We start from the raw sequence: 115,343 nt of genomic DNA, 5'->3' as shown, positions 1-115,343 counted from the left end.
GCGGCTCCTCTTTCAGACTCGCCGACACCCAGGGTGACCGGCCCTGCTGCTCGGCGTTCAACCTGGCGACCAGTTGGTCGAGCGAAGCGGCGGGAGGGACCTCCCCGAGCGCTGCAATATCACCGCTGTTGGCATAGGCCATGCCACTGGCGCGGAACAATGCCAGCCAGTCGGGGGCGTATTTCTCCAGCATCCTGGCCGGAGACAACCCGACTGTGATATCCGCGGCCAGAAAATCCCTGGACTTGTGAACGCGCTGTAAAAACTGGGCTTCCATACGGGATTTCAGCAGGAACAGGCGCTGGGTGGCCATCAGCACCAGAGTGCGCGCCGCATCTCTCAGAGTTGGAGCAAGGGGAACCGGCTTTTGCGAGGTGCAGGTAACCAGGCCCCAGAGGCCTGAAGGGCCGACAATCGCGATAGAGAGCAGTGCCTGAGCCTTGAAATAATTCAGATACGCGGTCTGCCGCCGGGACGGAGCCCGGAGCACCGTCCCGCTGGCATCGACGTCCGCCAGCTGATCTTTCGTCATCCCGCCAGAAACGAGTACCGGTACCAAGCCGGCCTCAAGATCCGGAATGCTCCGCACCTGGTGCCGGGTCATTTTAGAGCGTTCTGCCAGAGGATACGCGGAGGCGGCAAAACGCTGACCCCGCAACGGAGAAACGCCCTTGCGCTTGCTCTCGGCAAGAAAGACACCATGGCCCTGCTCGTCAAAGTGCGCCACCACCACCCGGTCAAACCTGACCAGGTCGCGAACGCCGTCCACCAGGATATTCATTAGATCATCAGGGTTACGGGCACTGGCCAGTTTGCCGAGCCAGCGGTTGACCGTTCCGGTCATCCGTCTGGTTCCCAGTCCCGTCAACGGTTCAATTTCGACGACCACCCAGGCCCCGGAACGAAAGGCATTCACCTGGAGGCGGATCTGCCGGCCCTTGTTCTCCTTGCGGATGGACACAGGCCCGCTGAGCACATCGTCTCCAGCCAGTTCGCGGCGAATGCGGGCCAGCACCCGTGCACCGAATACTCCCTCCGGAGACTGGTCAAGCAGGGTTTCAGCAGGAACCTGCAGGAAATACTCGGCATTGGCACTGCACTGGACAATACGGTCCAGCGATCTGGTTAATACCAACAGGCAGCCACAGGGCTGGATCCTGAGAGAACTCCGCTGAAAACCGTTCGGTCCGGGCATCGGGTTGGTGAAATCCTTGGGAAAACCTCAAGGAAATTATACACTGCCGCCACGATTTCCCCCTGCACTATTTGTCCATGGCCCCGCGATGAACCTGATCAACATTTTTCTCCAGACACTGGAAACGACCTTACCGGTATTTGCCATGGTCTTTATCGGGCTCGGGCTGCGACGGATTGGCTGGATCGACGCCCCCTTCATCAACACCGCCTCTGCCCTGGTCTTCAAGGCAACACTGCCAACGCTGGTATTCCTGAGCATCATCCGTGCCGACCTCAGCACCGCCCTGAATCCGGAGCTGCTGCTGTTCTACCTGCTGGCCACCCTTGGCGGCTTCGGGCTGACCTGGCTCTGGGCAACCTGGCGCGTGCGTAGAGAGGATCGCGGGGTGTATGTGCAAGGGGCTTTCCGGGGCAACTGCGGGATTGTCGGCCTGGCGCTGGCGGCCAATCTGTATGGCGATTTCGGGTTATCCGCCGGCGGTATCCTGCTTGGTTTGGTGATCATCTCCTACAACGCACTCTCGGTGGTGGTGCTGATCGCCTACCAGCCCGGTCAGTCCGCCAGCTGGCGCAAGATCATCCATGACATTGTCCGCAACCCCCTGATTATCGCCGTGGTGGTGGCCATTCCCTTTGCCTGGCTGAATATCGGGCTGCCGACATGGGTCATGACCAGCGCCGACTATTTCGCCTCCCTGACCCTTCCGCTGGCCCTGTTGTGCATCGGCGCCACCGTCTCCCTGAGCTCCATTCGCAGTGACAGCAAGACCGCGTTCGGATCCAGCGCCATGAAGATGATCGTATTGCCGGCCCTGTGTACCGCTGCCGGCTGGTTGGCCGGTTTCCGGGGGCCGGAACTGGGGCTGATGTTCCTGTTCTTTGCCAGCCCGACCGCTGCCGCCAGCTTCGTGATGGTCAAGGCGCTGGGTGGCAACGACCGCCTGGCGGCGAATATCATTGCCCTCACCACCCTGATGGCCAGCGTTACGGTCACTGCCGGCGTATTCCTGTTGCGAAGTTACGGCGTCATCTGAGATACGACCGTATGAACCGTTTCGAAACCGCGGTGACAACCACCCAGGTAACCGCCACCAAACAGGTTGTAGTGGTTCAGATAGTGGTACAGGTTGTAGATGTCCCGTTTGAGGGGATACTCCGGAGTGCGTGCATACATCCGATCGTAGGCCTCGTAGAACGCCTCGCCGAAGCCGCCGAACATTTCTGTCATGGCGAGATCCGCCTCCCGGTCACCGCAATAGACCGCCGGATCAATAAGCCAGGGACCATTCCGGTCAAACAGGGCATTGCCGTTCCAGAGGTCTCCGTGAAGCAAGCTCGGATGCTCACAAGTGTTATCCAACCACCTTGCCAAAGCCTCACCGTGACGCTTGAGCACCACCTCGAATTCACCACGGATCTCCGCATTCCGGATCCGGCCCACCTGATAAGCCAGGCGGTCTGAAACGAAGAACTCGCCCCAGTACTCCGACCAGCGATTCGGTTGCGGCGACAGCCCGATGTAGTTGTCCCGTCCCCAGCCATATCGGTCCTGCCTCAGCCGGTGCATGAGGGCCAGGCCCTCTCCAAGCATGGCAAGGGTTTCGGCGGTGGCAGGCCCGGATTCGATGCCGGTGATCTCCAGCACATTGTTATCCACACGGGCCACCTCCGGAATCCGCACATCGGAGACACCCGCCTGCACCAACACTGAACGAAGGCTCTCCAGCCCCTCCGCCTCGCAGATCAGTGCATCCGAAAATCCGGTGGTATTATGTTTGGTGAACATGACTTTAGCTTTCCTTGAATCGTTTCCCGCCGGGGCGTTAGATTGAATTCAGGCTAACATGTAACGGAGTCGTGCGACCGCTATGGACAAGAAACGCTGGAAAATGCTGATCTCAGGCAAGGTGCAGGGAGTCTACTACCGGGCCTCCACCGAGAAGGAAGCCAATCGGCTGGGGCTGTCGGGTTACGCCAGAAACCTGCCGGACGGGCGGGTCGAGGTGATTGCTGAAGGAAGCCCGGAAGAGCTCCAGCAACTTCACCAGTGGTGCCAGGAAGGGCCACCTGCGGCCAAAGTGACTGATATCGAGGTTGAGGAGCAGCGGGCGAATGGGGAGTTCTCGAATTTCGGGGTGCGGTACTGACATTTCAGCGAAGCTGTTGTCGTAAGGCCTGATTCAGGGTTTTCTCCCACGCTTCAACATCAACCCCACAACTGCTGAGGACCTCAAAGTCCCGGTTCTCCAAGACTTCGTCCAGCGGCCGTCCGGCGGACTGGATGACCCGATCACGTTCTTCCAGCAGGGCTGCAATATGAAACCGGTAGAGCCGGACCAAATGGGTTATCCAGATGTTGACCGGCCAGCTCGGTGACGCATGGTCAATTTCAAATTCGCCAAGCCGGGGAATGACCTGCTCGGCGGAATGCCACTTCTCGTCGGTCACCCAGCGGTTGGTGGTGAACAGGCCAATCGGGTAGCCCCAGGCATCCATGGATATGGCAATGAGGTGCATGGTGGGGTCTTCGCCCTGCCCCCCCTCTACCAGCCTCAGGAACGTGTGGAAATGCCCGTGTTCGGGGTTGTCAGGTCGGTGGGCGTGGTAATAGTACTGGCTGCGGGTCTCCCGGTCGAAGACATCGCCCTTCGGGTAATGCTCCATCTCGTAGAAGGTTCCCTGCCCCTTCAAAACCTCACCGACAATATTCAGGCCGGCTTTCTCGAGCACCCGATAGCACTCCCGGATCCGTTGGGCGGAGTCCAAGAGGCTTTCGAGCTCGTCGTCAGTCAGGGCCGAGAGATCAGGCTGAAAATCCATCAAAGGCCCATGAGCTCCCGGACAGCACCCTCCCGACTGGTTTTCAGACCGGCAGCCCGTCCTTCCTCAATGGCAATCTCTGCAGGCACACCCATGTGGAACCGGTAGAGAGCCCACATGGCGCCTACTCTATTGCTGCTGGCGCAATGAAGCAGGATGGGATAATTCGCCGGTGACGATGCAATCTTCGAGAATGCCTCGACCTGAGCCTGGGTCGGCGCAGTGGTGGAAACGCCAAGGGCATAGAAATTCAGGCCCGCGGCATGTGCCTCGGCCTTTTCCTCCGCTACCCCCTCCTCTTCGGTAAGCAGGCTGACCACGGTGTTGAATCCCTGGGCCTTCAGTTCTGCCATTGCGCCTTTCTCGACGTGACCGCCGGCAGCAATAAACGGCGATGGCCGGTTGTAGTTTTTGACAACCTGTGGCATTTCGCTGCCGTAGGGCACCATGGGCCAATCGTTTTCGATCGCGAACGGCAAGCCCCGGTCAGGATTTTCCGTGGCCGTTCTGGGAACGGCAGCGGGCATTGGCTGGGATGCGTCACTACCCGAATCGGAGCCTGCCGCACAGGGATTTGCTGACGGATTGGCTGCGGCGCAGGGGTTGGCCGCCGCGCAAGGGTTTGCCCCACTCTGGCTGGCTGCAGCGCACGGATTCGCAGCCGCACAGGGATTGGTCGCCGACTGACTGCTTGTCTGGGCCTGTGTTGCAGCCGGGTTCTGCGAATCCGAGCACCCCGCAACCCCCATGCCCAATGCGATAGTGATAGCCACAGGCAAGGCGGCACGCTTGAAACGGTAACTGGTCATGACTGTGCTCCTTCAGTTCTATCTGTTGTCGGCCGGATAAAGGTCAGAAGCCTGGTAGGGTCCGCCCATCTTTTGCTCAAGCTTGCTGCCGAGCTTGAAACCACCCCAGGCCATCGCCGCCAAGACGAGAATAATCAGCCATTCGGGAATGCCGGCAAGATCCATCAAAGTCTGCCCCTGCGGGCCGGGCGTCGCGAGGTAGAGCTCCTCGAGCGGGCCGAACCAGGCGGCAAACAGCGCGGTACCCAGCACCATTCCGACCATAAACACGATGGCATCAATCCGCCCCCCGGCAAGCCCGGTCACCGAGGTGCCCGGGCAATAACCCCCAATGGCGAAGCCGGCACCGATCAGCAATCCGCCAACCGCCATCGCGACATAGAACGGCGTGGGGACGTAGTAGCTGCCAGCCCCCATCAAACCGAACTGTTTCGACAACCAGAGCAGCAGGGCCGCCACAATAACGGCGGTAAACATCACCTTGAAAACGGACCAGTCTTCCAGGCGAAACTGCCCGGTAAGTTTCCTGGGGCTGCCAAAACCTGCATTCTCCAGCACAAAGCCAAACAGGAAGCCGGCCAGCAAACCGGACGCAACGCCGGAATCATAGAGAGGCCAGATCATTGCCAGTACCTCCTTACAATGAAGCTGAACAGGAAACCTGCCGCGAAGAAGCAGATCAGGAACACAAAGCCCCCAACGGCCAACGCGGCCCCCCCGGAAAGACCGAGGCCACTGGTGCAGCCCCGTGCCAGACGGGCACCGAGCCCTGTCAGGATTCCGCCTATCAGAGCCAGCACGAGCCGGCTACCCATCCCGGATGACGGTCCCCGTTCCACCTGAGGCCTGAACCTTCGACCGGAGAGCGCGCCAACAAGTGCCCCAATGAACGCTCCGAGCACCTCCCAGGTGATCCAGGCCTGCAGTGGCTCACCGCGGACATAATCGCCCAGGTAGCGGTTGGCCGCAGTCAGCTCCGGTGCCAGCCATTGCCCGATCTCGGCTGTCAGTCGCGTGAAGAACCCGCTGGAACCGAGGCCATGCCCGGTCAGGACAAAGGTGAGAAATAAAGCCAGCCCCAGGGCAATGCCTGCCCAGAGGGGTGACCAGAAAGGACGTGGAGACATGCGGTTCTCCTTTTTTCAAAGTTATATACTTTTTATATATTCTTATTCCGATATGTCAACGAAGTCCAACGCTCAACTCTCAGTGATCTGACCTCTGTCAAATTCAGAGTCGGACACCAGAATGGAAGGTGGTTGGAAGTTGTCTATGCTTCTTCTAGTGACCGCCTACGCATGGAGGCGTACGTGAAAACCTCATCCAAGGCACTTGCTTGCTCCGGGGTGCTGGTTACCTTCGTGGTGAGCTTGCTCGTCACGATGAGTGTATTTCGCTTTCAGACAACGCTTGGCCAGCTGATCCAGGGCAGAATTTCTGTTGTCAGCGAAAACATCGCCGACTCCGTGGAAGGCGCCATCGACCTCGGGTTATCGCTCGGCGAATTACGTAACGCCGACGTCCTGCTCCTCCGCGCTCAAGCCAGTGATCCGGAAATTACAGGAATTGACATTTTCGCCCCCGGCGGAAAGATCCTCTTCTCGACGGCACCGGACCAGACAGGAAACTTTGTTGATCCCGGAATCGTGGCAACTCAGAAAAACCGTGGTGACAGCACCTGGGGCGTGGAAACAGTATCCGAGTTCATCAGCGGGGCCTCTCTGACCGACAGTATCGGGAGAGCCGTCGGCGGTGTAGCGCTCACCTACTCAAAGAGAGGGTTCCATAAAAAAGTCCGGTCACTGGGCAAGGCACTGCTGACCGGAGCAGCGTTGGTTACGGCGGCCTTCATCGGGCTTGTGTACTTCGGTATTCGGCTGAGCTTCCGCAGCATCGACAGGTCCGCGGAGACCTCCCCAATTGTCGCGCGGGCCGGCGAAAACCGCGGGCAAGTAATGGAGGCGCGCAAGACAAGCGGCAAAGGAATCCTTCACCGTCTTACCCAACGACTTCTCGTCCTGTTGGTCACCGCAATGGTGCTATCCTCGGTGGCCGTCGCCGGGTTGGTCATGAAGAACTTCGACAGATTGCTGGCCCCGGAACTGGAAGCCAAAGCACAGATGATCGGGTCCATGGTGGAAGCGGACCTGATGCGCGCCCTTGAGCTTGGCATACCCTTCGGGCAGATCTATGGCGCTGAGCGTTATCTCGAGGATGTCGTTAGTGACCATGTCGAACTGGTCTACATAGCAATCAACTCTGCAGATAGCCCGGTCATCTACCAGGGAGGGCATGTCAGCGGGGAAACAAGAAACTCCATGGCAACCCTGCCAGCGTCCCCGGGCCCTGGCGGTAGTCCGGATGTAAAGGAGCTGGACGACGCCCTCGACTACACCATCGCCTTCCACTCCGTAGACGGCACTCTCGGTCGCATTCATGTGGGCGTCGACAAACACTATGCACAGCAGCAACTGGACGACATTTTTTTCAACATTGTGGTTATCCTGATTGCGGCGATCCTGGTCGCATTCGAGGTCATGCTGGTGCTGGTCCAGACCATTCGCGCACGCGCCGGACTGGCCATCAGGGATTCAGGCACGGAGCGCCTCGCTGCTGTCAGCGATGTCCGGATACCGCTGTTTCTTTTTGCGTTTGCCGAGGAACTGCAGAAATCGTTCCTGCCCCTGTTTGTCCAGGAACTGTATACCCCCGTGCCGTGGCTGAATGAGCCAGTGATAATAGGCTTGCCTATCGCCGTGTATCTTGCCGTGCTGGCCATCGCCGCGCCCTATTCGGGCCGTTGGGCTGAGCGATATGGAAGCCGTAAGCTCTTTCTTCTCGGCTTGTTACCCGCAATAGCGGGCTTTATCGGCTGCTCTCTGGCTGGCAGCATCAGCGAACTGGTCTTATGGCGGGGGACCACTGCCCTCGGTTACGCCATGATCACAGTCAGTTGTCAGGACTACATCATTGCCAATAGCCATACCCGGAAGTGGGGGCGGAACATGGTTTTGTTCGTGGGCATAATCATGAGCGCAACCATGTGTGGTACTGCCGTGGGTGGTATCCTGGCCGACCGCTTCGGCTATCAGACGGTCTTCGCACTTGCCGCCGTCATTGCTGTACTAGCCGGCATGGCAGCTTCCCGATCCCTGGTGGACAGCCCCGGAATCGAGCCGAGCGCAAACACAAGTACGCACGAGCAAAACCGGATTCCCCTGAAGCATTCCGTTAGCGCCGCTTTGAGGGTCGCATCCAACCTCCACTTCGTATTGTTCCTGCTATGCATAGCCATACCCGCCAACGTCCTCGTCGCTGCCTATTTATGGTATCTGGTGCCGCTCTACCTGTCTGATCTTGGCGCCACCGCCTCTGAAATTGCACGGGTCATGATGCTGTATTACCTGCTGATTGTCCTTTTCGGGCCGGCGGCATCCCGGATGGCGGATCTTGCTGGGTCCCGGGCCTGGCTGATTGGACTCGGATCACTCCTTTCCGGTATTGGCCTGGTCACGCTGAATGAATGGGAAAGCATATGGGCAGTGGTCATCTCGGTGACAGTGTTGGGCCTCACCCACGCTCTTACCAAGGGTGCGCAGGTGCCCCTGGCTCTGTTCATCTGTGCCCGTGAGGCAGAAAAAGTGGGTCGGACCACGATACTGGGCTTCTTACGCTTTTCTGAGCGAATTGGCAGTTTGCTCGGCCTGATGGTCTCCGCAATGCTGATCGCCAATTACGGGTATCAGGCAAGCATCGGCCTCACCGGCATACTGGTTTCAAGTACCGCCTTTCTGTTCCTTATTGTCCATTTGCAGGCTGTCAGGCAGGTTGAAAAAGCATCCCCGGGAGAGACCTCATGAACCGGAGCGTCGGCACTTCCCTCTTTACAGCCGTATTGCTCATGCTGCCCCTGGTTCTGCCGATGGAATCCGCTGTGGCCAGCAAATCGCGCTTCACTATTGTCATGATGGTCTGGCGAGGATGCGAGGAAGCCTGTAAAGGCTTTCAGGATTATATCCGCCAACGGGACATTCCTGCGGATATTCTCATACGGGATGCGAACCGGGACCGAAGCCGCCTACCCGGGTTTGTCACGGAGGCGAAAAACCGGAATGTGGATCTGGTGGTCACCTGGGGGACGTCAGTGACGCGGGGTGTCGTGGGCTCAATCGACCAGACCGATCCGGCTGAACATATTACGCAGATCCCGGTGGTTTTCATGATCGTAGCAGACCCGATCGGGGCAGGCATCATCAAAAGCGTCGAATCCTCTGGCCGGGAAAACATCACCGGAACACTTAACCGCGCTCCGGAAGAGGTCCAGATTAAAGCGATACGCGCCTATCGGCCGTTCCGGAAGCTCGGAGTGCTGTTCAACCGCAACGAACTCAACTCCGTGCTCAACGCAGACGCTATTGACGCTCTGGCCAGAAAGGAAGGTTTTGAACTGGTCAGCTATGAGTTCCCTCTAGGGGCGGACGGAAAACCTGCCGTTGACCAGATGCCCGACGCGATCTCCACCATGGAACGGGCCAATGTTGACTTCATATACGTAGGATCGAGCTCTTTCCTGATGGCTAACCGGGACCGGCTCATCAAAGAAGCGACGGCCCGCGGGCTACCCATTGCCACCGCCTATGCCGCAATGGCATCGGAATCCGGAGCACTGATAGCGGTTGCCAGCCGTTACTACAACGTGGGTAAACTCGCCGGCTTCCAGGCTGAGCAGGTACTGATTAACAGGATTCGCCCGATCGAGGTTCCCATTCGTAACCTTAGCCGCTTCTCCTATATCGTGAACATGGAGGCAGCGCATCGGCTCGGAATGTATCCGCCCCTGGATGTGTTGCGATATGCGGAAGTGGTGGAATAGGTTTCTTTTTACCCCGCCAATCGGCTAATAAAAAACCCCGCCATTTCTGACGGGGTTTTGTATTGGCGGAGAGGGAGGGATTCGAACCCTCGATACGCTATTAACGTATACACACTTTCCAGGCGTGCGCCTTCAGCCACTCGGCCACCTCTCCTATAAACTGTTTCAAATCAGCGGTGTTACCGCTCATTTGAGCGGCGCAAACTGTAATGGTTTTTCAGGCCCTTGGCAACACCCTATCGGGAAATCACCGAAAAAATTTCACGTTGGCCCGATTTCCGGTTAACGGTTGAACAGGTTGAGGACTATCGTTAACAGAACGCTGATGATAATCATCGAGGTAATTGGTATAAACACTGCCCTCTCAGAACAAGGAGAATAACAATGCTGATGAAAGCAGACCAATCTGTCCTGGTCCTGATTGATCTCCAGGAAAAGCTGATGCCCGCGATCAGCTTCGGTGAGGAAGTGGCTGACCGCTGTACGACACTGGCGACGATTGCGGGTCTTCTTGGGGTGCCGGTACTCGGTACCGAACAGTTGCCTGACAAACTCGGCCCCAATATCGAATCGGTGCGGGAACTGTGCGATTCCGTTCTCGACAAGACCCATTTCGATGCCTGCCCGGATGGCCTGATCGATCAGCTGCCGGAAGGTCGGCAGCATATTGTCATTGGTGGCTGTGAGACCCATGTCTGTATGATGCAGACTGCGCTGAGCCTTCTCGATGCGGGGTACAAGGTGTGGGTGGTGGCGGACGCCACCGGCTCGAGAAATGATTTTGACCGGGATGTCGCCCTGGATCGGCTGAACGAGAGCGGAGCCCGGATTGTTACCCTGGAGATGGTTGCGTTCGAGTGGATGCGTGATTGCCGGCACCCGCGATTCCGCGATATCCAGGCGCTGATCAAGTAATCGGCCCTGCGCGGTCATCCAGCGCATCTCCGTTGGCGTATTCCCGGCATTCCAGCAATCAGAGGTTTGTCATGCTCAATATGGATTTCAGTGAAAAGGTGGTGATCCGTACCGCAGAGATGGACTGGGTACCCAGCCCTGCCGGTGGCGTGATGCGGAAGCCACTGGCCCGGGAAGAAGCGGAACGGGGTCACGCCACCAGTGTGGTGCGCTATGAGCCGGGCGCATCGTTCAAGCGCCATGAACATCCGCTGGGCGAAGAAATTCTGGTACTCGAAGGCGTGTTCTCCGACGAGACCGGCGACTACCCCGCCGGCACCTACCTTCGCAACCCTCCCGGCAGTGGCCACGCCCCCTTCAGCAAGGAAGGATGTACTCTGCTGGTGAAACTGCACCAGTTTGACGAGAGAGACACGGAAACCGTCCGGGTGGATACCCGCACGGCCGAGTGGCTACCGGGGATTGGGGGGCTTCAGGTGATGCCCCTGCACGATTTCGAGCACGAGCATGTGGCACTGGTGAAGTGGCCGGCCAACGAGGTATTCCAGCCCCACCGACACTTCGGTGGCGAGGAAATCTTTGTGCTTTCCGGCGAGTTCTGCGACGAACATGGCCGCTATCCTGCCGGCACCTGGATACGCAGCCCGCACATGAGCCAGCATCACCCGTTCGTGGATCAGGAAACCGTTATCTGGGTCAAGACCGGCCACCTTCCCCTGGCAGCGCCGTAAAAAGAAAAAAGGCCCCGAAGGGCCAAGAGAGTGCGCATCAGGATGACATTGCTGAGGATTGCCAACCGACGCTGCTGAAGAGGTCGTTGCTTGCACCATCGCCTGCGGGCGTATAGCGGAAATCATTTTCTCCGGCCGGCAGGGCGAACACGTGGTAAGCCTCCGGTCCGAACGGGTCCAGTGCGGTACCGAGATAGTCGAAGCGATCCGGTACCGGCTCACCGGACAGGGCCACCCGGAACTGACGCTCGACTGTCGGTGTACCAACATTCAGCGGCTGTTCCACCCAGAGGTACACGGCCTTGTGCGGGACGATGTATTCGCAGCGCACTACCCGGTAGCCCTCTTTCAGGTTCAGGGTTGTCGGCTCTTTTCCGGCCTCAACGCGGAATTTGTGAATCGTTTTCATGGCTGCTTCCTCCGAGTTGCCACTTCACGATTCCTATGTTCCTCCGAACTCTACTTCGAGAAAATAAGCTTTTTTGATCTTTCAGCATCGACATTTTCGATGCATCAACTATCCAGATCAGTTCCAAGCGCGCTGAAATTGACTGGGTCCATGCAGATTGCCCGTACACCCTCGTGGGCGAGTTTACGGCCGCGGGTGATGGCAAACAGTTCATCCTGTACATCATCAATACTGGCGATGTGCTCCACCTCGTACTGCCGGCAGACTTCCCGGCGTATCACCGTGGGTGCCGCAAAGACGCCATAACCCTGGCGGCCGAAAACCTTGATCAGGGCACTGTCATCGACCCGGGCCATCAGCCTCATGCGCACGCCCTGCAGCGACAGCCAGTTCATCAGGCGCTCGAAATACGGCGCATCGGTGGCATTGGCCAGCAGAGGCTGGCCATTCAGGGAGTCGGGGAAGCCTTCTTTCAGCCTGGCGGCCAGTGCCGGGGCAGCAAACAGGCTGATACTGGAGCCGGCGACGGGGTGCACGGTGAAGGGTCCGTGTTCGTCCAGCCCCGGCATCCGGTCCGCCAGCACCACATCCAGCTCCTTTCGCTTGAGGCTCAGCACGAGATCTTCGGTTCTACCAGTCCGGCATTCCAGCTGCACCGGTCGTTTGAGCACCATGGCCGGCTGCAACAGGTAATAGGCAATCAGCTTGTGGATCGAGGCCGAGATACCCGCGGACAGGGTCAGGGGGCGATCAGCGGGTGCAAGGCGGAGAGTATCCGTCAGTTCCCCGGTCAGGGCGAAGATATCGTCGGCGTAGCCCAGAATCATCCGGCCGAAATCTGTCAGTGCCAGTTTTCGCCGCTCCCGGATGAAAAGCCGACCGCCCACCGCCGTTTCGAAAGTGGCAAGTTGACCACTCAGTGTTTGCGGGGCCAGATCGAGCACCTCGCTCGCCCGGGCGATCGAGCCTTCCCGGCTGATCACCCAGAAATAGTAGAGATGGCGGAGGTTGAGCTGTTCCATGGATTCTGACCTCCTGGGGGAGTCAAGCCGGACGGGGCACCTTCAGGATCTCCCCGAAGGTGACGTATTCGCTGCCTCCGAGTCGCCCCAGGGGATCAATGGCAGAACCGTCAAAACGCAGTCGCTCCTTGTCATCCCGGGCAACGGCCTCGTCCGCCACATGGATGGCGTTGATCTTGCCAAAAATCAGGGACTGGGGTGCCGCGCCGATCTCCTTGATCTCGTAGAGCTCACAGGCCAGTGCCACCCGGCAGTCTTTCAGACGTGGCAGAGGAGAGCCATCAAACTCCGTGAGTTCAAGATCTACATTTTTCATCTCGGATTCACCATGCGGCAATGTCCGTGAGGTTTCGGTCATGGCTTCCGCCAGCTCCCGATGGGCGATGTGCACCACAAAATGCCGGTTGTTTTCGATGTTCACCCGGGTGTCCTTGAAAGAACCGTCCGTGGGCTTCTTGCCGACGGAAAACATCAGCAATGGCGGATTGCTGGTAATCGGTGTGAAGAACGAGAACGGTGCCAGATTGTAATCACCGTCCGGATTCTCACTGAGCACCCAGGCGACCGGCCGGGGAATAATGGTCTGGGTGAGGATGTGATAGACCTCTTTCGGGTCCATGCCATCAAAATCAATCTGCATCTGCGCCTCCTGTCTGCAGCTTCTGGGTTGCCCTGGAACGAGCCAGCCATAGCATAACGAGAATGCCCTGAAGTACCAGGAAAGGTACGGAGACCATAACCAGACCGGACCACCCGACCCAGGCAAAAACCGCCCCGGCGGACAGCGACGCGGTGGCCTGGGAGCCGAATACAAGGACGTCATTGAGCCCCTGCACCCGGAAACGCTCGGAACCCTGGTAGCCCTGTGGCAACAAGGCAGTTCCCCCCACGAACAAAAAATTCCAGCCCATGCCCAGCAACAGGAGCGCCCACAGGTAGTGGTGGAAGCTGATTCCGGCTGCTGCTAGCAGCACACACGCGAGATAAGCCAGCAGCCCGCCGACCATCATCAGCGGAATGCCCACTACCCTGGTCAGCCAGCCGCTGATCAGGGATGGCAGGTACATGGCCATGATATGGAGCTGAATGACAGTCTTGGCATCGTCCAGGCTATGGCCGGCCATTTCAGTCATGCTCAGCGGGGTCGCGGTCATGATAAAAGCCATCACCGCGTAACCGATGGCGGCGGCACCAATCGCGGCCAGCACCATGGGATTGACCAGGATTTCCCGCAGTGGCCGACCGCCGCCAACATGGTCCTCCCGGACCAGTTCACCTTTCGACCGATAGCCGGCGAAAAGAGTGACCAATGCCGCGCCCTGCACCGTCAACAGTCCAAGCCAGCTATCCATAAACGGATAGGCTTCCTCGGGCCCAGCACCAAGCGTGGCAATCTCGGGCCCCAACCAGGCTGCACCGAGTCCGCCCAGAAGCACCCTGGCTGCGGCCGAGGCTGCAAGTTCCGGTCCCACCGACTCCATCGCGGCAAACCGGTACTGGTGCACCACCGCAAGGCCACTGCCGCCCACGACCGCAGCCACACAAAGCAACGGAAAAGATCCCTGCCAGGAAGCCAGTGCACCCAACCCGCCTGCCAGAATGCCCATGATGGCACCCAGCAGCATGACCGATTTGCGCCCTATCCGCTCCATCAGCCAGGTCGCCAGCTTGACCGAAAGCACGGTCCCGACCACCACGAGCCCCACGGGAAGCGTGGCCCACTCCGCAGACGGTGCCAGGGCCCTGCCCTGGATGCTGCCGATGACGATGATGAACGGTGCGGTACACATGGCCAGCGCTTGCGCAGCCACCAGCACCCAGACATTCAGTGGCATGGATTACTTTTTCCTGTAGGCGGTACCGCTTGGGCACTCAATGGGTTCGTAAAGCTCGGGCACATCGCCCGCCAGCTCGGAGGATCCGGCGATCAGGTAGCCGCCGGGATTGAGGGCAGCATGAAACCGGGCCAATATGGCCTTTCTCTTTTCTGCCGAGTAGTAAACCAGGACATTCTGGCAGACCACCACGTCGAACTTGCCCGGCAAAGTGCGTTGAAGCAGGTTCAGCTCACGGAACTCGATCAGGGCACGGATGTCGGGGCTGACTTGCCAGCCCCCCTTTTCGACGGACCGGAAAAACCGCTCCTTGCGTCCAGAGGTAACGCCGGTATCGTCAGGTCCGACTTCGTAGTGAGCCCGTCGGGCAACTTCCAGGGCGCTCCTGGAGGTGTCCGTCGCCAATATCCTGATCGAGCCCAGGCTACCGGGATTCTGCTCCCGGAACTCGCTTGCGGCCATGGCGAGGGAGTACGGCTCCTGGCCGGTTGAACAGGCGGCAGACCAGATGGCCACCCGCTTGCCCGGGCTGCGCCCGGCGATATCGGGTAACACGTGATCGCCCAGCAATGAAAACACCGCTGCGTCAACGAACCACCGGCTCTCGCTCATGGTGATCGCATCAATGACAGCTTCCTTCAGGCCGGACCGCCCCGGTCGGTCGAGCCGTTCCAACAGATCCACGATGGAAGCCAGTTGATGATTATCCAATACAGGCCGCAGGCGTCGCCGTGCCAAATTCTCGGCACTGTCCCGCAGCAGGATCCCGCAGGCGTCCCGAAGATAGGCCTGCAAGGCCTGATAGTCGCTTGTCTTTAAAGTTTCCATTGACTCATTATTATATTCGCGTAATTAACGTGGCATTTTACCACCTTCGGCTGGCCGTTGTGTGGGATCAATCTGCTAACATCCTGTTTCACCCAGCTGGTCCCGCTGATCTACCCCGGTCAGAACTTTGCCTACAACATCGAGAGTGTCCCGGATATGACCCAATACATGCCTTTTTCCCGCCAACTGGTTTCCCCGCTGCTGGCCACTCTGACTGCTTTTTGCCTGGCGTCAGCGCCCGTACAGGCCCAATCGGGAGACGAGGACGCGACAACGCCAGAAGTCCGGTTTGAAACAAATCAGGGTGACTTCGTGCTCGAACTTCGCCCCGATGTGGCGCCGGAAACCGTCGAGAACTTCCTTCAATACGTTCGGGACGGATTCTATGAAGGCACGGTGTTTCACCGTGTCATCCCCGGTTTCATGATCCAGGGCGGCGGATTCACGCCTGAGCTGTCCCGGAAACCGACCCGGGATCCGATCGTCAACGAGGCCAGCAAGGAGCTTCCGAACCAGCGGGGCACCATTGCCATGGCCCGAACCAACAATCCGGATTCGGCAACTTCCCAGTTTTTCATCAACGTGGTCGACAATGACTTCCTCAATGCCGGTGTCCGTGGCCCTGGCTACGCCGTGTTTGGTGAGGTTACCGAAGGCATGGATGTGGTTGATTCCATCGCCGGTGTCGAAACCGGCTACGCCCGTGGCATGAGAGACGTACCGGTCGAGCCGGTCATCATCGAGAAGGTTTCGGTCGTCAGCAACGACGAGTAGAGAATGACTGAGAGCACAACGCGCCCGCCAGCCCCAGCCATCGAACCCGCCGATCTAGCCTGGCGGGACGGAATACCGGAGTCGGCCCGGTTCGGGGACGTCTATTTCTCCCGCGACAATGGTCTCGAAGAGACCCGATATGTCTTCCTGAACCACAACAACCTGCCCGACCGTTTCCGGGACGTGCCTGCGCAGCGAGCATTCGTGATCGCGGAGACCGGATTCGGCACCGGCCTCAACTTTCTTGCCGCCTGGCAGGCCTGGCGGGAACACCGGCCGGCTAACGGGTCCGTACTGCATTTCATCTCCGCAGAACGCTACCCGCTTACACCGGGTGACCTCAAGCGGGCGCTGGACCTCTGGCCCGAACTGGCACCACTCGCTCAAGAACTGCTTGCCCAATACCCGCCTCTGGTCCGGGGTACACACCGCCTGGTACTGGATGAGGGCCGGGTGCGCCTGACCCTGTACTTTGGCGATGTCCTGGAGGCCTGGGGAGCCCTGTCATTCTCTGCCGACGCCTGGTTCCTCGATGGTTTCGCTCCGGCCCTGAATCCCGGCATGTGGCTGGACCAGGCCATGGCGCTTATCCGCGAGCACAGCAGACCGGGCACCACCCTGGCCACGTTCACTGCGGTTGGCAGGATACGCCGTGCGCTCGAGGACGAAGGATTCGAGATGCGCAAAACCCCGGGCTACGGACGCAAACGGGACATGATAGCCGGGGTGCTGACCGGCACCGCTTGCAGTGACTCGCCTGTGCCTTCCGGCACCGTGGCCATCATTGGTGCAGGCATCGCCGGCACCCTGCTGGCCCGGAACCTGGCCAGTCGTGGGGTGGCCGTCACCCTGATTGATGCAGAAGAGAACGCTGGTGCCGCGGCCTCCGGCAATCTTCAGGGCGCGATGTATGTAAAGCTCGGCGTCGAATTCAATACCCAGACAGAACTGGCCCTCTCCGCCCTGACCTTCAGCCAGCGTACCTACGAACCATACCGGGATGCCTTCTGGCACCCGACCGGTCTGCTACAGCTGGCATGGAATCCCCAGGAACAGGACCGGCAGGCCCGCTTCCTGGAGCGCAACCAGTATCCCGAAGAGCTTCTGTACCCTGTGGACGCGGCCACCGCCTCCGAACTTACCGGCACCCCCGTCGCCAACGGTGGGCTCTGGTTCCCCCATAATGGCTGGCTGTCACCCGGCAGCCTATGCCGGGAGCTGGCCCGTCACGCGCTCATCGATTGCCGGTTCGGCACACGAGTGGATCGGCTGATGCCCTGTAACGGAAAATGGCACCTTTCCAGCCGTGATGGGGCGGACATTATCGCGGATAGTGTGGTGATTGCGGCAGGCCACCAAACGGCGGAACTGATCCCGCTCAAGGGTGAATATCGGTTCAAGGCGATCCGGGGCCAGGTAACCCACCTCCCCGGGGAAGCCATCCGGGCACCGAAGGCGGTTATCTGTGGCCAGAAATACCTGAATCCGTGCCAGGACGGTCTGGCAGTGACCGGGGCCACCTTTGACCTGCACAGTGCCGATCCCTCGGTCACCCACGAGGCAAACAACGAGAATCTCGAGCAGCTCGGTGCCATGTTGCCCGGGTTATTTGCTGAGAACGGAAGTAACGGGGATTTCGGGGGTCGGGTCGGGTTTCGCTGCACAACCCACGATTACCAACCAGTGGCCGGAATGATGGCAGACTGCAACGGGCATTCACTCGAAGGCGTCTATCTTCTCACCGGTCTGGGGAGCAAGGGCCTCACTTACGCCCCACTGCTGGCCGAATACGTGGCGGACCAGCTCACCGGGCAACCGGCCTGCCTGCCCGCGCCACTTGCCCACAGCGTCCGGCCGGACCGGATGTGCCGGCGCCGGGCCGGCTGAGGCCTCAGTTTAGCGGTGTCAGCAGCTGCCCCTCGGGACTGAACAGGATAATCATGCGGTCCTCCCCCGAGCGCACCAGCGCCGTGATTTCGTCATCCCGGTAGTTGGCGAGTCTCCGAACGGACGTCGCTCCGGTCGTCAGTTGGTATCGCCATTCGTTGCGGAACTCCGGCTCGCTGTCATCGGTTTCGACCGGCTCGACCAGCGAAATGCGGCTGACGATGCCCTGGGTCTGGCCGGATGAAGTGATGGCCTCTCCGGTGAAATTACCATCGGTTTCGCCCCCGGCCACCATATCGCCACCAAACCCGGTCAGGCCGTGGAAAGACTCTCTGGATGCATCCGTCGTGTCATTCAGGGTAAACGCCCTGCTAACCTCTCCGGTCGCGGAATAGGACAGCAGGAAACCGGCCTGACTGGACAAAGGCTCACGCGCCAGGATTTGAAGATCGTCCTCGCCGGTGGTGACGGAGTAATCGCCATTACTTTCGCCCAACAGCCACAGGTTATTCCCACTGAACAAACCCGCCGCAACCTTCTCGTCACCGGCTGTTCCAACCTGATAAACCGTCGGCGTGGTTGACGCCCCGCTGTAAGCATAGAAATAGGCGTCTTCTCCACCGATCACCTCGGCGCCACCCACGGAGCCGCTTGCCGAACCGAACAGCATGGGCGACATAGACAGCACCGAACTGCCCGCCACGGCATCGTCGCTGGCAGATCCCACCTGTCGGGTCCAGGCGACTTCGGGCACCGGCGTGTCGCCGTCCAGCACCGCATCAATCCGTTGCAGGAAGCTGTCTACGCCGCCGGCCGAACTTTGCCCTGGCCAGGTTCCGCTGGTCTCACCGGCCAGGATCATATAGCCGGAATCCGGATTGATCCCGGCATCCCGGATCCGGTCATCACCTGCGGTGCCGCTGCGCAGTGTCCAGTAAGGCACGTACTCGCCTCCATTCAAATCACCGTCAAACCGGAACACAGACGCCAGCACGTCTTCACCCCTCGCTGGCGTTGTTCCCGCAATCTCAACATCACTGCTGTAGGCAACAAGGAACTCATACCGGTCCACCTTGGTGTTGTTCTCGGTAACCTTCCTGTTCACGACAGCAATGACCGGGGACGACGGCGCAAGACTGACGCCCTCCGGCGTAACGCCCGCCTCCTGTAGCAGGTTACCTTTCTGGTCAAAGATCCTGACCTTGACCCGGTTACCATCCGCACCATCGTAGCCGGCCAGGAAAAGCCGGCCATTGTGTCCTAGGGCCATGTCCATGGGCACGAAACCTCCGGTGGCAGGCAGAACAAGCGGTGTGGTCAGTTCATTCAGGCTGACACGAAGCAGATCCTCGGACGCAGGCCTGGCATATCCCTCGCGCCCCGCCTGATAGGTCTCGTCCAGAGCCATCTCGATAAAACGGTCGGCCAGATCCGGATTGGTATAGCTATCCACAGGTACGCGCACCCGGAAGGTAACCGCATCCTGATCCGCAGGGAAACTGAGGGTCGGATTCTCCACCCAGAGTCCGCTCTCCTGCTGCTCGATCACAAACTCGCTGTCGAGTCGCGCCGTGGAGCTCTCGGAATGGATCAAACGAGCCTGAACGATGCCATACCGTTCGCCTGTCAATCTGGCCCGGTATTCCCGGAAATCCCCCACATTCAGGGTGTCGCGGGGCCCGCCTTTCAGGGTCTCCAGGGACACCACCGGTTCGTTGTCATCAATGGTGATGCTGGTCTGTACCCCACCATTGTTGGGCCCCAGCCCGGCAAGGCCGGAGCGGACCTCGGTCAGGGTCAGCTGTGCAGACTCGGAAAGCTCGGCGAAACTGTCCTCGACCACCTCGAGACGGATATAGCATTCGGTGATTCCCGGCTCAAGGGTAACCACACCCCGGGTCAGATAGCCGTTGTCATCCGCTTCATAGGAGAGGTAACCCAGCGGGTCGCCGTTTTCATCTACGGGCGCCGGAGAGCTGGTGCCGAGGCCCACAATGTCCTTGCCGATGATGGCATCGCTGGCATTGGCAGCACTGAAATCGCAACGCTGGTGGGGTGCGGTGCCGGTAAACGACGGATCACATCTGGAGGGGTCATACTGGGAGCTGAGCTCAAAGGCGACGCCAACACGGGTCACCGAAGGCTTGTCGAGGGTCACCTTGACGGCGACCTGACGGGTGGGCAGGGTCACGTCCTTTTCACCATCAACCGCACCTGACTCGTCATAGGTATTAATGGTAAAGGTATGTTCTCCCGCCCCGGAGAGATCCGGCAACGCGCAATGCTCCCCGCCCGGAGCCGCAAGTTCCGGAACCTCGCCCTCGGTGAAGCTGGCAGCCTCCAGAGCCAGGGGGTTGTAACGCACTTCGATATCAAACGGCATGGTACCGGCCAGGCTGCCGTCCGTGGTCACCAGATTGATGTCTTCGGTTTTGCCGAGATCCGCTTCACCCCGACTGCCTCCGGTCAGACCGGGCACACCGTACATGATCACACCCTGGCGGGCCTTGTTGCTGATGTCCTCCAGCGCCAGCCAGGACGGCGCGTTGGTCAGACTGTAATCGAGAATGCCTTCGCCACCGTAGGCGCCCCAGTTGTAGTAGTACTCGACGCCCAGGTAGGCATTGGACGGTGGCGCCCCAAGGATGGTTGGCTGATCCGGATCTTTCTCGGTTTTACAGCCAACGAGAGCAGTCAGGAGAAGTATCAGGCCGGTAAGGCGGAGACCGGAAGCGATGCGGGAACAACTATCGGCGCGCATGGAAAAGTCCGTTTCGGAGCGGTGTTATTGTGGGTGTGCGCCCGCCACTAAGGCTGATTTACACACCGTTACAGAACAACGCCATGGTAGCCAATTTGTCTAAGACGGGATCTGCGCGAGTTCTCAGATTCGCTGCCCGCAAACCGTCCTGGTCTGCGGCCAGCCGCACGTTTGTGATGCAGGGCTCAGCCTCCGAGGCCGTTCTCTTTCAACAGTTCCAACAATCCTTCCTCGTCAAGAACCGGAACACCCAACTGCTCGGCCTTGGCCAGCTTTGACCCTGCCGCTTCACCGGCCACAACACAGGCGGTTTTCTTCGAAACGCTCCCGGCGACTTTTGCGCCCAGGGCTTCCAGCTTCTCCTTGGCCTCATCACGGGTCATCCCGGACAGGGTCCCGGTGAGAACCCAGGTTTCGCCCTGAAGCGGCTTCTCGCCCTGCTCCACCACCTCTTCCTGCCAACGGACACCGGCGTCCTTCAGAGCCTGGAGGGTTTCCTGGTTGTGAGACTGATCGAAAAAGCTGCGGATATGTCCGGCGACAATGGGGCCTACGTCCGGCACTTCCTGCAGCGCCTCCTCGTCTGCATCGGCGATGGCCTCAAGGGTTCCGAAATGACTGGCAAGACCCTTGGCAGTCGCCTCGCCCACTTCCCGGATTCCAAGGGCATAGAGGAAACGCCAGAGCACCGGTTCCCGGGAGCCCTCAATGGCTTTCACCAGGTTGCTCGCGGACTTCTCACCCATTCGTTCCAGGCTGGTCAGATCCTTGACCTTGAGGTGATACAGGTCCGCCACGGTTTTGACCATGCCACGGTCCACCAGGATATCGATCCATTTGTCCCCAAGCCCCTCGATATCCAAAGCCTTTCTGGAAGCGTAATGGCGGATGGCCTCTTTCCGCTGGGCCGGGCAGTACAGACCGCCGGAACAGCGGGCAACGGCCTCGCCTTCGATCTGAATAACGTCGGAGCCGCACACCGGACAGGTCTTCGGCAGCTCCACCGCTTTGGCGTTTTCCGGGCGCTTGTCGGCAACTACCTTGACCACCTGGGGAATCACATCCCCGGCCCTGCGGATGAATACGCTGTCGCCGATGTGAACGTCCAGCCGGCGGATCTCATCCATATTATGGAGCGTCGCGTTGCTGACGGTGACGCCGCCAACGAACACCGGCTTCAGGCGCGCAACCGGAGTGACAGCACCGGTACGGCCAACCTGGAATTCAACGTCCTCGATGACAGTCAGCTCTTCCTGGGCCGGGAACTTGTGGGCAATGGCCCACCGGGGAGCCCTGGACACAAATCCCAGCTGCTGCTGCAGATCGAGTCGGTTTACCTTGAACACAATGCCATCAATCTCGTACGGGAGAGAGTCCCGTTTTTCCATCAGCTCGTTATAGGCCTCGAGACACTCCTCCACACCTTTGGCCTTGCGCATTTCCGGATTGATACGGAAACCCCAACGCTTGACCTGCTGCAGGCCGTCCCACTGGGTATCTGGCAAGAGACTCTCGTCGGGGACGGCCACACTGTAGGCACACATTTCCAGCGGGCGTTTGGCGGTAACCGTGGACTTCTTCTGACGCAGGCTTCCGGCGGCGGCATTCCGGGGATTCACGAAGGTTTTCTCACCCCGGTCCGCCAGCCGCTGATTGAGCTTCTCGAAGCCGGCCTTGGGCATGTACACCTCGCCCCGGACTTCCACCATCTCCGGCACATCGTCACCACGAAGCTTGAGCGGCACCGAGGGGATCGTACGGATATTCGCGGTGATGTCCTCACCGCTGTAACCATCGCCCCGGGTAGCGGCCACGGTCAGGGAACCATTCTCGTATTGAAGGCTGACCGCAAGGCCATCGAGCTTGGGCTCGCATACGTACTCGATTTCTCCGTCAGAGCCGAGACGCTCCCGGACCCGCCGGTCAAAATCCCTGAGTTCTTCTTCACTGAAGGCATTGTCCAGGGAAAGCATCGGCAGCCGGTGAACCACTTCCTCGAAACTGGTCTCGGCGCTGCTGCCCACCCTTCGGGTGGGAGAATCGTCGGAGGCGAGTTCGGGGTAGTCTGCCTCAAGCTGTTGCAGCTCCCGGAACAGTCGGTCGTATTCTGCGTCCGGAATGCGGGGATCATCCAGGACGTAATAATGGTAGTTGTGGTCCTCGATCTGGGACCGGAGTTCGTCAACACGCTTGATAATGTCGGGCGTGGCTTTGCTCATCGATGGGCACTCTCGGCTGTCACAAAAATGCCCGGACCAGTGCCGGGCATTACGCTTTCGTTGTTACGACCCTCAAACCCGCTGGGATCGTTGCTTACGCTCGAACTCGCGGATGCGCTGACGACAATGCTCGATGGTCTGGGGCGTCATCACACTTCGCCGTTCGTCCTTGAGTTCACCTCCCAGGTTACGAACCACCGCCTGGGCGGTCTCCAGCATGAAATCGAAGGCCTGAAGTGGCTTGGACGGACCGGGCAGGCTCATGAAGAAGCTGATCCCGGGCGTCTTCATACCCGGAATATCGGAGGGCTTGAAGGTGCCGGGTTCCACCGCATTGGCCACACTGAACTGCACCGGGCTAATGGTGTCCGCCTCCTCGTGGCGGTGATAGATATCCATGTCGCCATGTTCAAGCCCACATGCCTCGAACAGTTTCTTGAGGGCGATGCCCGTGAACTCTTCGCCACTACGGGCGAGTATGTTGATCACAATCACTTCCCGGGCCTCGGGACGGTTGGCACCCGCCAGTGGCTGGTCAGAACGACGCGCGGTGGGAGTTCTCCGGGCGGTGTCCTCCTCCACCTCGCTGGTGACAATCGGGGGCGCATTTTCTGCCGGTGACTGTCTGGCAACCCGGGGCTCTTCAGTCACCTCGGCCTCCTCAGGCCGGGGCGCTGGTTCTGGCGCCACAGTGCGGGGCTCGCCGACGATACCGTCATCAACCGTTTCGTCGTCACGGGCGCCCCAGCCGGCGTCCTGAATGTAGTCCTCCTGATCGGCAGAAGACAGATGCTCGTCCTCCGCCATTTCGGGTGCAGGCTCCGCGGGCTGTTCCGGTTTACGGCTTTCCTTCGCCGGCCGGGTCGGTTTGGGCGGCGGATTGCCGAAGCGGCTGGATTTTTCGGGTTTGACGTAACCCCGCTCTTCCAGGACGTCACGGGAGATGGTCCGGGCACCGCCATTGGGCAATTCGGGGTTGTACTCCTCTTCGAGGGGAGATTCGTCGAGGTCATCCGCTCCCATCCCCGACGAAATGGCCATGGACTCCTTCCGAGCCCGGCGCATCCGACGAATACCATCGATCACGATGCCGAGAATAACCAGGGTACCTATGGCGATTAACCATTCCCTAAGAGACATAGTGCTGTCGTCCTGTCTGCAGGTTCAATAATGTTGCTACTCTAAGAAAAGCCTGTAATGAATACAACGCGCAGCCGGGCCAGATGGCTTTTTTGTCATCCTTGATGGCAATTCAACCAGTTCCGGCATCAGGCCTCGGCCAGGGCTGCTGCTTCCTCCACATCCACGGACACCAGCCGCGAACAACCCGGTTCGTGCATGGTCACCCCCATCAACTGGTCCGCCATCTCCATGGCGATCTTGTTGTGGGTAATGTAGATGAACTGCACCTGCTTTGACATCTCCTTGACCATATTGGCGTAGCGGCCGACGTTGGCATCGTCCAGCGGCGCATCCACCTCATCGAGCATACAGAACGGGGCCGGGTTGAGCTGGAAAATGGAGAACACCAACGCGATCGCCGTCAGGGCCTTCTCACCACCGGAGAGCAGATGGATGGTGCTGTTCTTCTTGCCCGGGGGCCGCGCCATGATGGCGACACCGGTTTCCAGCAGATCCTCGCCGGTCAGCTCCAGATAGGCGTTACCGCCCCCGAACACTTTCGGGAACAGTGCCTGCAGGCCGCCATTGACCTGGTCGAAGGTTTCCTTGAAGCGCTGGCGGGTTTCCCGGTCGATCTTCCGGATCGCGTTATCCAGAGTTTCCAGGGCTTCCATCAGGTCCTCGTGCTGGCTGTCCAGATAGGTCTTGCGCTCGCTCTGGACCTGGTATTCCTCGATGGCCGCAAGGTTAATGGCACCCAGTCGCTGAATCCGGTTGCCGATCTTCTCCAGCTCATCGGCCCAGTCCTTCTCATTGGCGCCTTCCGGCAGCTGCTCCAGTACTTCCTGGAGCTTCACATCCAGTTCTGTGAGTTGCTCAATGTGGTTGCCTGACCGGATCTCCAGTGCCTGGGACTCCATCTTGAGTTTTTCCAGCCGGGCGCGGACATCCTGGATTTCATGGTCAATCCGGCTTCGGGCCTGTTCCTTCTCCCGAACCTCCCGGTCAATCTCCTCGAGGGAATCCCGTGCCGCACCGAGCTTCTCCTCTTCCGCCAGCCTGCGGTCCAATAGTCCTTCGAGCTGCATCTGCAGGTCTTCCATGGGCTCCTCGGCACTCTCCCGCGCTTCCCGCAGGATCTCCAGGCGCTCCTGGATCCGCTCCTTCTGCAGCTGCATCCGGTCAATAGTCTGCTTCAGGCCCTCACGCTGGCTGTTCAGGGTCTGCAACTGCAGCTGCAGCTGGTGGGCATGGTCCCGGTCATGACGGGCCTCCTGGCGCAGGCGGTCCAGGTTCTCGCGGAGCGTATCCCGTTGCTCCAGCAATCTTTCCTTTTCCTCGTCGCTGTCTTCCGAGGAGGCCAATGCCTGCTGCCATTCTTCCCGGGCCATCTGCAAGCTTTCCTGCTGGTCCTCGAGGCTGACAGCAACGTCGTCACGGTCCTCGGTGATCCGTTGCAGCCGGGCATCGATCTGCTCGGCCCGCGCCTTGAGACCGGAGATTCTGGAGCCGAGACTGCTGAGCTCGCGCTCGGCATCGGACAGTTTCGCCTGAGCGTCCTCCCGGGTTGCTTCCGCCCGCTCGGTGCGCTCCTGGAGTTGCTCAAGGCGTTCGCTTGCCGCCTCCATGGCGTCCTCGGCGCTGGCCAGTTGTTCCGTCAGTTCGGCAACCTTTTTCTGGCGTTCGATCACGCCCACCTGACCGGCATCCGAGTCCGGCATCAGGATCCAGTCACGGGCGACCCAGATACCTTCACGGGTAATCAGGCTCTGACCAGTGACCAGGCTTTCCCGCATGGCGAGTGCTTCGTTCAGGTGTTCAGCGGTATCGATTCCATCCAGCATCGCGGTTACCGCCGGAACACCGGAGACCCGCGCAGCAAGCCCGGCACCACTGCCGGCATTCCCGGAACGGTCCTCAACCACCGCCAATCCCCGCGGGGCGTCCGCCATGGCACCGGAGAGTTCGGAGATGCCCGGCAGGGCCAGACCCTGGGTGAACCGGCCGATGACCTGCTCCACGGCAAATTCCCAGCCGTCGTCAATCCGCAGGCGTGAGGCCACTCTGGGAGCATCCATCAGATCGTGGTCGGCGAGCCAGGATTGCAGCCGATCATCCTGGCTACCCAGCTGTTCATCCAGCAGCCCCTGCTGGGATTCGAGCGACGCCCGGAGACTCTGGACCCGCTGGCGCTCCTCGGACAGGGCATTTTCGGCCTCGCGCTGCTGCTGGCGGGCTTCGTAGAGTTCGTCCTGGATATCCGCAATGCGCTCAGAGGCTTCTTCCCGCTGGAGCTCCAGGGTCTCCTGTTGCTCCAACAGGCCTTCCAGTTCGGCGCGGTCCATCTGGCCTTCGAGCAGTTCACGCTCGTCCTCCAGTTTCCGGCTGCGGTTCCGGAGCTGTTCGATGGCATCTTCCAGGGAGCGGATCCGGGACTGGGCCAGCTCCGCCTGACGGCGGGCATCGGAAGAACGGGTACTGAAATCTTCCCATTTGTGCTGCCAGTCGCTCATGGCATCTTCGGCCTGCTGGAGTTTCTCACCGGACTCCTCGGAACGGATCGCCAGGGCTTCCTGTTCCGGCTCCATCATGTCCAGCTCTTCCTGGATACCGGCCAGCTTTTCCTCGTCCTGTTCCAGCTCACGCGCCAACTCACGCTCGTTGGCCATGGCCTGGTCCAGTTCCGTGGCCGTTTGGCGGCTGCGCTCGCGCTGGTGTTCCAGGCTCTGCTCGATGCGGGCGATATCGGCGCCGGCCTCGTAGTAACGGGCCTGGGCGCGATTGAAATGTTCCGTGCGTTCCTGGTGACTTTCCCGGAGCGATTCAAGGGAAGTTTCAAGGCTAACTCTTTCGGTCAGCTGCTTTTCCAGTTCCAGCTCGGTGTCCCGGATCTTGCCACGCCAGGTCTGCAGGTCGTTGTCCAGGGACTGCCAGCGAAGCACGGTCAACTCCGCCTTCTTCTGGCGTTCTTCCTGCTTGTAGGCCTTGTACTTCTCGGCGGCAGCGGCCTGGCGCTCCAGGTGCTGCAACTGGCGGGACAGTTCGTCACGCAGGTCGGTGAGACGCTCGAGGTTTTCCTGGGTGCGGCGGATACGGTTTTCGGTTTCCCTGCGCCGTTCCTTGTACTTGGAGATTCCCGCGGCTTCCTCGATATAAACCCGGAGTTCTTCCGGTTTGGCCTCGATCAGCCGGGAAATCATGCCCTGCTCGATAATGGCGTAGCTGCGAGGCCCCAGACCGGTACCCAGGAACAGATCGGTGATGTCACGGCGGCGGCATTTCGCGCCATTCATGAAGTATTCGGACTGGCCTTCCCGGGACACCCGACGGCGCACGGAGATCTCATTGAAGCGGGCGAACTCGCCAGGCGCGGAGCCATCGCTGTTGTCGAACACCAGTTCGATAGAGGCCTGGCCCACGGGCTTGCGGGCACTGGAGCCATTGAAGATGACGTCGGTCATGGATTCGCCACGCAGGTACTTGGCGGAGCTTTCCCCCATGACCCAGCGCACCGCGTCAATAATGTTCGACTTGCCACAGCCGTTGGGCCCCACCACCGCGGTCATGTTGGAGGGGAAGGGAACCGTGGTCGGATCAACGAAGGACTTGAAACCGGACAGCTTGATGGACTTCAGGCGCATATCAGGCGCTCTCCTCGTCCCTGAGAATACTCAGCACCTGCTGGCGCTGGTGCTCGCCGAAGGCCTGGATGGCCGCCTGGAGGCGCTCAGCATCGCCGGCGGTGGCGGCATCCGCCAGCTGGCGGAAGAAAGTGGCCGTCTCGTCAATTTCTTCCCGGAAATGTTCCAGTGCCACGAAGTAGGTGCGGCTGATGGCGGGCCGGAAATTCTCCAGGGTCTCCTCCAGGAACGGATTCTCCACCAGACGGTAGGCATAGCGCATGACGCCGAAGCCGGCGTCGATCACCTGTTCCGCCGCATCGGCACTGCTGGAGTTGAGGGCGTCGATCACCGCCTGCAGTTCCCGGACCTGGCCCATGACACCACCCAGCTCCTCGCCGGACCAGCGCTCGAGCACTTTTCGCCCCAGCATGCACAGGAGATCAATGTAGATATCGTAGAGGTTGTTGACGCTATCGGCCGTCAGTCCTGAAACCACGGCGCCCCGGCGAGGAAAGATTTCCACCAGGTGCCGCCGCTGCATGATCAGCAGGGCCTCACGGACCGAGCCGCGGCTCACGTTCAGTTCGCCGGCGACCTTGAGTTCCTGGATTCGCTCGCCTGGCTTGAGATCACGGGTGATGATCCTTTGTCCCAGGTGCTGGGCAATCTGTTCGGACAAACTTTCAGGAGCCTGAAACCTCATAAATTCTGGCGCTCACTTCCTGGATGAATACAGTCACAAGCGCTGGAGTTTAGCACAGGCTTGCACTGGCCCCACCCCCTTGTCCGACATTTTGATTGCCCACTCCGGATTTTTCCGGACCGCTCCCCCAGCCTTATTTGCGGGGTTGGGGACGGCGGCGCGGTTTCGGCTTTTCTGGAGCAGAATCAGTAACCTGCCATTTATTGGCGCCAGGCCTTTTGCCAGGGCGGGACGGCGCCTTACGGCGACGGCGGTCATGGGCGGCCTGCTCGCCCGGGGTCTTGGCAGGAATCTCCACCGGATCCAGACCGACAGTACGGCTCAGAAGGTCCACCGCTTTCTGATCCAGCTCTTCCCATTTACCCACGGTCAGGCGGCTGGGCAGGAAGATCGGCCCATAACGCACACGCTTGAGCCGGCTCACCTTCACGCCCTGGGATTCCCAGAGGCGACGAACCTCGCGCTTGCGGCCCTCCATGAGGGTTACATGGAACCACTGGTTAATGCCCCTGCCCCCGGCCGGCGTAACGTCCGTGAACTTTGCCATACCGTCTTCAAGAAGCACCCCTTCGAGCAGGCGCTCGATCATGGCCTCGTCCACCTCACCGAAAATCCGCACGGCGTATTCCCGGTCGATTTCGCTGGACGGGTGCATCAGCCGGTTGGCCAGCTCGCCGTCGGTGGTAAACAGCACCAGGCCGGTGGTGTTGATGTCCAGACGGCCGATGGACAGCCAACGGTGGTCTTTCAGTCTCGGCAGCCGGTCAAACACCGTCGGCCGGCCTTCCGGATCCTTGCGGGTCGTCACCTCACCTTCGGGCTTGTTGTAGATCAGAACCCGGCGCAGCACCTCGGCGGCACCGGATACGTCCAGCCGCTTGCCATCCAGGTCGAAACGGTCTTGTGCGGTGGCCTTCTGGCCGGGACTGACCGGCTGGCCGTTGACGGTGAGCCGGCCGGCTTCCATCCAGCCCTCGATTTCCCGGCGGGAGCCGACACCGGCCCTGGCCAGGAGTTTCTGTACCCGCTCCGGAGTATCCGGGCTGCCAGTTTCCTGACGTTTTGCTGAGCCTTGGCTTGGTCGATCTGACGCCATGGTTAAATCCTTGATAATGACTGACGCTAATGTGAGGTCAGTGAATGGTCTGCTGACTGGATTCGGGGGACTCGAACTCGATCTCCCCCTGCATGTTCTTCTCGATTTCCCGGCCGATTTCCTCGAGATCCCGCACTTCCGACAGTGGCGGCAATTGATCCAGGCCGGTCAGATTGAAATAATCCAGAAACTGTTTGGTCGTGGCATACATGGCCGGGCGGCCCGGTACGTCCCGGTGGCCGACAACGCGCACCCACTCTCGCTCAAGCAGGGTGCGAATGATATTGCTGCTTACCGTAACACCACGGATATCCTCGATTTCCCCCCGGGTAATCGGCTGCCGGTAGGCGATCAACGCCAGGGTCTCCAGCAAGGCCCGGGAATAGCGCTGGGGTTTCTCCTCGAACAGGCGTCCGACCCAGGGTGCGTACTCTTCCCGCACCTGAAGCCGGTAACCGCTGGCCACTTTTTTCAGCTCAAAGCCCCTGCCCTCGCACGCCGCCTCCAGCTGAACCATGACATGCTCCATCACCTGCCGGGCCGGCCGCTCATCCTCGGTGAACAGTTCCCGGAGCTGTTCCAGTGAAAGCGGCTTGCCCGCCGCCAGCAGGGCGGCCTCGGCAATGGCCTGAATCCTTAGCAGGTGTTCTTCATTCATGATCAGAATCCGGTGTCTTGGGGTTTCTGGACTTGATAACGTTCAGCTGGCCGCACGGGCCCGGACGTGAATCGGTCCCAGCGTTTCGCCCTGAACCACCTCGATCAGCTGTTCCTTGACCAGCTCCAGTGTGGCCAGGAAGGTTACCACCACGCCAAGCCGACCCTCTTCAGGGGTAAACAGGCTTTCGAAGGACACGAACCGGTCGTCCTGCAGCACAGAAAGAATGTGCGACATCCGCTCACGGGTCGACAGGATTTCCTTCTCCACGTGATGACTGGTAAACAGATCCGCACGCTTCAGCACCCCCTGCATGGCCAGCAGCAGCTCCCGGAGATCCACATCGGGATGGGGCTGGCTGGACGGCAGCTTCGGCAATGCTGCCGATGCGCCGAAGGTATCACGCTCCATTCGGGGCAGTTCGTCGATATCCTCCGCCGCCTGCTTGAAGCGTTCGTACTGCTGGAGCCGGCGTATCAGTTCCGCCCGGGGATCGATTTCTTCCTCATCCTCAGACTCCTGTCGCGGCAGCAACATGCGGGACTTGATCTCGGCCAGGGTGGCAGCCATCACCAGGTACTCCGCGGCCAGTTCGAAGCGCATCGCCTCCACCGCCCCGATGTAGTCCATGTACTGCCGGGTGATCTCGCTGACATCAATGTCCAGGATATTCATGTTCTGGCGACGGATCAGATACAACAGCAGATCCAGGGGGCCCTCAAAGGCCTCCAGGAACACCGCCAGCGCATCGGGTGGAATGTACAGGTCTTTGGGAAGGTCAACGACGGGCTTGCCGGAAACCAGTGCCAGCGGCGTCTGTTCATCAGGCGCCTGTTCTGCTTCCGCTACCGTGGTGCTGGTATCGTCCGTCATAGCCTTCCCTCGGATGACACTGACCGGGATCCGGTCAGCAGCCGATCGTTAGCGGTAATGCAGCCCCATGGCTGCCCGCACTTCCTCCAGCGTATCACGGGCCGCATCCCGGGCATGCTCCCGACCTTCCTGCAGGATGGAATGCACCAGGTCCGGGTTGTTCTCGTATTCCCGGGCCCGTTCGTGCAGCGGGCGCTGCTCTTCGACAATGGCATCGATCAGCGGTTTCTTGCAGTCGAGGCAGCCGATACCGGCACTGCGGCATCCGGTCTGCACCCACTCCTGGGTGTCGGCATCGGAGTAGATCTTGTGCAGTGCCCAGACCGGACACTTTTCCGGCTCACCCGGATCGGTGCGGCGTACCCGCTGGGGATCGGTCTGCATGGTGCGGATCTTGTCAGCGACCGCATCCGGCTCCTCACGCAGGCCGATGTAGTTGTTGTAGGACTTGGACATCTTCTGACCGTCCAGTCCCGGCATCTTGGATTCCGGGGTCAGCAACGGCTGGGGCTCCGGCAGGATAACCTTGCCGCCGCCTTCGATGTAACCGTACAGACGCTCACGGTCACCCAGGGAGATATTCTGTTGCTCTTTCAGCAGTGCCCGGGCAGTTTCCAGGGCCTCGAGATCGCCCTCTTCCTGGTAACGTTTCTTCAGGTTCCGGTAAAGCTTGGCGTTCTTTTTGCCCATCTTGACGATGGCGCCTTCCGCCTGCTCCTCGAAGCCCGGCTCCCGCCCGTAGATATGATTGAAACGGCGAGCAATTTCACGGGTGATCTCCACGTGGGAGACCTGGTCGGCGCCCACCGGCACCTTGCCGGCCCGGTATATAAGGATATCGGCGCTTTGCAGCAACGGGTAACCGAGGAAGCCATAGGTGGCCAGGTCCTTCTCCCGCAGTTTCTCCTGCTGGTCCTTGAAGGTGGGAATACGCTCGAGCCAGCCCAGGGGCGTGATCATGGACAGCAGCAGGTGCAGTTCCGCGTGCTCTGGCACCTGGGACTGGATGAACATGGTGGAAGACCCCGGGTTCACACCGGCGGCCAGCCAGTCGATCACCATGTCCCACACGCTTTGCTCGATACCCGAGGGATCGTCGTACTGGGTAGTCAGGGCATGCCAATCGGCGATGAAGAAGAAGCACTCATACTCGTGCTGGAGTTTGACCCAGTTTTTCAGCACACCGTGGTAGTGACCAAGGTGAAGCTTTCCGGTCGGACGCATGCCCGACAAAACCCGCTGCTGGGAATCTACAGAACTCAAAGCACGAACTCCTTCTGTTGCGAATAGTGCGCCCCGGCAAAAGAGGCTGACCGGGCATTATAGTCTGATAGCCCCTCGCCGTTAAGGACACAGGCCAAAAAACAAAAAACCCCCGGACACCATGATGTGCCGAGGGTTTTTCCTTCAGGAGGAAAGGCTTACCAGCCAGTCACTTCCTTCAGGGCCTTGCCGATTTCGGCCAGGCTGCGCACGGTTTTCACACCGGCGTCGTTCAGAGCAGCAAACTTCTCGTCTGCAGTACCCTTACCACCGGAGATGATCGCACCGGCGTGACCCATACGCTTGCCCGGAGGCGCAGTCACACCCGCGATGTAGGAAACAACCGGCTTGGTTACGTTCTCTTTGATGAACGCAGCGGCTTCTTCCTCGGCAGTACCGCCGATCTCACCGATCATGACGATGGCCTCGGTCTCCGGATCTTCCTGCAGCAGCTTCAGGATATCGATGAAATTGGAACCCGGAATCGGGTCGCCACCGATGCCCACACAGGTGGACTGGCCGTAACCGAAGTCGGTGGTCTGCTTGACCGCTTCGTAAGTGAGGGTACCAGAGCGGGATACGATGCCGACCTTACCCTTCTTGTGGATGTGGCCCGGCATGATGCCGATCTTGCACTCGTCCGGAGTGATCACGCCCGGGCAGTTCGGACCGATCATGCGAACGCCTTTACGATCAACGTATTCTTTGGCGTACAGCATGTCGATGGTCGGGATGCCTTCGGTGATACAGACGATCAGCTGGATGCCGGCGTCTGCCGCTTCGATGATGGCGTCCTTACAGAACGGAGCCGGCACGTAGATCACGGTGGCTTCCGCACCGGTCGCTTCAACAGCGTCACGAACGGTGTTGAATACCGGCAGGCCCAGATGCTCGGTGCCGCCCTTACCGGGGCTTACACCGCCAACCATCTTGGTGCCATAGGCAATGGCCTGCTCGGAGTGGAAGGTACCCTGGGAGCCGGTAAAGCCCTGGCAGATTACCTTGGTGTCTTTATTGATCAGGATGCTCATTACTTACCCCCTGCGGCTTTAACGACTTGCTCTGCAGCATCCGCCAGGCTGGTGGCGGCAATGATGTTCAGGCCACTCTCGGCCAGTACCTTGGTGCCCAGCTCGGCGTTATTACCTTCAAGGCGAACAACCACAGGAACTTTTACACCGACTTCCTTAACAGCGCCGATGATGCCCTCTGCGATCATGTCGCAGCGAACGATACCACCGAAGATGTTAACCAGAACGGCCTGAACCGCGTCGTCAGACAGGATGATCTTGAACGCTTCGGAAACGCGCTCTTTGGTCGCGCCGCCGCCAACGTCCAGGAAGTTGGCAGGCTGGCCGCCGGACAGCTTGATGATGTCCATGGTGCCCATGGCCAGACCGGCACCGTTAACCATACAGCCGATGTTGCCTTCCAGCGCCACGTAGTTCAGTTCCCACTTGGCCGCTTCCGCTTCACGGGAATCTTCCTGGGAAGGATCATGCATCTCGTGGATCTTCTTCTGGCGGTACAGCGCGTTGCCGTCCACACCAACCTTGGCGTCCAGGCAGTGCAGGTCACCGGCCGGCGTGATAACCAGCGGGTTGATCTCTACCAGTGCCAGGTCCGCTGCTTCGAACAGCTTGGCCAGACCCAGGAAGATCTTGGTGAACTGACCGATCTGCTTGCCTTCCAGACCCAGTTTGAACGCCAGCTCACGGCCCTGGTACGGCTGAGCGCCGACCAGCGGGTCGATTTCGGCCTTCAGGATCTTTTCCGGAGTCTCTTCGGCAACCTTCTCGATCTCGACACCACCTTCGGTAGATGCCATGAAGACGATACGACGGGTGCCACGGTCAACCACGGCGCCCAGGTACAGTTCTTCCTCGATGTCGGTCAGGGATTCAACCAGGATCTTGCTGACCGGCTGACCGTTCTCGTCGGTCTGGTAGGTAACCAGGTTCTGGCCCAGCCACTTCTCGGCAAACTCACGGATTTCTTCTTTGCTCTTGACCAGCTTTACACCGCCGGCCTTACCACGGCCACCCGCGTGAACCTGGGCCTTGACTACCCAGCCGTCACCGCCGATTTCGTCTGCCGCTGCTACGGCTTCCTTGGGAGTATCGCAGGCAATACCCTTGGATACGGGCAGGCCGTACTCAGCAAACAGCTGCTTGCCCTGATATTCATGCAAATTCATAGTAAATGTCCCGAATTAAAGAATTCCTGGTTTGCGTTACTTCTTCTTGCGACGGTTCGCGATATGGATCGCGCCGCCGGCAACAGCCAGAGCCGCCTCATGCACAGACTCGGACAGAGTCGGGTGCGCGAAACAGGTCAGGGCCAGATCTTCCGCGCTGGAACCAAACTCCATCGCAATCACACCCTGGGCCACGATTTCGGAGGCCTGGGGGCCTACCACGTGGAAACCGAGGATGCGGTCAGTCTTGGCATCAGCAATGATCTTGACCAGACCACTGGCTGCATTGGCTGCCATGGCGCGACCGTTGGCAGCGAACGGGAAGGTACCGACGTTGTACTCTTCACCCTCAGCCTTCAGCTGCTCTTCGGTCTTGCCTACCCAGGCCACTTCCGGCGCGGTGTAAATCACGTTCGGAATGCAGTCGTAATTGACCTGCGGCTTGTGCCCGGCAATGCGCTCGGCAACCATCACGCCCTCTTCAGACGCCTTGTGGGCCAGCATCGGACCGCGAACCACGTCACCGATTGCCCATACACCCGGTGCTTCGGTCTTGCAGTTATCATCCACGAAGATGAAACCGCGCTCGTCCATCTGGACACCGGCGTCTTCGGCCAGCAGGTTGTCGGTGTAAGGACGACGGCCAACCGCAACGATCAGCTTGTCGAACTTGGCTTCCTGCTTGCCCTTGGAGTCTTCATAGGTAACGTTGATCAGCTTGCGCTTGACTTCCGCGCCGGTCATCCGCGCACCCATGACAATGTCCAGGCCCTGCTTCTTGAACTGCTTCAGGGCGTCTTTCGCTACCTGCTGGTCAACCGCCGGCAGGAAGGTGTCCTGGGCTTCCAGAACAGTGACTTCGGAACCCAGGCGGGCCCAGACACTGCCCAGCTCGAGGCCGATGACACCGGCACCGATGACACCCAGGCGCTTGGGCACTTCGCTGAACTCCAGCGCGCCCTCGGAATCGACGATGTACTCACCGTCGAACGGAGCCGGCGGAATCTCGATCGGCTTGGAACCGGTAGCGATGATTACGTTGTCGGCTTCGTAAGTCTTGGTCTTGCCGTCCTTGTCGGTCACTTCCACCTTACGACCGGCCAGCAGCTTGCCGTGGCCGTGGATGGAGGTTACACCGTTGGACTTGAACAGACCGGCAATACCGCCGGTCAGCTGCTGCACGATGCCGGACTTGCGTTCCATCATCTTGGCGATGTCCATGGAGACTTCTTTCGCCATGATGCCCTGCATCTCGTAGTCGTGGCTGGCTTCCTCGTACTTGTGGGAAATCTCCAGCAGCGCCTTGGACGGAATACAGCCCACGTTCAGACAGGTACCACCCAGTACCTGGCTTTTACCGTCTTTGGACGTCCAGGACTCGACACAAGCGGTTTTCAGGCCGAGCTGAGCGGCTTTGATGGCTGCCACATAACCGCCGGGGCCGGCACCGATGACAATGACGTCGTACTTATCAGACATAATTTATCCCGTTCTCTGATTCGTTAAGTGTCAGTTCACACGTCCAGCAGAATACGTGCCGGGTCTTCAAGCATTTCCTTGATGGCGACGAGGAACTGCACTGCTTCCTTACCATCGATCATGCGGTGATCGTATGACAGCGCCAGGTACATCATCGGCAGGATTTCAACCTGGCCGTTGACCGCCATCGGGCGTTCCTGGATCTTGTGCATGCCCAGAATCGCGGTCTGCGGCGGGTTCAGGATCGGCGTGGAGATCAGCGAGCCGAAGATACCGCCGTTGGTGATAGTGAAGGTACCACCGGTCATTTCCTCGATACCCAGCTTGCCTTCTTTGGCCTTGGTGCCGTACTCGACAATCTTCTTCTCGATGTCGGCCAGACCCATGGCGTCGGAATCGCGCAGAACCGGGACCACCAGACCACGATCGGTGGAAACGGCTACACCGATATCCTGGTAGCCATGATAAACCATATCGTTGCCGTCGATGGATGCGTTAACCGCCGGGAAACGCTTCAGGGCTTCGGTTGCCGCCTTGGTGAAGAAGGACATGAAGCCCAGCTTGATACCGTGACGCTTCACAAAGCTGTCCTGATACTGCTTGCGCAGCTCCATGATCGGCTTCATGTTCACTTCGTTGAAGGTGGTCAGCATGGCCGCAGTCTGCTGTGCCTCGACCAGACGCTTGGCGATGCTGGCGCGCAGACGGGTCATCGGAACCCGCTTCTCGGGGCGCTCGCCCTGAGCCACATTGACTTCCGGCATACCGGCCGCTGCGGCCGGCTTTGCGGCGCCACCGGGGGCCTTGCTGCCGTCGATGTGAGCCTGAACGTCTTCCTTGGTGACACGGCCATCTTTGCCGGTGCCCTTGACGGCGTTCGGATCGACATCGTTTTCCTCGGCCAGCTTGCGGGCGGCCGGGCTCAGGATAGCTTCTCCGGAAGCGGCTTCTGACTTGGCTTCTTCCTTCGGAGCTTCCTCTTTGGCTTCCGGCTTGCTTTCGGCAGGCTTGGACTCACCCGCTGCGCCTTCCTTGAACTTGCCAATCACTTCACCGCTTTCAACGGTGTCGCCTTCACCCTTGACGATTTCCTCGATCACACCGTCAGCCGGTGCAACCACTTCGAGGACAACCTTGTCGGTTTCGATATCGACGATCAGCTCGTCGCGGGAACAGGCTTCGCCCGGCTGCTTGTGCCAGGTCGCGACGGTACCCTCTGCGACCGACTCCGGGAAAACGGGGGCTTTAATCTCAGTTGACATTACAAATCCTTAGTTCGGTAGCTCGTCAGATTTCAAACGCGTCGTTGACCAGTTTCTTCTGCTCTTCGATGTGAACAGACATATGTCCACAGGCAGGAGCAGCCGAGGCATCACGACCGGCATACTGAAGGTACAGCTTGGGGTTCAGGCGCTGCAGTGCATTACGCATATGATGCTGGCTGCAGTACCAGGCTCCCTGGTTCATCGGCTCTTCCTGGCACCAGACCACGTGCTTGAGCTTGGGGTACTGGCTCAGCAGCTCGTCCAGGTCATCCCCCGGGAACGGGTACAGCTGCTCGATCCGGACGATAGCAACGTCGTCGCGCTCGTCAGCCTTCTTCTTCTCCAGAAGATCAAAGTAGACCTTGCCGCTGCACATGATCAGGCGGGTGACCTTCTTCGGATCGGAAGGTTCCTTTTCGGGCAGCACTGTCTGGAAGGTGCCTGAAGTCAGGTCGTCCAGACCGGAGGTCGCTTCCTTGTGGCGCAGCAGACTCTTCGGAGTGATGGCCACCAGCGGCTTGCGCAGCGGGCGCTTCACCTGACGGCGCAGCATGTGGAAGACCTGGGACGGCGTGGTCGGCACACACACCTGGATGTTGTGCTCCGCACACAGCTGCAGGAAGCGTTCCAGGCGAGCGGAACTGTGCTCCGGACCCTGCCCTTCGTAACCGTGCGGCAACAGCAGCGTCAGACCACACAGGCGGCCCCACTTGTGCTCGCCGCTGGTCAGGAACTGGTCAATCACCACCTGGGCACCGTTGGCGAAGTCACCAAACTGGGCTTCCCAGACAATGAGTGCGTTCGGGGTGGTGGTGGAGTAACCGTACTCGAACGCCATGACCGCTTCTTCGGACAGCAGCGAGTCGTAGATCTCGAACTGCGGCTGGTCGTCGGAAAGCTTCTGGAGGGAAATGTGGGTCGAGCCGTCTTTCTGGTTGTGCAAAACCGCATGACGGTGGGAGAAAGTACCCCGGCCCACGTCCTGACCGGTCAGACGGATCGGGTGGCCTTCGTTCAGCAGCGTGGCGTAGGCCATCATCTCGCCGTAGCCCCAGTTCAAGGCCAGGGCACCGGCCGTCATCTTCTCGCGATCGTTGACGATCTTGGAAACCTGACGCTGGACACTGAAACCTTCTGGCAGGGAGGTCAGCTGCTTGCCCAGCTTCTGGATCGTCTTCAGGTTGACGCTGGTCTTGCACTTGGCAGTCCACTCGTGCCCCAGGTACGGCGTCCAGTCAACGTACAGTTCGGTGTTGGGCTCCTTGACCAGAGACTTCACCACGTGCTCGCCATTGTCCAGGGCGTCACGGTATTCGGTCTCCATCTGTTTGGCTTCGTCTTCGGAGATGACACCAGCTTCAACCAGCTGATCCGCATACAGCGCACGGGTGGTTTTCAGCTTACGAATCTTTTCGTACATCAGCGGCTGGGTTGCCGCTGGCTCATCGGCCTCGTTGTGGCCGCGACGACGGTAACAAACCAGATCGATGACCACGTCGCCCTTGAATTCGTTGCGGTAATCCATGGCCATCTGGGTGGCGAACATGACCGCTTCAGGATCGTCCGCGTTCACGTGCAGGATCGGCGCCTGGACCATCTTGGCCACGTCGGTACAGTATTCGGTGGAGCGGGCGTCTTCCTGCTTGCTGGTAGTGAAGCCGACCTGGTTGTTGATCACGATGTGGATGGTACCGCCAACGCCGTAGCCCCGGGTCTGGGACATCTGGAAGGTTTCCATCACCACGCCCTGGCCGGCAAAGGCGGCATCACCGTGCATGACGATGGGCACAACCTGAGTGCCATCGGTATCGCCACGGCGGGTCTGGCGTGCACGCACCGAACCTTCAACCACCGGAGACACGATTTCCAGGTGAGACGGGTTGAACGCCATCGCCAGGTGAATTTCGCCACCGGGAGTCATGACGTTGGAAGAGAAGCCCTGGTGATACTTGACGTCCCCGGAGCCGGAGTCCGCCAGTTTCTTGCCCTCAAACTCGTCGAAGAGTTCTTTCGGGTTTTTGCCGAGTGTGTTCACCAGAACGTTCAAACGGCCACGGTGGGCCATGCCGAGAACGATTTCTTTTGCACCATAGGAGCCTGCACGCTGGATCAGTTCATCCAGGCAGGGAATCAGGCTCTCACCGCCTTCCAGGCCGAAACGCTTGACGCCGGGGTAACGGGAACCCAGATACTTCTCGAGCCCTTCTGCCGCGGTCAGGCGCTCGAGAATGTGTTTACGAGTGGTTGCTTCATATTCCGGCCGTGAGCGGACCGGCTCCATACGCTGTTGGAACCAACGCTTCACGCGGGTATCGACGACGTGCATGTACTCAGCGCCGATACTCTCGCAATAGGTCTTGCGCAGCCCGTCAACGATATCCGAGAGCTTCATGGTCTCGGAGCCGAAATTCAGGGAACCGGTCTGGAATTCGAGATCGAGGTCGGATTCACCAAGTTCATGGAACCGGGGATCCAGGTCTTCCACCTGGGGACGCTGCCATACGCCGAGGGGATCGAGCTTCGCTTCCTGGTGACCACGGAAACGGAAAGCGTTGATCATCTGGAGCACACGGATCTGCTTCTTGTCCGCATCAGATGTGGCACTGGCGGGAACGCCGCTGGTGGCCAGAAAACGCTGGTTGCGGGAGATATGCTCGAACTGTTCGCGGATGGAAGAGTGGACGATATCGCGGCCGTGGTAGCCGTCAACGCTGGGAAGCTTGTCAAAGTAGCTTCGCCACTCTTCGGGAACGGCGTTGGGGTCTGTCAGGTAGGTTTCGAAAAGCTGTTCAACGTAGGCAAGATTGCCACCCTGCAGGTGGGAAGTCTGCCACAACTGCTCCATTATGCTTTCGTGCATCTTGAATAGCTCACCTTGGGCTGGTGCGGGGAGCCGGTATGGTCGGTCAGGGGTAAAACTCAGTCAATACGGGTATCTACGGCATGACTTTGACCACCACACGCGACACGGATGTTTTCCATTCCCCAGTGGTTTTTATACTCGGCAAAGCCGCGAAAACCTTTTAAGTTATCGTCACGGCATGCGTAGTGTGCACCCGACTAAGACTTTTGACCATAAGCCTTTGGTTGAAGGCCCCGCGTATAGCGAGGCCTTCGGGGTGCTAACCTGGTCAGAACAGTATAGCGTCTGTGTCGGAACCTGCTGATCAGGTCGCCCTTTGCAGCAGGAGGTTCCGGATGTGGCCGATAGCCCTTGTGGGGTTCAGGCCTTTCGGGCAGACGCTGACACAGTTCATGATACCCCGGCAGCGGAAAACACTGAACGGATCATCCAGATTTGCCAGTCGATCCGCCTGGGCGGTATCACGGCTGTCCGCCAGGAACCGGTACGCCTGCAGCAGGCCGGCCGGGCCGATGAACTTGTCCGGGTTCCACCAGAAGGACGGACAGGAAGTGGAACAGCAGGCACAGAGAATACACTCGTACAGGCCGTCCAGCTTCTCCCGGTCTTCCGGAGACTGCAGACGCTCGATCGCGGGCGCCGGCTTGTCGTTGATGAGGTACGGCATGACCTTTTCGTACTGCTTGTAGAACAGGCTCATGTCGACCACCAGGTCACGAATGACCGGCAGACCCGGCAGCGGGCGCAGCACCAGCTTGTCATTCTTCACCACCTGGGAAACAGGCGTGATACAGGCCAGGCCGTTCTTGCCGTTCATGTTCATGCCGTCGGAGCCGCACACACCCTCGCGGCAGGAACGACGGTAGGACATGGTTTCATCTTTTTCCTTCACCAGATTCAGCACGTCAAGAACCATCAGGTCCTTACCGGCGGGAATCTCTACCTCAACGTCCTGCATGTAGGGGGCGTTGTCAGTCTCGGGATTGTAACGGTACAGGCTTACCAACATTCTCTACATCCTCCCCTTAGTAAGTCCGGATCTTCGGCTCGAACATCGGCACGGTCTTCGGCGCAAAGTTTACGTCACGCTTGCCAACCCGCTTGTCCAGAGGGAAGTACATGGAGTGCTTCAGCCAGTTCTCGTCGTCACGCTCGGTGAAATCGTTCCTGGCGTGGGCGCCACGACTTTCCTTACGCTCGAACGCGGAAATGGCTGTCGCCAGAGCAACCTCATAAAGATTGTCCAACTCAAGCGCCTCTATGCGAGCGGTATTGAAGGCATCACTGGTATCAGCAAGCCTGGTGTTACGAACACGCTCGCCAATAGCCTCCAGCTTCTTCAAGCCCTCTTCCATGCTCTTGCCATCACGGAATACACCGAAATACAGCTGCATGCAGTTCTGAAGATCCTTGCGAACCTCTGCAACGCTCTCACCCTCGGAAGCGCTGTTCAGACGATCCAGACGAGCCATGGCACGCTTGATATCTTCTTCGCTGGCGCCGTCAACTTCGAAGCCGCCGCGCAGTTGCTCTTCAATGTGCAGACCAGCCGCACGACCGAACACAACCAGATCCAGCAGAGAGTTACCACCCAGGCGGTTGGCGCCGTGCACGGACACACAGGCAGCCTCACCACAGGCGAACAAACCGGGGATCGGCTTGTCGTTGCCGTTTTCGTCCTGGGTCAGAGCCTGGCCACCAACGTTGGTCGGAATACCACCCATCATGTAGTGACAGGTCGGAACGACCGGAATCGGCTCTTTCACCGGATCCACGTGCGCAAAGGTGCGGGACAGCTCACAGATGCCCGGCAGGCGCAGGTTCAGGGTCTCTTCACCCAGATGATCCAGTTTCAGCAGTACGTGGTCCTTGTCGGGACCACAGCCGCGACCTTCCAGGATTTCCAGAACCATGGAGCGGGCCACAACATCACGGCCGGCCAGGTCCTTCGCATTCGGAGCATAGCGCTCCATGAAACGCTCACCTTCGGAGTTGATCAGGTAACCACCCTCACCCCGGCAACCTTCGGTCACCAGCGTACCGGCACCGTGGATACCGGTCGGGTGGAACTGCCACATCTCCATATCCTGCATCGGGAAGCCGGCACGCAGGGCCATGCCGATACCGTCACCGGTGTTGATCATGGCGTTGGTGGTGGAGGCGTAGATACGGCCGGCACCACCGGTGGCCAGAACCGTGGCCTTGGACTTGATGTAGCAGACTTCACCAGTCTCGATCTCGATGGCAACAACACCAACGACTTCATTCTTGGCGTTCTTGACCAGATCGACGGCGTACCACTCATTAAGGAAGGTAGTACCACCTTTCAGGTTGGCCTGGTAAAGGGTGTGCAGCAGAGCATGACCGGTACGGTCGGCAGCGGCACAGGTACGGGCCGCCTGACCACCTTTACCATAGTCCTTGGACTGACCACCGAACGGGCGCTGGTAAATACGGCCCTGCTCGGTCCGGGAGAACGGCAGACCCATGTGCTCCAGCTCGAAAACCGCCTGGGGGCCTACGGAACACATGTACTCGATAGCGTCCTGGTCACCGATATAATCGGAGCCCTTGACGGTGTCGTACATGTGCCAGCGCCAGTCATCATTGGGATCGGCACTTGCGATCGCACAGGTGATGCCGCCCTGGGCGGACACGGTGTGAGACCGGGTCGGAAATACTTTCGTGATACACGCGGTATTGATACCGGATTCGGTAAGCTGCAGGGCGGCTCGCATACCGGCACCGCCACCACCGATAACAATCGCGTCAAAAGACATGGTCTTGATGTTAGCCATCTATTAAAGCCCCCAAAGAATCTGAATGCCCCACACCACATACACGAAAATAACGAGTACGCAGACAGTCTGGAACAGAAAACGCTGCATCGCGGATTTGATGTAGTCGGTGGACACGGTCCACAGACCAACCCACGCATGCCCGGCAATGGACAGCAGAGCGAGCAGTGTAAATATCTTGAACCATCCCTGACCGAACAGAGCGGACCAGGACTGATAATCAACATCAGTGGTCACAAAAAAGCCAAGGAGGAACAGTGTATAAAGGGCTAATACGTAAGCCGTGACCCGCTGGATGATCCAGTCCTGGATCCCGTTACGACCAATATTCGTTGCGCTGTTCATGCCCATACCCAGACTCCTGCCAGAACGATGAGAATGACGGAAACCACGATCGTAGCTTTCGCAGCGAGGCGACCGCTCTCAAGATCTTCACCGATGCCCATATCCATGAACAGGTGCTTGATACCTGCAACCAGGTGGTAAAGCAGAGCAGACAAAATGCCCCAGGTAATCAGCTTGGCAAGGAAGCTGTCCAGCAGTTCACTTACCCGACTGAACCCCTCTTCCCCGGACAGGGAAAGCTGAAGCCCATAAAGCAGGAACGCAACACCAACAAAAATGATGATGCCGCTGACACGGTGCAATATGGACGTAATGGCTGGCAGTGGAAAATGAAACTTGCCGAGATCGAGATTTACTGGTCGTTTGCTATTCACAGCGCTCTCACACTCTCTCTTGGTTCCGCGGAGCCGGCGAACCGACGTCGTGCGGATGGTTGGTATGTAAGGTTCGGCTGATCGGTACGAAGCCGATAACCGATTGGTTCAGGAGGGCGGATGCCATCCAGATAGCTTGCTATGCTGCAGCTTGCGTGAAAGTGCATCCCCGATTCCGGGCTACGGATTATAAGGAGTGACCCTTACAATTACAAACGCGCAGCCTTCTCCCCAGCCTGTATTTACGGGGGTTAAGACGTCTATAAGGATTATTGACAAATCCATTTCTGCATTGCATCAGGCATTGTTCGGGATTTCCCTGATTTACATCAATGGGGAATTCGACCTTTTTACGGCACCCTCCATTGACAAAAAAAGCTGACGCCCTATATTTTGCCGCCAGTTTTGCGATAATACGCGCCTTCTAGCGCATCGACACATGCAGATAAAGCTTCCAAAGCTGATAAATAGGAGAGCACCATGACCGACAGGAAAGCCACGCTCTCGGTGGGGGACAAGTCCATTGAGCTACCGATTTATTCCGGCACCGTCGGCCCTGACGTTATCGACGTACGAGGCCTGGTCCAGGAAGGCGTTTTCACCTACGACCCGGGATTTGTTTCCACAGCGGCCTGCGAATCAGCCATCACCTACATTGACGGAGCCAACGGCGTGCTCCTGCACCGCGGCTACCCTATTGACCAGCTTGCCGAGCATTCAGACTACCTTGAAGTCTGCTACCTGCTCCTGAATGGCGAACTGCCTTCCGAGGAAGAGAATAAGCGCTTCCACGACACTATCAAGAATCACACCATGCTGCACGACCAGATGCGCAACTTCTTCAACGGCTTCCGCCGTGACGCGCATCCGATGGCCATCATGTGCGGCGTTGTGGGCGCACTGTCCGCGTTCTACCACGACCAGATGGACGTGACCGACGAGACCCAGCGCCAGATCACCGCGCACCGCCTGATCGCCAAGATGCCGACCATCGCTGCCTGGTGTTACAAGTACAGCCTGGGCCAGCCGTTCATGTACCCGCGGAACGACCTGTCCTACTCCGAGAACTTCCTGCAGATGATGTTTGGCGTTCCCTGTGAGGAATACAAGCCGAACCCGGTTCTGGCCAAGGCCATGGACAAGATCTTCATCCTGCACGCGGACCATGAGCAGAACGCCTCTACCTCTACTGTACGTTTGGCCGGCTCCACCGGCGCCAACCCGTACGCCTGTATTGCTTCCGGCATTGCAGCCCTGTGGGGTCCGGCTCACGGTGGTGCCAACGAGGCGGTACTGGACATGCTGGCCGAGATCGGCGATGAAGCCAACATCGAGAAATTCATCGAGAAGGCCAAGGACAAGGACGACCCGTTCCGCCTGATGGGCTTCGGTCACCGCGTCTATAAGAACTTCGACCCGCGCGCCAAGGTGATGGCACAGACTGCCCACGAAGTTCTGACCGAGCTTGGCCTGGAGAACGATCCTCTGCTGAAGATTGCCCAGCGTCTGGAAAAGATCGCCCTGGAAGACGAATACTTCGTGGAGCGCAAGCTGTACCCGAACGTCGACTTCTACTCCGGCATCATACTGAAGGCGATCGGCATTCCGACCTCCATGTTTACCGTCATCTTCGCGATGGCCCGCACCATCGGCTGGTTCTCCCACTGGAACGAAATGGTCAGCGGCAACTACCGCATCGGCCGTCCGCGCCAGCTGTACACCGGCTCCGAAAAGCGCGATTATCCGAAGAAGTAAGTCTTCCAGAGACTTGCCAGCCGGAACGAGAGAGGCCGCTGATTTCAGCGGCCTCTTTTTTATCTTCACGCTCACCACCTCTACAACCCGAACGGATAGGTATCCGGCACCCCCGGCAACACACCGGTCGCGAACGGCGTAATCGCCCGGGTCTCATCCAGCCAGACATACTCATCGAACTGATCCGGCAGGCAGGCCCGAAAATAATGGCTCTGCCGCTCCGTTTCCGGCCGATAAATCACACCGATGGCCCGCTCCAGAAAGCGCTCCGACAGCGCCTCAAGCACCCTGCCCTGCGACTTCTGAAACGGCAGCAGAAAACCGGGGATTCCGGTCTCGTGGCACACCCGCTCAAAACTGCCCTCCAGCGACGGCCGCACCCGCTTGATTTCCATCGGTGCGTCCCAGTTTGATGCCGCCGCCACAGTACCGTGATCGGTGCCAAATCCGATGGTATATAGGTCTTTGCCAAACCGGGCCCGGCAAAGACGACCGATATTGAACTCGCCCCGTCGGCTCATGTCCGTCGCATCGGAGTCGCCCACATGGCTGTTATGAGCCCAGACCACCGCCTTGCTGCCATCTCCGCAGTGATTCAACAAGGATTCCAGGGTCTCAAACATGTGGGTGTCGCGCAGGTTCCAGGCGCTGTGGGAGCCGTAATACATGGTTCGGTAGTATTCCTCGGCATCCGCCACCAATCGGGCATTCTGCACGGCATCCAGGAAACGGTCGGAATCGTGCTCCGCATATCGGCGATGCCGGCTGAGCAACTCGTTGAGCATGTCGAGGACAGGCTTTTCACAGGTCTGGTAGTGCGGATTGAGCGCCGCTTTGGCGTACGTCGCCGGTTCGCTCTCGAACGGCGCCAGGCACTCATAGCGCTGGCGAGCATGGATCGCGAGGTCCGGGTCCACCTCCTCAAGGTACTCAAGGACCGCGCGGATCGAGCTGTACAGGCTGTATAGGTCCAAGCCATGAAAAGCGACCCGCTCGTGCGCAGGGCGCTCGCTGTTGTACTCATGCAACCAGTCGACAAAGCCGCGCACTTCCTCATTGCGCCACATCCACGTGGGGAAACGGGAAAAGGCAGTCCATTCCGAGGGCGGGTACTCGGCGTGGCGGACGTAATGATCCACCCGCGCCGCGTCCGGCCAGTCTCCTTCAATGGCCACAAAGGAAAAACCTTTCTTCTCGATCAGGGCGCGGGTGATGCGTTCTCGGGCGAGATAAAATTCTGCGGTACCGTGGGAAGCCTCTCCAAGCAGCACCACCCGCGCATCCCCGATACGAGCCAGCAAGTTATCGAGAGGCATGTCGGATACCGAATCGAACGGCTCGGCAAATCCGGCTATTGCCCGTGGGAGATCAGAGCCGGATGCCGATCCGCCCGTACCCGCGGAACCTCCAAAACCGAATGGATCATTACCAATGACCATGGCGAACCCTCCCCACCTGCAGATATCCTCATTACAGTCTAGTACACGGGGAAAAGCTCAGGTCAATTCTGCAAAACACCCCTAACATAATGAAATAAGAAGAAAGAGACCCGTAAGCCCCTTTTTTCCGATTACAGCCTGAGCCTACTGACAATCGGTTGGCAAGTACTGCTCGTTCACATTCTGGCCGTAACAGACCCAGCTGATTTCACCTTCATTGACGGAAGGCTCGAGTACGATGTATTCAGACTCTCCGGCGTCATCCACACCCATCTCAATTCCGATCAGACCTTCCTCATAAACATCAATCGAATAGTTCTGCACGTCGTTAGCCAGAGTCAGCTCCGGGTAACCCAGCTCCTGCATCGTCACCGGCCAGGCCTGGTTGTCATACGCGTAGGATGTTACCCGCTCCTGGACATCCTGAGCCTCGGAGTAGGCAGCCGAATAACGGGCCCTTTCGGTATATTGCTGGTAGGCAGGAATGGCCACCGCTGCCAGCACACCGATCATCGCAACCGTTACCAGCAGAGATGCCGCACCACCGGCACCGCCGCCGACCCGCGGCACAAACATCGACAGCGTCCACGCCCAGAGGCTGCGGCGCGGATGCGTCACTTCCCTGCCCTGCGCAAGTGCCACGGCCGTGGCCATCCGCTTGGTCAGCCAGGGATAATCACCGGTCAGCTCGTTGAAAGACATCCAGAAGCCATTGGTAGCCTGCACCTGATTGACGTAGGCATCCACATTGATGGTCTTCCAGCGGGTATCCCCGGCGGCAATCGCAGCAATCGCGGCCTTGATGTCCTCTTCGGACTGACAACAGGCGACACCATACCGGTCACAGGTATATTCCTCGGCGCGACGCAGGGCCGGGCCAACCACGGGCAATAACGAGCCCGGCATCACAAAAGCGCGCCAGGAAAGGTGCTTGCGGTGAATGTGGCCGAGTTCATGGCCAATGTAGAAATCGATTGCACCGGGCTGATCTTCCAGAGCATCGATCACATCCGTAAAAAGCACCACAAAATGGCGGCCGAGGAACTTCGTGGCCAGTGCGTTAAAGAAGTCGGTACGTAACAGGTAAGCCTCTGGTACTTCCTTGACGCCAATCTTCTGGCAACAGCGGACCAGCCGCTCATACAAATCCGGATATTGCTCCTGGCTGATCCGCACCCCCGAACCTTTCAGGTGGGAGATAAATGCGGAATGCGCAAACAAAAAGAACACGTATCCCAGAAGCAGGTACAACAACACAATCCCGAAGGTACCGACAAACAACGCCAGCCAGATAATCACTGAAAACACGACCGCTATCCTGAGCAGCGGCTTCTCGTTCTTGTAAACCAATTCCATGCTATTCCCTCAATTTAATGACTACAGGGTGACGGGGCACTTCCCGGGCCCGGTTAATCCAACCGGGCGAAAGCACAGGGCAATGCACGAAGTGGTTCAGGAAGGAGGTGTCATTGCGGTGCGTCCGCTCAGTAGGCAAAGGAGTATAGAAACAGCATCAAATCTCTGCCACGGCTGCCTGCCGATTCCACGGAACTGTTGGTCAGAGTGTGACCAGGTTCAATAATACGATGCGCTTTCTCTCGAAAACGCGAGGGAACCGATTAAAAACGAACCAATCAAATTATGGACTGACAAACTATTATTTGTCGGGGCGTGCGCAAAAGGAGGCAATACCATGCGTTACTTAGCTGCACTCTTGTTAACAGTGTTTTTCGCCAGTTCCGCTCTGGCCAGCCAGTGCCCTTCTCTGATGAACCAGATCGACCAACAGCTTCAATCAGCTCAACTGGACAGTGAGACCGAAGCCAACATCAAAGCGCTTCGTGATCAGGGTGAATCCCTGCATAAACAGGGCAAACATGCCGAGTCGGTGAAAGTGCTCCGAGAAGCGATGGAGAAACTCGACGGGATGTCCTGACAATCAAAATCCAGGTAGTGGCAAAGCCGTCCACTGCCTGGTGCTAATCCTGCAACGATATTAGCGATGCCCCCTGCCCTTGTCGTCCATCCATGCCCCGTGGTTCCGAATAATCACCCTAAAGCATTCTGAAGGCTAGCGACTGGTCCCAAAGGAACACAATCTGCGCTATCCTCGCTAAGACCTGTTTCTAAGTTATTTCTCTAGACCAACTCAAACAATCAACAACTTATAGAACTCGGAGACTACTATGACAACCACTGCAACCTTCATCGGACTTGGTGTAATGGGCTACCCGATGGCCGGGCACCTGGCCAAAGCGGGCCTTGATGTCCGGGTCTGGAACCGGACGATGGCCAAGGCCGAGCAATGGGCCGGCGAATACCAGGGAACGGCCTGCAAGACGATTGCGGAAGCCGTTGAAGGCGCAGATTTTGTGATGACCTGCGTGGGTGCGGACAAGGATCTTATCGAGGTGTTCGAGGGTGAGGACGGCATCATCGCCAATGCACCCGAGGGCGCGATCCTGATTGATCACACCACCGCATCGGCGGGCGTGGCCGAGCGGCTGGCGGCAGCTGCGACGAAGCGGAATCAGGCCTTTATCGACGCGCCGGTCTCGGGCGGCCAGCAAGGCGCGGAAAATGGCAAGTTGACGGTGATGTGTGGCGGCCCGGAAGAGGCTTTCGCAAGGGCGAAGCCGGTGATGGACCACTACGGCCGGGCGGTAAACCTGATGGGACCTGCGGGCAGCGGGCAGAAAACCAAGATGGTTAACCAGATCGCCATTGCTGGCCTGGTTCAGGGGCTGTCAGAGGCGCTGCATTTTGCCGAGCAGGCGAACCTGGATGTGGCGAAGGTGGTGGATGTGATCTCCAAGGGCGCGGCGCAGTCCTGGCAGATGGAGAATCGCTCCGGAACGATGATCGAGGGCGAGTTCAACCACGGCTTTGCGGTGGACTGGATGCGGAAGGATCTGGGGATTTGCCTGGAGGAAGCGAACAAGATCAACGCAACGTTGCCGGTGACGGCGCTGGTGGATCAGTTTTATGCGGATGTTCAGGCGATGGGGGGGAGTCGCTGGGATACTTCCTCGTTGATTCAGAGGTTGAGGAAGTTTCGGTGAGGGGCTGGGATGAAAATGGGGTCAGATGAACAAGTTCATCAGACCCCAGAGACAGTAGGGGTCTGAAGAAAGCTTTCTTCTGACCCCGGGGTAGACCTTAAGTTGGGGTCAGATGAACAAGTTCATCAGACCCCTGGGGCTGGCGTAAACTTGGGATCAGATGAACGAGCTCATCAGACCCCTGAGTATGGGACTTTACTTACCCTTCTCCCGCGGCTGCCATTTGCCGTTGACGTACCACGCGGACCAGCCAGTCGCCTTGCCATCCTTTTCCGACATGACGTACTGCTCTTTCGATTTCCGGCTGTAGCGGATCACCGTGGGGTTGCCTTCGGGGTCGGTTTCCGGGGCATCCATGAGGTAATCGTATTTCGGATCGATTTCCTTGCGGTGGGGTTTGATTTCCTTCACCAGCGGCGGGCGGGTTTCCCGGTTCTTGGGGAACTTGCTCGCTGCCAGGAACAGGCCGGAGGCGCCGTCACGGAGCACGTAGGTGTCGTCCACTTTCTGGCACTGCAGCTCGGGCATGGGCACCGGGTCCATCTTGGGGGGTGCCGGCTCGCCGTTCTTGAGCAGTTTCCGGGTATTCTTGCAGTCCGGGTTGGTGCAGCCGAAGTATTTGCCGAAGCGGCCGGTCTTGAGCTGCATCTCGGAGCCGCACTTGTCGCACTCCAGGGTCGGGCCGTCGTAGCCCTTGATGCGGAAGGTGCCCTCCTCGACCTCATAACCTGAGCAGTCGGGGTTGTTACCACACACGTGCAGCTTGCGCTTCTCGTCGATCAGGTAGCTGTCCATGGCGGTGCCACACTTGGGGCAGCGACGCTTCTTGCGCAGCAGGCGGGTTTCGCCCTCACCTTCGACATCCTCGTCGGCGCTGACCACCTCGTCGCCGGGAATCAAGTTGATGGTGGTCTTGCAGCGTTCCTTGGGCGGCAGCGAGTAGCCGGAGCAACCCAGGAACACGCCGGTGCTGGCCACCCGGATCTGCATGTTGCGGCCGCAGGTCGGGCACGGAATGTCGGTTTCCGTGGGCGTGTTGGCACGCATGCCGCCTTCGGTTTTTTCCGCGGATTCCAGCTGTTGCCGGAACCGGGCATAGAAATCATTAAGAACCTGTTTCCAGTCCTCATCGCCCTCGGCGATCTCGTCCAGCTCGTCTTCCATGCGGGCGGTGAAATCAAAATCCATCAGGTTCGGGAAGGACTCAGATAGCCGCTCGGTAACGATCTCACCCATTTTTTCCGCGTAGAACCGGCGGTTCTGCAGGCGTACATAACCCCGATCCTGGATGGTGGAGATGATCGAGGCATAGGTGGACGGACGACCAATGCCCTGCTTTTCCAGCTCCTTGACCAGGCTCGCCTCGGTATAACGCGGGGCCGGCTTGGTGAAATGCTGGCTCGGGTCGAGCTTTTTCAGGTCCAGGGTTTCGTTGACCTGGATATCCGGCAGCGCCACGTCCTCATCTCTCTTGCTGGACTGGGGGGCGGCCTTGAGGAAGCCGTCAAACTTGACGATGCGACCACGGGTGCGCAGTTCGTAACCATCGTTGGCGACCACAATGGAGGTGCTCAGGAACTCGGCATCGGCCATCTGGCAGGCAATGAACTGGCGCCAGATCAGGTCGTAGAGCTTCTCTGCGTCTTTTTCCAGACCGGTAATATCGGACGGACGACGGCTCACCTCGGTGGGGCGAATAGCCTCGTGGGCTTCCTGGGCGCCCTCTTTGCTGCCATAGACCCGGGGCTTCTCGGGCAGGTACTTGTCGCCGAACTGCTTCTTGACGAATTCCCGGCAACTGGCGACCGCGTCCTGACTCAGGTTGGTGGAGTCGGTACGCATGTAGGTGATGAAACCGGCCTCATACAGGCGCTGGGCCAGCATCATGGTTTTCTTGACACTGAAGCCCATGCGGTTGCTCGCCGCCTGCTGCAGCGTCGAGGTAATAAATGGAGCAGACGGGCGTGACCGGGTTGGCTTGTCTTCCCGTTTGGCGACCTTGAAGCTGCCTGCCTTGAGGCGCGCAACGTGCTCGTTGCTCTGGGTTTCATTGACCGGACGGTAGGGCTGGTCGTCATACCGGGTTACTTCGAAGCGCACCGGATCCTTCGCACCTTCCGGAGCCAGATCGGCGTGCAACTGCCAAAACTCTTCAGGGATAAACTTGCGGATTTCCCGCTCCCGCTCCACGATCAGGCGCACAGCCACCGACTGGACCCGCCCGGCAGACAGGCCGCGGGCAATCTTGGCCCATAGCAGCGGCGACACCATGTAACCCACAACCCGGTCCAGGAATCGGCGGGCCTGCTGTGCATTCACCCTGTTCCGGTCCAGATGCCCGGGATCCTCGAACGCCTCCTGGATGGCGCGCTTGGTGATCTCGTTGAACACCACGCGCCGGTATTTATCGGACTCGCCACCAATGGTTTCCTGCAGGTGCCAGGCAATCGCCTCCCCTTCGCGGTCCAAATCCGTTGCCAGATAGATATGGTCGGCGGACTTGGCCAGGCGTTTGAGTTCACTGACCACCTTCTCCTTGCCAGGAAGAATCTCGTAGCGGGCCTGCCAGTCGTGGTCGGGATCCACACCCATGCGGGCCACCAGCTGCTCACGGGCCTTGCGCTTCTTGTGCTCGGCCTTCTCTTCAGGACTCATCTTGCGGGTCAGCGCCGCCTGGCGCGCCCGTTCCTTGGGGTCGGTCTGGGAGCCACTGCCGCTTACCGGCAGGTCCCGGATGTGCCCCACACTGGACTTCACGATGTAGTCGGAGCCCAGGTACTTGTTGATGGTCTTCGCTTTCGCTGGCGACTCGACAATTACGAGACTTTTACCCATATCGGAGATCTGTTTCCTTGGCGACAAATCGGTCAATTATTCAGCAAACCGTAAACTCGCTGTAAAATCAGGCGGCTAGAAAACACGCAGGAGCCGCCATTGTGTATAGGCTCACTGTTTTACAGGGTCAAGATTGGCAAGACAACCCATTCTTTATTTTCTTGGGGGCTTTTTTCTCAACTCACAAACAGCGAGGCCCGGCAGTTGCCGGGCCTCCTGTTCATAGAGCGATCAGTTCCGCAAGCGGAATCAGACGCGCTCCCACACCGTGGCAATGCCCTGACCCAGGCCGATACACATGGTGGAAACACCAAGCTTACCGCCTTTGGCCTGCATGACGTTCAGCAGCGTGGTGGAGATACGGGCACCGGAGCAACCCAGCGGATGGCCCAGGGCAATCGCGCCGCCGTTCAGGTTGACCTTCTCTTCCATTACACCCAGCAGTTTCAGGTCTTTCAGAACCGGCAGGGACTGGCCAGCGAATGCTTCGTTCAGTTCCCAGAAGTCGATATCTTCGACTTTCAGGCCTGCACGCTTCAGCGCCTTCTTGGTAGCCGGAACCGGACCGTAACCCATGATTGCGGGGTCGCAGCCAGCTACGGCCATGCTGCGGATTTTGGCAATCGGGGTCAGGCCCAGAGCTTCTGCCCGCTCGGCGGACATCAGCACCAAGGCAGAAGCGCCATCGGTCAGCTGGGAAGAAGTACCGGCAGTTACGGTACCGTTCTTCGGATCAAACGCCGGGCGCAGCTGAGACAGAGACTCAACGGTGGTTTCCGGGCGAATGGTCTCGTCTTCCTCGATCAGCTTCACAAAGCCGTTCTCGTCGTGACCTTCGATGGGCACGATTTCATTCTTGAAGCGGCCTTCAACGGTCGCTTCATGGGCCAGACGATGGGAACGGGCACCGAACTCATCCTGCTGTTCACGGGTGATACCGTGCATCTTGGCCAGCATTTCCGCTGTCAGCCCCATCATGTTGGAGGCTTTGGCGGAGTACTTGGACGCAGCCGGGTTGTGATCGAAGCCTTCGGTCATGGGCACGTGACCCATGTGCTCGACACCACCAACCATGAACACATCACCGTTGCCGGTCTGGATAGCCTGGGCGGCGGTGTGGATGGCGCTCATGGCGGAACCACACAGACGGTTCACGGTCTGGGCCGCAGACTCGTGCGGGATACGGGTCAGCAGGGAAATCTGCCGCGCCACATTAAAGCCCTGTTCCTTGGTCTGGTTTACACAGCCCCAGATCACATCTTCCACTTCTTTCGGATCGAGCTTCGGGTTGCGCTCAAACAGTGCTTCGATCAGCGCAGCCGACAGGGTCTCGGCACGTACGTTGCGGAAACAGCCGTTTTTGGCACGACCCATCGGAGTCCGCACGCAATCGACGACGACAACGTCTCTCGGATTAAGGCTCATAGATCTTTCTCCGTTCGGAAATCTCGTTAGGGTTAGCCAAAGAACTTCTTGCCAGTCTTGGCCATTTCACGCAGCTTCTCGGTCGGCGCGTAAAGCGGGCCAAGATCTGCATACTTGTCTGCCAGCTCGACGAACTTGTCGACGCCCATGTCGTCGATGTAGCGCAGAGCACCACCACGGAACGGAGGGAAGCCGATACCGTAGATCAGGCCCATGTCTGCATCGGCCGGGTCTTCAACAATGTTGTCTTCCAGACAGCGAACGGTTTCCAGGCACAGAGGAATCATCATGCGAGCGATGATTTCTTCTTCGTCGAAGTCCTTGCTGCCGTTCACCACAGGCTCGATGAGCTTGTAGGTTTCTTCGTCGACAACCTTCTTCGGCTTGCCCTTCTTGTCTTCTTCGTAGCGGTAGAAGCCCTTGTCGTTCTTCTGGCCGTAACGGTCGTTCTCGAACATCACGTCGATGGCGGACTTGAAGTCGGCCTTCATGCGCTCGGGGAAGCCATCTGCCATCACTTCATTGGCGTGCCTGGCGGTGTCCATGCCGACTACGTCGAGCAGATAGGCCGGGCCCATGGGCCAGCCGAACTTCTCCATGACCTTGTCAATCTTCTGGAAATCGGCGCCGTCACGTACCAGCGCGGCAAAACCACCGAAGTACGGGAACAGAACACGGTTGACCAGGAAGCCCGGGCAGTCGTTGACCACGATCGGGGTCTTGCCCATGGCCTTGGCGTAGGCGACGGTAGTCGCAATGGCGCGATCACTGGTCTTCTCGCCACGGATAACCTCAACCAGCGGCATCATGTGCACCGGGTTGAAGAAGTGCATGCCGCAGAAGTTCTCCGGACGCTTCAGGTTCTTGGCCAGAAGGTTGATGGAGATGGTCGAGGTATTGGAGGTCAGGATGGTGTCTTCGCGAACCGCGTCTTCGGTCTCGCGCAGAACTGCATCTTTCACCTTCGGATTCTCAACAACCGCTTCAACAACCAGGTCTACGTTCTTGAAATCACCGTAGTTCAGGGTCGGCGTGATGTTGTTCAGGACATCGCCCATCTTGTCGGCGTTCATCTTGCCCTTGGCAACACGCTTGGACAGCAGCTTCTTGGCCTCATTCAGGCCCAGCTTGATGCCGTCCTGATTGATGTCCTTCATGATGATCGGCGTGCCTTTCAGTGCGGACTGGAATGCCACACCACCACCCATGATACCGGCGCCCAGTACGGCGGCCAGGTTCACATCAGAGGCTTCCTTCTCCCAGGCGCTGGCTTTTTTCTTCAGGGCCTGGTCGTTCAGGAACAGGCCAACCAGGCACGCGGCGACGTTGGTCTTGGCCATCTTGGCGAAGCCCTTGGCCTCCACTTCGATCGCCTTGTCGCGGGTCAGACTGGCATGCTTCTGCATGGTCTTGATGGCTTCCACCGGCGCCGGGTAGTTCTTGCCAGCCTTGCCGGCCACGAACGCCTTGGAAATCTCGAACGCCATCATGCTTTCCATGGCGTTGAGCTTGATCTTGCCCTTCTTCTCTTCCCGGCGAGCCATATGGTCCAGCTTGCCTTCGTTGCACTGGTTGATGATTGCAACAGCGGCGTCGACCAGCTTGTCAGCCTCAACGACCGCATCCACAGCACCGGTCTTCAGAGCGGCATCGGCACGGTTCTCGGTACCACCGGCAATCCACTCAACGGCGTTGTCCACGCCAACCAGGCGGGACAGACGTACGGTGCCGCCAAAGCCCGGGAAGATGCCCAGCTTGACTTCCGGCAGACCTACCTTGGCCTTCGGGGCCATAACTCGGTAGTCGGTTGCCAGACACATTTCAAAACCACCACCCAGCGCGATACCGTTGATGGCGGTAACGGTCGGGACCGGCAGGTCCTCAATCGCGTTGAATACTTCGTTGGCCTTGAGGTTGTTGGCCACGAGGTCTTCCTCGGAACCGGCAAACAGCTCGGTGAACTCGGTGATATCCGCACCGACAATGAAGCTGTCCTTGGAGCTGGTGACTACCAGACCCTTCAGATTCTTCTGGGACTTGAGTGCTTCGGCTGCGGCACCAAGCTCTTCAATGGTGAGACGGTTGAACTTGTTGACTGACTCGCCCTGCAAGTCGAAGTTCAACTGAGCGATCCCGCCTTCGATCTCTTTAACCGTGATGGCTTTACCTTCGTAAATCATCAACTGATCTCCAGTCTGTGTTTGGAACTGCTGACAGCCGCCGGACCTGATCCGTCCCAGCGGCCGCCCGTGCAGCGAGATTTCGGTCACTGCCCGATCTTCCGATCCAAAAATTCATACAGTCGTTTGAATCGTGAGGGCACACGATGAAAAAAAACCGAGCGTTTGTCAATTTGTTTCTTGCTGACGGCGTGCAAAAGTCTCCGCCGGAACGGAGGCACCCCAAGGACAGAACATCTGATTTGTTGTATATCAAGGAGATAACTGCAACCGACTGATAAAAGTGATCCCTGTCACACTGATTTCATAGTAATTGACAATTGCCGTCTCCGTTGCCGGCAAAAGCGCTTGCTTGGTCGGTACAGTTAATTTACCTTCGAAGTGCGACTTTGGTCGACAATAACAACACAGTATTACGGAGAGTCATCCGATGAAAGACGCCCGCCTGCGATTTGTATCCCTTGCTATTGGCCTGATCGCGCTAGCGATTGCGTCCCTGGGAGCGAAAGCCCAGGAGGCATCCGACAGCTTCCTGTCTGATCTGCACAACTTCCGTATCAGCAACTACATGGCGCTGGATGCCTACTATCGCTTCAGCGGAACCGGAGACACTGACACCCTGAATGAAATTGTGGTGGGCATCAACACCGCCAACGACGCCATGAACAACGTCAGCCAGAGTACGGCCGGCGTACTTTCCGGAGATCAGATCGAAGCTCTCAATCAGGAATTTGACAAGTTCAAGGCGCTGATGCGGGACAACATCAACGATGTGCGCAATCGCGGCTATCCGGACCTGCGACTTGTTTCCGACATGGCAAATCAGGCTGTTACCATGAACAATATGGCGACAGAGCTCTACACGGTCGCCCAGGAAAGCAGCCAGACCAAAACTAACGCACGGGTTGAGGCAGCACGGATGGCGGCGGTGAAAATGGCGCAGATGATGGCGAAGTACTCTGTTCGCTCCAACTCTGCAGTTACCCAGACCTTCCAGGGCTCGGATACCGAGACCTCCCTTGACGAACAGGCCCGACAGTTCGACGAACTGCTTGCGACCGTCAGAAACGGCCCGGCCCAGGGGGAACTCAAGACCCTGCTGGACGACATAAGTTCAAAGTGGCAGTTCATCCGTGGCTCCTACATCAACTACAACGAGAATAATGTGGGCTTTGTAATTGATCGTTATTCAAAGGGCATCCTCAACAGCCTGGCAACCACAATCGACCTGCTGCAGAATCCCGCTTCCTGATCGGCCACCGACCTCTGACGGGGTGTAATTCCCCGTCAGAGTTCATTTTTTCCCGCCCCTGTATTGATACCTGTCAGTTTCCCGCTACACTCTTTCGGTTAGATTTGGACTACTATTTCCTATGTAAGCCCGATGCGAAGGAGTGATGCGATGTCCGCCTACAAGAAAATGCTTGTTGCCATTGACCTGACGGAAGAAGCTCCGCAGGTGCTCAACAAGGCAAAAGCGATCAGCAGCGCCCATGGCGCAGAACTGATGCTCGTACACGTTGTTGAACCGGTGGGCTATGCCTATGGCGGCGACATTCCCATGGACCTGACCGAGCTCCAGGATCAGCTCGACAAGGCTGCCAAGGAGCAGCTGGCTAAATATGGGGATGAGTACGGCGTGGCGAAGGAAGACCAGGTCGTTACCGTGGGTCGCCCGGAATCCGAGATCCACCGTCTGGCAAAAGAACAGGACGTGGACCTGGTGATTGTTGGCAGCCATGGCCGCAAAGGCTTCCAGTTGCTGCTCGGCTCCACCGCCAACGGCGTCCTCCACGGCACGGAATGTGATGTTCTGGCGGTGCGTATTCAGTGATCCGGCAGACGTTTGCTACTGATGGGCGGCCGATACGGCCGCCCTCGTTCCAGTTTACTGACCCGCCTGCTCTTCAAGCTCCATCCAACGCTCGATGGTCTGCTCCAGGTTCTGCTCCGCCTCCGTCAGCTTCTGCAGGGTGGCAGCAACTTCCTCGGCAGGTCCGGAGTAGAATTCCGATCCTGAAATGGTTTCCTGCAGCTCTGCCACTTCCTGTTCAAGCGCTTCAATTTTGGCAGGGAGCTGCTCCAGCTCCAGCTTGAGCTTGTAACTGAGCTTGACGGGTTTTGCTTTCGCAGCTGGCTTCGACGCAGCGGCATCGCCCTTCGCGGGCTCTCCCGATTTCGATTGTTTATCCTGCTTGTCCGGCCGGTTGCCACCCTGCTCCGAGGGAAAGCGACCTCCCTGCCGCCGCCAGTCAGAATAACCGCCCACGTATTCCCGAACCCTGCCGGTGCCGTCCAGGAAGATGGTCTCGGTCACCACGTTGTCCAGGAACTCACGGTCGTGACTGATCACGATGACGGTGCCCTTGAACTCGGACAGCTGCTCTTCCAGCAGCTCAAGCGTTTCCACATCCAGGTCGTTCGTGGGCTCATCCAGCACCAGGATGTTGGCCGGCTTGCTGAACAGCTTGGCCAGCAGCAGACGGGCCCGCTCACCGCCGGAGAACACCCGAACAGGCGACCTTGCCCGCTCCGGGGTAAACAGGAACTCCTGAAGGTAACCCAGCACGTGCTTGCTCTGGCCATTGATTTCGATGAATTCCCGCCCCTCGGAGAGGTTATCGAGGGCATTACGCTCGAGATCCAGCTCGCCGCGCAACTGGTCGAAATAAGCCACTTCCAGGTTGGTGCCCAGACGGATAGTCCCATGGCTGGGTTTCAGGTCACCCACCAACAGGCGTACCAGTGTGGTCTTGCCGGTACCGTTTTCACCCACCAGACCAATCTTGTCTCCCCGGAGAATGGTCAGCTCCATATCCCGGATGACCTGGGTGCCATCGGGATAGGCAAATCCGGCGTCTCGGGCTTCCACCACCAGCTTGCCGGAACGATCAGCCGCCTCCACGGCAAAGCTCGCGGTTCCGCCCCGGACCCGGCGCTGACGATGTTCCTCGCGCATGGCCTTCAACGCCCTTACCCGGCCCATATTGCGGGTCCGCCGCGCCTTGATGCCCTGGCGAATCCACGCCTCCTCCTGTTTGAGCCGCTTGTCGAACAGTGCGTTCTGGCGTTCTTCTTCCTCCAGAGCCTTTTCCTTGAGCTCCAGGTAGCGATCGTAGGTAGCCGCGAAGCTGACCAATTTGCCGCGATCCAGCTCAACGATCCGGGTTGCCATGCGGCGGATGAAGGCGCGGTCGTGGCTGACAAACAGCATGGCCCCGCGGAACTGGGACAACGCCTCTTCAAGCCACGCGATGGCGGGCACATCCAGATGGTTCGTCGGCTCATCCAGCAGCAGGATATCCGGCTCGGCCACCAGGGCCCGCGCCAGCAAAACCCTGCGCTGCCAGCCCCCGGAGAGAGTGTTCAGGCGCCGGTCAGGATCAATACCGTATTGGCCGAGAATGGTGGTGACCTTCTGGTCCAGCCGCCAACCGTCCAGGGCCTCGAGACGCTCCTGTACCTTTGTCATCTTTTCCAGGCTGGCCTCGTCCGCCTGCTGCGAAAGCCGGTGAAACTCCGCCAGCAACTCCCCGGTCTCCGGGAACGCTCCGGACACCACATCATAAGCGGTGCGGGTATCGTCGGATGGCAGGTTCTGCGGCAGTACCGCCAGTACCGCACCGTCGTCCAAGCGCACTGTGCCGCCATCCGGCGTGACTTCGCCGCTGACGATCTTCAGCAGGGTGGATTTACCCTCACCATTACGACCCAGAAGACACACACGCTCACCGGACTCGATCACCAGTGAGGCATGATCAAGCAGCGGGTGCATACCATAGGCAAGGGAAATCGAATCCAGAGTTAACAAAGGCACGTTCAGGAATTCTCCGTTTTGATAATACTTACAGGGTCACCGACACGAATGCTGCCGGGCTGGTCATGAATGGCATTCATGCCGAAGATGACGCCCTCGTCGGTACGACGGTACCCTGAGAGTGTGCGAAGCGGCTGGGCTGAAGGGTCTTTCAGGCCCCGGTCCGGATCGACGGTGGTCATGATACAGCGGGAACAGGGCTTTACCAGCCGAAATTGCCGCTCGCCGATCTGTAATTCGCGCCAGTCATCCTCAGCCCAGGGCTCAGCGCCTTCAACCACAATGTTGGGGCGGAATCGGCGCATTGTAACCGCCTGCTCCAACCGACCGTTCAGCTCTTCCAGCGATGCCAGATTCGTGATCAGGAACGGAAAGCCGTCTGCAAATCCGACCCGGCGGTATTCATCGACCCGATCCGCGTCTACCCGGCGGAAGGTTTCATCCGCCATGTAGACAAACCGGAAAGCCTGGCCACAGAAGCGGGAAAGTGCGTCGTTGGCGTCCGACCCACCCAACCGGGCCTTCACCCAGTCACGCCAGACCAGCACAGGAAGTGCCTCATCGGTTGATGAGAGTCTGAAAACGCCCTCGCCCGGGATTTCCACCTGAACATGGCCCTCCGCAAACACGGCCTTGATCCGTGCCAGCTGGGGATAACTGCGCTGGGTGACGAAACGACGCTCCTCATCCACGATCATCCATCGCCGATCCCCCGCCGGCCCGAAATCATCCATATCAAAGGAATCAACCTGGATACCGGCCAGCGACTTCACCGGATAAACATAGAGCGAATGGATTTGCATGCTGCACGCCTCCCGTCCTGAGAAGAATTGGGTATGGCTGCCGAGTATAACCGAGAGGAGGTTCGGGCGCTGCGACTGAGAGGAGCCCTGAAACGAAGAAACCCGGCTTTTTTCAAAGCCGGGTTTCAAAATCTGGAGCGGGAAACGAGATTCGAACTCGCGACCCCAACCTTGGCAAGGTTGTGCTCTACCAACTGAGCTATTCCCGCAGTGCTGAACGGTTGTTGCCGTCAACGGAGGCGTATTCTACGGATCATACTCCGGCCGTCAACCTCTTTTTTCAACTTTTTAACAGTATCGAGAAAATTGCTCAAATCCCACGCAATTCGTTGAATTTTCAGGCAGGGAGATCAGCTCTGCCCTGCCTCGTTACCGGCAGCCGCAGCCATCTGGGTATCGTCGCAGTGTAGAAAGCTGGAACTCTGCAACCATTCCTGGTCCGGATAATACTTGAATACCAGCTGACCGCCCTTGAGATTGTCGACCACCTCTTCAATGACCTGGTTATCCACTGCCGGGCAACCCAGGCTTCGACCGATCCGACCGTATTTATCCACCCAACTGTCACTGACGTAGTCAGCACCATGGATAACGATAGCGCGCTCCCGTGCGTGATCATTGACACCGGGCTCCAGGCCATCCAGACGCAACGAATACCCGTGTTTACCGTAGTAGGATTCGCTGGCGCGGAACAGGCCGATGCTGGACATGTTGCTGCCCTCGACATTGGAGAATGCCGTAGAACGGAAATTCCCGGATTTCCGGCCATGGGCCACGAGATCCCGAAGCACAAGGTCGCCTGTGCGAACGTCGAAGATCCACATACGTTCTTCGCTCGACGGCAGGGAAAAGTCGATCACAGCCAGACGCTCGGGCGTTGCCACGCCACTTCCGATCGCGCACCGGGATGCGTTGAACGCCATGGAGAGTACCTTGGGATCCAGCCTGGGCGCGGACTCGCTCATCCGCTCCAGGAGGCTGTCATCTAGAGTTTCGGACTGGGCAGGCAGGCTCGTTATGGCCAACAGGGGCAAACACAGGGACAAAGCAATACGCCGACTGCGTTTCAGCATCTTCATTCACCGTTACAAAATGAGGGGCGATTCCGGATTGTGTAATAGCCGGATTACCTGAATTTTGGCTCATTCTATCAGGACCAAATGAGAAACCGGTCTGATCGTACGCTTTTTATACAAAACCGTAACAAATGCTGTAAGAACGCAATCGGAATTTTACTGCCCGAAAGACTTTCCCCCTTCGAGATAGTCTTTCTCTTCGGGAGTAGAAGTTCTCCCCAGCGCTCGATTCCTGTGGGGAAACCGCCGGAACCTCCGGATGATGTCCCGGTGCTCTTCCGCCGACTCCAGAAAACTTGCCATGAAATCACCCAGAATACCGCTGGTCGTGGCCACCAGCTGCCCGTAACACTCCACCGAGAGATCCTGGTCCTCCAGGCGCTCTGAGTGCTGCAACGGCATATAGAGGAAAGCGCGCTGAACCGGCACGAGCGCCATATCCAGCCCTTTGTGCATGGACTGGCGGCAAAGTTTGCGCGCCAGGGTGTCCTGCTCGAAGGCCAGCGCCCCGCCCCGGAAGATGTTCCGGGAGAATTGGTCCAGCAGGATAATTTCCGCCAGGGCACCACCCGGCTCGCTGCGCCAGTGGTCGAGACCCTGTTCGGATGCAAAGAGCACCATGGAGAGAAACCGGCGCCGCACCTCCTGATCAAACTTCCGGTCTGACCGGAACCAGCGGTTGCGATGAAAATGGTCCGGAAGCCCCTGCTCGTCGAGCTCTCCGAACCAGAAATCCAGAATCTCTTTCCAATCGAACATTAACCCACACCCTGTTATCTTGGACTTGAGGCAGCGCACAATTGTGCAGGATTACGACGGGTTTCCCCTAACTGATTACCCAGGAGTATGAATGACCAGCAACCACCGCATTGTTCTTTTGGCCCACGGAAGCAGCGACAAACGCTGGTGCGAAACCTTTGAACAGCTGGCCGCACCGACCCTTCAGGCGGTATCGGGCTCCAGAATTGCCTATATGGAGCTGGCCTCACCGTCCCTTGAGGAAACCATTGCCGAAGGCCTTACCGAGAATATCAGCGAGTATACCGTCGTTCCGCTGTTTCTGGCTGCTGGCCGACACCTGAGAAAAGATGTCCCGGCGATGATCGCGGACCTCGAGAAAGACCATGGCGTAAAAATCCATCTTGCGCCACCCATTGGTGAAAACCCGCTACTTGGCCAGGCCATCAAGGACGTTGTTACCCTGCAACTGGAACAGACCGGGAGCGCTGCACCCTGATCAGGGAGCGCCGAGGGAGGCACAAGGTTATGGCAAAACGGATTCTCATCACTGGCGGTACCGGTTTCATCGGTAAAGAACTCTGCCCCCGCCTACTGCAACGCGGGGATCAGCTCTCGGTATACAGCCGGCAACCTCCGGAAGACGTCAAGGCGATCTGCGGTCGGGTCGAGGCTGTCAGCGATCTCGACTCGCTTCGCTCCGGGCCGGGTTTTGATGCGGTAATCAACCTGGCCGGGGAAGGCATTGCTGACAAGCGCTGGTCCGCCAGCCGCAAACAGGCCCTGAGGGATAGCCGGATCCGGCTGACCGAACAGCTTGTAAATGTGATCAGAACCTGGGAGAAGCCGCCGGAAGTCATGGTCTCCGGCTCCGCGGTCGGTTTCTACGGGGACCAGGGCACTGCGCCTGTCACCGAAGACACTGCTCCCCACGATGAATTCACCCACCGGCTTTGTAACGACTGGGAAAAAGCCGCCGTGGTTCTCGCTGGCGACAACACCCGCGTTTGCCTGTCCCGGACCGGAGTGGTCGCCGGCCCGGGCGGCGGGTTCCTGCAAAGAATGCTTCTGCCCTTCAAACTTGGAGTCGGCGGCCGATTGGGAAGTGGCGAGCAATACATGCCCTGGGTGCATCGGGCGGATGTGGTGAACGCGCTGGTCTGGATGGTTGACACAGAAACCGCGCAAGGACCTTATAACGTGGTCAGCCCGAACCCGGTTACCAATGCCGAATTCACCAGGACCCTGGGCAGGGTTTTGCATCGGCCCACCCTGTTTCCCGCACCCGGGGCAGCTCTGAAGCTTGCGCTGGGGGAAATGTCACGGCTGTTACTGACCGGGCAGAACGCCAGGCCGGCAAGACTTCTGGAGGAGGGGTTCGAATTTCGCTTCGAGGAGCTGGAGCCGGCCCTGAAGGACTCGGTCGGGAAGCACTAGCGACAATGAACTTCAGGCGCCCGTCGGACGCCCGAAATTTTTTTGAGAAAAAGCGTTGACACTGCCCCGAGGCTTACTTAATATACGCGCCACCTCGACGAGGCAAGCTTTTGAAAACGTTGCGTCCCCTTCGTCTAGTGGCCTAGGACTCCGCCCTTTCACGGCGGCAACAGGGGTTCGAACCCCCTAGGGGACGCCAATTTTTCCTTGCCCGGGATGAGTCAGCTTCCCTGCTGACCATGATCCCGAATCGTCAGACCGGCTTTCCGCCATGCTTGCCCTGATGCTTTTTACCTTGGTGGCCGTGTTGCTTCTGGTCTTTCATGACGAAGACGCCAACACCCACGAAAAAGCCCACCATCAGAAGTACCGTTACAATTCCTGCGATTACCACGGCGTCCATATACATAGCTGCTCTCCTTCACTTATCAAACTTGATTAAGCTCAGGTTACGCCGGCCCTGAATGCAGGGTATTGACCCAGGTCAAACCATCCTTTCGCGTACAGATACGCAAAAACACCAATCCGTCACACAATTCTCTCCAGTTTTCCTGCATTTGCAGGGATTTTGCCAAAGACAACTGCTATATTCGGGATGTGGCCAAGGCTCCGGTTTCCTCTCCCCCGCAGGGTGGCTGTATTCACGACATGCCGAATTTGTCGAAGCATTTCCAACGTTTGCGCACAGGCTCTCCCCTGTCATTCAGGCTGCTGGCCTGGATTCTTCTGTTCAGTTCGGTTTTCACCCTGATCGCCTCGGGTGTTCAGCTGTATTCTGACTATCGCAAAGACGTTGGCCTGATCGACCAGCGCCTGAAGGTGATTGAATCCGGTTATGCGTCCAGCCTGGCAAGAAGCCTCTGGGCCCTGGACCAGAAACTGCTGCAAACCCAGATGGAAGGAATCCTCAGCCTGCCCGACATTACCCACCTCAGGCTGCGAATCGAACCGGATTCCGAACTGGTTATGGGCAGTATTCCCCGGGGAGCCGAAACCAAAACCCACAGCTTCACACTGGCGCACGAAGGTGATCAGAGCTTCAGGCTCGGCGAACTGACCGTCACTGCCAACCTGGATCGGGTCTACCGGGAGATGAAACAGAAGATCGGGGTGATCCTGGCTACCCAGTTCCTGAAAACACTGTTTGTCTCCATCCTCATCCTCTTGATAATCCGCCACCTGGTCACCCGGCATCTGTCAGACATGGCCAGCTACGCCCGTGATTTTTCCCTGGAGAATCTGTCCCAACCCCTCACCCTGGACCGTCCGGATTCAATGGCCCACCGCAGGGACGAGCTCGGGCAGGTGGTTGACGCCATCAACCAGATGCGGGAACGCCTCAACACCGACATCGCCCGACAGAAACGGGACGCCGCCGAGATCCGGAAATTCTCCAAAGCCATCGAGCAAAGCCCCTCCTCGGTGCTGATCTGCGACCGCCAGTGGCATATTGAGTACGTGAACCAGAAATTCACCCAGCTCACCGGTTTCGATCCCAAATCCATTCTCGGAAAACATCCCGCTGAACTCGGCGATGAGGGCGTGCAGAACCGGGAGCGACAGAACCTGTGGCACTCCATCCGCCTGCAAGTGCAGCGCGTTGGGGTCTGGCAGGGTGAGGTTAATAGTATCCGCAAGAGCGGTGAGCGCTTCTGGGAGCAGTTGGTGGTGACGCCCATCAAGGACAACGATGGCGAGATTACCGGCTACCTGATCCTCGGCGAGGACGTCAGTATCCGGAAGCGTTATGAGCAACAACTGCTCCGGCAGGCCAATTACGACATTCTGACGGGGCTGCCCAACCGGATGCTGGCACTGGATCGCCTCAAACTTGCCCTGGCCCAGGCCCGCCGCGAGAACACCCTGGTGGGGGTCATGTTCCTGGACCTGGATAACTTCAAGCACATCAACGATACCCTCGGCCACGACGCTGGCGACAATCTCCTGATAGAGGCGGCCCGGCGCATCTCCAGTTGCCTGCGCGGCACTAGCACTGTCGCCCGCCTCGGGGGCGATGAATTTCTGGTCGTCCTGCCGGGGCTGCCCGGCCCGAACGCTTGCTCCCAGGTCGCAGAGCGGATATTGAAGACCTTTTCGCCGCCATTTACTCTGAATGCCCAGGAGGTCTTTGTAACCACCAGTATCGGCATCGCCATATTCCCGACCGATTCGGATAACAGTGGCACCCTGCTCCAGCACGCGGATGCGGCCATGTATGAGGCCAAGCACAATGGCAAGAGCTCCTACGCCCACTTCTCGCCTGAAATGAGCGAAGTGTCCCATGAACGGCTCCAGATGGAATCGTTGATGCGCCGGGCCCTGGAACTCAATGAATTCGAACTGCACTACCAGCCGATCGTGCACACCGAAACCGGCAAGCTCCAGGCAGCGGAAGCCCTTCTGCGCTGGAACAATCCCACTCTCGGTCTGGTCATGCCGGACCGTTTCATCCCGCTTGCCGAGGAAACCGGGCTGATCACGCCGGTTGGCGAATGGGTTCTCCAGGAGGCCTGCCGCACCGCAGTCGGTTGGGGCAGGACCACCGGCCGGGGTATCGGGATTTCCGTCAATGTATCACCTCGTCAGTTCCGTGACCCCGGGTTCATGGATACCGTGATGGGCGCCCTGCGCAGCAGTGGCCTCAAGCCGGAACTGCTGGAATTGGAGATTACCGAGCGGCTGCTTCTGGACAATTCTATTGAAACAGCAACCATCCTGTATCAACTGGATCAGGCCGGAGTAAGGCTGTCGGTCGATGACTTCGGAACCGGCTACTCTGCCCTGAGCTATCTCAAAAGCTATCCCTTCGACGTCCTCAAGATCGACAAATCTTTCGTCAATGACGTCAACAAGGAACCGGAGGATGCCTCCCTTGTCCGTGCCATTATCAACATGGCCCACAGTCTCGGCCTCAAGGTCATTGCCGAAGGCGTGGAGGACGAGGGCCAGGCGGATTTCCTACGGCAGGAACATTGTGACTATTCCCAGGGTTACTATTACAGTCGGCCGCAAACCGGCAAGGATTTTGAAGGCTGGCTCAAAAGCAATCACCGGATACCGGTCTGAACAAACGGGAAACGGGTTATGGATAACAAGATACTGGTGATCAATTGCGGCAGCTCCACTCTCAAGCTTGCCCTCTTTGACAACCAGAGCCTGAACTGCACGGCAACGGGACTGGCAGAGCGCCTGAACCACGACGACGCCGTGGCCCGGATCGGAGAAATCGAAGGCGACATCCCATTACCGGCAGGGGCGACTCATCGCCAGGCTCTGGAGGCGATGACAACGGCGCTGGCGGACTCAGGATTGCTGGCGGGAGCGCCTGTCGCCATCGGTCACCGGGTCGTTCATGGCGGCGAGAACTTCCGGGAGGCCGCCCTGGTAGACGATGAGGTCCTCGGGGCCATTGATGCCTGTGCCAGCCTGGCACCACTGCACAATCCGGTTAACCTTTCCGGGATCGAGAGCACCCGAAGCCTGTTTCCCGACGTCACCAACGTGGCCGTTTTCGATACCGCGTATCATCAGACGTTACCGCCCAAGGCCTACCTGTACGCAGTTCCCCATTCCTATTACCGGGACTGGGGAGTGCGCCGCTACGGCTTCCACGGCATCAGCCACAGTTACATGCTGACCGAGGCAGCCAGACGCCTGGGTAAAACCCCGGCCACAACGTCCATCATCTCCGCCCATCTGGGCAACGGCTGCAGCATCGCGGCCATACGCGATGGCCTCAGCGCCGACACCAGCATGGGGCTCACGCCCCTGGAAGGCCTGGTCATGGGCAGTCGCAGTGGCGATATTGACCCCGGACTGTTCGATTACCTGAAATCCAAGGGCATCGCCCAGGATGAGCTGCACCGTGTGCTGAACCATGAAAGCGGCCTGCTAGGGCTGTCCGGCCAGACCAATGATATGCGCACACTGTGTGAGCTGGCCGAACACGGCCATGAGCCATCACGGCTTGCGATTGAGGTCTTCTGCTTCCGGCTTGCCCGGTATATCGGGGCAATGATGGCCTCCCTGCGTCATCTGGATGCTCTCGTGTTCACCGGTGGCATTGGCGAGAACAGCGCCCGGGTGCGGCAGCAGACCCTGGATAACCTGCAGCTGCTCGGCTTCGAGCTTGATGACGAATTGAACCGTTACAGCGGCGAATTCAGTGACGGCCATATTGAGGGCCCGGGATCGCGGTTTCCGGTGCTGGTGATTCCCACCAACGAAGAACTGGTGATCGCCCGGGAAGCCGCTCGCCTCGCCCAAGCTGCAAACGGACCCCAAACGCCAGGATAACCGCTATGGCCAAAAGTCTTTTTATCGCACCCACTTCCATGGACGCCGGCCTTACCTCGGTCTGTCTCGGACTGCTCCGGGCACTCGAGCGTGTGGGCGTCAGTGTCGGTTTTTACAAGCCGTTCAGCCAGTCGGTTCACGAGGCCGAGTCTCTGCATAACGCTGGACAAGACTCCTCCGTCGCATTCGTCCGTGATCGCAGCCACCTGGACATACCGGAACCCATCGCACTGAAGAAGGCCCAGCAGCTCCTCAACCGGCACCAGTCCGATCTGCTGATGGAAAACGTGGTTGGTGAATTCCACAAGGTCGCCAGCAAGGTCGATGTGGTGGTCATCGAGGGTCTCGTGCCTGATCGCAGCGAAGCCTACATTGCCCGCCTCAATGTCGAGGTGGCGAGAAACCTGGGCTCCGAAGTTATCCTGGTCAGTACCCCGAAGAATTGCAGTGCTGAAGAACTGGAAGAAGAGCTGGAGTTCTCGAGCCGGCTCTATGCCGACCCAAGTGATCCGGACGTCATTGCCGCCATTCTGAACAAGATTGGCGAACCTGAACACTCAGGGCTGACGCTACACCGGGACAGAGAGCCAACAGCCGGGATCGACTACCAGAAAGAATGCCCGATATTCAGCAAAGGCCGGCTCCGTTTGCTCGCAGAGATTCCTTGGCAGCCGGAACTGTTGGCACCGCGGGTATCCGATATCGTCCGCGAACTGGGTGTACCGGTGCTCAACGAAGGTCACATGGAGAAACGGCGGGTCAAAACGGTATCCGTGTGCGCCCGCACCATCAGCAACATGACCGACACGCTCAAACCCGGGACTCTCATGGTTACCCCCGGCGACCGTGAGGACATCATCGTCACCACCGCACTGGCAGCACTCAACGGGGTTCCACTGGCCGGGCTGATGCTGACCGGAGGCCTGGTGCCGGCGCAGTCTGTCATCGATCTGTGTCGACGGGCACTGGATACCGGCTTGCCGGTACTTGGCTCCGACACCAATACCTACGAAAGCGCCTACATGCTCGCCAACCTGTCATCCGCCATTCCGCTGGATGACCCGGAGCGGATCGAACAGGCCATGGATACCGTTGCCCCCAGAATCGACGCCGATTGGCTGCGGGAGCACCTGCGGGTGGAACGCCAGAGCCGGCTGTCTCCCCCGGCCTTTCGATATCAACTGTCGGAAAGGGCCCGTGCAGCCAACAAGCGCATTGTCCTGCCCGAGGGCAATGAACCGAGGACCATCCAGGCCGCGATCACCTGCCACGAGCGCAAGCTGGCCCGCTGCGTGCTGATCGGAGACAGGAACGAGATCGACAGCGTTGCTGCGACCCTGGGACTCACCCTGCCGGATGACATCGAGCTGATTGAGCCCGCCGTCGTGCGCAGCCAGTACGTGGAGCCGATGGTCAAACTCCGCAAGCACAAGGGACTTACCCCGCAGATGGCCGAAGCCATGCTGGAAGACAACGTCGTACTGGGCACCATGATGGTTGCCCTCGATGAGGCTGACGGCCTGGTCTCCGGTGCCGTGCACACCACCGCCAACACCGTGCGCCCTGCCCTGCAGCTGATCAAGACCCACGATCAGGCTCGTGTGGTTTCCTCGGTGTTCTTCATGCTGTTGCCGGAGCAGGTGGTGGTTTACGGTGATTGCGCCATCAATCCTGACCCGAACGCCGAGGAACTGGCAGATATCGCCATCCAGAGCGCACAATCGGCGGAAGCCTTCGGCATCGAGCCGGTGGTGGCGATGATCAGTTACAGCACCGGTGAATCCGGCACCGGCCATGACGTTGACAAGGTCCGCGAAGCCACCCGGATCGCCCGTGAGCGCAGGCCGGACCTGCTTATCGACGGACCCTTACAATACGATGCCGCAGCCATCGAGAGTGTCGGTCGCAGCAAGGCGCCGGACAGCAAGGTGGCTGGCCGTGCCACGGTGTTTGTGTTCCCGGACCTGAACACCGGCAACACCACCTACAAGGCGGTCCAGCGCAGTGCCAATGTGGTCAGTATCGGCCCGATGTTGCAGGGCCTGCGCAAGCCGGTAAATGATCTTTCCCGCGGGGCTCTGGTGGAAGACATTGTCTTCACCATCGCCCTCACGGCAGTGCAGGCAAAACAGGTGGAGGATGCCGGACTGGCGTGAGCCTGCCCGGTTAACGCTTGAGGCTTTTCTGGCGGGTCTTGCGGATCCGGCGCCCCTTCTTGAGGTCGTTATCCTTCTTCACCTTCTGGCGCGGTGTCAGGCGGTCCACCTTGCCGGCAAACGGGTTGTCGCTGGAGCGGAACTCGAAGCGGATCGGGGAACCTGTCACATCCAGCACCTTCCGGAAGGTGTTCTCCAGGTAGCGTTTGTAGGCACCAGGCAGGGCCTCGGTCTGGTTACCATGCACCACGATCACCGGCGGATTGGATCCGCCCTGGTGCGCGTAGCGGAGCTTGATACGGCGCCCATGAACCATCGGCGGCTGATGCTGGGCTACCGCATCCTGCAGGATCGCCGTCAGACGGTTAGTCGGCCACTTGGCCATTGCCGACTCGTAGCAGGCTTCCACGGATTCGTACATCACCCCGACACCGGAACCGTGCAGTGCGGAGATGTAATGCTTGTCCGCATAATCCAGGAAGTCCAGGCGGCGCATCACCTGTTCCTTGACCCGGGCGCGATCGTCAGGATCCATGCCATCCCACTTGTTCACGGCAATCACCAGTGAACGGCCGGCGTCGAGGACGAAACCGATCAGATGCAGGTCCTGATCCACCAGCCCTTCTCGGGCGTCGATCACCAGGATCACGACATGGGCGTCATCAATGGCCTGAAGGGTCTTGATGATGGAAAACTTCTCCACCACTTCACGAACGTTCTTGCGGCGGCGCACACCGGCAGTATCGATCAGGGTGTACTGCTTGCCCTGACGCTCATAGGGAATGTAGACGCTGTCCCGCGTGGTTCCGGGCATGTCGTACACCACCACCCGGTCCTCACCGAGCATCCGGTTCACCAGGGTGGATTTACCCACGTTCGGGCGCCCCACCACACCGATCCGGATTCCGGGGTACTTGTCAGCCCGGTCTTCCTCTTCGGCATCTTCGGGGCGCGGCAGCAGTTCGTCCAGCATGGACCGGATACCCCGGTTATGGGACGCGGCAATCAGGTAAACGGACTCGAAGCCGAGACCATAAAAATCCGCGGCGGCGACATCCGGATCCTGGCCGTCCGTCTTGTTCACCACCAGGTGTGCCGGCTTACCGGTGCGGCGCAGGTGATCGGCAATCATCTCGTCCCCGGCGGTCAGGCCGGCACGGCCATCCACCAGGAACAGCACGATGTCCGCTTCCTCGACGGCCTGCATGGACTGGCGTGCCATTTCAGCATCAAGGCCGACCTCATCGCCGGTCAGGCCGCCGGTATCAATCACGATAAACCGCTGGCCTTCGTAATTGCCCTCGCCGTATTTCCGGTCACGGGTGAGCCCGGGGAAATCCGCCACGAGGGCGTCCCTGGAACGGGTCATCTGATTGAACAGGGTCGACTTGCCGACGTTCGGCCGGCCGACAAGGGCAATTACTGGGGTCATAATGGTGCGTTACTCTACTGGCCTGAGTTCGAAAGTTACCAGGCGGCCGCTGTTTCCAAAAACGAGCAGATTACCATTGCTCAGGCGTTGTGCCGGTACGCGGATACCCTCATCGTCGAATTCAAGCTGACCCTGGAGACTGCCGTCTTCCTGGGATAGAGCATGAAGGTAACCCTCATAGTCGCCCACCACCAGGTAATCTCCCGCCACCATCGGCTGGGTCAGCTGGCGCCAGGACAGTCGGTCCTGCACCCACAGTTCCCGGCGATCGGATCCCCGCAGGGCGACAATGTCCCCGTTCGATGAAGCAAGGTAAATGGCACCGTTGCCAATCATCGGTGAGTAAAGGCTGGATGCCTGCCTGCTCCAGATTTCCTGGCCGGTACGAATATCAAGCAGCGCCAGCTTGCCCTGGTACCCCACCACCATCAGTGCGGACTCCAGGACCAGCGGCTGGCCGCCAATATCCACCAGACGCTCCAGTTCTGTACGACCCTCGGGTTGGCCGACCTCATACTGCCAGAGGGGACGCCCGGAATCGCCAGACAGCGCAATCAACTTGCCATTGGCAAAGGAGGCAATAACGATATCGCCACCCACCAGCGGAGCCGCTGCGGCCCGCATGGAAAGCACGGGAACCTGGCCCTCATACTGCCAGAGCCTGGTACCGTCAGCAGCGTCAAACGCCAGCACACGGCCGTCGGTGGTCTGGGTGACCACTATGGATCCGTTCGATTGGGGCGCCGCCAGGACTTCCGTCGGCAGTGCTGCCCGCCATTTTTCCTCACCACCGTCCCGGGAGAGCGCGAGCAGGTCCGCTTCCCTGGTGACCAGGTACAACTGATTGGCATCGCCACCAATACCCGCGAAGATCCGGTCCTCAAGTTCCCGCTTCCAGAATACCTTGCCATTCTCGGGAGCCACCGCCACCAGCTCGCCATCTGCTGATGCCGCATAGATAGTATCACCGGCATTCAGCGGTGCCAGGTACAGAAAGTCACCGTCATGGCCGTCACCCACGGACATGCTCCAGATCTGCTTGAACTTCACTGTCGGATCAATCTCCGGAACCGGGGCTGGCTGTTCAAACGTGTCCGTGGTGCTGCATCCGGTGATCCCGGCCAACGCCAGGAGCCCTGCCAACAGAAACGGTTTCGGGATGCTCAAACGAAGCCCCGGCATCAGGCGTCCTCCCTGACACCCAGGTCAGACAGCTTCAGTTCAAGAATGCCGCTACGACCCTGGGAGCTCTGTTCGCGGGCTGCAAGGTAGGCTTCCTTGGCTGCTTCCCGGTCCCCCTGGGCCAGCAGGATGTCACCCTTCAATTCCGAAAGGATGGGCGCAAACGTTCCCGCATTGCTGACACTGTCGATTGTGGCCAGTGCCTCGTCATGCTGGCCGGCCGCGAACTGGGCGCGGGCCAGACGATTCTGCACCACCAGGGTCAGGGCGGCGTGGTCTTTGGCTTTTTCCAGTGCCCATTTGAGTGACTCGACGGCAGCTTCGGCATCGCCCTGCTCCATCATCTGCTGACGGGCAAGGATCAAGTTGCCATAGACCGCGTAAGCACTGTCTGTGTAGTCTTCCCGCAGCTTTTCCGCGACGAAGGCCACCGTCTTGCCCGAAGACTCGTCTTCCTGACTGCTGAAGGCATTCAACAGGTTGGCAAACTGGTTCGCCGCTTCGGTCCGCTGTTGCGCCTGATGGTTCTGCCAGGCCTGCCAGCCAAACACGATGGCCAGTGCGGCACCGATACCAATCAGCAGGGAGCTGCCGTTTCTCTTCCACCAATCCTTGATCGCCTGGACCTGTTCTTCTTCGGTGCGCAGTTCAGCCATGATGACTCCTGTTGGAAATTATTGCTTTTGTAACGTTGAATTCAGTTTGAAAGTACGTCGGCCAGGGCTTGTGCCAATTCCGCCTGTGGCACTTCCCTCTGCGACTCGTCAGAGCGCAGGGGTTTCAGGCCGGCGGTGCCACCGGCCACTTCGTTCTCGCCAAGAATCACGGCATAACGCGCCCCGCTCTTGTCCGCCTTCTTCATCTGGCTCTTGAAGCTACCGCCACCACAATGAGTGACGACCACGTAGTCGGGAAGCTCGTTGCGAAGCTGCTCCGCCAGTGCCAGCGCCGGAGCCACCGAAGCGTCTCCCATGGCGGTTACGTATACGTCGGCGTTACTGTTCACATGATCCGGAATCAGGTCCAGGGTCTCCAGCAACAGGATCAGGCGCTCGATGCCCATGGCAAAACCGACGGCAAATGTAGGCTTGCCGCCCAGCTGTTCCACCAGTCCGTCATAGCGACCACCGGCACAGACGGTGCCCTGGGCGCCAAGGCTGTCAGTGATCCACTCGAAAACGGTCTTGCCGTAATAATCGAGCCCCCTGACAAGAGCCGGGTTGACCGTGTATTCAATGCCGGCGGCATCCAGCAACTCACGCAGACGCTCGAAATGGGTCCGGGATTCCTCGTCCAGGTAATCATCCAGGCGCGGCGCATTCTCGAGAATCTTGCGGGTACCGGCATCCTTGCTGTCCAGGATGCGCAGGGGATTGGTTTCCAGCCGGCGCTGGCTGTCCGCATCCAGTTCCGACTTGTACTGGGCCAGGTAATCGACCAGCGCGGAGCGGTAGGTCTTCCGGGATTCGGAGGTGCCGATAGAATTGATTTCCAGCCGGGTATGACCAGAGAGCCCCAGCGCCTGCCACAGGCGGGCCGTGAGGATCAGCAATTCGGCATCAATATCCGGACCGCTCATGCCGAAGCATTCCACACCGATCTGGTGGAACTGGCGGTAACGGCCTTTCTGGGGCCGTTCGTGCCGGAACATCGGGCCGGTGTACCACAGGCGCCGGGTCTGGTTGAACAGCAGACCGTGCTCCTCCGCTGCGCGTACGCAACCGGCCGTACCCTCGGGACGCAGGGTCAAACTGTCGCCATTCCGGTCCTCGAAGGTATACATCTCTTTTTCGACAATGTCGGTGACTTCACCGATAGAGCGCTTGAACAGATCCGTCTGCTCTACGATCGGCATCCGGATTTCCTGGTAGCCATACTGCCGCAGAACTTTGCGCACGGTCGCTTCCACAAACTGCCATACCGGCGTCTGTTCCGGCAGGATATCGTTCATCCCGCGAATTGCCTGAATCTTAGCCAAGTGAAACCCTTAACTGTTTCTGATGGTTAACTGATGAACTGGTGCCCGATCAGTCCTCTGACCGGGCAATGATAGCCTCTTCCTGCTCTTTCCGGCGGGCCACTTCTTCCCGGATCAGGCGCTCCAAATCATCGGTGAGGGTCGCGTTATCCAGCTTCTGGTTCGGTTTGCCGCCCATGTAGAACAGATTCTTGGGGGTGCCGCCGGTCAGGCCGATGTCGGCTTCCTTGGCTTCCCCCGGACCGTTGACGATGCAGCCGATTATGGCCACGTCCAGGGAGGTGTTCACGTCCTCCAGCCGGGCCTCCAGATCATTCATGGTCTGGATTACATCAAAGTTCTGACGGGAGCAGCTCGGACAGGCAATGAAATTGATGCCGCGGCTGCGCAGGCGAAGGCTCTTGAGAATATCGAAACCAACCTTGATCTCCTGGACGGGGTCTGCCGCCAGGGACACGCGGATGGTGTCGCCGATACCATCCATCAGCAGCATACCCAGGCCGATGGACGACTTCACTGTGCCGGAACGGAAACCTCCGGCCTCGGTGATACCAAGGTGCAACGGCTGCTCGATCTGGCTCGCAATCTTCCGGTAGGCGTCCACCGTCATAAACACTTCGGAGGCCTTGAGACTGACCTTGAAGTCCTGGAAGTCATGGCGATCCAGGATGTCGATGTGGCGCATCGCGGACTCGACGAGCGCATCGGCGGTCGGCTCGCCGTACTTGCGCTGAAGGCTCTTTTCCAGGGAACCCGCATTGACGCCGATCCGGATCGGAATGTTCCGGTCCCTTGCGGCACTGATCACCGCGTTCACACGATCCTCGCGACCGATGTTGCCCGGATTGATGCGCAGGCAGTCCACACCCAACTCGGCAACGCGCAGCGCAATCTTGTAATCGAAGTGGATGTCGGACACCAGGGGAACCGACACCTGCTCCCGGATCTTGCCAAAAGCCTCAGCCGCATCCATAGAGGGCACCGAGACCCGGACAATATCGGCACCCGCCTCTTCCAGGGCCCGGATCTGGGCCACGGTGGCGTTCACATCGCAGGTGTTGGTGTTGGTCATGCTCTGTACCGCGATCGGTGCATCACCACCCACCGGTACATTGCCAACCATGATCTGGCGCGATTTACGTCTCTTGATCGGGGATTCGTGCTTCATGTCTGACGGACCAATAAAATATCGACTGTACCTGTCAGAGAGACAGGGTAAATTCGGTACGGTTGTTGGAAACCCGGAAATCGCCAAGGTCGACCGGCTCGTCCTGGAAACGGACGGACCCTACCGCGTCCACGGCTCCGATAACAACCCGGAGCGGCGCATCGCCTGACACATCTATTCTGTCTCCCTGACGTTGCAGGGATGCGACCAGGCGATTGCCGTCTGCATCACTCACCTGCACCCAGCAATCGGCAGTGAATGTCATCTGGAGCCTGGCTGTATCAGCAACCACCACCGGCTCCTCAGGATTCTCGACCAGGGTTTCCGGTTCCTCAACAACAGGAACCGGCTGTTCGACAGCCGGTTCTGGTGACGGTTCCTCAACCGCAATTTCCCCAGCCACGGGCTCAGGGGGCTCTGCCAAGACGGTATCTCCGGTGGCGATCTCGTTCTCCGGTGCCGAAAACTCCTCTGCAACCGAGGCAGGTTGGTCAGCACTCTCTGTTAGCTGGTCATCGGGCCCGGAAGGAGCATCAGCCTCTGTCAGGTCGGCATCTGACTGTGTCTCCGAGGTCTGTTCCGCCGGCTCTTCCACACTCGGCGCAAGGTCATCCTGCAGGACAAAGCGATAGGCAAGATAGCCCGCCAGAGCAACCGCCAGGATCCATACCAGAGTTTTTGCAATGCGCCGTTTCTGGCGCCGCCGCCGCTCGATATCCACCAGTGGGTTGGCTTCCTGCTGCTGCTCACGCTCGATTCGAAGCGGCTCCAGCTCGCGGTCAAGATCAGTAACTATGCTGTCAGGATCCAGTCCCACCTGGCTCGCGTAAGCCCGAACATAACCCTTGAGGAACAGCTCGCTGTCGATCCGGGTATGCTCACTGTTCTCGATCGCCTGAATGATTGCGGGCCGCAAGTGTTGTGCCCGGGCAATATCTTCGACACCAAGCCCCAGCTTTTCCCTGGCGCGTTTCAACTGGACGCCGACGGGATCGCTTACCACTGGTTGGGGATTTTCATCACTGGTCATTAGAAATCAGTACCTTATATTGTTGGTATTCAACTGACTCCGGGTATTCGTTCTTCAGCAACATCGCCAGGCTCGCCTCCTGGTCCCTGTCATTGAAATAGCGGGCAATACGAATGCCCGTGTACAGACTTTCCGCGGAATGCGTCATGCGCGGATTCCGGTCGATGGCTGTGGAAAGTCGACTGTAATAGCGTGAAGCGGCCTCGTACTCGCCCTGCTCCACCAGTACCCGCGACAGGGCCAGCAGCGGCCGGGCATCTCCCCGGGATAACTCGAGGGCACGACGGTAGGAGGTGATGGCATTATCCCGCTCGTTCAGGCGTTCCTGAGCCATACCGAGATTGAAGAACACCGACCCACGATCGGGGTACTCTGTATCCCGGGATGCCGCGCGGAACTGGTCGCGGGAATCCTCGAACCGGCCCTGGCTGTAAAGGAAGGCACCGTAATACACCCTTCCACGGGTGTACCCTTCGTCGGCGCTTATCGCTTTCCGGAAACTTTTCTCGGCCAGCTCGGCTTCGCCCTCGGAATTATAGACCAGCCCCATCGCCGCCAGCGCGGCCGGAGAATCGGAATCGAGCTCCAGCGCCCGATCCAGATGATGCCGGGCACGATCAAGGTTTCCCTGGCCAATGTAGGCAGTGGCCAGTGTCACATAATTTTCGAGGGCTTCCTGGCGGTCGGCTTCGCGGGCGAACGGGCTGTCAGTCGTGGTAACACATCCTGTAAGCGCCGTGGCCAATGCCATCAGTGCTACCAGGAAAAAACGTCGGATCACCGGTTTAATCACCACTGTTCTGCAGTCCTCGCATCTGGTTTCTGGATCAGGGGTTCACCTGCTGTACCGCTATGTACCGCTGGCTCCGGCGAGTACGATCCTCGACCCGCCCCACCAGCTGCCCGCAGGCTGCATCAATATCATCACCCCGGGTGGTCCGGATGGTGGCGATATACCCGGCCTCGTTCAAAACGGTCTGGAACCGACGGGTGGCGTTCATGCTCGGGCGCCGGAAATCGCTTTCCGGGAACGGATTGAAAGGAATCAGATTGATCTTGCAGGGCAGCCCCTTCAACAGGGCAGCCAGTTGCCGGGCGTGTTCCGGCTGGTCATTCATCCCCTCGATCACGGTGTACTCAATGGTTGCCTTGCGTTTGTCCGGCAGCCGACCGAGATACCGCCGCGTTGCCGCGAGCAACTCCGCTATCGGGTACTTTTTATTCAACGGTACCAACTGGTTACGCAACTCATCATTGGGGGCATGGAGCGAAATGGCCAGTGAAACATCGGTAACCTCGCCCAGGCGGTCCAGTGCCGGCACCACACCGGAGGTGCTCAGGGTCACCCGGCGTTTGGAGATACCGTAAGCCAGGTCCTCCATCATCAGGTTCATGGCATCAACGACGTTGTCGAAGTTGAGCAGCGGCTCACCCATGCCCATCATCACCACGTTGGTGATCGGCCGATCGGCGTTGGGATCGAACGGCATAAAGGCCTTGCGGGCCACCCACACCTGGCCGATGATCTCCGCGGCAGTCAGGTTCCGGTTGAACCCGCGCTTGCCGGTGGAACAGAAGGTGCAGTCCAGGCTGCAACCGATCTGGGAGGAAACGCACAGGGTGCCCCGCTCGCCATCAGGAATCAGCACGGTCTCGACACTGTTGCCGTTATCCATGCGCATGACCCACTTGCGGGTGCCATCCTTGGACGTTTCATCGTAGACCACCTCAGGCCCACGAACTTCGGCCACTGCCTTGAGCTTCTCCCGGAGCGCCTTGCTCATATTGGTCATTTGGTCGAAGTCATCCACGCCGCGCTGGTGGATCCACTGCAGCACCTGCTGCGCACGGAAGCGCTTCTCGCCAAGGGTCTCGAAGAAAGCCTCGAGCTTGGCCTTCGGCATCCCCAGCAGATTGGTTTTTTCAGCAGCAGCTGTCATTTCATAACCTCGATCAAATAACCAATTCGGGGCAGCCACTGGCTGCCCCTTACAACTCGATCAGCCGCGCGGGCAGATCTCGTTGTCATTGAAGAAATAGGCGATTTCGCGCTCGGCAGAAGCCGCGGAATCAGAGCCGTGAACGGCGTTTGCATCGATGGAAGATGCGAAATCGGCGCGGATGGTGCCAGCTTCGGCTTCCTTCGGGTTGGTGGCGCCCATCAGGTCACGGTTCTTCAGGATGGCGCCTTCGCCTTCCAGTACCTGAACCACAACCGGACCGGAAGTCATGAACGCTACCAGGTCGTTGAAGAACGGACGCTCTTTGTGCTCAGCGTAAAAGCCTTCAGCCTGCTCCTGAGTCAGGTGCATCATCTTGGCGGCAACAATCTGCAGGCCAGCCTTCTCGAAACGGCTGTAGATTTCGCCGATTACGTTCTTGGCGACTGCATCGGGTTTGATGATAGAGAGCGTGCGCTCGTTTGCCATGGTAAATCTCCAGTATGGTTCGGGTTAAAAATTCTGGCCTGCGATTATACGCAGTCCGGGGGCGACTGCCTACCGCACTGAGCGCAGGCGGCTAACGACATCAACGATTTGCGAACTGGCAAAGGCCACTTCCTCCTCGGTAGTGAAACGCCCCATGGAAAAACGCAGTGCCCGGTGTGCCTCTTCATCGCTCAGGCCGATGCCTCGCAACACAAACGAGGGCTCGATGGTTGCCGAAGAACAGGCGGATCCGGAGGAAACCGCCAGGTCGCGCAGGCCGAGCATCAGCGACTCCGCCTCCACGCCGTCAAACGAAAGATTGACCAGACCGGGAACACGATGGGACACGCTGCCGTTCACGGTTACCCCTTCCAGACCCTCCAGGCCTTTCAGGAAAGCGCTACGCAGGGATTCGAGCCGTGCCATCTCCGCCTCAAGCCCTTCCGCGGCCATCGCAAAGGCTTTGCCCATGCCCACGATCTGGTGGGTCGGAAGCGTGCCGGAACGCATTCCCCGTTCGTGGCCTCCGCCGTGCATCTGAGCCTCGATCCGCACATCCGGGGACCGGCGCACATACAACGCGCCGATGCCCTTGGGGCCGTAGACCTTGTGCCCGGACAGGGACAACAGATCCACCGGAGTCTGGTTCAGGTCGATCGGCATCTTGCCGGCAGCCTGGGCGGCGTCCACATGGAACAGCACACCCCGCTCACGCAGTTCAGTGCCAATCGCAAGGATATCGGTAATGCAGCCCAGCTCGTTATTCACCATCATCAGGCTGACCAGAACCGTGTTGTCACGCAGCGCCTCGACGACCCGCTCCGGCGGAATCCGCCCATCCGGATCAGGGTCGAGCCAGGTCACTTCCACGCCCCGACCTTCGAGCCATTTGCAGGTATCGATCACTGCCTTGTGTTCGATCTTCGAGGTGATGACATGAACATCCCTGCGATCGCCCACCGCACCCTTGATCGCCAGGTTGTCGGATTCGGTCGCACCGGAGGTCCAGACAATCTCCCGGGGATCGGCGGAAATCAGGTCGGCAACCTGCCGGCGGGCAGCTTCAACGGCTGCCTCGGCCTGCCAGCCATAGGCATGGGACCGGGATGCGGGATTCCCAAACACACCGTCAAGCGTGAGGTATTTTGCCATTTCGTCGGCAACGGTGGGATCAACGGGCGTCGTGGCCGCGTAATCCAGATATACGGGCTTTTTCATGATATGTAAGAAAGTTCTGTATCAGGCCGGCGCCTGGTCGGTCAGACGGTCGGTGTTGATGGTTTCAGAATCCTTGCCGTCCTGGCGGCGATTCTGACGATCCGCAACCTGACGGATTTCACGTTTCTTCATCAGATCCCCGAGACTGATTTCGCTGAGAAACTGATGAATCTGATCACTCAGATCAGACCAGAGATGGTGGGTAAGGCACTTCTCCCCGTTCTGGCAGTCACCCTTATTGCCACAGCGCGTGGTATCAAGGGACTCACTGACCGCATCCACCACCTCGGCGATGTAGACGCGATCCGCATCACGGCTCAGGCGATAACCGCCACCGGGGCCACGGATGCTGACAACCAGTTTCTGCCGGCGCAGACGGGAGAACAGCTGTTCCAGGTAGGATAGCGAGATTTCCTGCCGGGACGATATATCCGCCAGACTGACTGGTCCCTGATCCCCGTGAAGGGCCAGGTCCAACATCGCCGTAACAGCATAGCGGCCTTTGGTGGTCAGTTTCATGGCATCAGCCCCGCGACGGGAATGAATCTCGATTCACAGATGCGAGTATGAATTGACCAAGTAATTCAGTCAAGTATTCAACCCCGCGTATCCGTGTCATCCCGGACACAGTCAAAGTCCTCTTCATCCAACGGCGGCAACTCGCCATTCTGGTATTCACTGTTCACTTTCCGGATGGCCTTGCACATGTTCTCGATGCGGTCATCGACCGCGTGCATGTGATCAAGCAGAGAACGCATGGCTCGCGCCACCGGGTCCGGCATCTCCTCGGTGACCCCGTAGGCATCGAAGCCCATGCGCTCTTCCATCTCCTTGCGGCGGACATCGTCTTCGGACTTGCGCTTGACGATCACCCGCCCCGGTATGCCAACCACCGTGGCGCCTTCAGGCACAGCCTTGGTTACGACCGAGTTGGAACCAATTTTGGCCCCCGCTCCCACTTCGAATGGCCCGAGGATCTTGGCACCCGCACCAACGACAACTCCATCTCCAATGGTCGGATGGCGCTTGCCCTTGTTCCAGCTGGTGCCCCCGAGGGTAACGCCCTGGTAGAGCGTCACATCATCACCGATAACGGTGGTCTCACCGATGACCACACCCATGCCGTGGTCTATAAAGAACCGTCGACCGATGGTTGCTCCCGGATGGATCTCGATGCCGGTGAACCAGCGGGCAAGGGTCGACACCGTTCGCGCGAGCCATTTCAGCCCCAGCTTCCAGAGCCAGTGGGCAAACCTGTGAAACAGCAAAGCATGGAGGCCCGGGTAATTGGTGAGAACCTCGAACGTGTTCCGAGCCGCCGGATCCCGGTGAAAAACACTATTAATGTCTTCCCGCAATTGTTCAAACATGGCCTTCTTCCTGTCCCGTCGCCGATGACTCGCCATCGGTGGATTGGCGTTGATTTGGTGCCTTGCCGGCAGCCTTCTGGGCCGCCGTCAGGATGCCACGGAGAATGTTGACTTCCATCTGATCAAGTCTGGCCCGCTGAAAAAGCCTCCGCAAGCGGGTCATCAGCTGGCGCGGATTTTCACGGCGGTGAAACTCCACATCCACAAGCATCTGTTCCAGATGTTCGAAGAATCCTTCCACATCCCTGACCGAAGCCGGAGACACATCCCAACCGGCATCGCCCGGTGCCGACATGGGCTTGAGGTATGGGCTGCCCTCGCCACCTTCAAGGTTACGAAGGTAAAGCATCCGCAATTCGTAACACATCACCTGCACCGCCATGGCCAGATTGAGAGAGCTGTATTCGGGATTGGACGGGATGTGGATATGGTGGTGGCAATGCTGAAGCTCGTCATTGCTCAGACCGTTGCTTTCGCGTCCGAACACCAGCGCAACACTGCCACCGGCAGAGGCCTCCGATGCGGTTTTGGCCGCTTCGGGCGGCGGCATCACCGGCCAGGGCACCTTGCGGCCACGGGCGCTGGTGCCCATCACCAGCACGCAATCGTCAATGGCCTCTTCCAGGCTGCCGACTACCTGCGCGCGGTCGAGCACATCCGAGGCACCTGCGGCGCGGGCATAGGAGGCTTCATCAGGAAAGGACTTCGGGTTGACCAGCCAAAGGTTCCCCAGCCCCATGTTCTTCATGGCCCGGGCAACCGCGCCAATATTTCCCGAGTGGGAAGTCTCCACCAGAACAATGCGGATCCGGTCGTTGTAGGTGTCCGTGCCTTCCAGGGGGAGCGCGGGTTTGTGCATGGTCAAAAGCCTGTTTCTGTCTGCAGAGTGAACCAAGCGCGACATGATAGCAGAACAGCCCCCCTTCCACCTCTCCGGAAATCCCGTAACCTGCCGCCATCCGTGCTATTCCGGAGTCAAAAAACATACAAGGAGGGTGATCTTTTGCTATCATACTCGGCCTCCACACACCTGGATAATGAACACTCAGATGCAACCAGCAATCAAAATGGCCCTGCGCGTTGCGCGTCAGGGGTCCGACTACCTGAAAGCCCATTTCGAGCGCCAGGAACCCAATGGTAAGGACGAGAGCGAACGCCGCCGCCAGCTGGATCGGGTTGAGCAGTCCATTTATGACAATTTCAAGGAGCAGCTCGAGAAGTCCTACAAGGACCACACGATTGCTCCGCTGAACGAGGCGAGCGCCGGCACCAGCGAGAAGAGCTGGCACATCTTCCCGGTGCTGGGTCGCGAAAACTTCCTCCGTGGCATCCCGGATTTCGTCCTGGCCCTGTCGCAGAAGCGGAACAATCGCACCGAGAACCTGCTGATTGTGAACCCGATTACAGGCGAGGAATATTCCGCGTCCCGGGGTCATGGTGCCGCCCTGAACAGCCGTCGGGTACGTACATCGGAAATCAAGCAGATCGACAAGGCCGCGGTTGCCACCAACCTGCTGGACCAGGCGCGCAAGAGCGAAAACTCCCAGCTTTGGGGTGAGATGGCCGCGATCGTTGCGCACGATTCAGCCATGTTCCGCAGTTCCGGCTGCGTGGTACTGGACATCGCCCGGGTTGCCTCCGGCAGCCTGGACGCCGCCATCATCTTCCGCCCGGAAGCCGCCGATATGGACCTGGGCGTGACCCTCGCCATGGAATCCGGCGCACTGACCGGCGACTTCTCCGGCAACCCTGCTACCGGCAACGCCCGACAGCTGGTCGTGGCCAACCCCAAGCTGTTCCGTGAAGTACTGAAAACCCTTCACCCTTTCCGGGGTCGCCTGCCGCGCTGATCAGCAGTTCCGGCAAGCCATAAAAAAACCGCCAACTCCTCGGAGTGGCGGTTTTTTTGTGCCCGACGGGCGGCTTACATCCTGTTGAGCCATTCAGGCGGCTCTTCATCCTCTTCCTGCCCGGCCGCACCCTCTTTGACCGGGAGCATCATGTCCTCACGGGACACGCCCAGCGCGATCAACAGGTTAGCAGAGACATAAATGGAGGAATAGGTACCCACCAGCACACCGATAATCAGCGCCAGGGCGAAGTTGTTGATCGCCTCACCGCCAAACAGGTAGAGCGCGAGCAGCACCACAAGCGTGGTCCCGGAGGTGTTGATGGTCCGGCTGATGGTCTGGTGAATCGAGGTATTGATGATGTCCCAGGCACCCCCGACTCGCATCTTGCGGAAATTCTCCCGGATGCGGTCCGCAACAACGATGGTATCGTTCAGGGAGTAACCGATCACGGCCAGCAAGGCGGCAAGAACGGTCAGATCGAAGGTCCACTGGAACAGGGCAAACACACCCAGAACTATGATCACATCATGGGCCAGCGGGATCACCGAGGCGATACCAAACTTGAACTGGAAGCGCATACCTACATAGATGAGTACGACCGCCAGAGCCAGCAACAGACCCAGACCGCTGTCTTCTTTGAGCTGCTCACCCACCTGGGAGCCGATGAACTCGGAGCTGATCAGCTCGAACTGCGTACCACCCTTCTGAAGGGCACCAGCGACCTCGACGGCAAGCTCATCATTACCTGCTTCGGCCAGACGGATCAGGATCGTGGTGTCAGAACCGAAATTCTGGACCACGAAATTATCGAAGCCGGCCTCATCAAGCTGGCCACGGATGTTGTCCAGGGACGGCGCCTCTGCATATTCAAACTCGACGGAGGTACCCCCGGTAAAGTCCATACCCAGATTCAGGCCACGAACCGCCAGCAAGGCAATCGAGGCAATGATCAGCGCGATGGAGAGGATGGAAGCAGCCTTCCGGAACCCCATAAAATCAAACGGTTTCTTCTCCAGCTCAGACATTTGCCAGCTTCCCTCCAATCGACAGCTTTTCGATCTTCCGACCGCCATACACAAGATTCACGATGCTGCGACTGACCATCAGCCCGGAGAACATCGAGGTGAGGATACCGATGCACAGGGTGACGGCGAAGCCTTTGACCGGGCCGGAGCCCATGGCGAACAGAATCACCGCCACCAGCAGTGTGGTGATGTTGGCATCAAAGATCGAGACGAACGCCCGCGAATAGCCGGCATTAATGGCCAGCTGCGGCGCCACCCCGGCCTTCAGCTCCTCACGTATTCGCTCGAAGATCAGCACGTTCGCATCCACCGCCATACCAACGGTCAACACGATGCCGGCAATGCCCGGGAGGGTGAGTGTTGCCGACAGAATGGACATGCAGGCAATCAGCATCATCAGGTTGAGCGTCAGCGAGATGTTGGCAATCACCCCGAAACCACGGTAATACACCATCATGTAAATCAGCACCAGAGCGAAGCCCAGCGCCACTGACATCATGCCCGCGTCGATATTCTTCTGCCCGAGGCTCGGCCCGATGGTCCGTTCCTGCACAAAGTACATCGGAGCTGCCAGGGCACCGGCACGCAGCAACAGAGCCAGTTCCGACGCTTCCGGAATGGAATCGAGGCCGGTAATCCGGAAACTGCTGCCAAGAGCCGACTGGACGGTTGCCAGGCTGATAATCCCCTTCTCCACGACCCGCTTCTCGACCATGGTGGGCTCACCGTCCACCATCTGGCTTTCGGTCTCGGTGCGGTATTCGATGAACAGCACGGCCATCCGGCGCCCAATGGCGTTGCGGGTAGCACGGTTCATCAGATCACCGCCGACGGAGTCCATGGTGATATTGACCTGGGGCTGACCATTCTCGTCGAACGCCTGCTGGGCATTGGCCACGTTGTTACCGGTTGTGATCACATCACGCTCAAGCCGGGCGGTACGCTGGGGATTGTCCCGGAAACTGTACTGCTCTGTTTCGCTCGCCGGTGCATCGGGGCGTGCCTCAAGCCGGAATTCCAGATTGGCCGTGGCACCGAGTACCCGCTTGGCCTGCGCGGTATCCTGCACACCAGGCAATTCAACAATGATGCGATCGGTGCCCTGGCGCTGGACCAGCGGCTCAGCCACGCCCAGCTCGTTCACCCGGTTACGGATGGTAGTCAGGTTCTGCTCGAGGGCGTACTCCTGGATCGACTTCACTTCCGCTTCGGAAAGGGACAGCACCAACTGGAACTCGTCACCCTGCATCTGCTCGTCCATCAGGAACTGATTGTACTGGCTGCGAACCAGATCAAAGGCCTCGGCACGAGATTCCTCGTCGCGAAAGCTCAATACAATCTGCCGGTCACCGGCATCGACATCGCCGCCACGGTAACGAACCCGCTCTTCACGCAATTCCCGCTTGATCTGACTGGACAGGGCTTCCAGCCGCTGCTGCAGCGCAGTATCCATATCCACTTCAAGCAGGAAGTGCACACCACCGCGCAAATCCAGACCCAGTTTCATGGGTCCGGCACCAACGGCTTTCAGCCAGTCCGGCGTGGACGCGGCCATGTTCAAAGCCACCAGGTATTCGTTGCCCAGCGCCTGCTGGACGGTCGGGCGGGCCTTGAGCTGGTCATCGGAACTGGTCAGGCGGATCAGGGCATCACGCTCTTGCAGAGAGCTGCTTTTCACCGTAATGCCTTCGGATTCCAGCGCCTGAACCGCACGTTCCAGCACACGTTCATTGACTTCGGTGCTGCTGCGGGCGCCAGTGATCTGGATGGCGTAATCATCGGGGAAAAGGTTGGGCAGAGCGTAGATAAACCCGATCACGAGCGCGACCAGGATAACCAGGTTTTTCCAGAGCGGGTACTTGTTCAGCATGGGTTCCCTTAATAGCCGGCCCGGGGGCCGGCCTTGGTTGTCAGCCAGAAAGAATCAGACAGGCAGGTTCCTGGGAAGGCAGATAGCCTCACCTGGATCAGATATCCTTTAGGGTACCTTTCGGCAGGGCTGCAGCAACGGCAACCTTCTGAACCTTGATTTCGACGTTATCGGCAACCTCAATCACGATGAAGTCGTCAGTCACCTTGGTGATCTTGCCGGCAACGCCACCGGAGGTCACAACCTCATCACCCTTGTTCAGACCGGACATCAGCGCCTTGTGCTCTTTGGCACGCTTGGACTGGGGGCGCCAGATCAGGAAGTAGAAAATCAGGATAAAGCCGGCGAAGAAGATCACCTGCCCCATCACACCCATGCCCTGGGCTGCAGGATCCTGGGCCATAGCCAGTGCCGGCATCAAGGCCATCAGTCCAGCAACAAGAAACTTCATTGATTTCATTTATTATCTCCGTTGGTTTGGCAATTCGTTCAGGCACCTGCCAGCGGCGGTACCGATTCGCCGCGAAGGGCGTAGAAGTCGCTAACAAAGTCCGACAATGTACCTGCTTCAATGGCCCCACGCAATCCGGCCATCAGGTTCTGGTAGAACCGCAGGTTATGGATCGTATTGAGCTGGGCGCCAAGCATTTCTCCACATTTATCCAGATGATGCAGATAACTTCTCGAAAAATTCTGGCAGGTGTAACAGTCGCAACGCTCGTCCAGAGGACTGGTGTCATGGCGATGACGGGCGTTGCGGATCTTGATGATGCCGGTGGATGTGAACAGGTAGCCATTTCGGGCATTTCGGGTAGGCATCACACAGTCGAACATATCCACTCCCCGGCGTACCGCCTCGACGATGTCCTCCGGACGGCCAACGCCCATCAGATAGCGCGGCTTGTCTTCGGGCATTTTCGGAGGCAGGTGATCCAGAATCCGGATCATATCTTCCTTGGGCTCCCCGACAGACAGGCCGCCGATGGCGTAGCCGTCAAACCCGATCTCCGTGAGTCCAGCCAGTGACTGGTCCCGCAGCCCTTCGTACATACCACCCTGGACAATACCGAACAACGCGGCCGGATTGCCTTCGTGGGCATTCTTGCTGCGTTCCGCCCAGCGCAGGGACAGCTCCATGGATTCCCGGGCCTGCTTCTCGGTGGCCGGATAAGGCGTGCATTCGTCGAAGATCATGACGATATCGGACCCCAGATCACGTTGTACCCGGATCGCGATTTCCGGTGACAGCTCCACTTTCGAGCCGTCCACAGGCGACCGGAAAGTCACGCCCTCTTCCGTAATCTTGCGCATCTCGCCCAGGCTGAACACCTGGAAACCGCCGGAATCGGTCAGGATCGGGCCCTGCCACTGGGTAAAATCATGCAGATCACCGTGGGCCTTCACCACTTCGGTACCGGGGCGAAGCATCAGGTGAAAGGTGTTGCCAAGAATGATCTGGGCACCGATTTCGTGGATGTCCCGGGGCAGCATGCCCTTGACGGTGCCATAGGTACCGACGGGCATGAATGCCGGCGTCTCGACCACGCCCCGGGGAAACGTCAGCCGGCCGCGCCGCGCACGACCGTCTTCGGTGATTTTCTCGAAGGACATGAAGCAGGAATTGGTCACGATGATTCTCCGGACTCGTCGGATTCGGTAGTGGCAGCACTGGCCGATGCGCCCAGGAGCATGCCGCGGCTCGGCTCCTGGCTGGTAATGAACATGGCATCACCATAACTGAAGAAACGGTAGCGCTCGGCAACCGCTTCCCGGTAAGCCGCCATCACATTGTCGTAACCGGCAAAGGCACTGACCAACATGATCAGGGTCGATTCCGGCAGATGGAAATTGGTGATCAGGGCGTCCACGGTCTGGAAGCGGTAACCCGGATGGATAAAGATGTCCGTCTCACCCCGGAACGGCCGCACACGGCCACCCCGGCTCGCGGACTCCAGAGAACGCACAGATGTGGTACCCACTGCGATGACACGCCCGCCGCGGGCACGAGTCCGCTCGATCGCTTCGACGGTTTGCTCCGGCACGTGCGCAACCTCACTGTGCATCACGTGGTCCTCGATTCGTTCGACGCGCACCGGCTGGAAAGTTCCGGCACCCACGTGCAGTGTCACAAAGGTGGTTTCGACACCTTTCGCCCGGAGCTGCTCCAGCATCGCCTCGTCAAAGTGCAACCCTGCCGTCGGGGCTGCCACCGCACCGGCTTCCCGGGCATAAACCGTCTGGTAACGCTCTCGGTCAGAGGATTCGTCGGGGCGGTCCACATAAGGCGGCAGAGGCATGTGGCCAATACGCTCGAGCAGTTCGAGAACAGGCTCAGCGGTGTCGGCCATCAGCCGGAACAGCGCATCCTCGCGCTCGACCATGCGCAGCACACTGCCATCTTCCAGGATCACCTTCTGATCGGCTTTAAGAGCTTTGGAGGCACGGACATGGGCGAGGATTTCGTATTCACCGGTTACCCGCTCGACCAGTACTTCCACCTGGCCGCCGGTTTCTTTCTTGCCGAACAGGCGTGCAGGAATCACCCGGGTGTCATTAAACACCAGCAGGTCGCCTTCGTGGACCAGCTCCTGCAGGTCCGTGAACCGGAGATGATCCACCTTGCCGGTCAGACCGTCCAGATGCAGCAGACGGGAGGCGCTGCGTTCCTTGAGCGGATACCGGGCAATCAACTCGTCCGGGAGATCAAAATAAAAGTCGGAGACGTTCATGGGATGGACTGGTTACGACACTGCAGGAAAGATGATGGTAGCGGCGGGCGGACTCGAACCGCCACGGGTTTTACCCCAACGGATTTTGAATCCGTCGTGTCTACCAATTTCACCACGCCGCCATCGGAGAGTGTGGGGGATTATACTGACGTTATTTTCGAAAGCAATAACATTACCGGCGTTCCGGCGGCCAGTCCGAGACAAATTCCGCAACCTCCGGCCGGGGTACCTTTGGCTTCTCCGTAGCGACTGTGCCGGCATACAGAAAGCCGATGATGGATTCCTGCTCCGACAGCCCCAATCCTTCCCGGACTGCCGGGTGGTAGGCCATCGTGCCAGTACGCCACATCACACCGAACCCGGCCTCCTGCAGCGCCAGTTCCAGAAAACTCATGCCGGCGCCGGCTGACAACAATTGCTCGATCTCCGGAACCTTGGGGTGCTCGCTCGGGGAAGCAATGCCGACAATGATCATCGGCGCCCGCTGCGGTGCGCGGCGCAGCTTCTCGATCTCCTGCTCGTCCGCATTATTGGGGCAGGTAGAGGCAAACAGCTCCCCCAACTGCTCCAACCCCTGCCCTTCGACCACCAGGTAACGCCAGGGCCGCAACAGGGCGTGGTCCGGGGCCCGTGCGGCGCAGCCAAAGGCACGCTCCAGGGTTTTCCGGTCCGGGGCAGGCGCGGTGAGGCGCGGTTGGGAACTGCGATTGAGAAGGAACTCGGTTACTGACGTCATATCGACTCGCTGTCAGGAAAAATGTGTTCAAAAAGCTCTGTTTGGAAGCCCACACGCGAATTGTGGCTTATACGTAATACTGGTAACCTTCAACTCTGGTTGGCCCATGTTAACAACTATAAATGAAGTGGCAGCACCATGAATGACCAGAACGAATTTCGCAACTTTTCAGAATTCTATCCTTACTACCTGGAAGAGCACAGTGATGTAACCTGTCGGCGCCTGCATTTTGTCGGCAGCCTGCTGGTACTGGTCGTGGCAATCTGGGCGATCACCTCGGGCAAACTGTTGTGGTTACTGGCACTTCCGGTTATCGGATATGGCTTTGCCTGGGTGGGCCACTTCAAGTTCGAGAAGAATCGCCCGGCTACCTTCAAATATCCACTATACAGTCTGATGGGAGACTGGGTGATGTTCCGAGACATGCTGATTGGCAGGATCCGTTTCTAGATGATGAGCGCCCCTGTGGACTTGCGAAACGCAAGCAACAGCGCCGGAAACGCGCTGTCCCACGAGCAGGGCAGCAGTTCAACGGCCGTGCCTCCGATGCCGGATTACAGCGGGCGCATCCTTGCCTACACAGTTACCGCCGTCATCATCGTCATCGGCGTCCTTCAGAGTGCATTCGAACAATGGCTGCTGTGGCTGGTTGCCGGCGCCCTGCTCTGGCCCCACATTGCCCACATCCTTACCCGCAGAACCTTCCTGAACCGTTCTCCACGCATCCGACAGAAAATGCTGCTGGTCGATTGCGTGTTCGGGGGCACCTTCATCGGCTTCACCGGTCTGGTCGCCGTTCCCGCGGTTTCAGTGGCCCTGATGATGATGTTCAGTTGCCTGATCATCGGCGGCATCCGCCAATGGCTGATGGGCACCACCCTCATGGCATCCGCGATTGCCGCCGGCGTCGCCTTCGCCGGGCCGGCCGAGTCCTTCCAGTCGCCATTGCTGACCAGTATCAGCGCCATACTGGCCACCGGCATCTATATCTGCGTCACCGCCTTCTATTCGCACCAGCAGGCGCGCGCCCTGATGCTGGCCAAGACTCAGATCCAGAATCAACGGGAGCAATCCATCGCCCTTTCCCACAAGCTGTCCAAGTACCTGTCACCCCAGGTCTGGCAGTCGATCTTTACCGGCGAAAGAGATGTCCGGCTGGAAACCCAGCGCAAGAAACTGGCGGTCTTCTTTTCAGACATCAAGGGCTTCACCGAGCTGTCCGAGGAAATGGAACCGGAGGCCCTCACTGAACTGCTGAACCACTATTTCAATGGCATGTCCGAGGTGGCCCTGAAGTATGGCGGCACCATCGACAAGTTCGTGGGTGATTCCATCATGGTGTTTTTCGGGGACCCCACCAGCCGGGGTCAGAAGGAAGATGCCTTTGCCTGCGTGTCCATGGCCATCGAAATGCGCAAACACATGAAGATCATGCGCCAGAAGTGGCGCAGCCAGGGTATCAAGACGCCCCTGCAGATCCGCATGGGCATCAGCACCGGTTACACCACCGTGGGCAACTTCGGCGCTGAGAACCGGATGGACTACACCATCATCGGCAAGGAAGTGAACCTGGCCAGCCGGCTAGAATCCCTGGCCGAGCCCGGTGAGATCCTGGTTTCCTATGAAACCTTCTCACTGATCAAGGACCGGATCATGTGCCGTGACAAGGGCGAGATTACGGTCAAGGGCTTTACCAAGCCGGTGCCGATTTACGAGGTGGTGGACTTCCGCCGTGACATGGGCCCGAATCGCAGCTTCCTGGAGCACGAACACAGTGGCTTCGCCATGTACCTGGACTCCGACAAGATCACCGAGAAGGAGCGCAAGGCGATCCTGGAAGCCCTCGAAGATGCCGCCGACCGCCTGCGCTCGGAAGAAGAACTGCCCGATTCCGGCAAGCTCGGCTGAATCGGGCCACTCCAATTACTGCCGGATCAGCCTCGGGCCTGCATTCCCCTCTGCCTGCGTGCTTCGCCAGGGATTGATGTCCAGCCCGCCACGGCGGGTGTAGCGCGCGCACACCGCCAGTTCCGTCGGCTGGCACTGCTTCATCAGATCGGTGAACACCGTCTCCACACAATGCTCGTGGAAATCCTGCTTGTTCCGAAAGCTGACGATGTAACGCAGCAATGCCGAGCGGTCGACCTTCGGCCCCGTGTAACTGATCAGCAGCGTGCCCCAATCCGGCTGCCCGGTCACCGGGCAGTTACTCTTGAGCAGGTGTGAACACAATTGCTCGGTCACCACCTCTGCGCCCTGTTCAACCGCCAGCGATTCCGGCGCGTACTGGTACACCACGTCGGCTACCGGCTCATCATCGATCAGCTGGTAACCCTCGGGGCGGCCGGTTGCTTCCCCGCTCTCATCGACACTGTGCAGGTTCACCCGGACCGCGGCGCCACAGGCGCTGGAGAGATCGCTGACGACCGTCTCCACGAGTTGCTCCGGCGTGGAGAAAACATGCTGGTTCAGCGAATTGAAATACAGCTTCAGGGACTTGGATTCGATGATGGAGGGCGATGCCGCCGGCACGAAGATCTCTGCCCAGGCGACGGCAGGCACACCACCAGGCCGAAGCCAGGACACTTCCCAGGCCTGCCAGAGATCCTCACCGAACCAGGGCCAGCGACCGTCCTCAAGCCCGATCCGGCGGCGATTTTCATCCCGCGCCACCGGGAACAGCAGGTTCGGGTCGTAAGAATCCGGGTATTCGCTGGATTTGCCCAGCGGCGCGTTATGCAAAGCCATATTTGTTCCTGAAATCAGTGGCGGATGCCCTTGCCCCGTTCGAGCATACGCAGAGCAACGAACGCCAGTACAACGATGAAGAACAGAATCATACCAAGAGACACGAACGGATTAACGTCCGAAACTCCCAGTATGCCGAAGCGGAAGCCGTTCACCATGTACAGGATCGGGTTCGCCATGGACACGCCCTGCCAGAACCCCGGCAGCATGTCGATGCTGTAGAACACCCCGCCCAGATAGGTCAGCGGAGTCAGCACAAAGGTTGGCACAATCGAGATGTCGTCGAACTTGGTCGCCAGCATGGCATTGATAAATCCGCCCAGGGCAAACAGGGCCGAGGTCAGGAACACCGTCACCACCACCATCGGAAAGCTGTGGATCGACAGCTGGGTGAACGCCAGGGACAGCGCCGTAACAATAACGCCGATACCCAGGCCCCGGGCCATGCCACCGGTCACATAGCCGGCGAGGATCACCCAGTTCGGCACCGGGGACACCAACAGCTCCTCGATGCTGCGCTGGAACTTCATGGAGAAGAAGGACGACACCACGTTGGCGTAGGAATTGGTGATCACCGCCATCATGATCAGCCCGGGGACGATGAACTGCATGTAGTTAAAGCCGCCCATCTCACCGATCCGTGAACCGATCAGGTTACCGAAGATGATGAAGTAGAGCGTCATGGTGACTGCCGGTGGCAACAGCGTCTGCGGCCAGATTCGGGTAAACCGGCGCACCTCACGCAGAACGATGGTGTAGAACGCGACCCACAATGCATCAAGCTTCATGCCGCACCCTCCACGTTCTTGCGGGCTTCGACGGCATTCTCTTCCACCATCCGGATAAACAGCTCCTCAAGCCGGTTGGCCTTGGTCCGCATGCTGACCACCTTGATGCCGAGCTGATCCAGCTGGGCAAATACCGTATTCAGGGCCTGTCCCTTTTCCACATCCACTTCCAGGGCACTCTCGTCATTGATACGGCAGGTGACATCTTCCAGCTCCGGTACACCGGAGAGTTCTTTCTCGGTATCCAGCACGAAGGTTTCCACGCTCAGCTGCTGCAGCAGCTCGCGTTTGCTGGTGTGCTTGAGAATCTTGCCATGGTCGATAATGGCAATGTTCCGGCACAGGGCTTCGGCCTCTTCCAGGTAATGGGTGGTCAGGATGATCGTGGTGCCTTCCCGGTTCATTTCTTCCAGGAAGGTCCACATGGACCGGCGCAGCTCGATATCCACGCCGGCGGTGGGCTCATCGAGAATCAGCAGTTTCGGCTCATGTACCAGTGCCCGGGCAATCATCAGGCGGCGTTTCATGCCACCGGAAAGCATGCGGGCCGGCGTGTTGCGCTTGTCCCAGAGGCCCAGCTTCTTGAGGTACTTCTCGGCGGACACCGAGGCCCGACTGAGAGGAATGCCGTAATAGCCTGCCTGGGTGGTCACGATGTCGAACACCTTTTCAAACTGGTTGAAGTTGAACTCCTGGGGCACGACCCCGAGGTTCAGTTTCGCATCCGCGAGGTTGGTGTCGATGTCGTGCCCGAACACGCGGACCTTGCCGGCGGTCTTGTTCACCAGTGAACAGACGATGCCCAGCGTCGTGGATTTGCCGGCGCCATTGGGGCCCAGCAACGCGAAGAAATCCCCTTCCCTGACATGAAGATCAATCCCCTTCAGGGCCTGGAACCCGTCACCATAGGTCTTGGTGAGGCCCTCAATTTCCAGTGCGTTGGTCATAGCTCATCCCGGATCCGTTGGATTTCGGTGGCAGCCTGCACAGCCGCCCACGCCAAAAAGTAGAGTGCTATTCATTGTGGCAACCTCGTGAAATTCAAGGGTATGCCGGGTAGCCCCGGCAAAACCGCCAAACTGCGACAGGAATCGCGATATCGGCCAACTGCCATCCCTATAATGCAGTTACAACAACTTACAAAACGCTGGCCAGACTCTCCGCTGCCAGCTATCAAGACCGGGATGTACGCCGAATCATGAAATTCGTTCACCGAACTGCGCCCCTGACCATCCTCCTGAGCACCCTTGCCCTGGCCGGCTGCCTGGGCAGCGATGACGGCGGCGGCACGGCCGTGGACACCGGCCAGCTCAATTTCAATGGATTCAGCGGCCTGGGCTTCCGGACGGCGAGCCAGAGCGGCACCACCAACGTCAACGGCCAGTTCCGCTATTATCCCGGCGAGACTTTAAGCTTTCAGGTCGGAGATCTCGTCCTGGCAGACGGGGTACCTGCCAGACCCAACGTTACCCTGCTGGAGTTCTTCCCCGACCTTCGCAGCGCCCTGCAAACACCGACGGTCGACGCGGAAGGCCTTCGCACCCATACCCGGACGGAGCTGAACCTGCTGGACAATGGCCCGTTGATGAACATGACCCGCCTGCTGATGTCGCTGGACTGGACCCAGGGCGTGCAGGAAGACGAGGGCATCGAAATCCGCCAACGGGTGATCGACCAGCTGAACGCAGCCTTACCCTTGCTTGATGCCGCTATTGATTTCAACGTACCGACCACAGAGTTCACCGCCATGGGCACAACGCCCTCACCTGCGAACCAGCTACTGGCCAGGATCTGCTTCCATCCGGAGGGAGATGAACTCTGCGAATCGCCTCCCACTCCCGAGCAGATACAGAACGCCCCGGAACGCCCGGAAAACGAAGAAGACTGGGACCCGGATGTGGAATACCGGCAGGACCTGCAGGCCAAACGAGATCGCATCCTGGAAGCCATCCGGACCCTGGATGAAATAGACAACGAAGACGCTCGAACCTATCTGCGCCGGGAACTGAAGGACATCACCACCACTGTCAGCAACGGCTATTACCTGGATGAAGACGTGGCCAGCCACTCCGCCAGTGAAATCGGAATCAAGAGCGTCCGGGTGCAACGCATTGGAGGCGACACGGCCCTCGCGGAGATCGAGGCCATCAGCACCCGCCCGGAGGATGTCACCATACACGCGTGGAGCTGGCAGAGTGCCGAGGTGGACTATTTCGTCAGTGGGGACAGCGGTGGTGAATCGGAACTGGTGATGAGCTTCCGCCCCGAAAACACCTACCGCTGGGTACGCAAGAGCCTGCGGGTGATTATCCGCTGATCAGACGACTGAAATTCCAGCGGGACTCCGCACCGGTAACGTCATAGCGGGAAGGATCCAGACCCTCGGAGCCGTGCGGCAGGCATTCCTTCACGATCAGGGCTTCGTTAACGTCGCGGCTTTCGTTGTACCTGGCAAGATCAATGATGTGAGCGGACTTCAGGGGCTTGTGATCCTGGTCGGTCATCACCATCACCTTCGGCCACAACCGGCGTTCCGGGGAATGGGAAACCACGATGCCACGCTGGCCGTCGCTGAGTTCCACCAGACTGCCTGTCGGGTAGACACCAATCGCCTGAATGAAATTCTCCACCAGATCTTCCTGGAACTCGATGTTTCTCATCTCATACAGCAGGCTGACGGCCTTGGCCGGTGTCATGGGGTCATCGCCACCGTCCCGGGGCCCGATCAGGCTTTCGAAATACTCGGCAATACCGGCGACTTTCGCCATCAGCGGGATCCGGGTACCCCGGACACCCTGCGGGAAACCGGAACCGTTGTGCCGTTCCCGGTGCCCGCCGACCACGCTGAGCACGGCACGGGACACACCCGTACCCTCGAGCATGGCGAGCCCCTTCTCAACATAGGTGCGGTAACGGGCATAATCTTCGGCGCTGAACTGCCCTTCGTGATTCAGCAGGGAGCGCGGCAGAACCGTCTTACCCACCTGGGACAACAGGCAGCCCATGCCCAGATGATTCAGGAGGCCTTCATTCAGACCGAGATGGCGACCACACACCAGCGCCCAGATGGAGGTGTTGAGGGAGTGACGATAGATATAATCGTCGTGGGCACGGATCCGGCTCAGCCACAGCAGCGCGTCGGGGTGACGAATCACGCTGGCGACCATCTTACGGGTTATCTCAGCCACCGGGCGAAGGTCGGCCTCGCCACCTTCTTGCAGGGATTCGAACGCACGCTCGAGGGCAATCTCGGCGTCGTCCAGAAGCTGACGGGATACCTTGATCTCTTTTTTCAGGGTGGTGGTGGTCTCGTACTTAACCGGCTCCTGGATCGCCAGCGGCGGCAGCTTGAGTTCCTCGCGATCACCGCCTCGCCTGAGGGCACGGCGCCCGAAAGCCGGCTTGATCTCACCCTGCTCGAATTTCGCGGTATCGCGGACTTCAGCGACGTCGATCATCACCCAGCGGCAATGGGATTTCAGCGCCCGGATGTCGTCCTCTGAGCGGATGTAGAAACCCTGGATCGGAAACGGAGTCTGGTGCCAGGGCCGGTCCAGATCGGACACAAACATGCCCACTTCCAAGTCATGAACCGCAACTTTTCTCTGCTGGACACCCACGAGAGTCACCCCTGAAAATTATTCATTTTTAGATGTTTGACATTCTGAACCAGCTTACACAAGAGTCCATTACAGTTTCGTACCCCAAAAGATCCAGAAAGTAACCTAACGTAAACAGACTGTAACCCCGTGATCTGATTCACACCGCTCACCCCGGCCTAGTCGCAGGCGGAGTCATCGAAGGCCGGAAGGCTGGCACTCAGGGACCCGCGGGGTACTTTACGAGTATAGACAGTGTATGGAACCGGCGAAGCACGAAGATAATCCATATTGAGGGTTTCGCCTTCGCGCTCCGATTCGGGACTCACCGGCTCACAGGCAACCAGCAACTCAAGGCGACCCTCGATGTCTGCAATCCGGGCATTGCCCTGCCCCGGGTTCACCACGAGGCAAGCCGATGAATCCAGTTCTTCCCGACGGACTACCACCCGATCGACCCCGACTTCCGCGCAGGCCCGGATTCCGTTCCCACAACTTCCCGCATTCTCGTGGGAGTCGTCCCGCAGGCGCCATATCCGGTCGCTGCACTGGGTTTCCACTTTCAAAGCGGTGGAACGGTCGTCGAGGATCCACCAGCCCGGATACTCCGCCGAGTCCCAGGACACCCGTACCTGGCGGGACTCACCCAGTGAATTCTCGGCCGGAAACATGGCAAAATAGCTGTAGTAGCTTGCGCAGCCGGGCAAGACGGCGACCATTGGTATAAAAAGAAAGAAGACTCTGCGCATCATCCCTGCTTTGCCGGTCATTCTGGAATCCCTGTGTTACGAAAAACTTCATGTTTTTTAGAGTGTTCTGAAGAATACCACCATTTTGCCTGAAATATTCCAAAGGTGATATTGACTCTACCGCCAACACAAATGAGAATGGTTGCTGTTTTTACATGCTTTCAACTATTAGAAGCGAAACAAACTCATATCTGGCAGAGGTAACATCAACATGCGCATGAAACTGGCAGCGACTGCAGCGATGGCCCTGGCGGCCATGCCTCTCTCCGCGTCCGCCGAGGGTGAAGTTAACATCTACTCCTACCGTCAGCCCTACCTGCTCGAGCCGCTACTCAACGCGTTCGAGAAAGAGACCGGCATCGAGACCAACGTGGTCTTCGCCAAACAGGGTCTTGCCGAGCGCCTGGAGCGCGAAGGCCGTAACAGCCCGGCGGACGTGGTCATGACCGTGGACATCTCCCGCATCAATGAGCTGGTCGAGCGTGATCTGGTCCAGGGCGTGGACAGCGAGGTGCTGAACAGCAACATCCCGGAAAACCTGCGTCACCCGGAAGGAAAGTGGTTTGCCCTGACCACCCGCGGCCGCCTGATCTTCACCTCGAAAGAGCGCGTCAAGGAGGGTGAAATCACCACCTATGAAGGGCTGGCCGATGACAAATGGAACGACCGCATCTGTACCCGCAGCGGCAAGCACCCGTACAACATCGCCCTGTTCTCCTCAATGATCGCCCATCACGGCGAAGAGTGGACCGAGCAGTGGCTGCAGGATGTAAAAGACAACCTGGCACGCAAGCCGCAGGGCGGCGACCGTGACCAGATCAAGGCCATTGCCGAAGGCGTTTGTGACATCTCCATCGGCAACAGCTATTACTACGGCAACATGCTGCAGGACGAGAACCAACGCCCGATCGCCGAGCAGGTTCGCCTGGTGTTCCCGAACGCCGATGGCCGGGGCACCCACGTGAACATCAGCGGTATCTCGATGACCCAGAGCGCGCCCAACCGCGAGAACGCGGTCAAGCTGATGGAGTTCCTGTCTTCTCCGGAAGCCCAGCGTATCTACGCCGAGGCGAACACCGAGTACCCGGCCAACCCGGAAGTGAAGCCGACCGGCCTGGTTGCAGAATGGGGCGAGATCAATCCGGACGACCTCTCTCTGCAGACCATCGCGGAGAACCGCGAGGCAGCCGTAAAACTGGTTGACCGCGTCAACTACGACGGCGAGTAACCGGAGCGGAACGGTTGCAATGGAACGACGGAAAGGGCGCTGCGGCGCCCTTTTCCTGTAGGGCCTGCCGGTACCTAAAATGACGTGAGTCATTGCAGTGCAACTGACAGCTGACTACAATCCTCAATCTTTCTCAGTTCCATTTGACAGACGGGAGCACCATGACCGAAGCCGTAACCGCCGCTGATCCGGGGCTTTCCCAGCCCTTGCTGGCAAAACGCGCTTCCCGTCGCTGGATCGTTTCCGCCACTCTTATTACCGCCATTGTCGCGCTCCCTGTTCTCTCGGTGATCTTCCTCGCCTTCTTTCCCGAGGAGAACATCTGGCCTCACCTGATCAACACCACCTTGCCACGCTACCTGTGGACCACCATCCAGCTCATGGTCGGCGTCGGCGCCATTACCCTGGCAATCGGTCTGTCCAGCGCCTGGGCAGTGACCATGTGCGAATTCCCGGGGCGCAAGTTCTTCGAATGGGCCATGCTGCTGCCCTTCGCGGTTCCGGCTTACGTGATTGCCTATGTTTATACCAGCCTGCTGGACTATGCCGGCCCGGTTCAGCGCACCCTCCGCGACTGGTTTGGCTGGCAGAATGCCTCCGACTACTGGTTCCCGGAGATCCGCAGCCTCGAGGGCGCCACCCTGATGATCGGGCTGGTGCTCTACCCATATGTCTACCTGCTGGCCCGGGCCGCCTTCCTGGAGCAATCGCCGTCCCTGTTTGCGGTCAGCCGCAGCCTGGGCCATTCGGCACTGAGCACCTTCTTCCGGGTAGTTTTGCCCATCGCCCGGCCCGCCGTCGCCGTCGGCCTGTCCCTGGTACTGATGGAAACCCTGAACGATTTTGGCACCGTGGATTTCTTTGCCGTGCAGACGCTGACTGCGGGGCTGTTCGATACCTGGATGAACCTGGGCAACCTCGGCGGTGCCGCGCAGATTGCCACCACCATGCTGGTGTTTGTGGTGATCCTGGTAACCCTGGAACGCTATTCCCGCCGCCGTCAGCAGCAGTATGCGGCTCGTGACAACCGGGATCCGATCCGCCGCTTCACCATGTCCTTTCCACGGCAACTGGTCTGCGTCGCTGTTTGCGCCATCCCGTTCATCCTCGGCTTCGTGGTGCCTGCCGGAACCCTCGGCCTGTATGCCTGGGAATATTTCGAAGAAAGCTGGAACCCCGATTTCATACAGAACACCCTGAACAGCCTGTTCCTGTCCAGCGCCGCTGCCATGACCACCCTGCTGATCGGCGTTATTCTGGCTTACAGCCGGCGCCTGCATAATACCCGGGGCATGCAGGTCCTCTTGCGCCTTTCCAGCCTTGGCTATGCCATGCCGGGCGCGGTACTGGCAGTGGGCGTGATTGTGCCTCTTGCGGGGTTCGATAACTGGCTGGACAGCCTGATGCGGGAGGCCTTCGGGATCAGCACCGGCCTGCTGCTAAGCGGCAGTGCTTTCGCATTGGTGTTCGCCTATACCGTCCGCTTCCTTGCGGTTTCGGCCGGCAGCGTCGAAAGCGCTCTGCAGAAGATCACGCCCAGCATGGATATGGCCTCGCGCTCCATGGGCTATACCCCGGGCAAGACACTGGTGCATGTTCACCTACCGATGCTCCGGGGCACCCTGCTGACCGCAGCTCTGGTGGTGTTCGTGGATTGCATGAAAGAGTTGCCGGCCACGCTGATTCTCCGGCCGTTCAACTTCGAGACACTGGCGACCTACGTGTACCAGTTCGCCTCGGACGAGCGCCTGTTCCACAGCGCCCTGCCCTCACTGATCATTGTTCTTGCCGGCATCGTGCCGATCATCCTGATGAGCCGCTCCATTTCCAATACCCGGAGCATTGCCTGAGGTTTAGCAGAGCGGCCCACCGCTTATCAGATCATAGATCGACTCTGGACCGTACATCCTGAACCACGAAACGTCCCTGGAATACCGCCACCGGATCGGTCTTCGGCAGCACCGTAGGCTCGCCACAGAACACTTCAGCGGTCAGATCCAGCCGCCCCTTGCCGTGCCGGGCAAGACTCTTTCGGAAGCGCTCGGGAATCTCCTCCCCGGGCAACCGGCACACCACATAGAAATCGCTGGTGACCGGCTCCAGGTAATCGATATTGCCACTCTGCACGACTACGGCTCCCCTGAGCCCCAGATCCCACAGGGCCAGCTCTGTGAGGCTCCAGGCAGCGGTTACCGCAGCGGAATAGACACTGCCACCGAAACCGGTGCCCTGGTGGTTGCGGTTAGGCTCAAGTGGCGCGCTCAGCACCAGGGCGTGACCATCCCAGGAATGCAGCTGGATACCCAGCGCACGGGACAGTGGAATATCTTCATTGATTCGTTTCTGGAATAGGGCCAACTGGGTCATAACTTCCTCCTGACTAACAGAAGTTTAGGCCCGAGCCGGCGTTTTCAACATGCGACTAACGTCGGCCAGAAATGGCCGGATACAGAAAGGGCCCGGGAAATTCCGGGCCCTCTCGTTGGCACGATGGTGCGGTCAACCGCGGTTTACTGCCAGATCACCGGCTGCTTCTGGGCGTACCAGTTGGCTACTTTCTCCTGGTAGGCATCCTCCACCACGTTCCGCTTCAGCTTGAGCGTCGGAGTCAGGAAGCTGTTTTCAATGGACCATTCGTCACTGACCACGGTGATGAACGCCAGCTGCTCGTGGGGATCCACGGTCTTGTTTACTTCCTGGATCAGGCTCTTGAAGCTGTCCTCAAGCTGCTTGCGGTAGTTGTCGTCCGCGAGTTTTGGCCGGGTCTCCTCACCGAGCATCACCAGGGCGTGGGGCTGGGTCTGGTTGGCGCCGGACACGCACACCATCTCGATGGCATCGTGGGACATCAGGCGGTTCTCGATCGGCGCAGGCGCAATATACTTGCCCTTGCTGGTCTTGAAGATTTCCTTGATACGGCCGGTGATTTTCAGGCGGCCCATCTCGTCGATCTCGCCCTTGTCGCCGGTCTTCAGAAAGCCGTCCTCGGTAAAGGTTTCCCGGGTTTTCTCTTCGTCCTTGTAGTAGCCCATCATGGTGGCCGGGCTCTTGACCAGCACCTCACCTTCCTCGCTGATCTTCGTTTCCACACCCGGCAGGGACTCGCCCACATAACCAGTACGGGTCCGCCCCGGCTTGTTCATGTGGGAGTAGGCAAAGTTCTCGGACATGCCGTAACCCTCAAGCAGCTCCAGGCCCAGGTTGCGGTACCAGTCCAGCACATCGTGGGACAGCGGCGCCGAGCCACTGCCGGCCAGCTTTACCTTGTCCAGGCCCAGGCCCTTGAGCACCTTCTTCTTGATCAGCCGGTTCACCAGCGGGATCTTCATCAGGCGATCCATCTTCTCCTTCGGCAGCTTCTGCAGCACACCGTGCTGGAACTTCACCCACAGGCGGGGCACAGACAGGAACAATGTGGGCTGAGCCCGCTGAAGATCCTGGACAAAGGTATCCAGGGATTCTGCAAAATACAGCTGGAAGCCGGAGTACAGCGAGCCCAGCTCCACAAAGGTGCGCTCGAACACATGGGCCAAGGGCAGATAGGACAGCATGCGCTCGTTCGGGCCGACGCCCAGGGTCTCGATGCCACCGGCGGCGGCAAACGCCATGTTATTGAAACTCAGCATCACGCCCTTGGGCCGGCCGGTGCTGCCGGAGGTATAAACAATGGTGGCCAGCTCCTCCGGATCCCGCTGAACATTCTCCTCCAGCGGCGGGTACTTGCTGACGATATCGTCCCAGGTCTCGAAATCGTTGGGCGGGCTCAGGGGGTAGGAAATACAGCGCACCGATTCGGGAACGCCGGGCTTCATCATGTCCCAGTCATCCAGCTTGCCGACGAACAACACCTCGCACTCGGCATGGTTCAGGATGTAGTTGACGGTGTCCGCGTTCAGCGTGGGATACAGGGGAACGGAAATGTGGCCGGCCATCCAAATGGCCCAATCTGACATGACCCACTGGGCGCAATTCTTGGAAATGATCCCCACCCGGCTCTTTTCCGGGAGGTTCAGGGATTTCAGATAGGCGGCCATCCGGCGCGCCTCTTCTACCGCACGACCCCAGGTGTATTCCACCACCTTGCCGTCGCCCACAGGCTGGGTCATGTAGAGATCGTTCTTCTTCGCCTTCTCCCAGTGATAGACCATATCCAGGGGAAGTTTGTTTGTTGTGTCCATGGACCTTCCTTATGCGTCACAGTGCTTTTAATTGTTCGCCTTATCAGGCGTATTATTAGACTTTCGTAGGGTATTTCAACACACATTCGCCCGTCAAAACGTGACGGGCGCAAAACAATTAGAATTTACAACTTGTTCGGTGAAAAACCTTGCGGCGGGCAACTTCCCCTACCCCTTACGCCCCCGGCCTGTGATAAACTCTCGCTCTTTCCGGACGTCAGACCCGACACACCTGAAACCACTAAAAACTCGGAGATGGGTATATGGCCAAGAGAACTCTGCGCACTCTTCTGGGTGCCTCCCTGCTGGCAGCGGCAAGCCTGGTACAGGCCCAGGAAGCCAAGACGGTTGCCATCACGCAGATCGTCGAACATCCGGCTCTGGACGCCGTTTACCAGGGCGTGAAGGACCAGCTGGCCGAGCAAGGCTATAAGGAAGGCGAAAACCTGACCGTGATGCACGAGAGCGCCCAGGGCAACTCCGCCATCGCCTCCCAGATCGCGCGCAAGTTCATCGGTGAACAGCCGGATGTGATCGTGGCCATCGCCACTCCGTCTGCGCAGACCGTAGCCGCGGCCGCCCGCAACATCCCTGTGGTTTTCTCCGCAGTGACCGACCCGGTTGGAGCCAAGCTGGTCCAGAGCCTGGAAGCACCGGGCGCCAACATCACCGGCGTCAGCGACATGCTGCCCCTCGAGAAGCACCTGGACATGCTCCAGCGGGTGATGCCGGATGCCAAGCGTATCGGCACCGTGTACAACCCGGGTGAAGCCAACGCCGTTTCCCTGGTCAATATGCTTGAGGAGCGCCTGGCCGCCCGTGGCCTGGAACTGGTCAAGGCCGCCGCCACCAAGACCTCCGAGGTTCTGGGTGCCGCCCGCTCCCTGGTGGGTGAAGCCGATGCCATCTACCTGACCACAGACAACACCGTGATCAGTGCCGCCGAAGCGGTTATCGCCGTGGGCGAGCGCGCAGACATTCCGGTGTTCGCCGCTGACACCGCCACCGTTGAGCGTGGTGCCGTGGCAGCCCTCGGCTTCAACTACTACGAGCATGGCCGCCAGACCGGCAAGATGGTCTACCGCGTGCTTCAAGGCGCGGACACCGCCACCATGCCCGTTGAAACCATGGACACCCTGGACCTGTACGTGAACCCGGGCGCCGCCGAGCGCATGGGCATCACCCTGTCCGAAGATTTCGTCAAGGAAGCGAAAAAAGTCGTCAAAAACGACAAGTAAACGCCCTGACCAACACGGGCGGACCCCACAAGGGCCCGCCCGTTTTTCTTTCACAGTGAATACTACCCATGCTCAGTGAAATCGCTTTTTACGGCGCCCTGGAAACCGGCCTCATCTATGGCCTGGTCGCCTTCGGCATCTACATCTCTTTCCGCGTTCTCGACTTCCCCGATCTCACCGTTGACGGCAGCTTCCCCCTGGGTGCCGCCGTGGCCGCCATGCTGATCATCGCCGGCTGGAATCCCTGGATTGCCACCGGTGCCGCCGTACTCGCCGGTATGGCGGCCGGTGCCGTGACCGCGCTGCTTAACGTCAAGCTCAACATCCTGAACCTGCTGGCCTCGATCCTCACCATGATCGCCCTGTACTCGGTGAACCTCCGGATCATGGGCCGGCCCAACGTGGCGCTGTTGACCGAGGAAACCGTACTCACGCCCTGGTATGACCTGGGCCTGGCATTCCACCAGGTACCGGTGCTGCTGTTCGTGGTGGTGGTCTTCATTTCACTGATCCTGCTCTGGCGATTCATGAAATCCGAAACCGGTCTGGCCATGCGCGCCACCGGCGCCAACCCCCGCATGGCCCGGGCCCAGGGCATTGCCACCGGCGGCATGATCGTTCTCGGTGTTGCCCTGTCCAACGGACTGGTAGGCCTGGCCGGTGCGCTGTTCGCCCAGAGCCAGGGCGCGGCAGATGTGACCATGGGGGTCGGCGTGATCGTTATCGGCCTGGCCTCCCTGATTGGCGGTGAAGCCCTGGTTACCCCCTCCACGGTTGTCCGGGCACTGATCGCCTGTGTGGTGGGCGCCATCATCTACCGCCTGGCCATTGCCTTCGCCCTGAACGCCGACGTACTCGGCCTGCAGGCTCAGGACCTGAACCTGATTACCGCCGTGCTTGTGACCCTGGCCATCGTGTTGCCGGGCGTGCGCAATTCCGTGATCGGCAAATTCACCCGCAAAAAGGCCTGAGGAATCGACATGATCAGTGCAAGCGATCTCCGACTCACTTTTGGCAAGGGAACGCCGCTGGAAAACCCGGCACTCCGGGGCATGAGCCTGACCGTGAACCAGGGTGAATTTGTCACCGTGATCGGCAGTAACGGTGCCGGCAAATCCACCTTCCTCAACGCTCTCGCCGGCGAAGTGATTGTGGATTCGGGCCAGATCATCGTGGACAACCAGGATGTCACCCGCCTGCCCACTCACAAGCGTGCGGCGCGGGTGGCCCGGGTGTTCCAGGACCCTCTAGCGGGCACCTGCGAGAACCTGTCCATCGAAGAGAACCTGGCCCTCGCCATCAAGCGTGGCCAGCGCCGTGGGTTGACCTCGGCGGTCAAGAAACAATACCTGGGCCAGTTCCGCGAGAGCCTCTCCTCCCTGAAACTGGGGCTGGAAAACCGCCTCGGCGACAAGATGGGCCTGCTCTCCGGTGGTCAGCGCCAGGCCGTAAGCCTGCTGATGGCCAGCCTGACGCCCTCCAGCATCCTGCTGCTGGATGAGCACACCGCCGCCCTGGACCCGAAAACCGCCGCCTTCGTGCTGGAACTGACCGAAAAAATCATCGAGGAGCAGAAACTCACTGCCCTGATGGTTACCCACAGCATGAAACAGGCACTGGAAGTCGGCACCCGCACGGTGATGCTGCACCAGGGCCAGGTGGTGTTCGATATTGCCGGTGAGGATCGGGAAGGTCTGGAAGTGAAGGACCTGCTCGGGCTGTTCGAGAAACAGCGCGGCCTGGAAGTGGATGACGACAGTCTGCTGTTGAGCTGAATCACTGGCTGTGGCCGAGTAATGGAAAGCGGGGCGAGCAATCAGCCCCGCTTTTTTTGTAGCCGGAATCCGAATCCAGATCACAGTCTGGCGGTTTTCTGACCACAATATGTAGTGTTTTTGAGCAATCTTTCCCAAGCGTCGGTTTTTACGCGGCTTTCGATATTTTCAAGCCCTCTTCCATTGATTTTCTTTGCTCCCTACCCCCAATCAATAGTTGCGTTCTTATTCACACAATACTATATCCTGTTATACTCCTTGAAAAATAAGCCCATATATAGGGCCACAAGGACAAACCGGACCTGCCCACCCGGCAGGCGTGAGAAGGCCTCAGCCAGGCCCACAGCAACGATCACACAACGGGAACGGCCGTCAACGGCTGGCAGGGAGGACCCCACATCTTGTGGTCTTTTTCCCTATCAGCCCAAGCCGGGCCCGCAAGACACAGAAACTGACAGACGCAACACGACTCAAAAGGGTATGGCACCGGCGACGGCGCCATCGAAAAGAGACATACTGGAAGAACCGAGGGTGGCAATGAACGCTAAGGCACAGGCAGTGATCACAACGATTCCCATGCAGGAAGCTTCACTGGATATCTGGAGCAGCAAATACCAGCTCAAGACCAAGACCGGTGAACCCGTCGACAAGGACATCAACGCCACCTACGAACGTGTGGCAAAGGCCTTGGCGGAAGTGGAAAACAAGTCCGTGCGCACCAAGCACATGAAGGACTTCATCTGGGCCTTGCAGAACGGCGCCATTCCGGCCGGTCGTATTACCTCCAACGCCGGTGCCGAAGCCCACAAGCCGGCGACTTCCACCATCAACTGCACCGTCTCCGGCACCGTCCATGACTCCATGAACGACATCCTGGAGAAGAACCACGAAGCAGGCCTGACCCTCAAGGCCGGCTGCGGTATCGGTTACGAGTTCTCCACCCTGCGCCCCCGCGGCGCCTACGTAGCCGGCGCCGGCGCCACCACCTCCGGCCCGCTGTCGTTCATGGATATCTTTGACCGCATGTGCTTCACCGTGTCCTCCGCCGGTGGCCGCCGCGGTGCACAGATGGCCACCTTCGACGTTCACCACCCGGACGTGATCGAGTTCATTCAGGCCAAGCGTGAAGACGGCCGCCTGCGCCAGTTCAACCTGTCCCTGCTGATCACCGAGGACTTCATCGAAGCCGTGCGTAACGGCGACGACTGGCACCTCTCCTTCCCTGTGACCAAGAAGGAAGTGGAAGACGAAGGCCTGGACCTGAGCGACACCTCCCAGTACCTGTACCGCGATTTCCCGGTGCAGGACGGTTACGTGGTCAACGATGAAGGCAAGGTTGCCTGCCGCATCTACAAGACGGTCAAGGCCCAGTTCATCTGGGACACCATCATGACCAGCACCTACGACTACGCCGAGCCGGGCTTTATCCTGATCGACAAGGTCAATCAGATGAACAACAACTGGTTCTGCGAGGATATCCGCGCCACCAACCCCTGCGGCGAGCAGCCCCTGCCCCCATATGGCAGCTGCCTGCTGGGCTCGGTGAACCTGACCAAGTTCGTGGAATACCCGTTCACCGACAAGGCCAGCTTCAACTACGAGAAATACCGCAAGGTAGTGGGCATCTTCACCCGCATGCTGGACAACGTGGTGGAAATCAACGGCCTGCCGCTGGCGGAGCAGCGCCATGAGATCACCCACAAGCGCCGCCACGGCATGGGCATCCTGGGCCTGGGTTCCACCCTCGCCATGCTGCGTATGCCGTACGGTTCTGACGAGTCCGTGCAGTTCACCGAGGAAGTGGTGCGCGAGATGGCCGTAGAAGGCTGGCGCCAGTCCCTGGCCCTGGCCGAAGAGAAAGGCCCGGCGCCGATCATGGACGAAGAGTTCGAAATCACCCCGAAGATGATGACCAAATGCCCGGAGCTGGCCAAAGAAGGCTACAAGGTCGGCGACATCCTCAAGGGCAAACTGCTGCACGCCCGCTTCAGCCGTTACATGCAGCAGATCGCCCACGTGGAGCCGGAGCTGGTGAAGCAGCTGGCCGAGAAAGGTGGACGCTTTACCCACCACACTTCCATCGCGCCCACCGGCACCATCAGCCTGTCACTGGCCAACAACGCCAGTAACGGCATCGAGCCGAGCTTCTCGCACCACTACGCGCGTAACATCATCCGCGAAGGCCGCAAGACCAAGGAAAAGGTAGACGTCTTCTCCTTCGAGCTGCTGGCCTACCGCCACCTGGTGAACCCGGGCGCCATGCCGTTCTCCGAAGACGAGGACAAGAAACTGCCGTCCTACTTCACCACCTCGGACGACGTAACGCCGACGCAGCACGTGGACATCCAGGCAGCCGCCCAGAAGTGGGTAGATTCCTCGATTTCCAAGACGGCCAACGTTCCGACAGACTTCGCCTACCAGGACTTCAAGGGCATCTACCTGTACGCCTACGACAAGGGCCTGAAAGGTTGCACCACCTTCCGCTTCAACCCGGAAGCCTTCCAGGGCGTACTGGTTAAAGAGAAAGACCTTGAGAACACCCTTTACGAGTTCACCCTGGACGATGGCAGCAAGGTGACCCTGCGCGGTAACGAACAGGTGGAGTACGACGGCGAAATCCACAACGCCGCCAACCTGTTTGATGCGCTCAAAGAAGGCACCTACGGCAAGTACTGATCCGGGAACCGACAACAGGACAACCAACATGACAGTCAAAATCAGCAACAAAATCGTCGGCTACCGCGTTAAGAAGGCCGAGACCGAAACCCCGACCGAGCACCAGGCGCCGGTACAGGCAGAAACCAAGCCGGTCCAGATGAACGAATACATCGAACGACCGGACTTCCTGCTGGGCACCACCTACAAAATCAAGCCGCCGGTGGCCGAGCACGCGATGTACATCACCATCAACGACATCCTGCTCAACGAGGGAACGGACCACGAAAGCCGCCAGCCCTACGAAGTGTTCATCAACTCCAAGTCGATGGAACATTTCCAGTGGGTTATCGCCCTCACCCGCGTTATCTCCGCGGTGTTCCGCAAAGGCGGTGACGTGACCTTCCTGGTAGAAGAGCTGCGCTCCGTGTACGACCCCAACGGCGGCTACTTCAAGAAAGGCGGCGTGTTCATGCCCTCACTGGTCGCCGAAATCGGCGCCGTGATCGAGAAGCACCTGAAGGCCATCGGCCTGCTGGAAAGCGAGGAAATGAGCGAAACCACCAAGCGCATCCTCGCCGAGAAGCGCGCCGAGTTCGAAGCCAGCCAGAGCACGGCTACGAACGACGACACCAGCAACGACTACCCCGCCAACGCCACCATGTGCGGCAAGTGCAGCACCAAGGCGGTAATCGTGATGGACGGTTGCGCTACCTGCCTTGCTTGCGGCGATAGCAAGTGCGGTTGAGGTGATTTAGTGGTGAGTTAGTAAGAAGGCCCGGGGTGAGAACTTCGGGCCTTTTTATTTTGGGGTTGGGATTGTCTGAGCTGGGCCTGTATTCGTGTGACCGCTTCGTTATTACGCGATGATATTGCGGTTTCTTGGCGAGGCTGGGTGGTAATCTACTGATTTAAGGCTATATTTATTCGTAGGTTGCTTAGAAATGGCGTAATCATAGGGCGCACAAATGAAGACGTCACATTTCACTAATCATGAATACGTCTATCGAGTACGCTGTTATGTGCTTTGGCGAAAGTCTGATTACGATCCAATGCAAGCATTAAAATAAATTCTGTTAATTTAACTCCTCATTAATTCGGGATATAGAATAACTGAGTATAAAACTACTGCATGAATCTAGGTGTAATAAATGAGTCAGAATATTGCAATACTCATAGGAAATACAAAATACGATGAATTATCGACATTAAATTGCTGTGCTAACGATGTTCATCAGATGCGCGAGTTGCTGTTGGCGACTAAAAAATTCAGTAGAATATTGGACTATATAGATAAGCCAGTTGACTTAGTTAAAGATGAGATTAGAGAGTTGGCGGAGTCTGGTGAAGGGTTTGAAGAGGTTTTTTTGTACTTCTCTGGCCACGGCCTCTCAAACTCCGATGACTTTTTCATGTGCTTTTCAGATTTTAAAGAGTCTTCACCCAATACCACTGGTCTATCAAGAAACGATGCATTTGAATTGATTCGCCAGTTCCAGGCCGAATTATCGGTGGTTGTAATAGATGCATGTGAGGCTGGCCGCAACTTAATCAAAAATCATGTAACTCCACTGTCATACACTTTGAAGAACAAGTTTTCCAACTTCGTTCAATTTTCCTCTTGCACAGAAGGTCAGTTTTCACTTGCAGGGGACCGAATCAGCCTTTTTACCTATGAATTTATCAAGGCTTGTTTGAATAAAGAGAAAGGCCCCGTCTATTATTCCGATGTTGAGAGCGCTCTTCGAGATGCCTTTTTAGGCCACTCCAGTCAAACACCGCATTTCATACGACAGGGTACTTCGCAAGAAAAATTTTGCGCCGATGCCGCACACTTAAGAGACTTTCGAGAGGCTTTTTTGGTCGCGCCCGCTAGCGACAATAATCAATTAGTGTCACCACCAGCTACAGAATTTGCTTTGGCAAAAGAGGCTATTAAAGAGATGGAATCATTGATTCCAACGATGGACAAAGCGCAGGAGTTTATTAATGGAGTGTTCGAGCACACTCTAAGCGCCTCAGGAAAAACACCGGAAATCAATGAGTTGTTTGATATTCGAACTGTAAAATACGATGACTTTGAACTAGTCCAAAATAAGCGTTCAGTGATTGATCTTCTGACGCGTAGAGGCGGATCGGATTCATTTGTTGAGAGCGACGTTGAGAAAACGAAACGGCGGCGTCCATTTGGTATTAGCACAGCACTAGCCGCATTAACATCAGAAGATGAATATGATACGACTTATAATATTTTGAATCATAGTAAGTTAAAATCGGTTCATGTTGGAATTTATTTTGAACCAAAATCTATAGCCCTTAATCGGGTTTTTTCGGAGATAGTCTTCTTGCCACGTTTAACTGAGTGCTTGATCTTGACATGCAACTCTTATGAGAAGAGATCTAGTTGGGATTCCTTTAACGAATTCGATGGTACAAAAAAATGGAAGTGGTCTCACCACTCTTGGTTTGATGACCCTTCCGAAGTTGCGGAAGACTACGTATCAGACCCATATAGCTTCACGAAAAAGTATGTGTTTTCATTTAGTGAAGGCAATACATAACAATGCCAGGCACGGCGACGCCTACTACATTGCGGCTTCGCCTTCATTCCGTAGCCGCGCATGCTGGAGGCGTTAAAACTAGGGAAACATGGATCCAGTTATTGACGATACAAGGCGGATAATCGCTACCCTCGCTAACCTTTTTCGGCGAGAAAAACTAGCCGCTGAATTTCAAGTTCTGTCTCAAGGTACCTGTTCTATTGAGGTGAGCGGTTATGACAACTGGGATGGAGGAACAACCATCTACGGCATCTATTGCCGCGTTCCTCTTGAACTATATTCCAATATTGAGCTAGAGATAAAAGGAATCGAGCAAAGCATAAAAAATAAAGCAGAGACTTTGTTTCGGTCTTACAGCCAATCTTGGATTGACGAAGTAATTGTTTCGCCAGAATTGACTGAGGATATTCAAGGTAAAGCCTACAGAACTACTCACGAAGACCTGCTGAATAATCTTGAGCTTCAGAAAAACCTAATGGTTTCTGTTTCAACCGGTGGAGCCAGGATTCAGAGTGTAAATACTGAGTATCAGGCAAGATATTCAGAAATCGCAGAAGGTTTACGAGAGAGGAACTTAGACAACCCAAACCCTTTCGCTGATCTGTGGCAGTGGTACGGGAAATGGAGCGATGGGTCACTTCCCACCTATCAGTCTAGAAGAGAATATCTCGGAAAAATGTTCGATCCCCTGATCGAGACAGTTAAGGGGATGAAGTCGCAAATAATTGATCCTGTGTTCGATGATCCCACGGGTTGGGTCCGAGTGGATCGTAGTATGGGTGAGATAAAACTTCGATTGGCGCAGGCTACAACAGAGGAGCAATATCAAGGTGTTGGCTTGCTCGCCCGCGAAACTCTGATTTCCGTAGTGCAGGCTGTTTACGACCCAGAACTGCATCCGAGCAAAGAAGATATTTCTCCATCCAAAACTGATGCAAAACGCATGATCGGCGCTTATATATCCGCGATGATTCCTGGCAAGTCGAATGAAAACATACGGCGCCACGCTCGGGCGTCATTGGGTTTAGCTAACGATTTGACGCATCGCCGCACTGCTGATTTTAGGCTAGCGGCCTTGTGCGCGGAAGCAACGAATGCCGTCGTTAATGTTTTAAGCGTAATCTCTGGACGACGGGATAGAGATTGAAAGTTTTAACAATACGCGCAAGGCGCCCCTGACGGGCCGCCGCTTTGCTTCGCCTTATGTCTGCTGGGAGGAATGAATTGGATTTGGCTGAATTTGATAGAATGACAGAAAAGCTCGTCTCCGAGTTGCAAGCCGCGTATATGTTCTTTGAGATGTATCGCGCGATTGAGGACGAAATACCTCACCATAGCAAGGCAATGAACAAATCCAAGCATTTTTGGTCACTTACACGTAACGCGCACCTGGAGGCTACTCGCGCTACCTTGGCAAGAATATATGATCAAGATGAAAAGAATCTATCAGTAAGAAGCTGGCTCAACAAATTTAAGATTGATCATCTAAAGGATGAGTACTTTCAATCGAACGATCTTGATAGTTTTTGTAGAAAACCGCTCGTTGCTGGTGAGATTGATGAGGATATTAAATCAGTTTCGGATCGAGACCCTTTAGTGAAAACGCTGTATATTCGTCATCGTCATACAGAGATTGCTCATCTATCATTGAAAAATGCACAAAAGGGAGTGTCTTTTTTTGAGAGATACCCCTTGTCGAGAGTGGAAATTCAGTCGCTTATTGATCGCGCTGCAGAACTCATCAACAAGTACTCAGCGCACCATAGTGGTAAAACATATGCGATGACGACATTTCACAGCAAAGACTATAAGTATGTTTTCGATAAAATTTCGGGGTCCTAAACAAAACCAGTTCAGGCACGGCGACGCCCACTGCATTACGCCTTCGGCTGGCAAGCCCCCGATACACTAGACACCTGTCAGCTTTGTGAAGTACTGCTTTTCAAATTCCACCGGCGACAAGCCAAAGCATGAGAATGTCGCTCCGTCCGGCGTGAGGTCTTAAAGGGGTGGCTCGCGAATGAACATTACAATCAGGCCAGAGCAGCAACGGGACATATCCGCAATTCGTCGTGTCACAGAAGCGGCGTTCGCGAGCGCTGCACACGCCTCGGGAACCGAGCCACAAATTGTTGAAGCGCTCCGAAACGCTCGGGCATTGTCCATTTCACTTGTTGCGGAGTGCAATGGCGAAGTCATTGGGCATGTAGCGGTATCCCCTGTCCACATTTCTGATGGGTCAAAGGGCTGGTTCGGTTTTGGTCCGGTTTCGGTGTTGCCGGAGTATCAGCGTCAGGGTGTTGGTACCAGCCTGATGCGCAGCGCTCTTGATGCTTTGAAACATGAAGGGGCGAAAGGATGCGTCCTGGTTGGAGACCCCGGCTATTACGGAAGATTCGGTTTCAGACCCGTTCCCGACCTAACCCTCCCTGACGTTCCTACTGAATATTTTCAAGCGCTCAGGTTCGGCTCTGCCTTTCCTGCTGGTTCAGTCACATTCCATGAGGCATTCGCGGTCGAGAGCAAATGAAAACCGGGACGGGACTATTTTGTGAGCCCGCAATCCTATGATTTCACCAAAGCCCGTAAAGTACCTCGGTAACAACCTTGGCCAGGGTTTTCTGACTTCCCCTTTCCAGGCCCCGTTGAAGGCCTGGGCCCTGCTCCCGGTGTTCGCAATCATATCGGTATCGGTTGGTTTCGGTGCCGGTTTATTTCAATTCGGGTGGCTGGATTCGCCAATCACGCCCGTACTGCCCATCATATTGTTCGTGTTCCCATCGCTACTCGAAGAAGCCTTCTTCAGGGGCGTACTTATACCGAGAAACATCCTGGCGTCGGGGCACGTAAAGGCTGCCTGTAGTGTCGCAATCAGTACACTGGTCTTCGTTCTGTGGCATCCGTTCAATGCGCTGGCGTTTAACCCCACCGCTATTCCTCTGTTCCTGGATCGGCGATTTTCAACCCAGTTGTCCAAATGACCGCGTTTAAGCGGCCAATTTATTGCGCTCGATTTCCTGCAACTTGCCAGGGTTAAGCGATACCG

100 protein-coding genes and 4 tRNA genes (1 of these 104 running past the window's edge) are annotated in these 115,343 nt (G+C 58.4%); 35 read left to right on the top strand and 69 right to left on the bottom strand.

Features of this window, described 5'->3' with window-relative positions:
• Nucleotides 1-1,195, bottom strand: partial view of a sensor domain-containing diguanylate cyclase gene (locus DET50_RS11285; RefSeq protein ID WP_113862949.1) — the 5' portion only. The gene continues 863 nt to the left of window position 1, outside the view; only the first 1,195 of its 2,058 coding nucleotides appear in the window; it begins with the start codon at nt 1,193-1,195; the stop codon falls past the left edge of the window.
• Nucleotides 1,196-1,283: 88 nt separating this feature from the next.
• Here DET50_RS11285 and DET50_RS11280 point away from each other — a divergent pair, with 88 nt between their 5' ends.
• Complete coding sequence (locus DET50_RS11280; protein WP_113862948.1) at nt 1,284-2,231, top strand: AEC family transporter; 948 nt, start codon at nt 1,284-1,286, stop codon at nt 2,229-2,231.
• Here the strand turns inward: DET50_RS11280 and DET50_RS11275 are convergent.
• Nucleotides 2,216-2,983, bottom strand: coding sequence for a fructosamine kinase family protein (locus tag DET50_RS11275; protein ID WP_113862947.1), 768 nt, complete (start codon nt 2,981-2,983; stop codon nt 2,216-2,218). The genes DET50_RS11280 and DET50_RS11275 overlap by 16 nt on opposite strands.
• Before the next feature lie 82 nt (nt 2,984-3,065).
• Between DET50_RS11275 and DET50_RS11270 the strand changes: the two genes are divergently transcribed.
• Complete coding sequence (locus DET50_RS11270) at nt 3,066-3,344, top strand: acylphosphatase (protein WP_092002336.1); 279 nt, start codon at nt 3,066-3,068, stop codon at nt 3,342-3,344.
• Nucleotides 3,345-3,348: 4 nt separating this feature from the next.
• Here DET50_RS11270 and DET50_RS11265 read toward each other — a convergent pair whose 3' ends face one another.
• From DET50_RS11265 to DET50_RS11250, 4 genes are read right to left on the bottom strand one after another with little or no spacing between them, the layout of a single operon-like run.
• Entirely contained in the window at nt 3,349-4,017 is a 669-nt protein-coding gene (locus DET50_RS11265) for a DUF6969 family protein (RefSeq protein ID WP_113862946.1), read from the bottom strand.
• On the bottom strand, nt 4,017-4,826 hold the full coding sequence (locus DET50_RS11260; RefSeq protein ID WP_181799972.1) for a protein tyrosine phosphatase family protein: 810 nt from the start codon (nt 4,824-4,826) through the stop codon (nt 4,017-4,019). The genes DET50_RS11265 and DET50_RS11260 overlap by 1 nt, the downstream gene beginning before the upstream one ends.
• A gap of 18 nt (nt 4,827-4,844) precedes the next feature.
• Entirely contained in the window at nt 4,845-5,450 is a 606-nt protein-coding gene (locus tag DET50_RS11255; RefSeq protein ID WP_113862944.1) for a DUF6691 family protein, read from the bottom strand.
• A complete protein-coding gene (locus DET50_RS11250; protein ID WP_113862943.1) occupies nt 5,447-5,953 on the bottom strand; it encodes a YeeE/YedE thiosulfate transporter family protein in 507 nt (168 codons plus the stop codon). The genes DET50_RS11255 and DET50_RS11250 overlap by 4 nt, the downstream gene beginning before the upstream one ends.
• A gap of 183 nt (nt 5,954-6,136) precedes the next feature.
• On the opposite strand from DET50_RS11250, the gene DET50_RS11245 reads away from it, so the two are divergent.
• Entirely contained in the window at nt 6,137-8,686 is a 2,550-nt protein-coding gene (locus DET50_RS11245; RefSeq protein ID WP_181799971.1) for an MFS transporter, read from the top strand.
• Entirely contained in the window at nt 8,683-9,699 is a 1,017-nt protein-coding gene (locus DET50_RS11240; RefSeq protein ID WP_113862941.1) for an ABC transporter substrate-binding protein, read from the top strand. The genes DET50_RS11245 and DET50_RS11240 overlap by 4 nt, the downstream gene beginning before the upstream one ends.
• A 63-nt stretch (nt 9,700-9,762) precedes the next feature.
• Here DET50_RS11240 and DET50_RS11235 read toward each other — a convergent pair.
• Both DET50_RS11235 and DET50_RS19615 read right to left on the bottom strand, forming a co-directional pair.
• Nucleotides 9,763-9,853 (bottom strand) — tRNA-Ser (locus tag DET50_RS11235).
• A gap of 128 nt (nt 9,854-9,981) precedes the next feature.
• Nucleotides 9,982-10,056, bottom strand: a complete 75-nt coding sequence (locus tag DET50_RS19615) for a DUF2905 family protein (RefSeq protein ID WP_404932738.1) — start codon at nt 10,054-10,056, stop codon at nt 9,982-9,984.
• A 27-nt stretch (nt 10,057-10,083) separates the two neighbouring features.
• On the opposite strand from DET50_RS19615, the gene DET50_RS11225 reads away from it, so the two are divergent.
• Together DET50_RS11225 and DET50_RS11220 are read left to right on the top strand one after the other, a co-directional pair.
• Nucleotides 10,084-10,614, top strand: a complete 531-nt coding sequence (locus tag DET50_RS11225) for an isochorismatase family protein (RefSeq protein ID WP_113862940.1) — start codon at nt 10,084-10,086, stop codon at nt 10,612-10,614.
• A 71-nt stretch (nt 10,615-10,685) separates the two neighbouring features.
• On the top strand, nt 10,686-11,345 hold the full coding sequence (locus DET50_RS11220) for a cupin domain-containing protein (RefSeq protein WP_113862939.1): 660 nt from the start codon (nt 10,686-10,688) through the stop codon (nt 11,343-11,345).
• Nucleotides 11,346-11,382: 37 nt separating this feature from the next.
• Here DET50_RS11220 and DET50_RS11215 read toward each other — a convergent pair whose 3' ends face one another.
• The 5 genes from DET50_RS11215 to DET50_RS11195 form a co-directional block, all read right to left on the bottom strand.
• Entirely contained in the window at nt 11,383-11,754 is a 372-nt protein-coding gene (locus DET50_RS11215; RefSeq protein ID WP_113862938.1) for a DUF7352 domain-containing protein, read from the bottom strand.
• Nucleotides 11,755-11,858: 104 nt separating this feature from the next.
• On the bottom strand, nt 11,859-12,776 hold the full coding sequence (locus tag DET50_RS11210) for a LysR family transcriptional regulator (RefSeq protein WP_113862937.1): 918 nt from the start codon (nt 12,774-12,776) through the stop codon (nt 11,859-11,861).
• 22 nt (nt 12,777-12,798) lie between these two features.
• Nucleotides 12,799-13,416 carry a flavin reductase family protein gene (locus tag DET50_RS11205; protein ID WP_113862936.1) on the bottom strand — a complete coding sequence of 206 codons (618 nt, stop codon included), beginning with the start codon at nt 13,414-13,416 and terminating at the stop codon, nt 12,799-12,801.
• A complete protein-coding gene (locus tag DET50_RS11200; protein ID WP_113862935.1) occupies nt 13,406-14,611 on the bottom strand; it encodes an MFS transporter in 1,206 nt (401 codons plus the stop codon). Before DET50_RS11200 ends, DET50_RS11205 begins: the two co-directional genes overlap by 11 nt.
• 3 nt (nt 14,612-14,614) lie before the next feature.
• Nucleotides 14,615-15,439, bottom strand: coding sequence for a CheR family methyltransferase (locus DET50_RS11195; RefSeq protein WP_113862934.1), 825 nt, complete (start codon nt 15,437-15,439; stop codon nt 14,615-14,617).
• Between the two features lie 186 nt (nt 15,440-15,625).
• Here DET50_RS11195 and DET50_RS11190 point away from each other — a divergent pair, with 186 nt between their 5' ends.
• Both DET50_RS11190 and mnmC read left to right on the top strand, forming a co-directional pair.
• Nucleotides 15,626-16,213, top strand: a complete 588-nt coding sequence (locus DET50_RS11190) for a peptidylprolyl isomerase (protein ID WP_404932737.1) — start codon at nt 15,626-15,628, stop codon at nt 16,211-16,213.
• Nucleotides 16,214-16,216: 3 nt separating this feature from the next.
• A complete protein-coding gene (gene mnmC / locus DET50_RS11185; RefSeq protein ID WP_113862933.1) occupies nt 16,217-18,100 on the top strand; it encodes a bifunctional tRNA (5-methylaminomethyl-2-thiouridine)(34)-methyltransferase MnmC2/FAD-dependent 5-carboxymethylaminomethyl-2-thiouridine(34) oxidoreductase MnmC1 in 1,884 nt (627 codons plus the stop codon).
• Between the two features lie 4 nt (nt 18,101-18,104).
• Here mnmC and DET50_RS11180 read toward each other — a convergent pair whose 3' ends face one another.
• From DET50_RS11180 to sdhC, 18 genes are all read right to left on the bottom strand, one after another.
• The gene (locus tag DET50_RS11180) at nt 18,105-20,861 is read right to left on the bottom strand and encodes a hypothetical protein (RefSeq protein ID WP_113862932.1); all 2,757 of its coding nucleotides are present in this window, start codon (nt 20,859-20,861) and stop codon (nt 18,105-18,107) included.
• Nucleotides 20,862-21,046: 185 nt separating this feature from the next.
• Nucleotides 21,047-23,080 (bottom strand): NAD-dependent DNA ligase LigA, encoded by a 2,034-nt coding sequence (gene ligA, locus DET50_RS11175; protein ID WP_113862931.1) that lies wholly within the window; start codon nt 23,078-23,080, stop codon nt 21,047-21,049.
• Nucleotides 23,081-23,152: 72 nt separating this feature from the next.
• Nucleotides 23,153-24,220: a cell division protein ZipA gene (zipA, locus tag DET50_RS11170; RefSeq protein ID WP_113862930.1), complete on the bottom strand. Its 1,068-nt coding sequence runs from the start codon at nt 24,218-24,220 to the stop codon at nt 23,153-23,155.
• Nucleotides 24,221-24,348: 128 nt separating this feature from the next.
• Nucleotides 24,349-27,843: a chromosome segregation protein SMC gene (gene smc, locus DET50_RS11165; protein WP_113862929.1), complete on the bottom strand. Its 3,495-nt coding sequence runs from the start codon at nt 27,841-27,843 to the stop codon at nt 24,349-24,351.
• Nucleotide 27,844: 1 nt separating this feature from the next.
• On the bottom strand, nt 27,845-28,504 hold the full coding sequence (locus DET50_RS11160; protein WP_258546111.1) for a GntR family transcriptional regulator: 660 nt from the start codon (nt 28,502-28,504) through the stop codon (nt 27,845-27,847).
• A 157-nt stretch (nt 28,505-28,661) separates the two neighbouring features.
• On the bottom strand, nt 28,662-29,624 hold the full coding sequence (rluB, locus tag DET50_RS11155) for a 23S rRNA pseudouridine(2605) synthase RluB (RefSeq protein WP_113862927.1): 963 nt from the start codon (nt 29,622-29,624) through the stop codon (nt 28,662-28,664).
• 37 nt (nt 29,625-29,661) lie between these two features.
• The gene (gene scpB / locus DET50_RS11150; protein WP_113862926.1) at nt 29,662-30,282 is read right to left on the bottom strand and encodes an SMC-Scp complex subunit ScpB; all 621 of its coding nucleotides are present in this window, start codon (nt 30,280-30,282) and stop codon (nt 29,662-29,664) included.
• 42 nt (nt 30,283-30,324) lie between these two features.
• The gene (locus DET50_RS11145; protein ID WP_113862925.1) at nt 30,325-31,155 is read right to left on the bottom strand and encodes a segregation and condensation protein A; all 831 of its coding nucleotides are present in this window, start codon (nt 31,153-31,155) and stop codon (nt 30,325-30,327) included.
• A gap of 48 nt (nt 31,156-31,203) precedes the next feature.
• Nucleotides 31,204-32,418 (bottom strand): tryptophan--tRNA ligase, encoded by a 1,215-nt coding sequence (locus DET50_RS11140; protein ID WP_113862924.1) that lies wholly within the window; start codon nt 32,416-32,418, stop codon nt 31,204-31,206.
• 158 nt (nt 32,419-32,576) lie between these two features.
• Entirely contained in the window at nt 32,577-33,449 is an 873-nt protein-coding gene (sucD, locus tag DET50_RS11135; protein ID WP_092002410.1) for a succinate--CoA ligase subunit alpha, read from the bottom strand.
• Nucleotides 33,449-34,615, bottom strand: coding sequence for an ADP-forming succinate--CoA ligase subunit beta (gene sucC, locus DET50_RS11130; protein ID WP_113862923.1), 1,167 nt, complete (start codon nt 34,613-34,615; stop codon nt 33,449-33,451). The genes sucD and sucC overlap by 1 nt, the downstream gene beginning before the upstream one ends.
• A gap of 36 nt (nt 34,616-34,651) precedes the next feature.
• Nucleotides 34,652-36,094 (bottom strand): dihydrolipoyl dehydrogenase, encoded by a 1,443-nt coding sequence (lpdA, locus tag DET50_RS11125; RefSeq protein ID WP_113862922.1) that lies wholly within the window; start codon nt 36,092-36,094, stop codon nt 34,652-34,654.
• Nucleotides 36,095-36,129: 35 nt separating this feature from the next.
• Entirely contained in the window at nt 36,130-37,356 is a 1,227-nt protein-coding gene (odhB, locus tag DET50_RS11120) for a 2-oxoglutarate dehydrogenase complex dihydrolipoyllysine-residue succinyltransferase (protein ID WP_113862921.1), read from the bottom strand.
• A 25-nt stretch (nt 37,357-37,381) separates the two neighbouring features.
• Complete coding sequence (locus DET50_RS11115) at nt 37,382-40,219, bottom strand: 2-oxoglutarate dehydrogenase E1 component (protein WP_113862920.1); 2,838 nt, start codon at nt 40,217-40,219, stop codon at nt 37,382-37,384.
• A gap of 307 nt (nt 40,220-40,526) precedes the next feature.
• A complete protein-coding gene (locus DET50_RS11110; protein WP_113862919.1) occupies nt 40,527-41,231 on the bottom strand; it encodes a succinate dehydrogenase iron-sulfur subunit in 705 nt (234 codons plus the stop codon).
• 16 nt (nt 41,232-41,247) lie between these two features.
• Complete coding sequence (gene sdhA, locus DET50_RS11105) at nt 41,248-43,020, bottom strand: succinate dehydrogenase flavoprotein subunit (RefSeq protein WP_113862918.1); 1,773 nt, start codon at nt 43,018-43,020, stop codon at nt 41,248-41,250.
• A gap of 3 nt (nt 43,021-43,023) precedes the next feature.
• Nucleotides 43,024-43,365 carry a succinate dehydrogenase, hydrophobic membrane anchor protein gene (gene sdhD, locus DET50_RS11100; RefSeq protein ID WP_092003117.1) on the bottom strand — a complete coding sequence of 114 codons (342 nt, stop codon included), beginning with the start codon at nt 43,363-43,365 and terminating at the stop codon, nt 43,024-43,026.
• Nucleotides 43,362-43,739 (bottom strand): succinate dehydrogenase, cytochrome b556 subunit, encoded by a 378-nt coding sequence (gene sdhC / locus DET50_RS11095; RefSeq protein ID WP_113862917.1) that lies wholly within the window; start codon nt 43,737-43,739, stop codon nt 43,362-43,364. Before sdhC ends, sdhD begins: the two co-directional genes overlap by 4 nt.
• Nucleotides 43,740-44,219: 480 nt before the next feature.
• Between sdhC and gltA the strand changes: the two genes are divergently transcribed.
• On the top strand, nt 44,220-45,494 hold the full coding sequence (gene gltA, locus DET50_RS11085) for a citrate synthase (protein ID WP_092002435.1): 1,275 nt from the start codon (nt 44,220-44,222) through the stop codon (nt 45,492-45,494).
• Nucleotides 45,495-45,574: 80 nt separating this feature from the next.
• Here the strand turns inward: gltA and DET50_RS11080 are convergent, their stop codons facing one another.
• Together DET50_RS11080 and DET50_RS11075 are read right to left on the bottom strand one after the other, a co-directional pair.
• Entirely contained in the window at nt 45,575-46,933 is a 1,359-nt protein-coding gene (locus DET50_RS11080) for an erythromycin esterase family protein (RefSeq protein WP_113862915.1), read from the bottom strand.
• 144 nt (nt 46,934-47,077) lie between these two features.
• On the bottom strand, nt 47,078-48,289 hold the full coding sequence (locus tag DET50_RS11075) for a pilin (RefSeq protein ID WP_113862914.1): 1,212 nt from the start codon (nt 48,287-48,289) through the stop codon (nt 47,078-47,080).
• A 337-nt stretch (nt 48,290-48,626) separates the two neighbouring features.
• On the opposite strand from DET50_RS11075, the gene DET50_RS11070 reads away from it, so the two are divergent.
• Nucleotides 48,627-48,869 carry a hypothetical protein gene (locus DET50_RS11070; RefSeq protein WP_113862913.1) on the top strand — a complete coding sequence of 81 codons (243 nt, stop codon included), beginning with the start codon at nt 48,627-48,629 and terminating at the stop codon, nt 48,867-48,869.
• Nucleotides 48,870-49,119: 250 nt separating this feature from the next.
• On the top strand, nt 49,120-49,995 hold the full coding sequence (locus DET50_RS11065) for an NAD(P)-dependent oxidoreductase (RefSeq protein ID WP_113862912.1): 876 nt from the start codon (nt 49,120-49,122) through the stop codon (nt 49,993-49,995).
• 195 nt (nt 49,996-50,190) lie between these two features.
• On the opposite strand, the gene topA is transcribed toward DET50_RS11065, so the two are convergent.
• The 3 genes from topA to fadB all read right to left on the bottom strand — a co-directional run bounded on the left by topA (nt 50,191) and on the right by fadB (nt 56,435).
• A complete protein-coding gene (gene topA, locus DET50_RS11060) occupies nt 50,191-52,830 on the bottom strand; it encodes a type I DNA topoisomerase (protein WP_113862911.1) in 2,640 nt (879 codons plus the stop codon).
• Between the two features lie 249 nt (nt 52,831-53,079).
• On the bottom strand, nt 53,080-54,255 hold the full coding sequence (fadA, locus tag DET50_RS11055) for an acetyl-CoA C-acyltransferase FadA (protein WP_113862910.1): 1,176 nt from the start codon (nt 54,253-54,255) through the stop codon (nt 53,080-53,082).
• 32 nt (nt 54,256-54,287) lie between these two features.
• Nucleotides 54,288-56,435 (bottom strand): fatty acid oxidation complex subunit alpha FadB, encoded by a 2,148-nt coding sequence (gene fadB, locus DET50_RS11050; protein ID WP_113862909.1) that lies wholly within the window; start codon nt 56,433-56,435, stop codon nt 54,288-54,290.
• Between the two features lie 430 nt (nt 56,436-56,865).
• On the opposite strand from fadB, the gene DET50_RS11045 reads away from it, so the two are divergent.
• Nucleotides 56,866-57,687 (top strand): hypothetical protein, encoded by an 822-nt coding sequence (locus tag DET50_RS11045; RefSeq protein WP_113862908.1) that lies wholly within the window; start codon nt 56,866-56,868, stop codon nt 57,685-57,687.
• Nucleotides 57,688-57,837: 150 nt separating this feature from the next.
• Nucleotides 57,838-58,269 carry a universal stress protein gene (locus tag DET50_RS11040; RefSeq protein WP_113862907.1) on the top strand — a complete coding sequence of 144 codons (432 nt, stop codon included), beginning with the start codon at nt 57,838-57,840 and terminating at the stop codon, nt 58,267-58,269.
• Between the two features lie 54 nt (nt 58,270-58,323).
• Here the strand turns inward: DET50_RS11040 and DET50_RS11035 are convergent, their stop codons facing one another.
• From DET50_RS11035 to DET50_RS11015, 5 genes are all read right to left on the bottom strand, one after another.
• Nucleotides 58,324-60,252: an ATP-binding cassette domain-containing protein gene (locus tag DET50_RS11035; protein ID WP_113862906.1), complete on the bottom strand. Its 1,929-nt coding sequence runs from the start codon at nt 60,250-60,252 to the stop codon at nt 58,324-58,326.
• A 2-nt stretch (nt 60,253-60,254) separates the two neighbouring features.
• The gene (locus tag DET50_RS11030; protein ID WP_113862905.1) at nt 60,255-61,055 is read right to left on the bottom strand and encodes an MOSC domain-containing protein; all 801 of its coding nucleotides are present in this window, start codon (nt 61,053-61,055) and stop codon (nt 60,255-60,257) included.
• A 133-nt stretch (nt 61,056-61,188) separates the two neighbouring features.
• Nucleotides 61,189-61,264: transfer RNA gene (locus DET50_RS11025), tRNA-Gly, on the bottom strand.
• Nucleotides 61,265-61,405: 141 nt separating this feature from the next.
• Nucleotides 61,406-62,128, bottom strand: coding sequence for a murein L,D-transpeptidase catalytic domain family protein (locus DET50_RS11020; RefSeq protein ID WP_113862972.1), 723 nt, complete (start codon nt 62,126-62,128; stop codon nt 61,406-61,408).
• Between the two features lie 159 nt (nt 62,129-62,287).
• A complete protein-coding gene (locus DET50_RS11015) occupies nt 62,288-62,890 on the bottom strand; it encodes a DUF924 family protein (protein WP_113862904.1) in 603 nt (200 codons plus the stop codon).
• Between the two features lie 91 nt (nt 62,891-62,981).
• On the opposite strand from DET50_RS11015, the gene DET50_RS11010 reads away from it, so the two are divergent.
• From DET50_RS11010 to DET50_RS11000, 3 genes are all read left to right on the top strand, one after another.
• Entirely contained in the window at nt 62,982-63,368 is a 387-nt protein-coding gene (locus DET50_RS11010; protein WP_113862903.1) for a sirohydrochlorin chelatase, read from the top strand.
• A 29-nt stretch (nt 63,369-63,397) separates the two neighbouring features.
• On the top strand, nt 63,398-64,306 hold the full coding sequence (locus DET50_RS11005) for a TIGR01777 family oxidoreductase (RefSeq protein ID WP_113862902.1): 909 nt from the start codon (nt 63,398-63,400) through the stop codon (nt 64,304-64,306).
• Nucleotides 64,307-64,429: 123 nt separating this feature from the next.
• Nucleotides 64,430-64,505: transfer RNA gene (locus tag DET50_RS11000), tRNA-Glu, on the top strand.
• A gap of 54 nt (nt 64,506-64,559) precedes the next feature.
• Here DET50_RS11000 and ccoM read toward each other — a convergent pair.
• A complete protein-coding gene (gene ccoM / locus DET50_RS19780; RefSeq protein WP_175497248.1) occupies nt 64,560-64,715 on the bottom strand; it encodes a cytochrome c oxidase subunit CcoM in 156 nt (51 codons plus the stop codon).
• 239 nt (nt 64,716-64,954) lie between these two features.
• Here ccoM and DET50_RS10995 point away from each other — a divergent pair, with 239 nt between their 5' ends.
• The 3 genes from DET50_RS10995 to pta are packed head-to-tail and all read left to right on the top strand — an operon-like array spanning nt 64,955 to nt 70,758.
• Nucleotides 64,955-67,372 carry a bifunctional diguanylate cyclase/phosphodiesterase gene (locus DET50_RS10995; protein WP_113862971.1) on the top strand — a complete coding sequence of 806 codons (2,418 nt, stop codon included), beginning with the start codon at nt 64,955-64,957 and terminating at the stop codon, nt 67,370-67,372.
• Nucleotides 67,373-67,390: 18 nt separating this feature from the next.
• Complete coding sequence (locus DET50_RS10990; protein ID WP_113862901.1) at nt 67,391-68,602, top strand: acetate/propionate family kinase; 1,212 nt, start codon at nt 67,391-67,393, stop codon at nt 68,600-68,602.
• 5 nt (nt 68,603-68,607) lie between these two features.
• A complete protein-coding gene (gene pta, locus DET50_RS10985; RefSeq protein WP_113862900.1) occupies nt 68,608-70,758 on the top strand; it encodes a phosphate acetyltransferase in 2,151 nt (716 codons plus the stop codon).
• A 10-nt stretch (nt 70,759-70,768) separates the two neighbouring features.
• Here pta and der read toward each other — a convergent pair whose 3' ends face one another.
• The 13 genes from der to trmJ all read right to left on the bottom strand — a co-directional run bounded on the left by der (nt 70,769) and on the right by trmJ (nt 83,424).
• Nucleotides 70,769-72,190, bottom strand: a complete 1,422-nt coding sequence (gene der / locus DET50_RS10980; protein WP_113862899.1) for a ribosome biogenesis GTPase Der — start codon at nt 72,188-72,190, stop codon at nt 70,769-70,771.
• 9 nt (nt 72,191-72,199) lie between these two features.
• Nucleotides 72,200-73,372 (bottom strand): outer membrane protein assembly factor BamB, encoded by a 1,173-nt coding sequence (gene bamB, locus DET50_RS10975; protein WP_113862898.1) that lies wholly within the window; start codon nt 73,370-73,372, stop codon nt 72,200-72,202.
• Entirely contained in the window at nt 73,372-74,028 is a 657-nt protein-coding gene (locus DET50_RS10970; protein WP_113862897.1) for a YfgM family protein, read from the bottom strand. The genes bamB and DET50_RS10970 overlap by 1 nt, the downstream gene beginning before the upstream one ends.
• Before the next feature lie 41 nt (nt 74,029-74,069).
• Nucleotides 74,070-75,350: a histidine--tRNA ligase gene (gene hisS, locus DET50_RS10965; RefSeq protein WP_113862896.1), complete on the bottom strand. Its 1,281-nt coding sequence runs from the start codon at nt 75,348-75,350 to the stop codon at nt 74,070-74,072.
• 49 nt (nt 75,351-75,399) lie between these two features.
• Nucleotides 75,400-76,518 (bottom strand): flavodoxin-dependent (E)-4-hydroxy-3-methylbut-2-enyl-diphosphate synthase, encoded by a 1,119-nt coding sequence (ispG, locus tag DET50_RS10960; protein WP_113862895.1) that lies wholly within the window; start codon nt 76,516-76,518, stop codon nt 75,400-75,402.
• Between the two features lie 34 nt (nt 76,519-76,552).
• Nucleotides 76,553-77,548, bottom strand: coding sequence for a RodZ domain-containing protein (locus DET50_RS10955; RefSeq protein WP_113862894.1), 996 nt, complete (start codon nt 77,546-77,548; stop codon nt 76,553-76,555).
• Entirely contained in the window at nt 77,538-78,299 is a 762-nt protein-coding gene (pilW, locus tag DET50_RS10950; RefSeq protein WP_181799973.1) for a type IV pilus biogenesis/stability protein PilW, read from the bottom strand. The genes DET50_RS10955 and pilW overlap by 11 nt, the downstream gene beginning before the upstream one ends.
• Before the next feature lie 76 nt (nt 78,300-78,375).
• The gene (rlmN, locus tag DET50_RS10945; RefSeq protein ID WP_113862893.1) at nt 78,376-79,488 is read right to left on the bottom strand and encodes a dual-specificity RNA methyltransferase RlmN; all 1,113 of its coding nucleotides are present in this window, start codon (nt 79,486-79,488) and stop codon (nt 78,376-78,378) included.
• Nucleotides 79,489-79,548: 60 nt separating this feature from the next.
• Entirely contained in the window at nt 79,549-79,977 is a 429-nt protein-coding gene (gene ndk, locus DET50_RS10940) for a nucleoside-diphosphate kinase (protein ID WP_092002506.1), read from the bottom strand.
• Between the two features lie 69 nt (nt 79,978-80,046).
• Nucleotides 80,047-81,195, bottom strand: a complete 1,149-nt coding sequence (locus DET50_RS10935; protein WP_113862892.1) for an IscS subfamily cysteine desulfurase — start codon at nt 81,193-81,195, stop codon at nt 80,047-80,049.
• Between the two features lie 21 nt (nt 81,196-81,216).
• On the bottom strand, nt 81,217-81,714 hold the full coding sequence (gene iscR / locus DET50_RS10930; protein ID WP_113862891.1) for a Fe-S cluster assembly transcriptional regulator IscR: 498 nt from the start codon (nt 81,712-81,714) through the stop codon (nt 81,217-81,219).
• A gap of 77 nt (nt 81,715-81,791) precedes the next feature.
• The gene (gene cysE / locus DET50_RS10925) at nt 81,792-82,565 is read right to left on the bottom strand and encodes a serine O-acetyltransferase (RefSeq protein ID WP_113862890.1); all 774 of its coding nucleotides are present in this window, start codon (nt 82,563-82,565) and stop codon (nt 81,792-81,794) included.
• Nucleotides 82,558-83,424 carry a tRNA (cytosine(32)/uridine(32)-2'-O)-methyltransferase TrmJ gene (gene trmJ / locus DET50_RS10920; RefSeq protein ID WP_113862889.1) on the bottom strand — a complete coding sequence of 289 codons (867 nt, stop codon included), beginning with the start codon at nt 83,422-83,424 and terminating at the stop codon, nt 82,558-82,560. The genes cysE and trmJ overlap by 8 nt, the downstream gene beginning before the upstream one ends.
• A 190-nt stretch (nt 83,425-83,614) precedes the next feature.
• On the opposite strand from trmJ, the gene DET50_RS10915 reads away from it, so the two are divergent.
• A complete protein-coding gene (locus tag DET50_RS10915) occupies nt 83,615-84,415 on the top strand; it encodes an inositol monophosphatase family protein (protein WP_113862888.1) in 801 nt (266 codons plus the stop codon).
• A 74-nt stretch (nt 84,416-84,489) separates the two neighbouring features.
• Here DET50_RS10915 and secF read toward each other — a convergent pair whose 3' ends face one another.
• The 7 genes from secF to DET50_RS10880 form a co-directional block, all read right to left on the bottom strand.
• Nucleotides 84,490-85,443: a protein translocase subunit SecF gene (gene secF / locus DET50_RS10910; RefSeq protein ID WP_113862887.1), complete on the bottom strand. Its 954-nt coding sequence runs from the start codon at nt 85,441-85,443 to the stop codon at nt 84,490-84,492.
• A complete protein-coding gene (secD, locus tag DET50_RS10905; RefSeq protein WP_113862886.1) occupies nt 85,436-87,313 on the bottom strand; it encodes a protein translocase subunit SecD in 1,878 nt (625 codons plus the stop codon). Before secD ends, secF begins: the two co-directional genes overlap by 8 nt.
• A gap of 97 nt (nt 87,314-87,410) precedes the next feature.
• On the bottom strand, nt 87,411-87,773 hold the full coding sequence (yajC, locus tag DET50_RS10900; RefSeq protein WP_092002558.1) for a preprotein translocase subunit YajC: 363 nt from the start codon (nt 87,771-87,773) through the stop codon (nt 87,411-87,413).
• Nucleotides 87,774-87,802: 29 nt separating this feature from the next.
• Nucleotides 87,803-88,924 carry a tRNA guanosine(34) transglycosylase Tgt gene (gene tgt / locus DET50_RS10895; RefSeq protein WP_113862969.1) on the bottom strand — a complete coding sequence of 374 codons (1,122 nt, stop codon included), beginning with the start codon at nt 88,922-88,924 and terminating at the stop codon, nt 87,803-87,805.
• A gap of 14 nt (nt 88,925-88,938) precedes the next feature.
• Entirely contained in the window at nt 88,939-90,042 is a 1,104-nt protein-coding gene (gene queA, locus DET50_RS10890; RefSeq protein ID WP_113862885.1) for a tRNA preQ1(34) S-adenosylmethionine ribosyltransferase-isomerase QueA, read from the bottom strand.
• Nucleotides 90,043-90,077: 35 nt separating this feature from the next.
• Nucleotides 90,078-90,164, bottom strand: a tRNA-Leu gene (locus DET50_RS10885).
• 50 nt (nt 90,165-90,214) lie between these two features.
• Nucleotides 90,215-90,778, bottom strand: coding sequence for a nitroreductase family protein (locus DET50_RS10880; RefSeq protein ID WP_113862884.1), 564 nt, complete (start codon nt 90,776-90,778; stop codon nt 90,215-90,217).
• A gap of 138 nt (nt 90,779-90,916) precedes the next feature.
• Between DET50_RS10880 and DET50_RS10875 the strand changes: the two genes are divergently transcribed.
• Both DET50_RS10875 and DET50_RS10870 read left to right on the top strand, forming a co-directional pair.
• Entirely contained in the window at nt 90,917-91,228 is a 312-nt protein-coding gene (locus DET50_RS10875; RefSeq protein WP_113862883.1) for an Mpo1-like protein, read from the top strand.
• The gene (locus tag DET50_RS10870; RefSeq protein WP_113862882.1) at nt 91,229-92,686 is read left to right on the top strand and encodes an adenylate/guanylate cyclase domain-containing protein; all 1,458 of its coding nucleotides are present in this window, start codon (nt 91,229-91,231) and stop codon (nt 92,684-92,686) included.
• A 15-nt stretch (nt 92,687-92,701) separates the two neighbouring features.
• On the opposite strand, the gene queF is transcribed toward DET50_RS10870, so the two are convergent.
• The 3 genes from queF to DET50_RS10855 are packed head-to-tail and all read right to left on the bottom strand — an operon-like array spanning nt 92,702 to nt 95,261.
• Nucleotides 92,702-93,526: an NADPH-dependent 7-cyano-7-deazaguanine reductase QueF gene (gene queF, locus DET50_RS10865; RefSeq protein WP_113862881.1), complete on the bottom strand. Its 825-nt coding sequence runs from the start codon at nt 93,524-93,526 to the stop codon at nt 92,702-92,704.
• Between the two features lie 14 nt (nt 93,527-93,540).
• A complete protein-coding gene (locus tag DET50_RS10860; RefSeq protein WP_113862880.1) occupies nt 93,541-94,314 on the bottom strand; it encodes an ABC transporter permease in 774 nt (257 codons plus the stop codon).
• Complete coding sequence (locus DET50_RS10855; RefSeq protein ID WP_113862879.1) at nt 94,311-95,261, bottom strand: ABC transporter ATP-binding protein; 951 nt, start codon at nt 95,259-95,261, stop codon at nt 94,311-94,313. Before DET50_RS10855 ends, DET50_RS10860 begins: the two co-directional genes overlap by 4 nt.
• A gap of 251 nt (nt 95,262-95,512) precedes the next feature.
• Here DET50_RS10855 and DET50_RS10850 point away from each other — a divergent pair, with 251 nt between their 5' ends.
• On the top strand, nt 95,513-96,631 hold the full coding sequence (locus DET50_RS10850; protein WP_113862878.1) for an organic solvent ABC transporter permease: 1,119 nt from the start codon (nt 95,513-95,515) through the stop codon (nt 96,629-96,631).
• On the opposite strand, the gene DET50_RS10845 is transcribed toward DET50_RS10850, so the two are convergent.
• Complete coding sequence (locus DET50_RS10845; protein WP_113862877.1) at nt 96,621-97,934, bottom strand: HD-GYP domain-containing protein; 1,314 nt, start codon at nt 97,932-97,934, stop codon at nt 96,621-96,623. The genes DET50_RS10850 and DET50_RS10845 overlap by 11 nt on opposite strands.
• Before the next feature lie 158 nt (nt 97,935-98,092).
• Nucleotides 98,093-98,683 (bottom strand): hypothetical protein, encoded by a 591-nt coding sequence (locus DET50_RS10840; RefSeq protein WP_258546110.1) that lies wholly within the window; start codon nt 98,681-98,683, stop codon nt 98,093-98,095.
• Nucleotides 98,684-98,873: 190 nt separating this feature from the next.
• On the opposite strand from DET50_RS10840, the gene DET50_RS10835 reads away from it, so the two are divergent.
• Nucleotides 98,874-99,890: a Fe(3+) ABC transporter substrate-binding protein gene (locus tag DET50_RS10835; RefSeq protein WP_113862876.1), complete on the top strand. Its 1,017-nt coding sequence runs from the start codon at nt 98,874-98,876 to the stop codon at nt 99,888-99,890.
• A gap of 161 nt (nt 99,891-100,051) precedes the next feature.
• Entirely contained in the window at nt 100,052-101,740 is a 1,689-nt protein-coding gene (locus DET50_RS10830; RefSeq protein ID WP_113862875.1) for an ABC transporter permease, read from the top strand.
• 31 nt (nt 101,741-101,771) lie between these two features.
• Here DET50_RS10830 and DET50_RS10825 read toward each other — a convergent pair whose 3' ends face one another.
• On the bottom strand, nt 101,772-102,257 hold the full coding sequence (locus DET50_RS10825) for a thioesterase domain-containing protein (protein ID WP_113862874.1): 486 nt from the start codon (nt 102,255-102,257) through the stop codon (nt 101,772-101,774).
• Nucleotides 102,258-102,400: 143 nt separating this feature from the next.
• On the bottom strand, nt 102,401-104,068 hold the full coding sequence (locus tag DET50_RS10820) for an AMP-binding protein (RefSeq protein WP_113862873.1): 1,668 nt from the start codon (nt 104,066-104,068) through the stop codon (nt 102,401-102,403).
• A 263-nt stretch (nt 104,069-104,331) separates the two neighbouring features.
• Here DET50_RS10820 and DET50_RS10815 point away from each other — a divergent pair, with 263 nt between their 5' ends.
• The 10 genes from DET50_RS10815 (at nt 104,332) to DET50_RS19775 (ending at nt 115,278) form a co-directional block, all read left to right on the top strand.
• Nucleotides 104,332-105,306, top strand: a complete 975-nt coding sequence (locus DET50_RS10815; protein WP_113862872.1) for an ABC transporter substrate-binding protein — start codon at nt 104,332-104,334, stop codon at nt 105,304-105,306.
• A 68-nt stretch (nt 105,307-105,374) separates the two neighbouring features.
• Nucleotides 105,375-106,277 (top strand): ABC transporter permease, encoded by a 903-nt coding sequence (locus tag DET50_RS10810; RefSeq protein ID WP_113862871.1) that lies wholly within the window; start codon nt 105,375-105,377, stop codon nt 106,275-106,277.
• 9 nt (nt 106,278-106,286) lie between these two features.
• Nucleotides 106,287-107,081, top strand: a complete 795-nt coding sequence (locus DET50_RS10805) for an ABC transporter ATP-binding protein (protein WP_113862870.1) — start codon at nt 106,287-106,289, stop codon at nt 107,079-107,081.
• 537 nt (nt 107,082-107,618) lie between these two features.
• On the top strand, nt 107,619-109,757 hold the full coding sequence (locus DET50_RS10800) for an adenosylcobalamin-dependent ribonucleoside-diphosphate reductase (protein WP_113862869.1): 2,139 nt from the start codon (nt 107,619-107,621) through the stop codon (nt 109,755-109,757).
• A gap of 28 nt (nt 109,758-109,785) precedes the next feature.
• On the top strand, nt 109,786-110,484 hold the full coding sequence (locus tag DET50_RS10795) for a TSCPD domain-containing protein (protein ID WP_113862868.1): 699 nt from the start codon (nt 109,786-109,788) through the stop codon (nt 110,482-110,484).
• Nucleotides 110,485-110,887: 403 nt separating this feature from the next.
• The gene (locus DET50_RS10790) at nt 110,888-112,297 is read left to right on the top strand and encodes a caspase family protein (protein ID WP_113862867.1); all 1,410 of its coding nucleotides are present in this window, start codon (nt 110,888-110,890) and stop codon (nt 112,295-112,297) included.
• An 88-nt stretch (nt 112,298-112,385) separates the two neighbouring features.
• A complete protein-coding gene (locus DET50_RS10785; protein WP_113862866.1) occupies nt 112,386-113,444 on the top strand; it encodes a hypothetical protein in 1,059 nt (352 codons plus the stop codon).
• 83 nt (nt 113,445-113,527) lie between these two features.
• Complete coding sequence (locus tag DET50_RS10780; RefSeq protein WP_147252209.1) at nt 113,528-114,139, top strand: AbiU2 domain-containing protein; 612 nt, start codon at nt 113,528-113,530, stop codon at nt 114,137-114,139.
• Nucleotides 114,140-114,317: 178 nt separating this feature from the next.
• Complete coding sequence (locus DET50_RS10775; protein ID WP_113862864.1) at nt 114,318-114,827, top strand: GNAT family N-acetyltransferase; 510 nt, start codon at nt 114,318-114,320, stop codon at nt 114,825-114,827.
• Nucleotides 114,828-114,864: 37 nt separating this feature from the next.
• On the top strand, nt 114,865-115,278 hold the full coding sequence (locus DET50_RS19775) for a CPBP family glutamic-type intramembrane protease (RefSeq protein WP_113862863.1): 414 nt from the start codon (nt 114,865-114,867) through the stop codon (nt 115,276-115,278).
• The last annotated feature ends 65 nt before the right edge of the window (nt 115,279-115,343 follow it).

Source organism: Marinobacter pelagius, assembly GCF_003315345.1.
GTDB classification, from domain to species: domain Bacteria; phylum Pseudomonadota; class Gammaproteobacteria; order Pseudomonadales; family Oleiphilaceae; genus Marinobacter; species Marinobacter pelagius_A.
Note: the sequence above shows the minus strand (reverse complement) of the source record. Positions and strands in the feature narration are given on the sequence as shown.

Coding starts and splice junctions, on each gene's coding strand:
- DET50_RS11045 (WP_113862908.1), top strand. CDS start 56,866: ATGAAAGACGCCCGCCTGCGATTTGTATCCCTTGCTATTGGCCTGATC.
- smc (WP_113862929.1), bottom strand. CDS start 27,843: ATGCGCCTGAAGTCCATCAAGCTGTCCGGTTTCAAGTCCTTCGTTGAT.
- DET50_RS11255 (WP_113862944.1), bottom strand. CDS start 5,450: ATGATCTGGCCTCTCTATGATTCCGGCGTTGCGTCCGGTTTGCTGGCC.
- DET50_RS10825 (WP_113862874.1), bottom strand. CDS start 102,257: ATGACCCAGTTGGCCCTATTCCAGAAACGAATCAATGAAGATATTCCA.
- tgt (WP_113862969.1), bottom strand. CDS start 88,924: ATGTCCTTCGAGAAAATCACCGAAGACGGTCGTGCGCGGCGCGGCCGG.
- DET50_RS10955 (WP_113862894.1), bottom strand. CDS start 77,548: ATGACCAGTGATGAAAATCCCCAACCAGTGGTAAGCGATCCCGTCGGC.
- DET50_RS11215 (WP_113862938.1), bottom strand. CDS start 11,754: ATGAAAACGATTCACAAATTCCGCGTTGAGGCCGGAAAAGAGCCGACA.
- DET50_RS10785 (WP_113862866.1), top strand. CDS start 112,386: ATGGATCCAGTTATTGACGATACAAGGCGGATAATCGCTACCCTCGCT.
- DET50_RS11070 (WP_113862913.1), top strand. CDS start 48,627: ATGCGTTACTTAGCTGCACTCTTGTTAACAGTGTTTTTCGCCAGTTCC.
- DET50_RS10995 (WP_113862971.1), top strand. CDS start 64,955: ATGCCGAATTTGTCGAAGCATTTCCAACGTTTGCGCACAGGCTCTCCC.
- sucC (WP_113862923.1), bottom strand. CDS start 34,615: ATGAATTTGCATGAATATCAGGGCAAGCAGCTGTTTGCTGAGTACGGC.
- secF (WP_113862887.1), bottom strand. CDS start 85,443: ATGTCTGAGCTGGAGAAGAAACCGTTTGATTTTATGGGGTTCCGGAAG.
- DET50_RS10805 (WP_113862870.1), top strand. CDS start 106,287: ATGATCAGTGCAAGCGATCTCCGACTCACTTTTGGCAAGGGAACGCCG.
- DET50_RS11280 (WP_113862948.1), top strand. CDS start 1,284: ATGAACCTGATCAACATTTTTCTCCAGACACTGGAAACGACCTTACCG.
- DET50_RS11040 (WP_113862907.1), top strand. CDS start 57,838: ATGTCCGCCTACAAGAAAATGCTTGTTGCCATTGACCTGACGGAAGAA.
- topA (WP_113862911.1), bottom strand. CDS start 52,830: ATGGGTAAAAGTCTCGTAATTGTCGAGTCGCCAGCGAAAGCGAAGACC.
- DET50_RS10870 (WP_113862882.1), top strand. CDS start 91,229: ATGATGAGCGCCCCTGTGGACTTGCGAAACGCAAGCAACAGCGCCGGA.
- zipA (WP_113862930.1), bottom strand. CDS start 24,220: ATGTCTCTTAGGGAATGGTTAATCGCCATAGGTACCCTGGTTATTCTC.
- DET50_RS10800 (WP_113862869.1), top strand. CDS start 107,619: ATGAACGCTAAGGCACAGGCAGTGATCACAACGATTCCCATGCAGGAA.
- DET50_RS11010 (WP_113862903.1), top strand. CDS start 62,982: ATGACCAGCAACCACCGCATTGTTCTTTTGGCCCACGGAAGCAGCGAC.
- queF (WP_113862881.1), bottom strand. CDS start 93,526: ATGGCTTTGCATAACGCGCCGCTGGGCAAATCCAGCGAATACCCGGAT.
- DET50_RS10860 (WP_113862880.1), bottom strand. CDS start 94,314: ATGAAGCTTGATGCATTGTGGGTCGCGTTCTACACCATCGTTCTGCGT.
- DET50_RS11250 (WP_113862943.1), bottom strand. CDS start 5,953: ATGTCTCCACGTCCTTTCTGGTCACCCCTCTGGGCAGGCATTGCCCTG.
- DET50_RS11200 (WP_113862935.1), bottom strand. CDS start 14,611: ATGCCACTGAATGTCTGGGTGCTGGTGGCTGCGCAAGCGCTGGCCATG.
- DET50_RS19775 (WP_113862863.1), top strand. CDS start 114,865: ATGATTTCACCAAAGCCCGTAAAGTACCTCGGTAACAACCTTGGCCAG.
- DET50_RS10855 (WP_113862879.1), bottom strand. CDS start 95,261: ATGACCAACGCACTGGAAATTGAGGGCCTCACCAAGACCTATGGTGAC.
- odhB (WP_113862921.1), bottom strand. CDS start 37,356: ATGTCAACTGAGATTAAAGCCCCCGTTTTCCCGGAGTCGGTCGCAGAG.
- gltA (WP_092002435.1), top strand. CDS start 44,220: ATGACCGACAGGAAAGCCACGCTCTCGGTGGGGGACAAGTCCATTGAG.
- der (WP_113862899.1), bottom strand. CDS start 72,190: ATGACCCCAGTAATTGCCCTTGTCGGCCGGCCGAACGTCGGCAAGTCG.
- fadA (WP_113862910.1), bottom strand. CDS start 54,255: ATGAGCCTTAATCCGAGAGACGTTGTCGTCGTCGATTGCGTGCGGACT.
- DET50_RS11265 (WP_113862946.1), bottom strand. CDS start 4,017: ATGGATTTTCAGCCTGATCTCTCGGCCCTGACTGACGACGAGCTCGAA.
- DET50_RS11110 (WP_113862919.1), bottom strand. CDS start 41,231: ATGTTGGTAAGCCTGTACCGTTACAATCCCGAGACTGACAACGCCCCC.
- DET50_RS11015 (WP_113862904.1), bottom strand. CDS start 62,890: ATGTTCGATTGGAAAGAGATTCTGGATTTCTGGTTCGGAGAGCTCGAC.
- DET50_RS11115 (WP_113862920.1), bottom strand. CDS start 40,219: ATGCACGAAAGCATAATGGAGCAGTTGTGGCAGACTTCCCACCTGCAG.
- DET50_RS10815 (WP_113862872.1), top strand. CDS start 104,332: ATGGCCAAGAGAACTCTGCGCACTCTTCTGGGTGCCTCCCTGCTGGCA.
- DET50_RS11005 (WP_113862902.1), top strand. CDS start 63,398: ATGGCAAAACGGATTCTCATCACTGGCGGTACCGGTTTCATCGGTAAA.
- ispG (WP_113862895.1), bottom strand. CDS start 76,518: ATGAAGCACGAATCCCCGATCAAGAGACGTAAATCGCGCCAGATCATG.
- sdhA (WP_113862918.1), bottom strand. CDS start 43,020: ATGGCTAACATCAAGACCATGTCTTTTGACGCGATTGTTATCGGTGGT.
- DET50_RS11195 (WP_113862934.1), bottom strand. CDS start 15,439: ATGGAAACTTTAAAGACAAGCGACTATCAGGCCTTGCAGGCCTATCTT.
- DET50_RS11275 (WP_113862947.1), bottom strand. CDS start 2,983: ATGTTCACCAAACATAATACCACCGGATTTTCGGATGCACTGATCTGC.
- DET50_RS11220 (WP_113862939.1), top strand. CDS start 10,686: ATGCTCAATATGGATTTCAGTGAAAAGGTGGTGATCCGTACCGCAGAG.
- fadB (WP_113862909.1), bottom strand. CDS start 56,435: ATGATTTACGAAGGTAAAGCCATCACGGTTAAAGAGATCGAAGGCGGG.
- DET50_RS10990 (WP_113862901.1), top strand. CDS start 67,391: ATGGATAACAAGATACTGGTGATCAATTGCGGCAGCTCCACTCTCAAG.
- DET50_RS10830 (WP_113862875.1), top strand. CDS start 100,052: ATGACCGAAGCCGTAACCGCCGCTGATCCGGGGCTTTCCCAGCCCTTG.
- rluB (WP_113862927.1), bottom strand. CDS start 29,624: ATGGCGTCAGATCGACCAAGCCAAGGCTCAGCAAAACGTCAGGAAACT.
- DET50_RS10850 (WP_113862878.1), top strand. CDS start 95,513: ATGAAATTCGTTCACCGAACTGCGCCCCTGACCATCCTCCTGAGCACC.
- ligA (WP_113862931.1), bottom strand. CDS start 23,080: ATGAGCAAAGCCACGCCCGACATTATCAAGCGTGTTGACGAACTCCGG.
- DET50_RS11030 (WP_113862905.1), bottom strand. CDS start 61,055: ATGCAAATCCATTCGCTCTATGTTTATCCGGTGAAGTCGCTGGCCGGT.
- pilW (WP_181799973.1), bottom strand. CDS start 78,299: ATGGCATTGGCCACGGCGCTTACAGGATGTGTTACCACGACTGACAGC.
- DET50_RS11270 (WP_092002336.1), top strand. CDS start 3,066: ATGGACAAGAAACGCTGGAAAATGCTGATCTCAGGCAAGGTGCAGGGA.
- DET50_RS10835 (WP_113862876.1), top strand. CDS start 98,874: ATGCGCATGAAACTGGCAGCGACTGCAGCGATGGCCCTGGCGGCCATG.
- DET50_RS10790 (WP_113862867.1), top strand. CDS start 110,888: ATGAGTCAGAATATTGCAATACTCATAGGAAATACAAAATACGATGAA.
- cysE (WP_113862890.1), bottom strand. CDS start 82,565: ATGTTTGAACAATTGCGGGAAGACATTAATAGTGTTTTTCACCGGGAT.
- ndk (WP_092002506.1), bottom strand. CDS start 79,977: ATGGCAAACGAGCGCACGCTCTCTATCATCAAACCCGATGCAGTCGCC.
- DET50_RS11020 (WP_113862972.1), bottom strand. CDS start 62,128: ATGCTGAAACGCAGTCGGCGTATTGCTTTGTCCCTGTGTTTGCCCCTG.
- DET50_RS10840 (WP_258546110.1), bottom strand. CDS start 98,683: ATGACCGGCAAAGCAGGGATGATGCGCAGAGTCTTCTTTCTTTTTATA.
- trmJ (WP_113862889.1), bottom strand. CDS start 83,424: ATGCACAAACCCGCGCTCCCCCTGGAAGGCACGGACACCTACAACGAC.
- DET50_RS10810 (WP_113862871.1), top strand. CDS start 105,375: ATGCTCAGTGAAATCGCTTTTTACGGCGCCCTGGAAACCGGCCTCATC.
- DET50_RS10915 (WP_113862888.1), top strand. CDS start 83,615: ATGCAACCAGCAATCAAAATGGCCCTGCGCGTTGCGCGTCAGGGGTCC.
- DET50_RS11180 (WP_113862932.1), bottom strand. CDS start 20,861: ATGCGCGCCGATAGTTGTTCCCGCATCGCTTCCGGTCTCCGCCTTACC.
- DET50_RS10795 (WP_113862868.1), top strand. CDS start 109,786: ATGACAGTCAAAATCAGCAACAAAATCGTCGGCTACCGCGTTAAGAAG.
- DET50_RS10775 (WP_113862864.1), top strand. CDS start 114,318: ATGAACATTACAATCAGGCCAGAGCAGCAACGGGACATATCCGCAATT.
- yajC (WP_092002558.1), bottom strand. CDS start 87,773: ATGAAATCAATGAAGTTTCTTGTTGCTGGACTGATGGCCTTGATGCCG.
- DET50_RS11145 (WP_113862925.1), bottom strand. CDS start 31,155: ATGACGGACGATACCAGCACCACGGTAGCGGAAGCAGAACAGGCGCCT.
- rlmN (WP_113862893.1), bottom strand. CDS start 79,488: ATGACAGCTGCTGCTGAAAAAACCAATCTGCTGGGGATGCCGAAGGCC.
- DET50_RS11240 (WP_113862941.1), top strand. CDS start 8,683: ATGAACCGGAGCGTCGGCACTTCCCTCTTTACAGCCGTATTGCTCATG.
- pta (WP_113862900.1), top strand. CDS start 68,608: ATGGCCAAAAGTCTTTTTATCGCACCCACTTCCATGGACGCCGGCCTT.
- DET50_RS10935 (WP_113862892.1), bottom strand. CDS start 81,195: ATGAAAAAGCCCGTATATCTGGATTACGCGGCCACGACGCCCGTTGAT.
- scpB (WP_113862926.1), bottom strand. CDS start 30,282: ATGAATGAAGAACACCTGCTAAGGATTCAGGCCATTGCCGAGGCCGCC.
- mnmC (WP_113862933.1), top strand. CDS start 16,217: ATGACTGAGAGCACAACGCGCCCGCCAGCCCCAGCCATCGAACCCGCC.
- DET50_RS10875 (WP_113862883.1), top strand. CDS start 90,917: ATGAATGACCAGAACGAATTTCGCAACTTTTCAGAATTCTATCCTTAC.
- DET50_RS10880 (WP_113862884.1), bottom strand. CDS start 90,778: ATGACGTCAGTAACCGAGTTCCTTCTCAATCGCAGTTCCCAACCGCGC.
- DET50_RS11065 (WP_113862912.1), top strand. CDS start 49,120: ATGACAACCACTGCAACCTTCATCGGACTTGGTGTAATGGGCTACCCG.
- DET50_RS11080 (WP_113862915.1), bottom strand. CDS start 46,933: ATGGTCATTGGTAATGATCCATTCGGTTTTGGAGGTTCCGCGGGTACG.
- lpdA (WP_113862922.1), bottom strand. CDS start 36,094: ATGTCTGATAAGTACGACGTCATTGTCATCGGTGCCGGCCCCGGCGGT.
- DET50_RS11075 (WP_113862914.1), bottom strand. CDS start 48,289: ATGGAATTGGTTTACAAGAACGAGAAGCCGCTGCTCAGGATAGCGGTC.
- DET50_RS11210 (WP_113862937.1), bottom strand. CDS start 12,776: ATGGAACAGCTCAACCTCCGCCATCTCTACTATTTCTGGGTGATCAGC.
- DET50_RS11260 (WP_181799972.1), bottom strand. CDS start 4,826: ATGACCAGTTACCGTTTCAAGCGTGCCGCCTTGCCTGTGGCTATCACT.
- secD (WP_113862886.1), bottom strand. CDS start 87,313: ATGCTGAACAAGTACCCGCTCTGGAAAAACCTGGTTATCCTGGTCGCG.
- sdhD (WP_092003117.1), bottom strand. CDS start 43,365: ATGAACAGCGCAACGAATATTGGTCGTAACGGGATCCAGGACTGGATC.
- DET50_RS11205 (WP_113862936.1), bottom strand. CDS start 13,416: ATGCAGATTGATTTTGATGGCATGGACCCGAAAGAGGTCTATCACATC.
- bamB (WP_113862898.1), bottom strand. CDS start 73,372: ATGCCGGGGCTTCGTTTGAGCATCCCGAAACCGTTTCTGTTGGCAGGG.
- queA (WP_113862885.1), bottom strand. CDS start 90,042: ATGAACGTCTCCGACTTTTATTTTGATCTCCCGGACGAGTTGATTGCC.
- DET50_RS10970 (WP_113862897.1), bottom strand. CDS start 74,028: ATGGCTGAACTGCGCACCGAAGAAGAACAGGTCCAGGCGATCAAGGAT.
- DET50_RS10820 (WP_113862873.1), bottom strand. CDS start 104,068: ATGGACACAACAAACAAACTTCCCCTGGATATGGTCTATCACTGGGAG.
- sucD (WP_092002410.1), bottom strand. CDS start 33,449: ATGAGCATCCTGATCAATAAAGACACCAAGGTAATCTGCCAGGGCTTT.
- DET50_RS11225 (WP_113862940.1), top strand. CDS start 10,084: ATGCTGATGAAAGCAGACCAATCTGTCCTGGTCCTGATTGATCTCCAG.
- ccoM (WP_175497248.1), bottom strand. CDS start 64,715: ATGTATATGGACGCCGTGGTAATCGCAGGAATTGTAACGGTACTTCTG.
- iscR (WP_113862891.1), bottom strand. CDS start 81,714: ATGAAACTGACCACCAAAGGCCGCTATGCTGTTACGGCGATGTTGGAC.